Here is a 113608-nt window from a genome sequence, read left to right as displayed (position 1 = left end):
CGCATCCCCGGCCAGCGACTGCGGATCTCCGCGCACATCCCGTACGCGCGGCAGGACCTCGTGGCGCTGGCGCACCGCAGCGGGCAGGTCGTCAAGGAGGCCCACGGCGTCAAGGGCACCGAACTGGTTGCCGATGTCGACGAGGAGGTCGCACGCACGCTGCGGCCGTACCTCGACATCGACGTGTTCGCCGAGCCGCCGGAGGACTGGGAGCGGGAGACGGGGACCTGACCGACGAGTTCATGGTCGCGGGCGACACCGCCGCCGTCGCCGCGCGCCTCCGGTTGCTGGCGCTGGCCGGCCGACGCCTCGGTCGGAGCGAGCACGAGGACGAGGTCTACGACCTCACCGTCGAGGTGGCGCTGCGTTGCCTCGACGCGGACAGCGTGGCGCTCTCGCGCTTCGACCGCGCCGAGGGGCTCACGCGGGTGCTGCGCAACCACGGCAAGCTGGCCGACTGGGAGGAGCCGCGCCCGCAGGACGAGACCTACCGGCTGGACGGCTACCGGCAGCTCGTCACCGTGCTGCTGCAGGGGCGCGCCTGGCACGGCACCGTCGACGACGCGGATCTGCCGCAGGTCGACCGGGACCTGCTGGTGGCGCTGGGCAAGTACGCGGCGCTGTCCTCGCCGGTGTTCGTCGGCGCCGAGGTGTGGGGCGAGCTCTACGTCACGCGCGCGCACGGCCGGTCGCCCTTCGGCGAGCTCGATCTCGTCATCTGCCAGACGCTGGTCGGACTGGTCGGGGCCGCGCTACGGCACCTGCAGGACCGCGCCGTGCTGCACGAACTGGCCTACCGCGATCGGTTGACCGGCCTCGCCAACCGGCGTGCCGTCGACGAGCGCCTCGAGGAGGTGTTCGCCGGCGAGCAGCTGGCTCGGCCGGTCGGGGTGGTCCTCGGCGACGTCAACGGCCTCAAGGACGTCAACGACCATCGCGGCCACGCCGAGGGCGACCGATTGCTGCGCGACGTCGCCGAGGTGCTCACCCGCGAGGTCGCACGCCATCCCGGCGGCCTGGCGGCGCGGATGGGTGGTGACGAGTTCTGCCTCGTGCTCGAGGGGGTGGAGGAGGACGAGATCCGCGAGATCACCGACCGGCTGATGGCCGCCACGCGGGCGCTGCCGCTGGGCGGCGGGCTGTCCTGCGGCTACGCACTGGTGCACGGCCGGCCCGGCGGCGCGCCGACCCCGGCCGCGGCCGGACGGGCGCTGCTGCGCCTGGCCGACGCGATGCAGTACCGCGAGAAGCGCGAGGTCCGGGCCGCCCGGGCCGGGCGCACGACCGGCGTCGCGGCCGGTGGTGGCCGCCACCAGCTCGCCAGCGCTGCGCGCGCCGCCGGCCGGGAGCTGGCCCGCGAGGTGCTGACGGCCGTGCAGGCGGCCGAGGGCGGGGTCGAGTCCCGGTTGGCCGCCCTGGCCTCCAGTGCCGCCAACGCGCTCGGTGCGGCGTCGTGGTGGCTGTCCAACAGCGACGGCGTCGACCTGGTCATCCGTGCCGGCGAGTACCTGCGCCGCGGGGACGTCGGACCCGGTGCGGTGCCGGTCACCCCCGGTGACCGCTACCCACTGGACGCCTACCCGGCCTCGGCGGCCGTGCTGCGCGGCGGGGTGTTCTTCGCCACGCTCGAGGACGGTGACCCGAGCGAACGCGAGTTCCTCGCCGCCAACGGCTACGTCGCGATCCTCGGAACCGGCGTCACCCGCCACGGCGTGGGTTGGCTGGTGGAGATCTGCGCCGACGCCTTCACCGAGCCCCTGGCGCCCCACGAGGGCCTGCTGCTCGCGCTGACCCAACTGGCCGCCGGCGACGACCCGTCCGACGCGGTGTGAGCGGGTCGGAAACTCGTCTCAGCGAACGGACCGCATCACGGTGACGACCTTGCCCATGATGCGGGCGTCCTGACCGGGCACCACGGGGATGGGATCGAAGGCCTCGTTGGCCGGGTCGAGGAACACCTCGCCCGCGCGGGTGCGGCGGAAGAACTTCACCGTCGCCTCGCCGTCGATCAGCGCGGCACACATCTCGCCCTGCTCGACCGACGGCTGCTCGCGCACGACCACGAAGTCGCCATCGAGGACGCCCGCCTCGATCATCGACTCGCCGCGCACCCGCAGCATGAACAACTGGCCCTCGCCGACCAGCTCCTTCGGCAGGGCGTAGACCGCGTCGACCTGCTCCTCGGCCAGGATCGGGCCACCGGCGGCGATGTCACCGACGAGCGGGACGTTGCGCGACGACGCCGGACGCATCTCCAGCGACGTCATCGGATCACGCCCGAGCTCCAGCGCCCGCGGCTTGGTCGGGTCGCGGCGCAGGTAGCCCTTGGTCTCCAGCGTCTCCAGCTGGGCGTGGACCGACGACGTGGATTTCAGCCCGACGGCGTCCCCGATCTCCCGCACCGAGGGCGGATAGCCGTGTGCGTCGACGTGGGCATGGATGACCTCGAGGATCGCCCGCTGGCGCGAGGTCAGGTCGCTCACGTCGTTCGGCTGCTCGCTCACCCTGGGCTCCTTGCGGCGTCGGCGCCCGTGCGCCGCGACGTGGCAGGGGGGCGGACCCCTTGCGTACGAACGGGCGTTCGGACGGACGGGACCGTAACACGAGGACGCGTCGGATGCGAACATCCGTTCGGGTTTCCCCTTGACCTCCGAACGTGCGTTCGCTTCACTCGCAGACGAACAGGCGTTCGATCGCGTCGGGGTCGGTGTCACACCCCGCCCGTAGCGTTCCCCACCAACGGCACGCACCGGCCGCCGACGACCGCCCGACGCACGACCCCGGCCCCGACCCGGCCCTACGACCCGAGGAGCCCACGATGAGCACCATCGCCCTGCCGGCCACCACTGCCACCCGCCGCCCCTCGGCCGCGGTCCTGTGGCGCCGCCGCGCCGTCGCGGTGCTCGGCCTCGTGCTGGTCGCCTTCCTGCTCACGGTCGCCATCGGGCGCGTCGGCGCCGAGGCGGAGCTGGCCGACAAGGTCGCCGGTCACGTGGTGGTCCAGCCGGGCGAGACGCTGTGGGACGTCGCCGTCGCGACGGCGCCCGAGGGGGTCGACGCCCGCCGGCAGCTCGACGAGCTGCGCCAGCTCAACGGCTTCGGTTCCTCCGAGGTCGACGCCTGGACCGTCGTCCTGCTCCCGGCCCGCTGACCCCGCGGGCTCGCATCTCGTCCACCGCGCTCTCTAGCCTGCCGCGCCGGGCGTCGACGAAGGGGTGGTCGTGCGGGTGGCGCTGCCGATGCTGGGAGCGGTCATGGCGGGCCTGGCGGTCGGCTGCGCCGGCGGCGGGCCGGGCGTGCCGGCCGACCTGGCCGACGGCGGTGTCGTCGACGCGGTCCGCACCGACGGCGCCCTGGTCTACGACTGCCTCGGCGTCGAAGGAACGGCCGAGCAGTTCGAAGCCGGACCCGACCTGGCCAGCGTCCGTGACCATCCCGCCCATGACGTCGTCCTGGACGCCGTGCATCCCACCGGCTGGTCCGTGCTCGAGGTCGGCCCGGCACGCGTCGCCGCCGTGCGGGCCCTGACCACCCGGGAGCGGGTCGAGTCCTGGCCCCGCTCCCACGCCCAGCTCGTCGTGGAACCGATCGACGGCGCGGAGCCGGCCGCAGCCCTCGACTGGAAGGTCGTCTCCCACACGACCTGCAACCCGCGGGTGCAGCTGCGGCCGGACCTGTGGCTGGCGAGCGTCGCCATCGATCCGGCCGCGGAGCCGGACGCGACGTCGGAGGAGTTGCGGCTACTCGTGCGCGACAACAACTGCGGGGACGGCGAGCCGCCGGACGGGCGGATCGAGGTCCTGGAGCAGGTCGTGACCGACGACGAGGTGCGCCTGCTCGTCGCGACCCGTCACCCGCCGCGCACGCTCGGCGACTGCCTCCAGGCACCCGACACCACGCTCACGCTGCCGCTTCCCGAACCGCTGGGCGACCGACGGGTCGTGGACGCCGCCCTCTTGCCCCACGAGGACGTCCCGGTGGGACTGCCCTGATGCGTCAGGCGGGGTCGGGGGCCTTGGGCGGGGCCTCCTTGCGGAGGGTGAGGAGCGCTTCCTCGAAGTCCTCGGGGCCCTGGAAGTCCTTGTAGACCGACGCGAAGCGGACGTAGGCGACGTCGTCGAGCTCGTGGAGCTGCCCGAGCACCTTCAGGCCCACCTGCTCCGAGGTGACCTCGCGACCGCCGGCGGCCCGCAGCTGCTGCTCGACCCGGGCGGCCGCGACCTCGAGGTCCTCCTGCGGGACACGGCCCTTGGCGGCTCGCGCCATGCCGTCGAGCACCTTCTGTCGCGAGAACGGGGTCACGACGCCGGACCGCTTGCGCACCAGCAGCTCCGGCAGCTCCACGCGCTCGAAGGTGGTGAAGCGCACGCCGCAGGCGCGACACTCGCGGCGGCGGCGGATCGCCGCGCCGTCGGGGGTGGGGCGGGAGTCGACGACCTTGTCGTCGTCGAGGCCGCACTCGGGACAACGCACGTGAGGCTGCACCGGTCGGTGGGGGACACCAGGACGCTAGGGCCTCGCGCCGCCGGGTCCGAGCATCCGCGCGGCGCGGGGCGCACACCCGATGCGATCGGCGCGAGTCGTCCGGCACCGGAGCGGCAGCGGATCGGCACCGGCGCGGCGCTAGGGTCGCGGCCATGAACGGATCACGCCTGACCCCCGTCGACGCGCCCGTCCCGGTCGGCCCCGCCGCTCTCGGGCTCCGCCTCGGCGCGCAGACCGCCGTCGTCGACGGCTGGCTCGTGCGCGACCTCGAGGTACCCGACGGCCTGGACGGCCCGGACGGGATCCTGCAGGGCGGGTTCGCCGCCGGCGTGGCCATCGACGCCGCGCGGGCGGTCGACCGCTTCGACGCCCCGCTGACCAGCGTGGACGCGCGGCTGTTCGCGCCGACCCCGCTCGGCCGCACGCTACAGGTGGCCGTCCGCCCGACGACGACCACGGCCCGCTACGAGGTGGAGACACGCGACGGCGAGCAGGTGCTGGTCGCCGCCACGGTCGAGCTGGCCGGCCAGGACCCGGCCGCACGGGTCTACGACCTGGTCGAGCTGGCGACCGTGCCGATCCCGCCGGGCCGGGCGGACTCGCCGTTCCCACACTGCTTCGTGTGCGGCGCCGACCCGCGCCACCCGCACGCACAGAAGCTCCTGCCGGCATGGGCCGGTGAGGGACGCATCAGCATCCCGTGGGTGTGCGACGACGAGCTCGGCAACGAGCGCGGCGTCATCGACCCGCTGCTGGTGTCCGCCGTGTTGGACTGTCCGACCGTGTGGTCCGCCTGGCACGAGGTGGAGGCCAACGGCTGGGAGGGCGCGCTGCTGGCCCACTACCACCTACGTGCGTTCCGGGACGCGCCAGTGATGGAGCCGCTGCGTACGGTCGCTCGCCTCGACGACGTGGACGGCCGCAAGGTCCGCGCCCGCGGTGCCCTGGTCGACGAGGAGGGCGTCGTCTACGCCGTGTCGTCGGCCCTGCACATCGGCGTGGAGAAGTTGCCGACGACGCCGGCCTGACGGACGCTCACGGCACCGGGGCGCCGCGCTCGCCGGCCCCCGCGCCGACGGCCGCCGACGCCTCCTGAGGAGCCACCGATGTCCGACACGCCGACGACCGTCGTCGCCGAGTGGGTCGAGGCCTACCGCACCGCCTGGGAGGACGCCGACGTCGCCGGCGCCGGCGCCCTGTTCACCGACGACGCCACCTACCAGGTCACGCCGTTCACGCCGCCGATGACCGGGCGGGCTGCGGTCGAGGACTACTGGCGTCGCGTCACCAGCAGCCAGCAGGAACGACGGATCACCTGCACCTGGCTGGGGGCAGGACCGGACGAGCAGTTCGTGCACTTCCGTGCCGAGTTGCAGGTCGACGGCGGCCGCCAGGTCATCGACGGGATGCTGGCGGTCCGCATCGACGACCACGGACGTTGCACGGCCCTGCGCGAGTGGTGGCACAGCGACGCCGATGGGTGATCCCGGCACGTCGGCGGGACGCGCCGCCAGGAGCGACGCAGGCGAGCCGGCGCCGCTGCTGGCATGCCCCCACTGCGGCGCCCCGCTGCGCCGTGACGGCCGCACGTGGCGGTGCGCGGCCGGCCACGCGTTCGACGTCGCCCGCCAGGGCTACGTCAACCTGCTCGCCGGCCGCAAGGCGTCGGCCGGCGACACCGCGGCGATGCTCGACGCCCGCCAGCGCGTGCTGGGTGCCGGGCACCTCGACGTCGTCACCGGGGCCCTGGTCACCGCCTGCACCGACCTGCCCGCCGGGGCGCTCGTCGAGGTCGGCGCCGGGACCGCACACCACCTCGTCGCCGTCCGACACGCGCTGGCGCGGCAGCAGGCCATCGCCATGGACGTCTCGGTCGCGGCGGCGAAGCGGGCCGGTCGCGCCGACCCGGACCACACCACCGCCGTCGTCGCCGACGTCTGGCAGCCGTGGCCGCTGCTGGACGCGGTCGCTGCCGCGGTGCTGACCGTCTTCGCGCCCCGCAACGCGGAGGAGACCGCCCGCGTGCTGGTCCCCGGCGGTCGGTTGGTGGTCGTCACACCGGCACCGAACCACCTCCACGAGTTGCGCGGCCCGCTGGGTCTGCTGCGGATCGAGTCCGGCAAGGCCGACCGGTTGCACGCCGAGCTCGACCCGCACCTCGACCACCTCGACACCCGTGAGGTCCGCGACACCGTCCGCGTCGACCGCGCCGACGCGGCCGCCCTGGCGGGCATGGGCCCGGCGGGACATCACGTCGAGAGCGAGGAACTCCGCGCACGCGCGGCGGCCCTGGACGAGACGGCCCCGGTCACGATCGCGGTGGAGGTGAGCCGTTTCGCCCGGCGCCGCTGAGGCTCAGGTGTCGCGGCGCTCGACCAGCACGCGGCGGCCGTGCGCGCCGGTGTCGTCGGACCACTCGTCGACCACCTCGAGGCGGCCGTCGCCGCGACGCTGCAGCCGGGCGCGCCCGCGACCGATCACCTCGACCGCCCCGGTGCGGCGCTCCTCGGTGTGCACGAACCGGTAGCGGATGACGTCGTCTACGACGATGCCGGCCAGCTCGCCCTCGGAGATGCGGTGGGCGTCGTAGCGGGCGATGGCGCGCCGGCCCTCCTGCAGGAACTTGAACTGCAGCCCGTGCCCGGGCGGTCCCTCGATGGCATGGTCGACCTCGAACCACAGCCCGTGCAGGTCGTAGCCATGACCCGCCAAGCGGTGCCGCCCGGCGTCCCAGTCGCCGCGGGTGAGCGCGTAACCCCACTCGTTGGCGGCCGGGCCGTCCTCCGTGGCACGGTAGGACTCGCGGTAGCGGGCCTCCATCCGGAAGCCGGCGGCGTTGAAGGCGCGCTGCATCGGCACGTTGTGCTCGTGGGCGCGGCCGGTCAGGCGGAGCAGGCCGGGGTTGGCCTGGAAGTGGTGGTCGGCCAGTTGGCGCAGCACCTCGCGGCCGACGCCGCGTCCCCGCAACTGCGGCGAGACGCGGATCGACATCCGCGCGTCCTCGCCGTCCAGGCCGGTGACCAGTGTGAACCCGCCCGGGGTCCCGCCCACCACGATCGCCCAGCCCCACCGTTCGTCGGACGCCCACACGCCCTCGTCGAGTTCGGCGGCCAGCTTCTCCACGTCCCAGTTGTAGCCACGCGCGAGCGGCGAGGCGGTCGCACGGTCGACGTCGGCGACCCATGCCGCGTCGTCGGGCACGAGCACGCGAAGATGGACTTCCGGGCGGTCGGCTGGCACAGGGACGCCCTTCGGGTCGGGGCCGCGAGACACCGCCTCCGCAGGCGGCCGCGGCAGTACAGGTACCACGTCGCGCCGCGCCACGGGCGCAGGCGCAGGGCTCGCCGTGGATATCCGCCCGGCCCGCACCGGCCCGCCCGGCCCGACGGTCCGACAGGCACCCGCGCCCGGCGGCGGCCACTGCTCGGGCAGCCGGGCCCGCTCCGGCGCCGCGCGTACCGGCACTTAGGGTGGCTGGCGAGGCAGTCGGCGGCGATGGCCGGCTCCGGACCGGGACGAGGCGACGGTGCAGCAGTGGATCGGGACCAGCGCACGCGATCTGGCGGCGGCCGTCCGCGACGGCAAGGTCAGCGCCGTCGAACTGGTGCGCGCCCATCTCGACCACCTCGCCGAGGTCGAGCACCGGCTGGGCGCGTTCGCGTCCGTGCGCCAGCGCGCCGCGCTCGAGGAGGCCGAAGCGCTCGACGGCCGGGCCGACAAGGCCGACCTGCCGCTGGCCGGCGTGCCGATCGCCGTCAAGGACAACACCGACCTCGCCGGCGAGCCGACCCGCCACGGCAGCAAGGCGACCTCCAGCGAACCGGCCGGCCAGGACGCCGAGGTGGTGGCACGGCTGCGGGCGGCCGGCGCCATCCCGATCGGCAAGACCCGCTGCCCGGAGCTGTCGGCGTGGGGCACCTCCGAGGACCCGGCCGGCGTCAGCGTGAGCCCGTGGGACCCCTCGCGCACCGCGGGTGGGTCCTCCGGCGGGTCGGCCGCGGCGGTCGCCGCCGGGGTCGTGCCGCTGGCGGTGGCGACCGACGGGCTCGGCTCGGTGCGGATCCCGGCCGCCGCCTGCGGCCTGGTCGGCCTCAAGCCCGGTGCCGACGTGCTGCCGGAGCACCAGGGCGGTGAGCACCACTGGTTCGGGATGAGCCGCTACGGCCCGCTCGCCACCACGGTCGCGGACGCGGCGCTGTTCCTCGACGTCATGGCCGGCACCGACCGCCACCGCGAGGTCACCGAGGCCGCCCGACCACTGCAGGTCGCGGTGTCCTGGGCGCCTCCTGCGCCGGGCACGGTCATCACCCGCCACTGGATCGAGCCCACCCTGGAGGCGGGCCGGCTGCTGCGCGCCGCGGGCCACGCCGTCATGCGCGCGGATCCGCCCTACGAGCCCGCCACCGTCCCGGCCGTCGTGGCCCGCTGGACGCAGGGGGTCGCCCGTGACGTCGAGCTGCTCGGGCTGGACGAGTCGAGGTTGCAGCCCCGCACCCGGGCGCACGTGGCCGTCGGGCGGGCGCTCGGCTCGCGCTACCCGGCCGCGCCCGAGCAGGCGCAACGTTTCCGCGACCGGCTGGCGGGCCTGTTCGAGCAGCACGACGTGCTGCTGCTGCCGACCCTCGCACGCGACCCGTTGCCGGCACGGGCCTGGCACCGGGCGGGCTGGACGGCCAACCTCGCCGCGACCGTGGCGGCCTACCCGCTCACGCCGGCCTTCAACCTCGCCGACGTGCCGGTCGCGGCGGTCCCGATGTGGGAGCACCGGGGCCGGCCGCTGTCGGTGCAGGTCGTGGCCGCGCCCGGCCGCGAGGACCTGGTGCTGGCGGTGGCCGCCGAGCTCGAACGGCTGCGCCCCTGGACGCGCCACGCGCCCGGCTGGGGCGTGCCGACCTCGTAGGTGCCGAGGTGGCCCACCCGCGCCGGGCGCGGTGACGGTGGGGTGCGGTGGTCTACCAGCGCTTGATGGCCGGCACGGCGTCGGCCTCGCGCCAGGCGTTGGCGCGACCGGTGAACCGGTAGAGGAACACGGTCATCTGCTGGCGGGTCACCGACGACTTCGGGCGGTACTCGGTCGAGGTCACGCCCTGGGTGATGTTGTACTCCGACAGGAAGGAGATGGCGCGGTCGTAGGCGTCGCCCCGCGGCACGTCGGAGAAGCTGTGCTGCTGGGTCGGCTTGGGGCTACCCGCGAGGCGATGCATCCACAGGGCCATGTGGCGGCGCGACACCGCCGACTCGCCGTTGAACTCACGCGAGCTGGACACCGGGATCACGTCGGCCGCGACGGCCCAGCGCAGCGCGGGCTCGTAGTGCGCACCGGAGGGGATGTCGGTGAAGCCGTGCGGCGTGCTGACCGCCGGCTCGCCCATCATGCGCCACAGGAACGTCGCCATCTGGCCGCGGGTGACGTTGCGGACCGGAGCGAAGTGGGTCCCGTTGCCGACGCCCTTGGTGAGGTTCACGTCCGCGGCCCAGGAGATCTGACGGACGAACTGGTAGTTCGACGGGATGTCCGCGAACGGCCCCGGAGCGGCCGCGACGCGGGCCTGGCCGACGTCGGGAGCGGTCCAGAACGACGTCTTGCGCTGCGCACCGTCCCAGGTGAAGCTGAAGTGGATGTGGTCGGTGTGCGGGCTCGCGCCGGTGTAGGGACGCCAGCCCTCGTTGGGCCGGTAGGCGTTCCAGACCTGGCGGTTCCAGATGATGTACATGATGCCGAGCCGGCGGGCCATGGCGTGGCGGTTGCCGTGCTCGTCGGTGGCGAGCAGCCAGCCGAGCACCTCGTCGGCCTTGCGCCGGTCGCTGGCGTTGTTGGCGTTCAGCATCCAGTCGTAGGCGCGGCCCTCCTTGTGCTCGCTCTTGCCGCCTTGCGAGCAGTTGCGGAGGATGCCGCCACCGTTGGCGCCGTAGGTGCGCTGGAGGAGTGCGCGGAAGTCACGGACACCGGGCTGCTCGGTGGACAGGCAGCGGGTCTGGCCCTCGTAGCGGGCGTACGCGTCGATCTGTGGTCCGAAATCGCGGACCTGCGGGGTCGCGAAGGCGGGTCCGGCGATGGTGGCCAGCAGGCCGACCATCAGTCCGACGATGACGAGCCGCTGGCGAATGGGCGTGCGTCGCAAGTGGTTCCCCTTGATCGGGAGCAGAGGACGGCATCGCCGAACAGGCCGATGCCCCGCGGCCGACAACCCTCTCGCTGTTCTCGGACGCGGTTGCGCGCGGGCTCTCCGCACGCCGCGCTGCCCGACCTCGGACACGGCCGGGCAGCGAAACGGGGGAGCGGACAGTGGCCGATCCCCCGGTAGAACGGTCGGGGAGTCAAGCCCCTGTCTGAAGTACCGTCGCGTCCTCGGGCGAAGTGCGCCCGACGGGAACTGCGCGGTGAAGTGGGACGTTCGTCCCCGGCCGTGCGACCGGGTCTAGTCCGTCCAGGCGGCCGGGGTGCGCCGCCGCCTCGTCGACTCGGCCGTCATCTTCGTTCCATCTGACGGCACGTCATGCCCCTACAGCTCGTCGGTGGGGACGGGGGCGTCGGTCGGGCCCAGCGGCGCGTCACCCGGCGGTTCGGTGTCCGCACCCGCCGCCGCGTCCGGTGCCGCGTCCGAGGCCGGGTCCACCTCCGCGGCGGCCTCGGCGCGCAGGCGCAGTTCGTTGCCGACGGCGGACAGCACGGCCGCGATCGGCACGGCGAGGAAGGCCCCGATGACGCCGATCAGCGCCGCGCCGGCGGTCAGGGCCCCCAGGATCACGACCGGGTGCAGGGACACGGCCCGGCGCATGATGACCGGTTGCAGGACATTGGATTCGATCTGCTGCACGGCCACGACGATGGCCAGCACGATCAGGGCCTGCTGCACCCCGCCGGCGGCCAGCGCCACCAGCACGGCCAGGAGACCGGTCAGGAACGCGCCGATCACGGGGATGAACCCGCCGAGGAACACCAACACCGCGATCGGCAGCACCAGGGGCACGCCCACGATCGCGAGACCGACACCGATGCCGACCGCGTCGATGAGTGCGACCGCGGCCGTGCCGCGCACGAACCCGGACAGCGCCGCCCACGCCCGGCGACCGACCGCGCGGACGGTGTCGCGGTGGTCGGCCGGACTGCGGGCGATGACCCACGCGACGATCTGCTCGCCGTCCTTGACGAAGAAGAACAGCAGGACGAGGGCCAGCACCAGCGCGGCGACGCCCTGCACGATCGCCGCCGCACCGGTCAGTACCTGTCCGGCGACCTCGCCGCCACGCTCCTGCAGCGCCTCGGTGCCCTGCTGGATGAACCCGACCACCTCGTCGCGGTCCCAGCCCAGCGGACTGGTCTCGAGCAGTTCGAACAGCGTGTCGACCGCTTCCAGCACGGTCGGGCGCAGCTCCTGCACCTGCGTGACGAACGGCGGCGTCAGCGCGGCGATCAGGGCGACGATGGCGAGCAGTGCGCCGCCGACCACGACGAGGGCGGCACCGGCCCGGGGCAGCCCGCGCCGTTCCAACGCGCGCGCCGGTTGGACGCACAGCGTCGCCAGGATGAGCGCGATGATGACCGGCAGCGTGACCAGGGCCAGCGTGGTCAGCACGTAGAGGATCGCGGCCGCGCCGACCAACAGGATCAGCAGCCGCCAGCCCCAGGCGGAGACGGTCAGCAGCCAGGACGGGACCCGGTCGCGCTCGGGCGGCGAGGCCGCGTCCGACGGCGGCCGCGCCTGGGAGTGGGCGTCGTCGGTCACGGCGGTCCCTGCAGGGTGAGGCGGGAGGCGAAGACTAGGCGCGCGGACCGGCGAGACACGCTCACTGACCGCCCACCCGCCGCTGGACGATTGACCAGCGCTCGGGGTGCGGGCCTATGCTCCGCGCCCGACCGGCGGCGTGTGCGGACGCGTCGCAGGACCTGGAGGGGTTCGCAGCGCGATGAGGCAGAGCGCCACGCCCTCGGAGGCGACCGTCGACACGGCGCCCAATGGGGTCCAGGCGTCGCCGCCGGCGCCCGACGTCGAGGTCGGTGACGGGCTGCCCACGGACCCGGGGTGCGTGGCCGAGGACGTCGACGCCGAGGGTGTCCCGGCCGTCGGCCTGCAGGCGCTGGAGCGCACCGTCGCCCGCCTGCGTGCCGACAACGACGGGCTTCGCACCGCCCTGCGGCACCGGGCCGTGATCGAGCAGGCCAAGGGCGTGCTGATGGCCCGCAACGGCTGCACGCCGGACCAGGCGTTCGAGCGGCTGGTCGACCACTCGCAACGTTCCAACCAGAAGCTGATCCGGGTGGCGGCGGCGGTCGTCGCCGCGACCATCACGGCCCGCCATCCGGTGGCGACGGGCGGCGAGTTCGACCTCGATCTCCTCGAAGACGCGGCGCCGCAGGGCGAGCCGCTGGACGCCCGCGACGCGGACCGCCGCTTGGCCGGGGTGGCGCTGGAGGCGGCGCTGGACCTCGACGAGCTGGTGCACATCGTCGCCTACGAGGCGGCCGCGCAACTGGCACCGAACGCGGTGCTGCTGGCGGCCATCGAGCCCGACGGTGCCGTGCGGCTGATCGCCGGCACCGGCTACGACCAGCAGATGATGTCGGCCTGGCACCGCATCCCGCCGTCGGTCGACGTGCCGCTGGTCGCCGCCGCCCGCACGCACACGCCGGTGCTGCTGGAGGACTTCAACACCCGCGCGGAGCGGTTCCCGCTCAGCCGGAGCATGCCGCGCGTCTTCGAGGCGCAGGCCAGCGTCCCGTTGAAGGTCGGAGACCGCACCGTCGGGGTGCTCGGCATGTCGTGGCTCGAGCCGCGCCGCTTCGACGAGGGCGACGCCGCCCGCCTGGTCGAGGTCGCCGACCAGACCGTGGGACCGTTCCTGCGGCTGCTGCGCGGTGACGACGCCGAGCTGCCCCAGGTCGCCGTCGACGTGCTGCACACGCGCTGGTTCCGCGCGGCCCTGGACGCGGTGGTGGTCCCGCTGTTCGTGCTGTTCCCGGTCCGCGACCAGCGCGGCACGGTCGTCGACTTCACGATCGCCTTCCTCAACCGCACGGCGTGCGAGGGCGAGACCGCGCCGGCCGACCAGATCGTCGGGCACACCGTGCTGGAGCTGTATCCGCGCACGGCCAGCCGCGTGCTGTTCACCACCTTCCTCGACGTGCTGGAGACCGGGCGCACGGTCCACCTCGACCGGGTGACCGCCCAGGAGTTGGTCGACGGCACCGAGGAGGAGCACGACTACTGCGCGGCCGCGGCCCGCCTCGGCGACGGCCTGCTGGTCACGTGGCGGCGCCTGGACGACTGAGGCTGCGAACCGCGAAATTGCGACGTTGCGGGGCCGGGCGGGTGCGGCCCCGCGCCCGTCCGTGCTGCGGTGCGGCCCCGGCGTCAGTCCGTGTCGCGGCGTGCCACCTCGACGTCGAGCTCGTCGAGGTCGGACTCCAGGATCGCGCGGTCCTCGTCGTCCTCGACCTCGGCGGCGATGGCCCGGGCCTGGCCGAGGTGCACGCGCACGGTGTCGAGGTCACCGGCGAGCAGGCCTGCCCGGGCGACCGCCTCGTGCGCCGCACCCTCGAGGAAGCCGCCGAGGCCGTTGGCGAGGCAGATCGCCAGCGTGCGGCGGGCGTGCCACGTCGCGGGCTCGGCGCGGCCGAGTTCGGCATAGACCCGCGAGCACTGCCACTCGCCGGTCGCCAGGCGCATCGCGTCACCGCCGGCGGCCGCCCAGTGCAGCCGCGAGGCGTGGGCGGTGTGCAGCATCTCGTCGTCCGCGTCGGGGCCGCGGCCGGGGGTCTCCAGCAGCTCCCAGGCCCGGTTGAACAGGGCGACGGCGAGGTGGAGGTGCTGCTCGGGCGTGAGCGGATCGGCCTTGTCCGGCGAGGGGGAGGACGAGTCCGCGGCGTCCGGGGTGGTCGTCATGGCGAGCCCTCGCGTCGAGCGGAGCAGCGGGCGGCGGACGGGACGGCGAACGGTCGGCGCGTCGCACCGCGGTACGGGTCCGGACGGTCCGCGGGGGCCGCGTCATCACAGCCTGCGCAGCGACGGCGCGGGCCGACACCGCCTCGTCCGACCCGGCGGACGGCGCGCGCGTCCTGCGCGCTGTGCAACGACGGCAAGCGGTGGACGGGCCTGTGGACAACCGCGGCGCTGGCTGTGCGAAACCTTGGGACCGACCGACGCACTCCCTGTGGGAACACCACATCTTGTGGTGGCGTTCCCACTAGGGCCACTATCGGTTGTGTATTCCGATGTCGGGCGCGAGGTCGAGTTGCTTGCGTACGGTCGCCTCGGACGCTTCAGTGAGCCCTCGGTCACACGCGTGTAGTTCCACCGTCCAGACACGCAAGGCCGGACCTCGACGACACGTCACAGCCCCGGGGGATGCTGGGGTCCGAACCGCAAGAGAAGGAGCACGCCCGATGGCGGAGACCACCGCGGACGACACGACCATCACCACCGACGCACCGGGCCAGGCCCTGCGCGTGGTGAAGCAGGGCCGCAAGGCGGGCCTGAAGTTCGAACGGTTCTTCACCAAGCCGGGCGTGCACCCGTACGACGAGCTCGAGTGGGAGCTGCGCGACGCGGTCATCACCAACTGGCGCGACCAGTCGGTCTCGTTCGAGCAGCGCGGCGTGGAGTTCCCGGCGTCCTGGTCGATGATCGCGACCACGATCGTGGCGCAGAAGTACTTCCGCGGCACGCTCGGCACGCCGGAGCGCGAGCGCTCGGTGCGGCAGATGATCGACCGCGTCGCCGACACCATCGGCCGCTGGGGCGTCCAGGGCGGCTACTTCACCGACGAGGAGTCGGCCGAGGTCTTCGTCGCCGAGCTCAAGCACCTGCTGGTCAACCAGAAGGCGGCCTTCAACTCGCCGGTGTGGTTCAACGTCGGCGTCGAGGAGACGCCGCAGTGCTCGGCGTGCTTCATCCTGTCCGTCGAGGACACGATGTCGTCCATCCTCAACTGGTACGTCGAGGAGGGCACGATCTTCAAGGGCGGCTCGGGCGCCGGCATCAACCTGTCGTCGATCCGCTCGTCCAAGGAGATCCTCAAGGGCGGTGGCGAGGCGTCCGGCCCGGTGTCGTTCATGCGTGGCGCCGACGCCTCGGCCGGGACGATCAAGTCGGGCGGCAAGACCCGTCGCGCGGCCAAGATGGTGATCCTCAACGTCGACCACCCCGACATCGAGGAGTTCGTCTGGACCAAGGCCCGCGAGGAGAAGAAGATCCGCGTCCTGCGCGAGGCGGGCTTCGACATGGACCTCGACGGCGAGGACTACGCCTCGATCCAGTACCAGAACGCCAACAACTCGGTGCGGGTCACCGACGAGTTCATGAAGGCGTACGAGGAGGACCGCGACTACGAGTTGCGCGCGGTCACCACCGGCGAGGTGGTGGAGCGCAAGTCCGCCCGTGACGTCATGCGCCAGATCTCGCAGGCCGCCTGGGAGTGCGCCGACCCGGGCCTGCAGTACGACTCGACGATCAACGACTGGCACACCACGCCGGAGTCGGGCCGCATCAACGGCTCCAACCCGTGCAGCGAGTACATGCACCTCGACAACTCGGCCTGCAACCTCGCGTCGCTGAACCTCAAGAAGTTCTACGACTACGACGCCGGCCGGTTCGACGTCGAGGCGTACAAGCGCGCCGTCGAGGTGGTCTTCACCGCGCAGGAGATCATCGTCGGGTTCTCCAGCTACCCGACCCAGGCCATCGGCGAGAACGCGATCGCCTACCGCCAGCTGGGCCTGGGCTACGCCAACCTCGGCGGGCTGCTGATGTCGATCGGGCTGCCCTACGACTCCGACGAGGGCCGCGCGTGGTGCGGGGCGCTGACCGCCCTGATGACCGGTCACGCCTACCGGACCTCCGCGGAGATCGCGCGGGTGACCGGCCCGTTCGCCGGCTACAAGAAGAACGAGCAGCCGATGCTGCGGGTCATCGGCAAGCACCGTGACGCGGTCGAGGACATCGACCCGCGGCCGGTGCCGAAGGACCTGCTGAACGCCGCGCGTGCGTCGTGGGACGAGGCCCTGAAGCTGGGCGAGAAGCACGGCTTCCGCAACGCGCAGGCGTCCGTGCTGGCGCCGACCGGCACCATCGGCCTGATGATGGACTGCGACACGACCGGCATCGAGCCCGACCTCGGGCTCGTGAAGATGAAGAAGCTGGTCGGTGGCGGCTCCATGGCGATCGTGAACCGCACGGTGCCACAGGCGCTGGAGCACCTGGGCTACACGGGCGAGCAGATCGAGGCGATCGTCGCCTACATCGACGAGAACAAGACGATCCACGGCGCGCCGGCGCTGCGCGAGGAGCACACCAAGGTGTTCCAGTGTGCCATGGGCGACGACGCGATCCACTACATGGGTCACGTCGGGATGATGGCCGCGGCGCAGCCGTTCATCAGCGGCGCCATCTCGAAGACGGTCAACCTTCCTGAAGAAGCTTCAGTGGAGGACGTCGAGCAGCTGCACTACGACGCCTGGAAGCTGGGCATCAAGGCGATCGCGATCTACCGCGACAACTGCAAGGTGGCGCAGCCGCTGAGCGTCTCCAAGAAGGAGGAGAAGCAGGCGGACGCGCCGGTCGCGGCCGAGGTCAGCCACGTGCCGATGCGGCGCAAGCTGCCGAAGACCCGTCCGTCGCAGACGATCTCGTTCCGGGTCGGCGACGCCAAGGGCTACATCACCGCCGGTGAGTACCCGGGCGACGGGCTCGGCGAGGTGTTCGTCAAGCTCGGCAAGCAGGGCTCGACGCTGTCCGGTCTACTGGACGCGTTCGCGATCAGCGTGTCGATCGGTCTGCAGTACGGCGTGCCGCTGGAGAGCTACGTCTCGAAGTTCATGAACATGCGCTTCGAGCCGGCCGGGATGACCGACGACGAGGAGATCCGCTTCTCCACGTCGATCGTGGACTACCTGGCCCGCAAGCTCGCCATCGAGTACCTGCCCTACGAGAAGCGCGAGGCGCTGGGCATCTTCACCCTCGAGGAGCGCACCCGGATGCTCGACGAGGGCGCCGGCCACGAGGAGCCCGCGGTGCCGAAAGCTCCGACGGCCGAGGCGGTCCAGGCGGCAGCGCCGCTGCCGAAGCTGGAGGCGGGCAGCGTGCCGGTCGACCACGACGCCCCGATGTGCTTCGAGTGCGGCATCAAGATGAAGCGCGCCGGCGCTTGCCACGTCTGCGAGAGCTGCGGCACCACCAGCGGCTGCAGCTGAGTCGAACGATGTCTGGCCGGGGGCGCTTCCGCGGAAGCGCCTCCGGCGTCCTCTTCCACAGGAACGGTGAGGTCGAGAGCGGCGATGTCGCACCCTGTCGCTCCACTGGCCCAGCCAGTGCGGAGGTCCCGCCCAACATGGTCGGCCGCGAGCCCACGCCCCCCGCTGCATCCGACGATCACGGGGTACGAGCATGCGTGTAGCAGGGCTGTTTGCAGGGATCGGCGGCATTGAGCTGCCCTTCCATGAGCGTGGCCACGAGACGACACTCCTGGCGGACTCGTGGGAGCCGTCGCAGAAGGTGTTGGCCGACCGCTTCCCAGGGGTGCCCCTTGTCGGTGACGTTCGCGACATCAAGTCGCTCCCGTCGGTCGATGTCGTTAACGCCGGCTTCCCGTGCACCGACCTCTCACAGGCCGGGCGCACCGCAGGTATTCACGGCGAGCACTCCGGCGTCGTGCGCGAGGTCTTCCGTCTGCTCGACCAGTCTGACGCGACCTGGCTGGTGCTCGAGAACGTCCGCAACATGCTCTGGCTCGACAAGGGTGAGGCCATGCGGTTCCTCACGGGCGAGTTGGAGCGGCTCGGGTTCCGGTGGGCCTACCGGCTCGTCGACTCCCGCTTCGGCGGGGTTCCGCAGCGCCGCCACCGAGTCCTGTTCGTGGCTTCTCGCACCGAGGATCCCAGGAGCGTTCTGTTCGCCGACGACGCTGGCGAGCCGGGGGACGACTACTACCGGGATGATGCCGTCGGCTTCTACTGGACGGAGGGACTCGGCGGGCTGGGATGGGCTCCCGACGCCGTGCCGCCGCTCAAGGGTGGTTCGGGCGTCGGCATCGCTTCACCGCCGGCGATTTGGGCGCCAGCCAATCCGGAGGGACGCCGGCTTGTAGTTCCAAGCATCGAGGAAGCTGAGCAGTTGCAGGGCTTTCCACGGGGCTGGACGCAGGCGGTCGCCTCAGGCACGAAGAACGGTCCGCGGTGGAAGCTCGTCGGCAATGCGGTTACGACTGTCGTGGCGGACTGGCTGGCCAGCCGGCTCGAGACGCCCGGGGAGTGGCTTGCCGAGGCATCGAATCCACGCAGCGAGGTCCGCTGGCCGGCGGCCGCGTGGGGCGCGGACGGCGAGACCTTCCAGATGAACGTGTCGACCTGGCCGGTCCGCCGGCCCTACACGCACCTGGCGGATCTCGTCGATCTGGAGGCCGCCCCGCCACTCAGTCGCCGGGCCACCATGGGCTTCCTGAACCGCGCAGCGCGGAGCCGGCTGCGGTTCGTCGAGGATTTCGTCCTCGATGCGAAGAGGCACGTCGACGCGCTCGATCCGTCGCTGCCCCTGACGGGTGACACGCGGTCCGCCTAGGCTTCGCGCCCATGGACAGGGGCGCATTGTGAAGTGGGCGGAGCTCGAACCGTCGCCGGACATGGTGGCGGCCTTGGACGCCGCCGGAGAGCGGCCTTTCGACGGCACACGCGCGGACAAGAACAACTGGAGCAACCGGTTTGCCGACGCCTGTGCGGTGATGGTCGCCAAGTCGGTGGCACGACACCCCGTCTGGAGCAAGTTCGAGGTTCGACCGAACCCCGACGGCAGCGGTCGGGAGTCGCTGACCTTCGTCGCCGGAGGCGACCAGAAGCGCGTCGACGTGATCGCGTCGACACTCGCCACCGGCTTGCAGCTCGGAGTCAGCCTCAAGGGCATGAACTTTCGCGATGCCACGAGCGGAAACTTCGACAAGAACCTCACGGGGCGAACCTACGAGCTCCAGGCCGAGGTCAGCGCAATCCACGGCTACCAGCCGCAGGCATTCCTCGTCGGTCTCTTTTTCCTGCCGCTGGCGAGCACGCAAGACAAGAAGAGCGGCGCCTCGTCCTTCGCCCGCGCGGTCGCGCACCTGCGTGCGCGTACTGGGCGCCTCGATCCCACGCTGCCGAGCCAGCTGGCCCGATGCGATGCGGCGGCTATCGCGCTCTACGTCCCCGGCGACCCCGAGGACGAGGCTCAACGGGGCGCCGTTCGATTCCTTGATGTCCATGACGCTCCGCCGCATCGCGGACGCCCACGTGTTGAGACCACGTTGACTCTGGGAAAAGTCGTCGACCGATGGGCCGTCCAGCGTTACGAAGCGGCTGGGAAGTCCATCGATTACGTGGCCCCCGAAGACGACTGATCCCGACGCGCGATCAGGATGCGCTCGATGCGCTCGACGGCATCTTCCGCGGGCTCGTGCTCCCAGATTCGCACGACCTCCCAGCCCGCTTCCCGGAGGCGTGCGTCGGTGTCGCGATCCCTCTCAACGTTCGCCTGCAGCTTCGCACGCCACCACTCGGCGTTCGCCTTGGGACGCGTCGCGTGGTCGGGGCAGGAGTGCCAGAAGCAGCCATCGACGAAGACGGCGACGCGAAGCCGTGTGAACACGATGTCAGCGCGCCGTCGCCGATAGGTCGCGAGTGGCGCAGTGTCGACGCGATATCGCCATCCCCTGCGGTGCAGCTTCCTCCGGATCAGCATCTCCGGCTTCGTGCTCGCCCTTCGCTGCCGTTGGAAGCGGCGCCGGACAGCGTCGGATGAGGCTGGCAGCGAGTTCGAAGCCAAGCTGGGGGCGCCGTGTCCGTCGGAGTCCGTTTGGCGATAGCCCACACTCGCTCCCAACCCGCCACCGCACCCAAGAACGTTATCGGCTCGCGCAGGCAACTGCTGATCGCCCGAACGACGGCGCACCGAGACGACGGTCTGCCGACGAACGCTATCGATTACTGATCTGCGCGGTGTGGGTAATGATGAGGTCACGTGCTAGTCACGCCACCGAGCTTCACCTCTAACGCATCGACGAGTCCTTGTAGAACGCCAAGCGATGGTTCAAGGAGTGCCCCTTCCGGATTCTGCTCGACTGACGTGGCGACGAGGGTCTTGATCCGCTGCATCGCGGCATCGTCGAAGAGCTTGCCCGCTCGCGAGAAAGACCGTTCTACGCGTTCTGACCACTTGCTTCGAGCGCTAGTAAACGACCTATCTCTGAGGTTCACGCCAAACTCGCGCCTGACGTGATCGGCGTATACATCGACTGACAGAAGATCCTCAATCTCTGAATCACGGTAGCCCTGACGCGATGCGAGGTTGTAGTCCCTGTCGCGGATCAAACCGAGATCCAGCGCTCTCGTGACCGCAGTCCTCCCCGATTGATCGTCGTCGAGAAATGCGTGTGGAATGCAGAGCCCAGACTCAAGTTCGCCGAGCCGATAGGAGAGGTTTGTGCCGCCGTGTAGGGCCTGGATGCCCATCTCTCCAGACCCAAGGGCACGAGCGCAACTCTGAGAGAGTGTAGGAATAATCGCTTGAAGTATCCGCTGATCGGAAGCACCCTCGACGATTACTGCCACGGCGGCCGAGTGTAGGTTATCCGACGTCCGTACTCCCAGAATCTCTCGAATTTCTTGTACCGACTCGGCGGTACGTGCCCGGTTGTCTCTAACTAAGACGTTACTGCCCAATGTATTGCGGTTCACAAAGAGAGGGCTGTGCGTCGATACTATGACCTGTTGCGTAGTTGCGATGTCTTCAACGACTGCGCGAAGTTGGTGAATCGCACCTGGGTGCAGATGTGCTTCCGGCTCCTCGATGGCAAGCACAATGTCATTGCTAAGGCGAAGTCGCTCGGCGACATCTTTCACCAAGGCGACAGTGCTAAGGCTCTGAATGCCATCGCCCTTGGCCGCCAATGGCGTCTCATCGCCATCGTCGATGATGATCTTGCTGCGGATGGGCCGGCGGCGATCTTCTTCATCCAAACGGATAGAAACCCGTTTAACGTCGGGAAGAAACAGGGAGAGCGTCTCCTCGAGGGAAGCCGCCAACTTGCTTAGGATTGGTTCCTGGAGGGACTCGATCAGTTCTAGGGCTTCTCTGTAGTCGGCGCGGCTTTGTAAGTCATCGAGGGCACGACGCACCAATCGGTCTACTTCTCTTTGGCTGTCAGCGGCACTTCGCTGAGCTTGGACATATGCGACGGATAACCGACGACCAATGAACCCAGCGATCGCATTCCGCTTAGCTGTTAATGCCTCTCCGCCGGGTCCCTTTTTGGGAATGCGGAAGTATGATTGTTCCTTGCCCAATTGGATTTCGATTGGGAGCTCGCCATTTATTCGGCTGCCTACCTCGTCCCAAAACGATAGAATTTCGTCATCATCAAGGCGAAAGTCATAACGGAGTGTCGTCCGCCCTTGAGCTTTGCGTTTCTGGAGTGACTTTGGGTAGTCGTCTTCCCAGGAGTAGGTATGATTCAGAAGCAGCCGTGACTGGTTGCCCAATGTCCAACCACGCACGCCCGCCCGCTCTAGGATCGACATCCCCATGACGAGCGCTCTCAGAATGTTGGACTTTCCCTCGTTGTTTGGTCCAATGAGGACTGTGTACTCGGAAAGGTCGAGTTTCTCTGCTTCTGTGATGCTGCGGTAGTTGTTTACCGTGAATCGTTCCAGTCGCAAGCGGGTGCCCCTGATCCGCGTCGAACAATCAGAATAGTCCCGCTGGGGCTTGCGTGGCTGCGGTTCGCCGCTGGCTCGGTGCGCCGTTGCTTTCCAGCGTGGCCTAGCCCTGGTCCGCGACAACGCGACCGCAGTCGGCGGTACCGCGGGTGTTCGCCCCATGACGCGCGAAACCGCGCGGATCTGACCGCTCGACGCGTCCAGGTGCTCCGGGTCTGCGCCGCCATCCCGACAAGCCGGTGTGCACGGTGCTCGATTTCGTCGGCCAGCACCGCCGGGAGTACGGCTACGACCTGCGGCTGCGGGCGCTGATCGGTTTACCTCGACGTCAGCTCGCCCAGGCCGCTGAGGAGGTCTTCCCCTACCTGCCGTCGGGCTGCCACCTCGAACTCGACCACCAGGCCCGCGCGTGGGTCGTCAACAACCTCAAGCAGGCCGTGCTGGCCAACAAGACGGCGCTGGTCCGCGAACTGCAGGGCCTAGCCGCCCGCGAGCCCGCCCGTCGCGCCCCGCCGCTGGACATCTTCCTCAAGGAGACCGGCGTCGAGCTAGAGGACGTCGTCAAGGCCGGCGGCTGGGCGCTGCTGCGTCGTGCCGCCAACCTCGACGACCGGCCCGTCGGACGCGGCGTGGACGTGCTGCGTAAGGGCGTCTGACGGCTGCTCCATCTCGACGTCGCCGAACGGATCGACCAACTGCACGCCGGGCTTTCTGCCGACCGACCACCCGTGCTGGACGGCGAGGTGGACCGTCGTCGGGCGTGGATGTTCCTCGTCACCCTGTGGTCGCTGCGCGGCGCACCCGACGACCTCGGCCCGGCCTGGCGCGGCGTCTGGGAGGCACCGGCACTACGCGAAGAACTGCTCGCCACCCTGCCGCTGCTCCGCGAGCGCATCAGCCGCCCCTCGATCGCGCTGCCCGACGCCGACGTGCCGCTACGCCTGCACGCCAGCTACACCCGCGACGAGATCCTGGCCGGGTTCGGACGGCTGGCGCCGGGGGGAGCGCTACAGCCACCAGACCGGCCCCTGGTGGCACGCGCCGGCCAACACCGAGGTGCTGTTCATCACGCTGCAGAAGACCGAGGCCGAGTACTCGCCCAGGACGCTGTACCGCGACTACGCACTCAGCCGCGAGCTGTTCCACTGGGAGTCGCAGAACATGACCCGCCTGGACTCCGCCGCGGCCCGCCGCTACATCGAGCAGCGCACCAACGGCGTACGCATCTTGCTGGCGGTCCGCGCGTCGAAGCAGGACGCCTGGGGTGCCACGCGCCCCTACGTGCTGCTCGGGCCGGCCGACTACGTCCGCCACGAGGGCGAGCGGCCGATCGCGCTACCTGGCGGCTGGCCAACCCGATCCCAGCCGACCTGTACGAGTCCTTCAAGGTCCCCGCGGCCTGACGACCGTTCCTGCTATCCGCAGGCAAGTTCGTCCCGCCGCGGCAGCGCGGTCTGTGCGCCTTGGCGGGTGATCGCCTTGCCGGCCACGACCATGCCGAAATGGGCGGCGGACACAAGATCCGCGCCGTCTATGAGGGCATCGACGAGCCCAGCGCAGAAGGCGTCGCCTGCGCCCGTCGTGTCGACCACCTCGATGGAGGGTGGCGTGAGGTGCGTCACCGCGGTCGGGGTGACACAGAGTACGCCCTGCCCTCCGAGCGTCACCGCGACCGCCGGCAGCCCGAGGCTCCGGGCGACGTCGGCGATGTCGTCGAGGTCGTCGAGGTCGGCGTTCGCGTCACCGAGTTGGCCGAGCTCGGTGCGATTGGGCACGAGCACGTCCACGCGCTGAAGCAGGCCGGGCGGCAGCGCTCGGGCAGGAGCAGGATTCAGGACGAACACGCCGCCGGCCAGGGTCGCGGCGGCCTCCACCGCGCCGACCGGCACCTCGAGTTGGCACAGCACGACGTCGGCGTCCGCCACGCCGCCGGCTTCGACGTCCTCGGGGCCGACCAGGCTGTTGGCACCAGGCGAAACGGCGATCTGGTTCTCGCCGTCGTCGGCGACGGTGATGACCGCGATGCCCGTCGGCGCATCGGTCTCGCGCAGCCCTGCGGCGTCAATGCCCTCCCCGCTCAGGTGCCGACGCAGCCGTTGCCCGAAGTCGTCGCGACCGACGCACCCGATCAGCGCCACCTCGCGGTCGAGGCGAGCGAGCCCGACGGCCTGGTTCGCCCCTTTGCCGCCGGGAAGCTGCCGGTGATGGCCTCCCAGCACGGTCTCCCCGGGCGCGGGCAGGTGCGGCACGGGCACCACGACATCCATGTTCACGCTGCCGACGACCGCGACCCTGCCCCTCGCCATGTCTCTCTCCTTGACAGCCAGCATGCTACAAATATATTGCACACATATTACAGGGAGCGGGCATGGCGGAGAAGGGGATGCGGCAGTCGGAGCACGCCTATGCCGTGCTCAAGCGGGCGATCCTGACCCTGGACCTGGCGCCGGGCGAGCCGCTCAGCGACTCGGAACTCGTCGAGCGCTACGGGGTCGGACGCACACCGCTGCGTGAGGCCCTCCAGCGGCTGGTCGCCGAGGAGCTCGTCGTCGCCCACGGGCGCCGCGGCATGGTGGTCTCGTCCTTCGGCGCCGGTGACATCCAGGCGCTGTTCGAGCTGCGCGTGCAGCTGGACGGGTTCGCGGCGGGCCTGGCGGCTCAGCGCGCCACCGAGGAGGACATCGCCCGCCTCGAGGCGATCTGTCAGGGGCGCGAGCCCGGCTCGGACGACCCCGTGTTGTTCGACGAGCTGCTGCACGACGCGATCGCCCGCGCCAGCCACAACCAGTACCTGATGACCACCCTGAGGCGCCTGTACGACCTCTCGGTCCGGATGTTGAACCTGCTGCAGTTCGAACGCGAGCCGCTGGAGCAGATGCACCGGGAGCACGAAGCGGCGGTCGACGCGATCAAGGCCCGCGACCCCCAGCGTGCGTCGGCTGCGGCCCGGCGCCACGTCATGGCCCGCAACTGGTTCCCGACGCTCGCGGTCGACGAGGACCTCGACGTTGATGCCTGAGGGCCGTGCCAACAAGGAGCATCGAGTGACGAAGTCTGCCCTGTTCGAGAAGGTGTACGGATCGATCGCCGCGGCCAACATCGGCTCGGCGATGGGTGCGGCGGTCGAGTGGGTGAGCGTCCCCGGCGGCGGGTGGCAAGCCATCGAGGAGGCGTTCGGCTGGGTCGACGGCTTCCTGCCCTGGGTCCAGCAGGAGCGTGACGTGCGCTACTGGAACAACAGCCCGCGGCTGCGCTACCAGCACATGGACATGCCGCCGGGCATGACCGAGGACGGCGCCGAGGTCCGCTACCTGCTGACGCTGGCCATGCTCGAGAAGCCGGGGCGCGTCACCGTCGAGGACGTCGCGGAGATCTTCGCCCGCGACATCGTGCGAGACGACATCGGCAGGCTCGTCAACCCGCACATCAAGATCCACCTGGACCGCCTGCGGGCGGGGGACGAGCAGACCCGCATCCCGCCCCGGCTGCTGGGCGCGCTGACGCCGTGGCCGGGTCTGGTCGACGCCGCGCACATGATTGGTCCTGTCGGGATCATCAATGCCGGTGACCCCTATCAGGCGGCGTTGGACGCCGGGGACGTCGCGCTCCTGCTGCAGCCCGCCGCCAGCGGTGGCGTCGAAGCCTGCAAGCTCGTGGCCGCCGCCACGGCAGAGGCGTTCTCGCCGACCGCGAGTGTCGACTCGATCATCGGCGCCGCACTCGACAACGTCTCCGTCACCACCCGCGAGATCGTCGAGGAGACCCTCGAGATCGCGCGGAAGTACCCCGACATGCGCGACATCCGCGAGCCGATCCGGCAGCACTTCGCCCCCACGTACCCGTACGCCGACGCGGTCGAGACCGCGGCCGAGGCGCTCGCGCTGCTGTGGGTCAGCCAGGGTGACGTCCGGGAAGCCATCGTCGGCGCGACCAACCTCGGACGCGACACGGACTGCATCGCCGGCTGCCTCGGCCAGATCGTCGGCGCGTACGGCGGCATCGGCGATGTTCCGAGCGACTGGACCGAGACCGTCCAGGCCGCCCTCGACGCCAACGACTACACGCTGCAGACCACGCCGATGGTCGAGCTCGCCGAGCAGATGACGGCGGTCCTGGAGGAACACATCGATGCGCTGGCCGGGCGCGTCGACGCGCTCCAGCAGCTTCGCACCCACGGTGGGTAGGTGACCCACCGCGATTACTCCAGACAAGGGAGAGGAACGAACGTGATCGTGCATGGGAATCGACGCCGGTGGCGTACGCCGGCAGCACTCGTCCTGGCCTTGAGCCTGGGCCTGGCCGCCTGTGGCGGCGGCTCAGAGCCGGAAACGGACGCGGCGACCGACGTCGACACCGGCGACGGGCAGCCGGCAGGTGAGACGCAGAGCTGGCGGCTGGCGCACTGCTGCGCCGACGGGAGCCACTTCGACGTCGGCGCCGAGCGGTTCGCCGAACTCCTCGCCGAGTACTCCGACGGGGCCATCGAGGTGGAGATCTTCCCCGACGGCCAGCTCGGGCAGGAGACCGAGGTCATCCAGAGCGTGCAGCGAGGCACGATCGAGCTGACCTTCATCGGCCACGACCCGCTGGCGCAGTTCACCGAGACCACCACGCTGCTGAGCCTGCCGTACGTCTTCGAGGACCACGACCACGCCTTCGAGCTGCTGGAGGGCGAACTGGGCGAGCACCTGGAGCAGGAGCTGTCCGCCTCGTCGCTGCACGTCCTCGGCTGGGGGCACAACGGTGCCCGCGTCTACACCAACAACGAGCGCCCGATCGAGGAGCCCGGCGACCTGCAGGGCCTGCGCATCCGCAGCCCCGAGAACCCGGTCAACCTGGCCATCACCGACACGCTCGGCGGCGCCGGTGTGGCGATGCCGTACGGCGACGTCTACTCGGCGCTGCAGCAGGGGACCATCGACGGCCAGGAGAATGCCGTCGTGAACATCGCGCCCGCGAACCTGCAGGAGGTCCAGGACTACATGTCCATGACGCACCACCTGCTCTCGTTCACGGTGCTGCTCGTCAACGAGGACCTGCTCGCAGGTCTGGACGCCGACCTGCGCGACGCCGTGGAGCGGGCCGCTGCCGACGCGATGGTCGAACAGCGCAGCCACTCCGAGCAGGTCACCGACGAGCTCATCGCGCAGATGGAGGAAGCGGGCGTCGAGGTCAACTGGCCGGACCTGGACGCGTTCCGTGAGGCGACCAGGCCGATCCACGACCGCTACATCGGCGAGGCCTTCGACGAGGACCTCTACGACCTCGTCACGCGCTGACCGGCCGGGCCACCGCCGTCGGGAGGGAAGCGACGTGCACGTCCTCCACATCGTCAACGATGCGCTGGCGGCGGTGGTCCGCCTCATCACGGGCGTCTTCACCGCGTTACTGGTGGTCATCGTCACCAGCAACGTGTTCGCGAGGTACGTCCTGCGGGTCGGGCTGCCGTGGGTCGAGGAGCTCAGCCGCATCCTGTTCGTCTGGGTCGTGTTCCTCGGCGCCTGCGTGGCCCTGCAGGAACGCGGCCACCTGGCCATCACGTTCGTGGTGGATCGGCTTCCCCCGCGTGGACGCAAGCTCCTCGTCTGGGTCACCAACGCGCTGACCGCCGCCTTCCTGGTCGCGATCGGGCTGGCCGGCTGGCAGCTGGTGACCTCCACCCTCGACTTCGGCACGCGCACCCCGGCGATGCGGGTGTCGCTGGCCTGGGGGTTCGCGTCGGTGCCGGTCGCCGCCGTGATCATGCTCGTCACGCTCGTCACCCAGACGCTGGACGGCAGCGACGAGCAACCACGCGGCCCCGGCCACGAGCCCTCGGAGCAGGTCACGTGACGGTCGCCGTCAACCGGTCCAGGAGGTCACGCCCATGAGCGGGGTCGTCCTCATCGTCCTGATGGTCCTGCTGCTCGTCGGCCGCACACGCATCGCCTTCGCGGTGGGCCTGGCGACGTGGGCCTACGTGCTGCTGTTCATGCCCGGCGTCGATTCGGTGACGATCGTGCAGCGCATGTACTCGGGCGCCGACTCGTTCGCGCTGACGGCGATCCCCTTCTTCGTCCTCGTCGGTGAGCTGATGAGTCGCGGCGGGATCTCCGAGCGGCTGGTCCACTTCGCACGGACCCTCGTCGGCCACCTGACGGGCGGCATGGGTGTCGTGCAACTCGTGGCGAGCATGATCTTCGCCAGCTTCTCCGGCTCGGCGGTCGCCAACGCCGCTGGGACGGGGGCGATCACGATCCCCGCCATGGTGCGCGCCAACTATCCGCGGGGACTGGCCGCCGCCGTGGAGTCCTCGTCGTCCAGCCTGGGCGCGATCATCCCGCCCAGCATCCCGATGATCGTCCTGGGAACGATCTCCGGTGTCTCCATCGGCGGCCTGTTCGTCGCCGGCTACGTGCCTGCCGCGCTGCTCGGTCTCGCACTGGTCATCGGCGTGCGCCGCGCGGCGATCCGGCACGACGTGCCGGTCGACCCGCGCGCAGACCTCCCCACGATCGGGCGCGCCGCCTGGTCGGCGGCCCCCGCACTGGCCACGCCCGTCCTGATCATGGGCGGCATCATCGGCGGGGTCATGACCCCCACGGAGGCCGGCGCCGTCGGCGCGTTCTACACCCTGCTCGTCGGAATCTTCGGCTACCGCGAACTGCGTCTGGCGGACCTCCCGGCCGCCATGGTCAACACCGCCAAGACCACCGGTGTCGTCATGCTCGTGATGACGACCGCCTCGGCGTTCAGCTGGGTCCTCGCCTTCGAGGGCATCCCGCGCCGGGTCGCGACCGCCGTGCTCTCGCAGGTCAGCCACCCCGCCCTGATCATGATTCTGCTGGTCGTGCTGCTGCTGATCGCGGGCACGTTCATCGACACCATCTCGGCACTGATCGTGCTCACGCCGGTGTTCCTGCCGGTCGCGGTGGCGGCCGGCGTCGATCCGATGGCCGCCGGCGTCGTCATCGTCGTGGCCCTCACGCTGGGTGTCTGCACACCGCCGGTGGGCGTGGTGCTGTTCGTGACCTCCAGCATCGCGCAGACCACCATCGAGGACACCTCCCGCGCGATCGTGCCGCTGATCGGGCTGCTCGTGGCCGGGACCATGCTCCTCGCAATCTTCCCGAACACGCTCATCTGGCTCCCGCGACTTCTCGGCTTCTAGGAGGCACCACATGCAGCAGACGCGTCGTCGTATCGTCGTCGGCGGTGACCACGCCGGCTTCCCGCTGAAGGGTCCCATCGTCGCCAGGCTGCGTGAGTGGGGCCACGACGTCACCGACGTCGGCACCCACAGCGACGAACCCGTCGACTTCCCCGACATCGCCGACCAGGTCTGCCAACAGGTCCGTGCCGGCGAGGCCGACCGCGGCATCATGGTCTGCGGCACGGGGGTCGGGGCGTCGATCGCCGCCAACAAGTACCCCGGTATCCGGGCGGCCCTCTGTCACGACAGCTACTCGGCGCACCAGGCCGTGGAGCACGACGACGTCAACGTGCTGTGCCTCGGCGCGCAGATCGTCGGTGATCGTCTGGCCTTCGAACTGCTGACGGCCTTCCTCGGCGCCGAGCACAGCGACGAGCCCCACTTCCGCCGGCGGGTCGCCAAGCTCGCCGACCTGGAACGTCGTTTCGCCGGCTCCGACGACTGAGTGGCGTCAGCTGCGCCCGTCTCCGCGGTCGCTCATCATCGGCGGTGACTGCGCGCTCGCGACGCTCATGCGGCGTCGAGTATCACGCAGGTGAGCTCGTGCTTGTTCTGGTCGAGGTGGAACAGCTGGGCGCCGGGCAGCGCGGCGAACCGTTCGGCGGCCACGTGGTCGGTGGCGCCCTGGAACTTCACCGTGCACACCAGGTTGCCGACCTGGCCCGACCCGAGCCAGCGCGTCACCAGGTCATACAGCCGGTCCGGGTAGGCGATGATGTCGCTGCACCACCAGTCGACCGGCCCGACGTCCGACGGATCCAGCGCGAAGGCCGAACCCGCCGACCACTTGACGTTCGGTAACGCGGCGACCTCCGGAGCCAGCGGCGCCTTGTCCACCGCGAGCACCTCGGCACCCGTGCGGGCCAGCAGCCACGTCCAGCCGCCGGGCGCAGCACCGAGATCCAGACACCGCTCGCCGGGGCCTGGCTGACGCCGCAGCCGGGCGAACGTCTCCCACAGCTTCAGGTAGGCGCGGCTCGGCGGCCCGTGGCGGTCCTCCACGAACCGCGGCACGCCGTTCGGGAACGGGACCGCACAGTCGGCTGCCGCCAGGACGACGTCACGTTCCAGCAACGTCCACGACCCCAGCGGCGCGTCGGGCGCGACCTCCCCGAGCTCGAGCGCCCGGGCCGACACGTGGGGGAGTTTGTCGGCGATCAGCTCGGCCCGGCCCCTGAGCGTCGGCGCGTACAGGGCCCAGTTGCGCTGTCGGTCCATCAGCTCACGGGCGGCATGCCCGATCGAGCGCACCTGGATCCGCTCCGCGTCCCACCAGGTGTTCGCTGCCCACGCCGCATGCACCGGTGGGCTCTCGCTGATCCGCAGCCGCCCGTGCCGCTGACCGACGACGACGCCGGCGAGCCGCAGCTCCTCGTCGAGCTCGCTCTCGAACTCCTCGGCGGCGAGGTAGGCCGTGGTCATCGGCGTCGCCCCATCACGCGCGTCCCGGCCACGCTCGGCCCGACGGTGCCCGGGCGTCCGTCGCCCAGAGTGAACGCCACGGCGCTCGTTGCGGTCGTCGTCGGCGGGCGGCGCCGGGAGAGGAGGCCGGGCGTGTCGATCGCCATGATGATCCTGTCGTGGGGCCGCGGGAGGTCGCTCCCGGTCGGAGGCGGTCAGCCTGTCATCTCCGCATTGGGTCCTGCGTCATCTCTCTGGCCTGCGGCGCAGTTCTTCCTCGAGAGCGTCCAGCCTGGCGTCCCAGGCGCGCCGCGTCCGTTCCAGCCAGTCCGAAACCTCCTCGAGCGTCGCCGGCTCCAGCCGGTAGATGCGATGGCGGGCCGACGTCCGGCTCGTGACCAGCCCCGCCTCGCGCAGCACCCGCAGGTGACGGCTCACGGCCGGACGGGACACCTCGAACCGCTCGGCCAGCTCGCCGGCACTGCGGTCACGCACGGCCAACAGCTCGACGATGCGCTGCCGGGTCGGGTCGGCCAGCGCCTGCAGCACCGACACGCGATCGGTCACCGGTAGTCCGGCAGCACCTCGGCGAAGCGCTCGCCCCAGTCGAACGCGTCCGCGTCCCCCGCGAGCTCGGCTGCGAGACGATCCAAGTGAGCATGCCAGCCGGCGCCGTAGCCGGTCGCCTGGTCGCTGTCGAGCTGCCGGTGCACCAGCGTCAGCACGGTGCCGCCCGCAGCCGGCGCGAGCTCGAAGCGCACGACGCTGTCGGACTCGCCCGTGTAGTGCCACCCGTACTCGAGCGCCCGAGGTGGGTCCCAGGTCAGGATCGGCCCCTCGCAGGCCTGGCCGTCGCCGAAGTCGTGGTGCACGTGGCCGGCCGGTCCCTCGTCGATGGTCGTGGGCGCCAGCCAGCGGGCGAGCCGCACGGGGTTGGTCAGCGCATCCCAAACCTCTTCCGGCGAGGCGTCGAGATGCCGCTCGAAGCGCACCGTCCGCCGGTCTCCGTCCCCGACCACCTCGCCGTGCCGCGCCATACGCCCGTTGCCCGTCGATGTCATGATCGGTCCTCCGTCTATGTGTAACCGAAAAGTTACACGTCTTGCCGGTGCTGTCAACGGCCGCTTGCGACGAGACGCTCGTCTGATCGCAGGCGGGTGCACAGGTCGAAGACGTCCGGGTCGATCGCCTCTGCCAGGACGCGGTGAGGAGAGAGGACAGTCGTGGTGAGCACGTCGCTCTGCCGCATGCGCCGTCGAACCGGAGGGCAGGTGCGATGGTCGTCCGTGCGAAGGTCCGGCACCAGACCCGGGTCGACCACCCCGAGGTCGAAGGCACCGTCGCGCCCGGCTTCGAGCCGGTGCGCGACGCGTTCGTCGGCAACTTCACCGAGCGCGGCGAGCTGGGCGGCGCCGTGTGTGCCGTGGTGGACGGCGAGGTGGCCGTGGACCTGTGGGGCGGGGTCCGCGACGCGACGAGCGGCGACCGCTGGACCGCCGACACGATGACCCTGGTCCACTCCACGACCAAGGGGCTGTCGGCCATGGTCCTGGCGCTGCTGCACTCGCGTGGCCTGCTCGCCTACGACCAGCGGGTGGCCGCGTACTGGCCCGAGTTCGCGGCAGCCGGCAAGCAGGACGTCACCGTCCGGCAGTTGCTCGCCCACCAGGCGGGGCTGTTCGGCTTCGACGAGCCGGTCGACCGCGAGCTGGTCGCCGACCTCGACCGCCTGGCCGGCGTCATGGAGCGCCAGCGTCCCATCTGGCCGCCGGGGGAGCGGCAGGCGTATCACGCCATCACGCTCGGGTTCTACGAGAACGAGCTGGTGCGGCGCATCGATCCCGCGCACCGCACCATCGGCCGCATCCTCCACGAGGACATCGCCGTCCCCCTCGGAGTCGGCGAGGAGGTCTTCATCGGCACGCCGGCGTCGGTGCCGAACGAGCGGCTCGCCGTCCTGGTGCCCCCGGGACGGTGGGCTCGGCTGACCTCGATGCCAATCTCGCTCACGGTCGACGCGCTGCGGCCCCACTCGGTGCTGCACCGCTCGTTGGTGGCCAATCCCGGGACCGGCTTCTACGTCGACCGCGACCGCGTGATCGTGCGGGAGATCGAGGTGCCCTCGGGCGGGGCGGTCGCCAGCGCCCGGGCCATCGCCACCGCCTACGGCGCGTTCGCCGCGCCTGGCGGACCGCTCGACCTGCGGCAGGAGACCATCGACGCGCTCGCTGCACCGGCCACGCCGGCGCGACAGGGCTGGTACGACGCGTGCTTCCGCGGACCGGCCAAGTTCTCGCTGGGATTCATGAAGCCCAGCGAGACGTTCGCCTTCGGCGCCGACACCGCGTTCGGCGCTCCGGGAGCGGGCGGCTCGATGGGATTCGCGGACCCCGCGCTGCGCCTCGGATACGGCTACGTGACGGATCGCATGGGCATGGACCTGCGGGGCGACCCGCGTGACGTCGCCCTGCGTCAGGCACTGCACGCGGCCCTTGCCAACGCCTGACCCGTGGCGGGGGTCGTCACGGCGGCGCGCCGCCGGATCCGGGGCCACGACCGCCGGTGCCAGGCCCCCGAGCGGGCTCAGGGTGCGGCGGGCAGCTGCTGCAGCGACCAGGTGTTGCCGTCCGGGTCGGCGAACGCGACGAAGGTGCCCCACGGCTGTTCGTCGGGTTCGGTCGCGTCGACCCCCCGGCCGGTGAGCTCGTCCCGGACGGCGCGGACGTCTTGGACCACCATCTGCAGCCCCTGCTGGGATCCGGGCGCCATCTCCGTGATGCCGTCCCCGATGACGATCGAGCAGGCCGACCCGGGAGGCGTGAGCTGCACGAACCGCAGCTGCGGGTGGACCTGGTGGTCGTGGTCGCACACGAAGCCGACCTGATCCGTGTAGAAGGCCTTGGCGCGGTCGACGTCGCTGACCGGCACCGGCACGAGTTCGAGCTTCATGTCCACGACGGCTCCTCCCGGCCTCTCCGGCACCCCCGTGGCGCCCGGCGACCGCTCCCGACCGTAGGACGCGACGCGGACAGAGGATGTCCGCCCCCTTCGGTCAGGAATCGAGAAGGTCCGGTCAGGGCGGGCGTCTACGGTGCCGATCCAACGCATGGACGCCAGCAGCGGACGAGGGGAACAACGGATGGGCACGACATCGACGCCGGACGAGGGCGCGGCCGCGGCCGAGGGGTTCTCCGAGCAGGAGCGGGCCGCCATGAAGCAGCGGGCCGAGGAGCTGCGGGCCCAGGCGGACCGCGGAGACAAGGCCGCCGCCGACGAGGCGGACGTGCTGGCCAAGATCGCCGAGATGCCCGACGAGGACCGCGCCCTGGCCGAGCGCGTGCACCACGTCGTGACGACCGTCGCACCGGAGCTGTCTCCGAAGCTGTACTACGGCCAGCCCGCGTACGCCCGCAAGAAGAAGGTCGTCTGCTTCTTCCGCAGCGGGCGGATGGACAAGGAGCCCTATTCGACGTTCGGGTTCAGCGGCGAGGCGAACCTCGACGACCCCAGCGGTCTGTGGCCGTCGTCGTACGCGTTGGCCGACGACGTGACCGAGCAGGCCTGGGAGCGGCTGGCCGCGCTCGTCGCGCAGGCCGTCAGCTGACACGGCGCGCCGCGGGCCCCCGAGCGCGACCGCCCGAGGACGTGACGCGTGACGCACGAGGCGGCTCGACACCGGCGACGTCGCCGGACATGCTGCAGCGTCGCTGAACGAGCCGGGAGGGGGGCGATGACCGACGAGCAGGCGGTGATCGACTGGCTGATGGACCCGGACGAGTCGGATCCGGCGATCCGGTGGCAGGTCATGCGGGACCTGCTCGACGCGCCGGCCGAGGAGTGGCAGGCCGAGCGGGCCAGGGTGGAGACGCACGGCTGGGGGGCCCGCCTGCTCGCCCACCAGGACGACGACGGGCAGTGGGACGGCGGGGCCCACTTCCCGGCCGACTACGTCTGGGGCGGCACCGAGCCGGGCCAGCCCTGGACCACGACGTCGCACGTGCTGGCGCAGCTGCGGGAGTTCGGGCTCGACCCCGCCTCGGACCGCGTCCCGCGCATGGTGCGGCTCATCGGCGAGAACGCCCGCTGGGAGCACGACGGCCAGCCGTACTGGGAAGGCGAGGTCGAGCCGTGCATCAACGGCCTGACCGTCGCCAACGGCGCCTACTTCGGCGTCGACGTCACCCCGATCGTCTCGCGTCTCCTCGACGAACGGCTCGACGACGGCGGCTGGAACTGCGACGCCGAGTACGGCTCGGTCCGCTCGTCGTTCGACACGACCATCAACGTCGTAGAGGGGCTGCTGCAGTACGAGCAGGTCACCGGCGGCACCGACGCCATCCGTGAGGCGCGCCGCTCGGGGGAGGAGTACCTGCTCGCGCGTTCGCTGTTCCGGCGGTTGAGCAGCGGCGAGCCCGCCGACCCGCGCTACCTGGCCTTCGTGCACCCCAACCGGTGGCACTACGACGTGCTGCGCGGCCTCGACCACTTCCGCGCTGCGGCGGCGCTGACCGGTGCGGCACCCGACTCGCGGCTGGGCGAGGCGATCGACCACGTCCGCGCGCGCCGGCTCGAGGACGGGACCTGGCCGCTGGACTGGAACCCGACCGGGCGGACCTGGTTCGACGTCGACGACGGCGAGGGACGGCCCTCGCGATGGGTCACCCTGCGTGCCCTGCGTGTGCTGCGGTGGTGGGACGCCCACCACTGACGGCAGGCCAACCCGTCGACGACGGCGGTGCGCACGTGACGCCGGGAGGAGCGGTCAGTCCCACAGGTCCCGCAACCGGTCGAGCAGTTCGTCCACGCCACGGAACACGAAGTGGGGTCGTTCCTCGGCGGGCAGTGCGGCGAGGTCGTCGGGCCCGCCGACGCCGGTCTCCACCGCGATGGCCAGGCAACCGCCGGCATGCGCCATGGGCGTCTCCAGGGCCGGGTCGTCTCCAACGACCGCGATCTCCTCGAGGGGTAGGGCCAGTCGCTCGGCCGCGCTGCGCAGCAGGTGCGGTGACGGCTTGCCGACGATCTCCGGGGTCACGCCGGTGATCGCCTCGATCGCCCCGCAGATCGCTCGGGACGTGCCGAGCGTGCGACCTTCCGCGGTGGCGAAGAAGAGCGACTGGGACGCGCTGTACAGCCTGGCGCCGCCCCAGATCGCGTGGCAGGCGGCCTCCAGCGGCGGCAGCGTGAAGTCCGGGAACCAGCCGACCATGACCGCGTCGGCCTGCGGTTGCCCGACCGGCTCGACGACCTCCATGCCGGCGTCCCGGATCGGCCCGGCGATGGCCTCGTGTCCGAGTACGACGACGCGTCGCGCGCCCCGCTCGGTCAGCACCGCGACGGCACCGCTCGCGGGGGTCAGCAGGCGGCCGTCCGCGACCCCCAACCCGAGTCCGCGGAGCACCTCGGCGTACGCGGCCGGGGTGCGTGTCGTGCCGTTCGTCACGACCGCGTAGGGCACGGCACGGTCGTCCAGCCAGGCCAGGAGTTCTCGGGCACCCGGCAGCGGCACGAGCCCCTTGTTGCGCCGGTCGCCGAGCACCAGCGTGCCGTCCATGTCGAACACGAAGCCACGGATGGTGCGCAGCCGTTCGTCGGCCGACGCGACCGCCGCGCCGCCGGCTCGCTCGCGATCAGCCGCCATGAGGAGCTCCCTGCCCTCGACTGCGTACGGTCAACGCGAACTCGTCGGATCCCACGCTCAGTTCGGCGATCGGCGGCCGGTCCGCGAGCTCCCGCAGCAGCCGGTCGATCGGCTGCCGCTCAGGGTTGTACGACGCCGGTGACGGTCCCGCGGCCAGCATCGCGTGGACCTGCTCGGCCGGCATCGTGGCTCGGAGCAACAGCTCCTCGTCCGGCAGGTGGCGACCGAAGCGGGCGCGAAGCTCCTCCGGCGTCGGCGGTGATGGCTCCTCGGCGAGCTCCTGGGCCCGGCGGCGACCGAGGATCCGGTCACGGACGTCCGGGTCGACGGGAACCGTCGGGCGGCCGAAGCTGCCGAGCACGTACCGGATCACCTGATCGGAGACGTTGCGGTAGCGCTCGCCGTCGATGACGTTGTACAGCGCCTGGGAGCACACCATCTGGGGGAACGGCGTCACCATGATCGGATACCCCAGTTCCGCGCGGACCACGCCGACCTCCTCCATCACGTCGCCGAACCGGTGCTCGAGCCCGAGCTCGGCGAGCTGTCGGCGCATCGTGGTCATCACGCCACCGGCGACCTGATGGCGAAGGAACGAGGCGTCGTACTCCTGCGGTGTCCCGAACGGGAGGGACTCCGCCCGGGCCAACCGACGGAAGTACTCGGCGACGACCGCGAGCAGCCGGTCGTCGACCTCGACCTCGTGCCCGTGCTCGCGGACGTTGGCGACCGTCCGTTCGGCGTCGGGCAGGGACGTGCCGTTGGACAGCGCGCCGCACGCCACCTGCAGGACCTCCACGCCCAAGGCGGGTGCCGCGGGGTAGGTCAGCGGCGACAGGCCGAGCGTGCAGTGCGAGTGGAGTTCCAGCGGCGTGCCGTCGAGCGCGGCCGTGATCCCGGGAATCAGGGTCCGGGCGCGATCGGGCGTGAGTAGGCCGGCGGGGTCCTTGATGTAGACCCGATCGATGTCCGGGCAGGCGGTCATCTCCGCGGCCAGGCGGGCGTAGAACGCGTCGTCGTGCACCTCGCTGACGGTGTAGGTCAACGCGGCGATGATCTCGGAGCCGCCCGCCTTGCGGATGGCTGCGGCCGTCGCGCGCACCGCATCCATGTCGTGCATCGGATCGAGCACCACGAACCGCGAGAGACCGTTGACCACGAGCCGGTCGTAGATCAACTGCATGACGTCGGGATGCTGTCGTTCCCACGAGATGAACCGGAAACCGGTCCCGATGAACTGCAGCGGCGTGTTCGGCATGGCCGCATGCGTTCGCCGGATCCGTTCCCAGGGGTCCTCGCGGTGCGTGCGGACGGAGACGCCCATGTGGGTGCTCGAGGTGAAGTCCAGCGCGCGAAACCCCACCCGGTCCATCACCGGGGCGATCTGCAGGACGTGGGGCGTCTTCAGGCCGACCGCACCCCACAGGCTCTGGTTGCCGTCACGTAGCGACACGTCGACGAGTTGGATCCGGGTCATGGGCCGAGCCTCCCGGCGGGCGCAGCGGCGGGGGCGGGGGAGCCGTGTTCGAGGAACTGCGGGAACCACCGGGTGTCCACGCCACCACGGGCGAACTCCGGATCGTCGGCGACGGCCAGGTGCATCGGCACGGTCGTCGACACCCCGTCGATGGCGCATCGGCGCAGGGCACTGCGCAGCCGCTCGAGCGCCGACGGCCGATCCCCGGCGTGGACGATCAGCTTGGCGATCAGCGAGTCGTAGAAGGGCGGCACCACGGCGCCGGCCTGCACGTGCGTGTCGATGCGGATTCCCGGTCCGGCCGGGAAGATCGCCTCGGTCACGGTGCCGGGCGTCGGGGCGAAGTCACGCTCCCAGTCCTCGGCGTTGATCCGGCACTCGAAGGCATGACCGCGGAAGGTCACGTCGGACTGCCGCAGTCGCAGCGGCTGGCCCTCGGCGACCGCGATCTGCTCGGCGACGAGGTCCACGCCGGTGATCGCCTCCGTGACCGGATGCTCCACCTGCAGCCGGGCATTCATCTCGAGGAAGTAGAACGAGCCACGCTCACGGTCGACGAGGAACTCCACCGTCCCGGCGCCGCGGTACCCCAGGTGGCGCGCGAACGCGACGGCGGCGTCGTGCATGCGATCGCGCAGCGCGTCGTCGAGGCAGGGCGCCGGCGCCTCCTCGATGAGCTTCTGGTAGCGGCGCTGGACCGAGCAGTCGCGGGTGCCGAGGTGGACGACGTCGGCACCGTCACCCAGCACCTGCACCTCGACGTGCCGCCCGGAGACGACGAAGCGTTCGAGGTAGACGCGCGGGTCGCCGAAGGCCGCCTCCGCCTCGGCCATCGAGCGGTCGAGTGTCGTGCGCAACTGCGAGCGATCCGTCACCCGTTGCATCCCGCGCCCACCGCCGCCGCCGACGGCCTTGACCAGCACCGGGAGGCCGAGCCGGTCGACCAGCGACTCGGCGCTCGCAACGTCGTCCACCTCGCCGCCGGGGACGACGGGCAGACCGGCCTCGAGCGCGTGACGGCGGGCGGTGAGCTTGTCGCCGACGGCCGCGAGCTGGCCGGCCGTGGGGCCGACGAAGACGATGCCGGCGGCGTCACAGGCGCGGGCCAGGCGTTCGTTCTCGGAGAGGAACCCGTACCCGGGATGGATCGCGTCCGCGCCGACGGTTCGCGCTGCGGCGACGACTGCCTCGACGTCGAGGTAGCTCTGCCCGGCGGGGGCGGGGCCGAGCCGGACGACGCCGTCGGCGAGGCGCGCCGGTAGCGAGTCGAGGTCCGCGTCCGAGGCGGCGAGGATCGCCTCGATGCCGAGCCACTGACAGGTGCCGATGATCCGGGCGGCGATCTCGCCGCGGTTGGCGATCAGCACTCGACGCAGGATCACGGTACGTCCGGTTCGACGACCATCAGGATCTCGTCCTTCTCGGTGAACTCCGCGTTGCCCTTGAGGATCTCGACCACCGTCCCGACCACGCCTGCCGGGACCGAGTTCATGAGCTTCATGGTCTCCACGATGCCGACCGCCGTGTCCTCGTCGACGTGGTCGCCGACCTCGACGAACGGGTCGGCGCCGGGTCGCGGCGCGCGGTAGAAGGTCCCGAGCAGCGGGGCTCGGACCGCCAGCCGCCCTTCGAGTTCGACCGGCTCACGCTCGGGCGCGTCCGGCGCGCCGGTGGTCGCGGTGGCGTGGGCTTCGACGGTGACCGCCGGCCGTGGCGGCGCCGTCACCTGGCGGACCTGGGTCCAGCCGTCGCTGCCCGAACGCCGCAGCCGCACATGGAACCGGTCGGTGGTGACCTCGAACTCGTCGAGCGGGACCTGATCGAGCAGCCGGAGGAGCTCCTGGACGTCGTCGTTGGTGAGGTTCACCGGTCGTCTCCGCGGTGACGGGCCTGCCCGCCGAGCACCCCCAGCACGTGGTCGAACGCGCGTGGTTTCGGTGCCGCCACGGGCTGTGCCGGCCGGTTCGCCCACACCGTCTCCGGACGGCTCTGCAGCAGCACGATGTCGGTCTCCCCGGCGTCCGTCGGGATCGCCCACTCGATGTCCTGCGGGCAGCCGTAGTGCTGTTCCACGCGGCGGGCCAGCCGGGTCAGGGCGGTGAGCTGGGACTCGCTGAGGCAGGGGCGCGCCTGCAAGTCCTCGGGCACCTCCTCGGAGACGACACCGTGACCGCTGGGGTCCATCCGGTGCCAGTGGGTCTTGACCGCGATCTCGCGCTTGACGACCTCGCCGGTCACCTTGCTGACGACCAAGGCGTCGGGCGTGACCTCGCCGCTGACCATCGCGGACCCGAGCCCCCAGCCGGATTCGATCGCGATCACCGACGGGTCCCCGGTGGTCGGGCTGCACGTGAACATCACCCCCGAACAGCGGGCGTCGACCATCTCCTGGACGACGACCGCCATCGCGAGCCCGTCCTCGCCGAGCCCGCGCTGTCGCCGATACGACACCGCCTCCAGGCTGTACAGGCTCGCCCAGCACCGGCGTACGTGCTCGACGACGTCCTCGGCGCCCCGCACCCACAGGTAGGTGTCCTGCAGGCCGGCGAAGCTCGCCTCGGCACTGTCCTCGGCCGTCGCGCTCGATCGCACGGCGACAGGTGTCGCGTCAGCGCCGAGCTCCCGGTACGCCGCGACGATCGCGTCGCGCACGTCGTCGGGCAACGGCGCGCCGAGGATGCGGTCCCGCAGCGGTCGGATCGTGGGGTCCGCCGCCGCGGCGTCTGGCGGCAGCTGCCCGATCCTGGCCCGCAACTCGGCACCGGGGTCCAACGTCTCCAGCGCACGCAGGAACCCGCGGGTCGTCACCACGAAGCCGGGGGGCACGGGGATGCCCGTGCGGATCAGCTCGCCGAGGCTCGCGCCCTTGCCGCCGACCTCCGGCCGGTCGTTCGTCCCGAGCTGGTCCAGGCGTCGGACCAGCTCGGTCGCCTGCCCCGGTCTGCTCATCGGCCGTCCCCGTCGAGGATCGTGACGATGCCTCGGTCTCCGTCGACCCTGAGCCGCTGCCCGGTACGGATGCGCTCCGTGGCCTGACCGGTCCCGACGACCGCCGGCATGCCGTATTCGCGGGCCACGATCGCCGCGTGCGACATCGTCCCGCCGATGTCGGAGACGGCGGCCCGGATCTTGCCGAAGACCGGGCCCCAACTCGGGGCCGTGACGGTCGCGACGAGGATCTCGCCGTCGAGCACCTCGCCGATCTCGTTGACGCTGCGCAGCACACGGGCGGTGCCCTCCACCACGCCGGGTGAGGCGGCGTAGCCACGGATCTCGTTCCCGCTGACGTTGGCGGCGGTGGCCCACGCCTCGATCGTCTCCGAGGTGACACCCCACAGCATCTTCACGGCGGGATCGTTGAGCGCCTCGGGGACCGGCCCGAGCGCGGGCGGCGGGTTCCACTCCGCCAGGGTCGCCAGCATCTGCTTGCGGTCGGCGACGACCGCCTGGACGTGCTCGGCGCTGACGACCGATCCGCCGGCCGCCCACGCGAGCATCACGTCCGCGAGGGCCTGATCGACCTCGTAGTGCTGCAGGTGGAAGATGTCGTCCGCCTGCTCGACGACCCCGAACCGCTGCAACAACGCCCCGAACTCCCGCAGCTTCGCGTACCAGCGGCTGGTGAACCAGTGTTCGCAGTAAAACTTGTGGTCCTCGACGTACGGGAAGACGACGCGACACAGACCGAGCATCTGGTCGAACGCGGCCCGGTCCTCGTCCGTCTGCAGCAGCGACCGGTACTCGGCGACGATCCGTTCGCGTTCTTCCTGCAACTGCTCCGTCGGGCGCAGCAGCGGGTCGCCCTCCTTGGCGAGCCTGACGTACCGCGGCAACGCCGAGAACGGCACCGTCAGGTCGTCGTTCCAGCTGCGGTGGTGGTGGTAGAAGCCGTCACCGGTCGAGACGTTGAACCAGGGGTCGCGTGCCTCGTCCATCGCCTTCACCCATTGCGAGCCGGCTTCTCCGCGGGCTTCGAGCTGCGCGAGGATCGCGTCCGCTCGGGCGTCCTCGACGAAGACGTCGTCGAGGCCCAGCTCGACGGCCAGCCGCGCCAGCTTCTTCAGCTCCTCGTCGGGCCGGTACATGATCACGTCGATGCCCGCGACCATCCGCGCGACCATCTGATCCGGGATCTCGGGGAACGCCGTCTTGCAGAACTCGAAGAACACCACGTAGGCCCCGTAGCCGAGCATCAGCAGCTCGGTGTGGTGGTGCCACATCATCGAGAAGAGGTCGATGCAGCGGTGCCACCGTTCCCGCACGAGGTGGTTCTGCGCATACCCGCGTGCGCTCGTGATGGCGTCGAGGTCGTCGAGCTCGGGCAGCGCCGGCACCTCGATGTCGTCCACCTCCCGGATGAGGGCGTCGATGCGCGCCTTCCAACCGGTGTAGATGTCGTCCCAGTTCTCGTAGTAGTGGCCGGCACGCCGCTCGAACTCCTGCAGCCGGCGGGCGACCTCGTCCTCGTCGAGCACCGGGTTCGCCGTGATGTAGACCCGTCCGTTGACGATCCGGTGCTCGATGCCGAGGGTCGTCGGGAAGGCGAACAACCGCGCCGTGTTGGCCCCGATCGCCGTGTACGGCACCTCCGCCGTGATGGCGTCGAACGCCGGCATCGGCTCGGGGAAGTGCATCGAGTTGTAGAACCAGAACCGCTGGTCGTCCCCGGGCCGGAACCTCGTGAACGCGGGGTACATCGACGCCCAGTTCTCGGCCCCCGGCACATCGGTGATCTCGCTCGGCAGCGGAAAGGTCCGCTCGCTCGCGTCGGTCATCGTTCTCCCATCCTCCCGGTTGGCGGCCGACCGCCTCGTCGCGTCTCCCTCGCGTGGTCCGGCCGCGTCACATGGCGTGCTGACGTGCGTACTCCAGGAACGGCTCGAGCGCGGCAGGGTTCGCCACCGCCTCGAGGTTGACGGCCTGCTCGACGGGTGTGCCGAGCAGGAGCTTGCGGACTGGCACCTCCAGCTTCTTCCCGGTCAAGGTGACGGGGATGTCGGGCACGGCCACGACGTCGTCGGGGACGTGGCGCGGCGTGTAGTCGCGCCGCAGCCGGTCGCGGATCCGGTCGACGACGCTCGCGTCGAACTCCACGTCGGGTGCGGGCTTGACGAACAGCGGCATGAAGAACCCGCCGTCGGCGCGTTCGAGGTTCACGATCAGCGCGTCCTCGACCTCGTCGAGCTGCGCGAGGGTGCGGTAGATCTCGGCGGTGCCGATGCGGACGCCGTGACGGTTGAGCGTGGCGTCCGACCGCCCCAGCACGTAGCAGCCGCCCCGCTCGTTGATGCGGAAGAAGTCGCCGTGCCGCCAGACGCCCGGGAAGTCGGCGAAGTACGTCTCGCGGTACCGCTGGTGGTCCCGGTCGCCCCAGAAGCCGAGCGGCATCGACGGCATCGGTTCGGTTATCACGAGCTCGCCGACCTCGTCGACCACCGGTCGGCCGTCGTGGGCGAACGCTGCGACCGCCACACCGAGGGAGGGGGCCTGGATCTCGCCGGCCCGGACCGGCAGCGTGGGCACACCACCGACGAACCCGGTGCAGCAGTCGGTGCCGCCGCTCCCGGTGGCGACCCACAGGTCGTCCTTGACGTTGCGGTAGAACCAGGCCGTGATCTCGGGGGAGACCGGTGACCCGGCCGGCATGATCGTGCGGAGCGCCGACAGGTCGAACTGCTCGCGCGGGACGACGCCGGCCTGATCCATGAGCCGCACGTAGCTGGGGCTGGCCCCGAAGAGCGTCGCACGGGCGTCCTGCGCCACGCGCCACAGCACCTCCGGGCCGGGATGGGCCGGGTTGCCGTCGTACAGGATCGGGGCGACGCCAAGCAGCAGCGAGCTCGCGATGAAGTTCCACATCATCCAGCTGGTCGTCGTGAAGAAGAACAGCCGGTCCCCGCGCCGCAGGTCCATGTGGAAGGTCTGGAGCTTGAGCTGCTCGAGCAGGATCCCGCCGTGGCCGTGCACGATCGCCTTCGGCAGTCCCGTGGTACCCGAGGAGAACAGCACCCACAGGGGATGGTCGAACGGCACCTGCTCGAACGCGAACTCCTCCGCCGGGACGGCTGGACCGTCGAGGACGTCCTCCCAGCGGTGGCTCGCCACGTTCTCGGTCGTCGGGGGCGTGCCGTCGCCGAACCGGTGCGAGACGTGCACGACCTGGGTGAGCGTCGGCAGTGCCTCGACCAGCTGGCGCACCTCGTCGCGTCGGTCGAACTCCCGGCCGCCGTACCGGTATCCGTCGACGGCGAACAGCACGGTCGGTTCGAGCTGGGCGAACCGGTCGGCCGCGCCGCGCCATCCGAAGTCCGGTGAACAGCTCGCCCACACGGCGCCGATGGCGGTCGTCGCGAACAGCGCGACCATGGCCTCGGGGATGTTGGGCACGTAGGCGGCGACCCGCTGCCCCGGCTGCACGCCGAGCTCGCGCAGCCGGCTCGCCAGCGTCCGGACCTGGGCGGCCAACTCCTCCCAGGCCATCCCGGTCGAGGGCACGTCCTCGCCGACGTGGTAGAGCGCGTCGCTGCCGGGACGCACCTGGCGGAGGACGTGCTGGGCGTAGTTGAGCCGGGCACCGGGAAACCACTCGGCCCCCGGCATCTCGCGACGGCCGAGGACTCGCTGCGGCGGCGCCGACGCCTGGATGTCGAAGTAGTCCCAGAGCGCGCCCCAGAATCCCTCGAGGTCGGTCGTCGACCAGCGCCACAGCTCGAAGTAGTCCCCGAAGTCGTGGCCCCGCCGGTCGCGCAACCACTCCAGGAAGTGGGTCAGGTTCGTGCGCTCGATCCACTCGGCGCTGGGGGACCAGAGGGTCTCGCCCTCCGCCACGCCATGCGCCGTACCGGCCCCGACGACCTGGTCGACCACCTCGCCTGCTCCCGGCCTCTCCCGCTCTCCACGATCGAGGCTGCCCCGGCTCCGGACGAAGGGCAAGGAGAAAACGATAGGATTTCGGAGACCGGAACGTGGGACGAGCTTGCGGCAGTACCAGGTCGAACCGATCACGGCGCTCGGCCGTGGCCTGCAGGTGCTGAAGGTGCTGCACGAGATGCGGGCGGCGAGCCTCCACGACCTCCACCTCGCCACAGGCCTGCCCAAGAGCACGCTGACGCGGATCCTGTTCACCTGCCACCAGCAGGGCTTCGTCTGGCAGCGGCTGGCCGACGGCGCGTTCCTGCCGAGCCATTCGCTGCTGCACCGCGGCCAGCTCGACGACACGGACTGGCTCGTGGAGGTCGCCTCGCCCGTTCTCGAGGACCTCGTGACGAAGAGCCGGTGGCCATCGGTGCTGTCGGTGCCGCGGCTGGACTACATGGAGACGCTGGAGACCAACAGCCGCAAGGCGTACTTCGACGACGTGCGGCGCAACCCGGTCGGCTACCGGGTCAACATGTTGCGCTCGGCGTCCGGCCGGGCCTACCTCGCGTTCTGCGCCGCGACCGAACGGGAGTCGGTGCTGCGACGGTTGCGGCAGAAGACGACGCCCGGCCACGAACTCGCCCACGACGACGCGTGGATCGAACGGATGGTGCGTGAGACGCGGGCACGCGGCTGCAGCGTTCGTGACCCGGACTTCGGCGGCGACTACGCCGGTGGTCGGGACGTCCACGACGACCAGCGGATGTCGATCGCCGTGCCGATCCGCAGCAGCGAACGGGTGATCGGCTGCATCAACCTCACCTGGCGCCGTCGGGTACTCAGCGTCGAACGAGTCGTCGAGCAGCATCGCGACGACCTCTACGCCGCGGTGACCGAGATCGAAGGGCGGATCCGCGCTCAGGCACCGACGGTCAGCACCAGCTTGCCCGGCGTGTGACCGGACTCGATCGCCTCGTGGGCGGAGCGGGCGTCCGCCAACGGGAACGTCCTGCTCACGTGGACACGGAGGCGGCCGTCGGCGACCAGGACGCTGGCGGCCAGCAGGCCGGCCCGGTCCGGCTCGACCAGGATCGGCACCAGGCGGACGCCGCGGTCCTCGGCGAGCCGCCGGGCATCGTCGGCGAGGCCACCCGGCGCGATCACGACCTGCCCGCCGCGCCGGAGTGTCTGGATCGACGCGACCGTCGCGTCGCCACCGACGAGGTCGAACACGACGTCGACGGGCTGCGTGGCTTCGGCCAGGTCCGCGTCGCGGTAGTCGATCAGTTCGTCGGCTCCGAGGTCATGGAGCAGGTCGTGCTTGGCGGCACTGGCGACCGCGACGACGTGGGCGCCCCGGGCCTTGGCGATCTGCACGGCGACGTGCCCGACCCCGCCGCCGGCGCCCTGCACGAGGACCCGGTCGCCGGACGCGACGTGGGCCGTGTCGACCAGCGACTGCCAGGCGGTCAGCGCAGCCATCGGCAGGGCACCGGCGTGCACGTCGTCGAGGCCGTTCGGGGTCGCGACGAAATGCCGTGACGGGGCCGTGACGTACTCCGCATAGGCGGCGGCCTGCTGGGGGAACCGTGGCATGCCCATGACCCGGTCACCGACGCCGAACAGGGTGACCCCACGCCCCACCGCGTCCACGGTGCCGGCGACGTCCCACCCGAGCACGAACGGTGGTTCGCCGAGCACCGAGGCCATGCCCCGTCCCGATCGCGTCTTGGCATCGACCGGGTTGACGCCGGCGGCGGTGACGCGGACGCGGATCTCGGTCGGGAGCGGGTCCGGGACCGCAGCCGTGCCCGGGCGCAACACCTCGGGGCCGCCGAAGGTGTCCTGTGTGATGATCCGCTGTTCGCTCATCGTGCTGCCCCGCGGGCCGCGTCAGGGGGCCGTGTCGCTGTCGCGGGGCGGAGCGTAACCTCCGCCACCGACGGCGCGTCACCCGGCCGTGCCGGCTGACTCGGGCGCACGCGCGATCGGGCGCAGGGTCGAGGTGTCCTCGTCGACCAGGAAGGCCTCGACGTCGTTGCTGCCCGCCAGGAACAGGCTCGGGTCGAGCATCGCCTTGATGCGGGCCGGCCCCTCCGAGGGCTCGATCACCAGACCGACGCCCGCGACGACGTCGTCGACGGCCACTGCCACCCACTGCCCGGACTCGAGCCCGGACACCTCGGCCTCGTAGAACGCCGGCAGCCGGCCGGACTCCGGATCGACGTCGTCGTAGGCGTCGTGATGGAGCGGCTCGACGACCGCTTCCTCGACGGGGTCCCCGCGCTGCAGCGCCTCGCCGACCAGATCCCCGTGCGGACCCATGGCGTAGAGGTCGTGCGGACCACCGCCCGGGCCGAACAGCTCGGCGTTCTCGCGGGCCAGCTGCAGCGGATCGGCAACCGCGAGGTCGTCGGACAGCTCGCCCAGCGGCTGCCAGAACTGACGCCGCTCACCGGCGTCCTCGGCCCGCAACGAACGGCCGTCGAACTCCCAGTCCGTCGGCAGCTGTACGCCCACCACATCGGCGACGGTGGGCACGACGTCGATCACGCTGGCGTCGCGCGGATCCACCTCGCCGTCTTCCTGTGACGGGTAGCGCACGAACAGCGGTACCGGCAGGACGTCGGCCAGCTCCGAGGGCTGCGGGCTGGAATACGCCCGTGGGTGGCCGTGCGGCCGGAAGCTCAGCCCGTGGTCGCTGACGACGACCAGCAGCGCGTCTTCCAGGTCCTCCCGCTCCAGGCGGTCGAGCAGCTGCTCGAGCAGACGGTCGACGTACTTCACCTGCAGCTGGAACTGCTGGCGGTAGACGATCGAGGCGTCCGGCCGGTGATGACTCCACCAGTCGAACGGAAAGGCCCGCGGGTAGCGGGTGCCGTCGGGAAGCAGCGTCGACGGACGGTGGGGGAGCCGCTCGTGTGCGAACCACAGCTGCGGGCTCGCCTCCGCCTCCAGGGCCTGCAGCGCCGCGCCGAACCGGTGCCGCTCCGGACGCGCCTCCGCCTCGCCATCGCCGTCCGGCCCGTCCTGGTCGGTTGGGTCGCCGGTCCCGGTCCCGTCCGTGGCGGGCGAGTCCATCCCGAAGCCCGCCCACTGGCCGGAGATGGAGGGCAGTACACGGTCCGCGAGGCGCTGCGGCAGTACCTGGTGGCCGGCCACGACCGCGACGTCCCGAGACAGGCTCGGCTGCTCCTCCGCGACCGTCTGGGCACGCTCGTCACACAGTTCGGCGGGGCACAGGCGCGTGACCCATTCGTGCACGCGCAGGTCATGCGAGCCGCCCAGCATGGTGAACAGCGACCGCGGATGCGCGGCCGCCACCGGCGACGCGGCCGCCTCGGCCCCCACCTCCGGCAGCCGGCCGGTCAGCAGCGCCGGCACCGCCGCGGTCGTCTCCGGCGCCACGGTGGTGGCGTTCGGGTACCACGTCGAGGTGGCGGCCAGCCGGGCGAACCCCGGGAAGCGTGCCTCGTCGATCGCCCCGGATTCGTCCAGCAGCGCACCGAGCGGGAGCTCGTCGAAGATCACCATGACGACGTCGGTCGCGCGGGCCTCGGCCGCCGCCAGCGACTCCGGGTCGTCGCCCACCACCAGCGCACGCACCGGCGAGAAGAACAGGAACACCACGGCGAACAGCAGCGGCGCCGGCGCCAGGAACGTGGTGAAGCTGCGCACCGGCTCCAGCCGGGCGTAGGCCGTCGCACCGGCCGCGCCGATCACCAGCAGCAGTGCGGCGTACGCCGGCAGCGGCAGTGCGGCGGCCCGGTCCACCGCCGAGGCGATCGTCACGCCCAGCAGGAGGCCGACCACCACGGCCATCGCTCGCTCGCCAACCGCCACGGACCAGGCCCGGAGCGCCTCCACCACGAGCACGAGCAGCGCCGCCGGCCCCAGCAGCACGGCCACCGCCACCAGCAGCACCTGCAGGCGCGACGCGTCGTGCGTCACGAAGAAGGCGACCCCACCTCCGAGTACATCGAGCAGCGGCTGCGCCACCGCCAGTCCGCACAGCCCGAAGATCCGCAGCGCCCGCACCAGGGGACCGCCACCAGGGCCGGGGCGAGCGTCGGCCGGCCGCTCCGTGGTGCTCACGGCCCCGAGGGCCGCGTCTCGCCGTCGGGCACGGGCTGCGCGGACGCGGTCGCGTGGACCTCGATCGGCTGGCCGCGGCCGCGGGGGACGAGGTCGTACAGCAGCCGCGTGCCCCGCTCCGTGCGCAGCCGCGTGTCGAACCGCGTGGCCAGCGCCCGCTCGAGCGCGTCGACGCCGTACCGGTCGGCCGGCACCGCCCGGTCCTTCTTCTGGGCCATCAGCAGCGCCACCATCGGGTCCTCGGGCGTGGGGAACTCGAGGATCACCTCGCTGGAGAACTCCGCGAGGAAGGCCACGACCTCGTCCAGCGGGATGCTCTCCGAGATCGCGAGGTGGTGGACCAGCGCCAGGCACAGCACGAGGTCGGGACGGACCCGCGCGACGAACGGCGACCGTTCGCGCGCCCGCCAGCCGAGCCCGCCCGACGGGTCGGCGAGGTCCATCACGAGCGGCAGGATCCGCTCCTCACCCTGCTCGGACAGCTGCCGGTAGAGCCGGTCGACGACCAGCGGATCGTGGTCCACGGCGACCACGTACTCGGCGGACTCGAGGGCGATGCGGCTGAAGTGCCCGTCGTTGGCGCCGAGGTCCAGCACCTGCCGCCGCGGGCGCTCGCCGGCCACGCGGCGGACGAGCTCCTCCTTGGCGCGCAGGTCCTCGGGGTCGTAGTGCTGACGGTCGGAGTACTCCGACCACACGGACCGGGTCTGCTTCCACTCGAGCCGTTCGACCAGCTTGCGCAGCTTGCGCAGCTGACCGCGGATGACCGCCGGTCCGTAGCCGGCCGACTTCAGCTCGGCCCGCACGTCGTGGCCGTCGGGGCCGGCATCGGTCTTGCGCCGCTCGGCGAGGCTCTGCAGGGCGACGTGGATGAACAGCGACGGTCGCGCCAGGTCCCACCAGCGCAGGCAGGCCGCGCAGGTCTGTGGCGTGACGCCGCGCACCGAGCCGCGCAGCAGCGGCTGGTGGGGCACCCCGCGACGGGCGGTCAGCAGCAGCGGGTAGAGGAACTGTTGGCAGAACTGCCGGTAGCCGAACCACGGCTCGCCGGGAGACAGCCGCTCGAAGGAGCCGAGGTCGATGTGCGTCGGCCGGGCACCCACGAACTGGACGTTGTAGGGGGTGGCGTCCTTGGTGGTGAGGCCCTCGTCGAGCGCCGCAAGGGGCAGGTCGAGCTGGAGCAGGGCCGCGTCGCGGAGCATCGCGAAGGGCCACTCGTACGGGTAGGTGACGACCGGGATCCGCTCGTGCTCGAGCACGGCCGCCCAACCCGCCTGCTCCAGCGCGGCCGGTGGCGCGTCCAGCAGCTCCGTCGCGACGAGTTGCCGCTGCTCCACGGCCCGGGCGAAGAAGCCGGAGGCGCGAAGGGAGGCGAAGTCCCGTGCGGCGGTCTCGTCGAGGCCGCGCAGCACCCGGTCCTCGTGGAGGAACACCCGGTTGGTGGGGTCGCGGAAGGAGCCGGGGTCCGGCTGCGCCGTCGGGTCGCCTTCGTGCGTGGGACGCGGCTGCGCAGGTTCGGTCATTCGCCCGTCAGCTGGCTGCGAGCTTCCTCGGCGGCCAGGCGGTGCTTCTCCGAGAAGAGCCCGAGGAACCGGTTCCAGTACATCTTGACGAGGACGGCGATGCCAGCGCCGCCCGCGGCCAGGGCGGCCAGCACCAGGCTGGCGGTGCCGCCGTCGAGATAGGCGAGCATGGGCTCCACGGCCATCGTTTGCCTCCCGTTCCACGACGCGTAGGACTCCGGAAGGCTACCGGTAACCCGGGGCGGGGGAACCGAACGGCGTGCGGCCGCCCCGGACGGGGCGGCCGCACGCGTGCGATGCGGTTCGCGTCAGCGGTGCAGATCGAAGCGGTCGTTCTGCATGACCTTGACCCAGCCCTGGACGAACTTGTCGATCATGTGGTCCTCGCCGCCGGCGGAGGCGTACTCCTCGGCGATGGCGCGCAGCACCGAGTTGGAGCCGAAGATCAGGTCGACGCGCGTGGCGGTCCACCTCGTCTCGCCCGTCTTGCGGTCCTTGCCCTCGAAGCGGTCCTCGCCCTCGCCGATGGGCTCCCAGACGGTGCCCATGTCGACGAGGTTGAAGAAGAAGTCGTTCGTGAGCTGACCCAGACGGTCGGTGAAGTAGCCGTCGGTGTTGTCGTCACCGGCGTTCGCGCCGATGGCGCGCATGCCACCGAGCAGGGCCGCCATCTCCGGCGCGCTGAGGTTGAGCATGAACGCCCGGTCGATCAGGTAGTGCTCGGAGGGGATGCTCGTCTGCTTCTGCAGGTAGTTGCGGAAGGCGTCGTGCACCGGCTCGAGGTAGGCGAACGTGTCGACCTCGGTCATCTCCTGGGTCGCGTCGGTGCGACCCGGGGTGAACGGGACCGTGATGTCGCGACCGGCGGCCTTGGCCGCCATCTCGACACCGACGCTGCCGCCGAGGACGATCGTGTCCGCGAGCGAGATGTTGAACCCGGACGCGTCCTTGACCTCCTCGAGCTTGTCGATCACGGCCGACACGCCCGAGCGCAGGTTGACGTCCCAGCTCGCCTGCGGCTCGAGACGGATGCGTGCGCCGTTGGCACCACCGCGGTGGTCGGTCTGGCGGTAGGTGCACGCCGACGCCCAGGCCGTGCCGACCAGCTGTGCGGCGGTCAGCCCGGAGTCCGCGATCTGCTGCTTGAGCGTCGCGATCTCGTCCTCGGTGACCAGCGGCCCCTCGTGCGCGGGGACCGGGTCCTGCCAGATGAGCTCCTCGTCGGGCACCTGGGGGCCGAGGTAACGGGCGCTCGGGCCCATGTCACGGTGCAGGAGCTTGTACCAGGCACGGGCGAACTCGTCGGCGAGCACGTCCGGGTTCTCGCGGAACTCCTTGGCGATCTCGAGGTAGTCGGGGTCGGCGATCATCGCCATGTCGGCGGTGTTCATCACCGGCGGGTTCAGCTTGCCCTCGACGTGCGCGTCGGGGACCCAGAACCCGTCCTTGACCTCGACGGGTTCCCACTGCTTCGCGCCGGCCGGCGACTCGGTGACCTCCCACTGGTGGGAGAAGAGGGTCTCCAGGTAGGTGTTGTCCCACGTGGTCGGCGTCGGCGTCCAGGCGCCCTCCAACCCCGAGGTGATGGTGTACTCACCCAGGCCGGTCTCGTGGGTGTTGGCCCAGCCGAAGCCCTGCTCGTGGATCTTGGATTCCTCGGGCAGACCGCCGACCGCCTCCTTCGGCCCGTTGCCGTGCATCTTGCCGAAGGTGTGCCCACCGACCGTCAGCGCGACCGTCTCGCGGTCGTTCATTCCCATGCGGCCGAAGGTCTCGCGCACGTCCTGTGCGGACTTCAGCGCGTCCGGGACGCCGTTGGGGCCCTCCGGGTTGACGTAGATCAGACCCATCTGGACCGCGGCGAGCGGGTTGTCGAGGATCCGGCTGCCGTCCTCCCAGTCGCCGGTGTAGCGCTCGTCGTTGGTGGCGAGCCACTCGGTCTCCGGACCCCAGTAGATGTCGTCCTCGGGCGCCCAGATGTCGGCGCGACCGAACCCGAACCCGAAGGTCTTGAAGCCCATCGTCTCCAGCGCGCGGTTGCCGGCGAAGACCAGCAGGTCGGCCCAGGAGATCTTCTCGCCGTACTTCTTCTTGACCGGCCACAGCAGGCGTCGGGCCTTGTCCAGGTTGCCGTTGTCGGGCCAGCTGTTGAGCGGCGCGAAACGCTGCGCACCGGTGCCGCCACCGCCGCGGCCGTCGATCGCACGGTAGGTGCCGGCGGCGTGCCACGACATGCGGATGAAGAACGGGCCGTAGTGACCCCAGTCGGCGGGCCACCAGTCCTGGGAGTCGGTCATCAGCGCGTCGACGTCGCGGGTCAGTTCCTCGACGTCGAGTTGCGAGAACGCCTCGGCGTAGGAGAAGTTCTCGCCGAGCGGGTTCGCGTCCGGGTGCTTCTGGTGCAGGATGTTCAGGCTGAGCTGGTCGGGCCACCAGTGTTCGTTGCCCTGCAGGCTGGGCGTGGTCCGCGCGCTCCACTCTCGGCGCGAGGCTTGCTGGTCGGACACGATGTCCTCCTCGAAGGGTCCTGGGGTCGCTCGGGGCTGCGGGCGACGGCGGCCGAGTCGAGCAGATCGACCACGTCGGGTGCGACGCCCCCAACCTAGAACAATTCCAAGGATGGGGGCAACCTGCTCTTGGAGCAGTGGGGTCTCTGGTAGCGTTCCGGCCGCATCGACCCGTCGAACCGTCTCGAGGAAACGTTCGTGCAACCGCTGGTGGAGCGCCTGCGCGACCGTGGCTGGCGCCTGACGGCGCAGCGACGCGTCATCGCCGAGGTGATGGCTGGCGAGCACGTCCACCTGGCGGCGGACGAGGTGTTCGTCCGGGCGCGGGCGATCCTGCCCGAGGTCAGCCTCGCCACGGTGTACAACACCCTGCATGAACTCGTGGACATGGGCGAGCTCCTGGAGGTCGCCCACGCCGACGGCCGCAAGCGCTACGACCCCAACGTCCAGCACCCCCACCACCATCTGCTGTGCGTGGAGTGCGGGCGCATGCTCGACGTCCACGTCGACGACCCGCGGCTACCGGACGGCGAGCAGCACGGCTTCGAACTACTCGGCGTCGACGTCACGTTCCGGGCCCGCTGCCCCGACTGCGTGGGTGCGCGCACGACCGCGTCCTGAGCCCCGGACGTCATGCGGACCGGGCCGTGGGCTGGGCGGTGTGCTCCAGTGCCCAGCGCAGCGCCTCGTCGGCGATCGCCTCCCACCCCTCCTGTGCCGGCAGCAGATGCGCGAAGCCGCGATGTTCGCGCAGTTCGGTCACCGTCGCCGCCTTGTAGTGGCGCAGGTTCGCGCGTTGCACCTTCGGCGGCATCAGGTGGTCCTCGGACCCGGAGACGAACAGCAGCGGCGCCCGCGCGCCGTTGCGGTAGTCGACCGCCGCGGCCTGCGGCCCGGGCTGGAAGTTCGCCAACACCCCGTCCAGCAGGATCCGGCCCGAGGCCGGCACGGCGTAGCGCTCGTACAGCCGCCGGGACTCCTCTTCGGAGAACGTGTTGGTGAAGGCGTAGCGCCACTGCTGGGGCGTCAGCGCGACGGCCCGATGGTGGTTGGCCGGGTTCTTCAGGACCGGGAACGTCGCGCGCACCTGGGACAGCGGCACCGTGCGCACGCCCTCCGTCGGGGCCGAGTTGATCGCGACGCCGCATGCCCCGTAGCCGCGGTCGAGCAGGATCTGCGTGAGCGCCCCGCCGGCCGAATGCCCCATCAGGATCGGCGCGCGATCCAACGCCCCGACGATCCGCTCGAGGTGTTCGACGATGGCCGGCAACGTCAACGCCTCGATGGGTGAGGGATCGGCGTTCAGCGCTTCCACCTCGACGTCCATGCCGGGGTAGGCGGGTGCCAGGACCCGGAAGCCGTACGACTCGTAGCGGCGGATCCAGTGCTCCCACGAGCGAGGGGTCACCCAGAAGCCGTGGATGAGGACGATGGTGTCGGGACCGTTCGGTGGCGGTTGCATCCGTGCTCCTCCGGTGTCGCGCCTGCCGACCATCCCGCACCCGCGTCGGCCGGTCATCACCCGGGCCACACGTGCTGGCCGAGGCGTCCGGCGGCCGTCGCGGCGGCTCTCGCGGCCGCGAGAGCAGCCCGCGTCGGTCAGGCCAGGGGGTGCACGCGCGCGGCGGAGCGGTCCGGGCCGGGCTCCACGACGCCGTGCTCGTACGCCGCGATGACGAGCTGGACGCGGTCGCGGACCCGGAGCTTGGTCAGCAGCGCGCTGAGATGGGTCTTGACCGTCGTCGTCGCGAGGTGCAGCTCGCGTCCGATCTCCGCGTTGCTCAGGCCACGCGCGACGAGCTGCAGCACCTCGGCCTCACGGTTCGTCAGCTCCGCGGGGAGCGGGCGGCGGGGCTGCGGTGAGCCGAAGCGGTCCACCAGCCGCCGGGTCACGGCCGGCGCCAGCACCAGATCGCCGTCGGCGGCGGTCCGTACCGCCGCGACGAGCTGATGCCGCGGTGCGGACTTCAGCGCGAAGCCGGACGCGCCGGCCCGGAGGGCCTCGAACACGTACTCGTCGAGGTCGAACGTGGTCAGTACCAGGACCCGGGGTCGCCACCCCTTGGTGTCCAGCAGCGTGCGGGTCGCCTCGAGGCCGTCGGTCCCCGGCATCCGGACGTCGACGATCACCAGGTCCGGCCGCAGCAGCCGCGCCTGACGTACGGCTTCGTCGCCGTCGCCGGCCTCGCCGATCACCTCGAGGTCCGCCTCGGCGTCGAGGATGGTGCGCAGCCCTTCGCGCACGAGCTCCTGGTCGTCCACCAGCAGCAGGCGGATCATGCCACGACCTCGGCGGCCATCGGCAGCCGGGCGGCGACGCGGAAGCCGCCCTCGCTCGTCGGGGCGCCGACGAAGTCGCCGCCGTACGACTCGACCCGCTCGCGCATGCCGGCCAGCCCGCGGCCGGCGCCCGGCACCGAGGTGCCGACGGCCCGCGGTGGGCCGTCGTCATGCACCTCGACGTCCACGTGCCCCTCCATGATCGTCACGCGCACCCGGCACGGCGCCCCACCCGTGTGCTTGAGGACGTTGGTCAGTGACTCCTGTACGAGCCGGTAGACGGTCAGGCCGAGGCCCGGCGCCACGGTCTCGGCAGGACCGGCAACCTGCAGGTCGATGGCGAGACCCGCCCGCTCGAACGTCCGCGTCAGCTCCTCCAGGTCGGACAGCCCGGGCAGCGGTGCGTCGACGTCGTCGGTGCCGAGGACGTCCAGCATGCGACGCAGTTCGTCCAGCGCCTGGCGGCCGGTGCGCTGGATGACGGTCAGCGGCCGCTGGACCTTTGCCGGCTGCCGCTCGAGGAGCGCTTCGGCGGCCTCGGCCTGCAGCACGATGATGCTCAGCGAATGCGCCACGATGTCGTGCACTTCACGCGACATGCGACCCCGCGCCGCGGCCACGGCGAGACGCGCGGTCTCCTCCCGTTCGCGGGCCAGCGAGTCGGCGAGGGCGGAGAGCCGGGCCGCGGCCAGCCGGCGGCTGCGCACCAGACGGCCGGCACCCCAGGCCCCGCCGAAGTACACGATCGGGAACACCATGTCGGTGACCGGTGCCTCCGGCTCGGTGACGACCGAGATGACCCCGACGCCGAGCAGGATCGACGTCAGGGACGCCACCGCCACGACGCGCCGGGTGCCGTTGGCGACCGCGAACGCGACGATCATCAGCGCGACCCACGAGCCGAAGGCGAGCGTCGGGCCGGTCAGCAGCGCCTGCACCAGGGCTGCACCGAGCACGGCGGCGGCCGCACCGATCGGTCGCGGCTCCCGCCAACGCAGAGGGAGCGCGTGCGCCACCGAGAACACCGCCGCCGCCAGCGGCGGGAGCGTGCCGGCCGCGGCCATGCCCGGCGTGATCTGGTCGAGCACGAGCACGAGCGGGACCGGCCACCAGGCCCGTACGACGGGATCCGGCGCCAGCGTTCGCGTCCGCAGATCGATCATCGACGAAGGATACGACCCGGCGTGGCGTCGCCCGCTCGTTCTCGAGGAGGAGATCGGCCCTCCGAGAGGACCAGGACGGCACGCCGGTCGGCGGAAGGCAGCGGAGGGTCGGCTCCGTAGCGTCCTCGGGGAGGTGGCCGAGCGGGCTGCCGGTAGACCACGAACGGTGAGGAACTCGCATGCACACGTCCATTCAGAACCTGTCCGACCGCTGCAACCGGCTCGCACGGTGGTCCGGACCCCTCGCGGTGGCCTCGCTGGCCCTCGTCGTGGCAGCCGAGGTCGCCGGGCCCGGCATGGGAAGCCCTGTGGGCGTCGTCGCCGCCGTCCTCGGCCTGCTCGCGGCGACGACGCTGCTGATGGGGATGGTCGGCCTGCACGTCCGGTCGGTCGCCGTCGTGGAAGGACGAGCCGACCGGCCGTTCCTGCTGTTGCTGGCCGGTGGCGCGCTGGCCGCCGGCGGCATGTGGGACCTGGTGTTCACGGTGCCCGTGCTCACCGCCAACGCGCCCGAACTCCTGCAGCAGCAGCACCCCTCGGTCCTGGCGGGCTACCTGATCTCCTACGGCCTGCTCGGGCTCGGCGCACTGCTCTGGACCCTCACGCTGCGGCGGCACGGTGCGATCTCGCGGGCCGACGGGCGCTGGCTCCTCGCCGGCTCCGTGGTGTGCTTCACCCCGCTGCCGACGCGGTTCTTCCTCCTCGCCGTCGCCATCAGCGTGGTCGCGGCCCGGGCGTCACGATCGCCCGCTGGCAACGACGTCGCCGTGGCTGCGTGAGCGCGGGCACCGCGCTGTGCAAGACTCCGCGGCGCTGCGGCCCGGGGAGCCGCCGCCAGGAGTGGCCCATGACGACGCTGCGACCGCCCGACGACCGTCAGCCGGGGTTCAAGCCGGACCCGCTGACCGACGGGCGCTACCGCCGCTGGTGGTCAGGCAGTGCCTGGGGGCACGCGACCCGCCCGGTCGGCGGCCCCACCCTGCACCTCGTCGACCACGAGGGGGCTGCCGAGGTTGCTGCTGGCGCGACGGCGCCGTTCGCGCCGATCGTGCATCGCTCGACCGCGGCGCTGATCCTGGGGCTGCTCGGTGCGCTCTTCGGGTTCTCGGTGCTTCGGGGCGCCGTGCTCGACCTCGGCACGCCACCCGAACAGTTGGTGTTCGGCTGGGGTCTCACGCTGGCGGGCCTGGTGGGGGTCCAGGCCGGCGTCGTCGGCTTCGTCGTGGGCGGGCTCGCCCGCGAGGCACCGACCGCGCCGCTTCCCGAGCCGGGCGGCGGCTGACGCGGCCCGGCACCGCGCCCATACCGCACCCGAACCCCGCCGGCACCGCGCTGCCCCGCAGCCGCGCTCGTCGCAGCACCGATGACGGACGCCGCCCGCGGCGAGCACGGACGAACGCGGAACAGATTCGGGCACGCCGGCCCTGCCGGCGCGAGGTGTCACGGCGCATGCTCGTCACGAGGCACGCAGGAGATGGTCGGATGACGTCAACGACTGCTCCGCACCGCCGACCGGACGGTCTCTTCGTCGTGTCCTGGCCCCACGGCCGACGGACCGGAACCTCGGTCCCGTTCGGGAAGGCAGGTGATCCGACATGACACCGCAGAGCCGTCAACTCTTCCCGTCCCGCGGCGCGGCGCGGACGGCGGTCACGTGGCTGACCGCCGCCGTGGCGCTGCTGGTGGCCGGCGCATCCGCGGCCGGCCTGTTGGTCGGTGGCCTGTACACCGACCCGCCCGCCGTGGCCGTCATGTTCCGCGGCTACGACCTCGTCACGCTCGTGCTGGTGGCGCCGTTGCTCGTACTCACCCTCGTGCCGTCGCTGCGGGACCGGGTGACCACGACCCTGCTGCGGGTCGGGCTGCTGGCCTTCTGCGTCTACGACTACGCCTACTACCTCTTCGGTGCCGAGCTCAACGCGACGCTCCTGGCCCACGTCGCGATCTTCACCGGCAGTCTGTACGCGCTGGTGCTCTCGGTCATGACGCTGGACGTCGCCGCGCTCGCCGAGCACTTCGCTGCCACGACCCCGGTGCGGACGGTGGCCGCCATCCTGGCGCTGCTCGGGGGTGCCCTCGCCGCCATCCAGCTGCTCGGCCTGGCCACCTTCGCGGTCACCGGCGCGGCCCCGCAGGAGCCGTCGCAGCTCGTCGTCCCGCTCACGTTCACCCGCCTGGGCGCCGTGCTGGACCTGGCACTGCTCGTCCCCACCTACCTGCTCGCCGCGGTTCTGCTGTGGCGGCGCCGCGGCGGGGGCTACCTGATCGCCGTGACCGTGCTGGTGGCCGGCCTGCTGCATCAGGCCAGCTACGTGTCCGGGATGCTTTTCCAGCTGGCGGCGGACATTCCGGGAGCGGCGTTCGATCCGGTGGAGCCGGTCATCATCGTGCTGTACCTCGCAGCCGCGGTGCTGCTGCTGGCCAACGTCCGTGGCGACGCCCACCTCCGCGTGCGCGTGTCCGAGCGGGAACCGACCTTGGCGTCGCGGTGACGGCCGGGTCGAATTCAGCGAATCTTCGGGTTCCGAGCCGGAATACGCTCCATTGGCCACACCGACGGGTCCGACCGGACGCCTGGCAGGTGGCCCGCCCCCCGACTCGCCCGACCGCAACCGTGGCCACATGGCCGGGCCATGGTCAGGGTGGCTCCCGGCCCTTCCCTACGGTCGCTGTCGAGCGCTGCACCAACACCAAAGGACCGACATGCGTTCGCACCTGAAGAAGTTCGCTGCCGTTCCGGCTGCGTTGGTACTGGGCCTTGGCGTCGCCGCCTGCGAGGGTGAGGGCGACACCGTGGTCGACGACGCGCCGGACGTCGTCGAGGACGACGCGACCGGTGACGACGCGACCGGTGACGACATGACCGGGGACGACGCCACCGGCGACGACGCCACCGGCGACGACCTCGATGCCGACGCCGACGCCGAGGCGGACGCGGACGCCGACACCGACCTCGAAACCGACACCGACACCGACACGGACACCGACAGCTGATCCGGTCACGCACGAAGACGCCCCGGCCGTCATGGCCGGGGCGTCTTCGCGCGAACCGCCTCCGACGGCCCGACACCGGGGTCGGGGCGCGGAGGCCGATGCCACGCCGTCGCCGTGCCTCAGCCCGCCGCCAGCAGCGTCCGCAGCCGATCCAGGCTGTCGCTCCAGCCGGCTTCGTGCAACGCCCGCCGTGCCTCGGTCGCGAAGGCTTCCTGCTCGACGAAGATCCGGGTCGCGGCACCGCGGGCCGACAAGGTGACGGTCACGACGGTTTCCACGTCGTCCGGGTCCGGCTCCTCGTACCGAAACGTGAACACGAGCCGGTGCGGGGGCGCGACCTCGAGGAACTCGCCCTGCACGTGGAACGGCTCACCCGCCGGCGGTTGCATGGCGAACCGATAGCCACCGCCGACCCGCAGCGCGAGCTCGACCTCGGGCAGGGAGAAGCCATGCGGTCCCCACCATCGGGCGAGCCGGTCGGGTTCGGTGAGCGCCGCGAACACCGCCGCCGGCGGGCCGGGAAGCTCGGTCCGGAGGCGGATCCGCCGGCTGCCCGAGGGCTCTGCCATGTTCGCGCCTCCTCGTGGCCGCGAGCCGGTGGCACAGTCCGTCAGGAGTCGGCGGCGGCGCGGGCCGCTTCCTCGACACGATCGCGGTAGGTCGACCACCAGCCGGCATCACCGTCGGGCAGGTTGCTGACGGCCTCGCGGTGGCCGACCGCGCCGTCGATCAGCTCGCGCACGATGTCGGCGTGTCCAGCGTGCCGGTGGGTCTCGGTGGCGACGTGCACCAGGATCCGGTGCAGGGACACCGGGTTGGCGTCCGTGTGCCACCACGGCACCCGGCCGACGTCGTCGAGAGCCAGCGCCTCGATGGTGGCATCCGCGTGTGCCCACACGCGCCGATACAGCCCCACGACCTGCTCCCGTGACTCTTCCGGCGTCGCCCACAGGTCGGCGTTGAGCTCCGCGTCCTCGTCCATCCACGGCAACGGTTCGGGGAAGGGGCGACCGAACACGAACCCGAAGTAGCCCGCCTCGACGCCCGCGAGGTGTTTGACCATCCCCAGCAGGTTCGTGCCCGTCGGGGTCATCGGTCGGCGCGCGTCGTACTCGCCCAACCCCTCGAGCTTCCAGAGCATCGCCTCGCGCCCGACCTGCAGATACCGCTGCAGATCCGCCTTCGGATCGAACCCACCCACCGTGTCCCCTTCGCCCGGCACGGGCACCCTAACGTCGCGGTCCGTCCGTCGCGGGGGCAGCCCCCGGCCCGAAATCGCCGGCGCGGGGGAGGGCCGAGGTCTAGGGTCGTCGACGGCGAGGAGGTCCGGAATGACGAAGGGCGACACCTACCGCGTGGAGCGCCGCATCCACGTCGACGCGCCGCCGGCCGTGGTCCACGAGCGGGTCGTCGACCTCCACCGCTGGACGTCCTGGTCGCCCTGGGAGGACCTGGACCCCGACCAGGAGCGCAGGTACGGCGGCGCCGAGCAGGGCGTCGGTGCCTGGTACGCCTGGCGTGGCAACCGCAAGGCCGGGCAGGGTCGCATGGAGATCGTCGGCGCCGACGAGTCCACCGTCACGATCGATCTGCAGTTCGTGAAGCCGTTCAAGTCCCGCAGCACCACCGCGTTCGAGCTGCGGCCCGACGGTGACGGCACGCTCGTCACGTGGACGATGACAGGCCCCAACACCGCGATGCTGCGGCTCATGGGCCTGTTCACCTCGATGGACAAGCTGATCGGTCCGGACTTCGAGAAGGGGCTGCAGCGGCTGAAGGCGGACGCCGAGGCAGCCGACGGCTCGACGCCCTCGGCCACCTGACGGGACGTCGGGGCGGCGGTCGAGGCGGCTCGCGGCGGGGCCGAACGCCGCCGCGAGCCGCGCGATCGTGGCTCAGCTCGGTGAGCCGGCGATGTTGACCAGCCACCTGACGCCGAACCGGTCGACGCAGTGGCCGAACGTGTCACCCCATGGCGCCGGCTCCAGCGGCATGACCACCGTGCCGCCGTCGCAGAGGCCGTCCCAGAAGCGACGCAGGGCCTCGTCGTCGTCGCCAGACAGCGAGATGTTGAACGCGCTGCCCTCGTCGAGGTCCATGGAGTCGGGCACGTCGGCCGCCATCAGCACGAGCCCGTGCTCGGTCTCCAGCTGGCTGTGCATGATCTTTTCCGCCTCGGCGGAGTCCTCACTGGCCCCGAAGGACGCGAAGGTGTCCATGGTCAGCTCGCCGCCGAACACCTTCTGGTAGTAGGTCATCACCTCGCGGGTGCGGTCGCGGAAGTTGAGGTACGGGGTGAGTTGCACGGTCACGGGATTGCTCCTTCGGAAACGGCGGTTGCCGACGGGCAGACGGCCGCGAGGGCACGAACTCATCGGTCGCGACCCCGCTGACGGTCCGCGTCGCCATCCTGCTGCCGGCAACGGGCGCGAGCAGGGGCAGGCGTCCGTCTGCAATCGGGTCAGGTGCGCGACGGCCACACACGGCGCATGCTGCGCCAATGCCTTGGAAGTGAGGAGACGTGCCGTCTGGAGCCGCATCGCCATCGGGGTGGGCCGGTGAGCCCTACGCCGCCGCGGCCCGACACCACCGCTCGTTCGACGACTGGTTCGTCGCGCAGCTGCCGCCGGGGCCGTCGGACCGGGTCGTCGACGTGGGGGCCGGCTCGGGCGAGTTCACGGCACGGCTCGCCGAGCTGGTGCCGGACGGCCACGTCATCGGCGTCGAGCCGGATCCGTCGATGCTGGCCGCGGCGCGACGGCACCAACGCGCCAACCTCGAGTTCCGGGCCGGCACCTTCGCGGAGCTCGACGGCGTCTGCGGCAGCGGCGGCGCCGACCTGGTGGTCAGTCGGGCAGTGCTGCACTGGCTGCCGTCCGAGGACCACCTCGACGCCTTCCGCGCGACGTGGCGGACTTTGCGGGCGGGTGGCTGGTTCCACGCCGAGTGGGGCGGTGCCGGCAACGTGCGGCGGCTGCGGTCGGTCCTCGACGAGGTGGCCGACGTCGTGGGCGCAACGCCGACACGCCTCACGTTCCACGACGCCGGCACGGTCCTGGAACTGTTGGAGCAGGCCGGCTTCGAGGTGCCTCCGACCGGGGTGTCGACGATCGCGCAGCGCCGCGGGTTCGACCGCGAGCAACTGCTCGCCTTCGTGCGGACCCAGGCCACCATGGCGTATCGCTTCACCGGCGCGGAGGACCGGGAGCGATTCGTGAGCGAGGTGGTCGCCCGCCTGGACGCATTGCGCCGCCACGACGGCTCGTTCGACCAGACCTTCGTGCGCCTCCACGTGCGGTGCCGACGACCGGGCCGAGCAGCGGCCCCCGGGATCAGAGGCTCGGAGCAGACCGAGGACTAGCATCCGGTCGCTTCCGGGGATCGAGGGGCTGAACCCGGATGCTTCGACGACGCATGGCCGCGCCGCCTGAGCGGTGCTGCCACCGCCCTCACTGCCAAAGGACACCTGCCGTGGCCGAAACCAGTGCGATCCTCTCCTGGACACTCGTCGAGGAGATCCCGATCCCGTCGGACGTGACCGACCTGCTCGTCGACGGCGAGAAGGCGGTTGCCGCCTACAAGACCTTCCGGGACAGCGCCGTGTTCACGACCCGGCGGCTGATCGTCCGCGACGCGCAGGGCTTGCGCGGCAAGAAGGTCGAGATCTACAGCCTGCCCTACTCGGCAATCAACATGTGGTCGTCGGAGAACGCCGCGGGCATGCTCGACTTCAACGCCGAACTGGAACTGTGGACGCGGGCCGGCCACATCAAGGTGAATCTGCACAAGGGTGTCGACGTCCGGCGCCTCGACAAGCTCATCGCCGAGGCCGTGCTGGGCGCCAGCGGCCGCTGAACGTCGCCGGCCGCCGGCGCGCGATCCGACCGCGTGTGGGCGGCCGGATCGGAGCCGACGGCGAGGCCTTCTGGATCAGCCGGCGGGCGGGATGATCACGGTGAGGACCCGGAAGTCCTTCGCGACGGTGCCGTCGGACGCCCGCGCCTCCAGTGCGAGGACGAACGACGTCCCGCTGCCCCCGATCACCGGCTCGGGCAGCAGGTCCGTGACGAGGCTTCCGCAGTCAACGACCGGCTCGTCGGGACCCTGGTCGGACGCCGCGAAGTGACTGCCCTCGCACAGGGCCTCGGGCGCCTGACCGATCTTGGTCATGATCCATCGCAGGCGGGTTCCGTCGAGCACCTCGCCGGTCACGTCGACGGCCGAGCCGGCGAGCTCCACCGCGACGGCGGTGCCACCCGGGCCGCTGGCGATCGGGCCGCCGGCGACGGGGAGCTCGATGGTGGCGACGGCCGGCTGCCAGGGCGTGTCCGGTGCGTCCGGCTCGCCCGGCCCACCCGGCTTCCCGGGTCCACCGGGTCCACCGGGAACACCAGGCCCACCGGGCGGCGTCGTCGGACCCCCCGGCGCAGGGGAGGAGGGGCGACCGCGGCGCGGCGGTTCGCCAGGGCCCCCCTCGACCTGCAGCGCCACCTGTGCGCTGCTGCTGGCCACGCCGTCGGAACCGGTGAACACCAGCGTATGACCGCCCGGCTGGAGGTGGTCGGCCGGGACGGTCGCCACGTGACCGCTCGCCTCGTGCACGACCTCGCCGCCGCGTCGCAGCTCCCACATGACCTGGTCGTCGGCCAGCGTGAAGTGCGTGCCCATCGTGCTGTGGCCGACCAGCAGCAGGTCGGTGTCCGCGGGCACCGACGCGGCGTCGCCAGGGGTGACGATGCTCACCGTCGGCGCGTCGTGGACGACCTCGATCATCACCTCGTCGGTCACCTCGTGGCCGCCGGCGTCCCGTGCGCTGGCTCGCAGCGTGTCTTTCCCGACCGGCACCGCGTCGGTGAACAGGCTCACGGTGCCGTCGGACGGACTCGGGACGGCGTCGATCCGCCGGCCGTCGGGCAGCGACCACGTGACGGGCAGCGCCCGGCCGGTGTGGTCCCGGGCGATCGCTTCCGCGTGGATCTCCTCGCCGAGGCGAAAGGTGCCGCCGTGGCCGGGCTGGGTGATGTCCAGCGTGGGTGCCTCGCCCTGGCACCGGTGCGAGGCCGGGAACAGGTCGAAGTCGGCGGCGACCTCCGCCTCGGCGACCGCGAGCCCGATCGTCCGGAGCAGTTCGACCGGCGGGCTACCGCGCCGGTTGATGTTGACGACGACGTTGATCTCCGCGTCGTCCAGCCCGCCCGGCAGGTACTTGGTCACCCGGGCGCCGCCTCCGCGTGGGGTGGCACCGTTCTTGGTGACGGACGGGGTGGTGTAGCGCTCGTCCCAGCCCAGCACCCACTTCGAGGACAGCTCCGGAACGGCGGGGCTCACCATCGTCGCGGCGGTGTCGAGGTCGAGCAGGCGGCGGTGGTTGCTCGCGACGTCCACGCCACAGACGATGCGGGCCACGTCCTGCGCCGTCGCGGCCCAGCCGCCGGTCGAGGTGCTGATGGCGGGCTCGTCGCGCTCGATGACGTTTTCCGGCAGGGGCGGGATCGGCAGGCCCGACTTCTCGTCGAGGTCGTAGCCCGCCGCGTCGCGTTCGCTCTGCAGGTGCACGACGTCGACGGGGACGACGTCGTGGAGCCCCAGCGGTTGCAGCAGGTTCGCCCGGACGTAGTCGACGTAGGGAACGCCGCTGCGCTCGGCGACCACCTGCCCGAGCAGGCCGAAGCCGTGGTTCGAGTATTCACGGTGGTTGCCGGGACGGAACCGGAATGGACGGGCGGTCGCCCCCGCCATCATGGTCTCGTGCACCTCCGGATAGGTGACGTCGAGTTCGTCCTTGTCGAAGCGGGTCGCGGCGGCCGGCCCGCTGCCGTTGCGCAGGTAGCCAGCGGTGTGGCTCAGTGCGTGGCGGACCTCGACCTCGCTCATCCAGTCCAGGAGCTCGGCGACGTTCGCCTGGTAGTTGCCCTGGGTGAGGTAGGCCGGCAGCCCGGTCGTGTCGTCACCGGGTGCCGGCACCCGGCGCTGGACGGCCTCGGCGGCGACGGCGAGGTAGCGACCCGCATCCTCGAGCACGGCGTCGTTCGCGTGCAGCACGCCGGGCGTGCCCTCCGGGTCGGCGCCCCAGATCGGCGTGGCCGAGGAGCCGTACAGGTGACCGTCGAGGTCGAGCTCGCCCTGCTCGACCAGTTGCAGCGCGGCGATGGCGGTCAGCACCTTGGAGACGCTGCCGATCCGGGTGCGGTGCCACGGTTCCATCTGGCGCCCGCTGTCCAGGTCGGCCACGCCGTAACCCTTCGACAGCACCAGCCGGCCGTTCTTCGTGACGGCCACCGTCGCGCCGGGGATCTGCTGCTCGTCGAGGTACTGCAGCATCACGACGTCGACGGCGGCGCCGATCTGCGGCGCGGCCTCGCCCGAGACGCGCGGAAGCTGTCCGTCCTGGCAGCCGCTGGCGAGCACCGCCGACGCGAGGGCGACCGCGATCGCGATGCCGCGCCGGGCAGGCAGGGAACGGCGCCGGCCGCGGTCCGTGCCGCGGCGGCGCCTCGGGAAGGTCGTGTACGTCGTCATGGGATTCATCGGTCGCTCTCCGTCGTCGCACTGGTCACCAACGGAGAACCTGACGCGCCGGGCAGCGGCGCCTTACAGCCGGGACGCGGCAGCATCGTCCGTTCCACCGCGACGGCGAGTCCTGCCGGTCAGCCGCCGACCTCCGAGACGAACACGGCGGCCAGGCTGGTGGCCACCGGAGCCAGCACCCCGGCGAGCGGTCCCAGGGCACGCAGCGGCGAGACGTCGAGTTGGAGCATCTTGCTCATGCTCGCGCGCCCCTCGTGCCAGGGGTCGCCGGGGATGCCGTCGGGAGGGATCGGGAACGCCTCGTCCACCAACCGGGCGGCGACCCCGCGCCATTCCACGAACGTCGGCACGAACACGATCGCGAACAGCCCCGTGAAGAGCGCGCCGTAGGCGAGGACCCAGTACGACGGGAACGTCTCCGGCGTCGCGGCGCCGGAGCTCAGCAGGGCGTTCCGCAGTGCGCCGGTGCTGACGACGCCCGCGGAGATGCCGATGCTGACGGCGGTGAGGATGCGCTGCGTCAGCCGCCGCAGCCCGACGAGTTGGCTGGCGCAGTGGGCACGGTCCACCTCCGCGCTCGCTGCCGCCGCCGTCGGGGTCGGTTCGGACGCGACGTCCCCGCCCGTCGCGGACGCGGGCACGGCCACCCGCGGAACGAGCGGGAGGAAACGAGCGAACTGGCCGAGCCGCGCCTGCGTGCACCACAATCCCGCGACCGCGGGGAACCCGAGGGCCATGATCAGCCCGACGAGGAAGAGGACCTTGACGCGGGCGGCATGGAGCGGGTTCACCGGGCCACCGCCGGCGAGCGACAGCCCGCCCATCAGGGCGAGGATCAGCAGGCCGTAGCACGAGGCGGCACCCACGAACCAGCCGCGACCCCGATCGGGGAAGACCCTCCGGACCGCCTGACCGACGACCGCCGCGATCACGACCCACAGCGCCACCGTGGCAGCCAGGGCCAGCGCCCAGATGTGGAACTCGACGGTGGCGGCGAACGCCCGGCTCTCCGCGGTCCGGCCGCTCCCGGTACGCAGCAGGACGAACACCCCGACGATCAGCCCGACGAGCACCACCGTGGAGACGGCCGGCCACCAGGCCGACCCGTGCAGGCGCGCGAGGTCGTCGCGCGTGGGCCGGCGGACGGAGGCCACGGCGTCGCGCACCCGTCGACCCCGGCCGGCCGCGCCGGCGGGCGACACCGGTCGAGAACCCACCGCACACCTGCCTCGAAAGGGCTGGCCTCAGCATGGCAGATCGCGGATTCGCGCGAGCGGGTTCGGCGGCGTTCTCGGTCCGGACGCGTCGCGCGGTGGCGTGTCACAGACGCGGTGGGTGCGTCGTCGAAGCGGTGACGGACCCAACGACCCTCGGAGTCGCCCCATGGAGACCCGCCCCGTGATCGTCGTCGGTGGGGGCCTGGCCGGCCTCACCGCCACCTTGCAGCTCGCCCGCGACGGCGTCCCCGTCGTCGCCGTCGACGGCAGCGGCCGACTCGGCGGTCGTGCCCGCTCGACCGTGCGCGGCGGCTTCGCGCTCAACCTCGGCCCGCACGGCCTGGCCCTCGGCGGACCGGGCACGGCCGTGCTGCGGCGCTTGGGCATCGAGCTGCCCGGCCACAGCCCAGCCGTGCACCGCGCGCAGCTGCTGGTCGACGGCGAGCTGGTCGGTCCGCTGCAGCGCCGCCGCGGCGCCGGCGGGTTGCGCACGCTCGCGGCGATCGGGCGGATGGCCGCGGAGACCCGGCACGGGGACCCTGAGGGCAGCGTGCGCGACTGGCTGGAGCGCCGGATCCCCGACCGCCGCGCCCGCGCGACCGCGACCGTGGTGGCACGCCTGGCGACCTACTCGGACTCCCTCGACGAGCAGGGCGCCGACGTGATGGCCGAGGCGATCCGCGGCGGGGGCGTGCGCTACCTCGACGGTGGCTGGGGGGCGCTCGTCGAGCGGCTGCGCCGGGCGGCGCTCGCCGCCGGCGCCGAGCTGCGGACCGGCGCCGGCGTCCAGCAGGTGCGGCGCGCAGCCGCCGGCGGGTGGGAGGTCGTCCTGCGCGACGGTGAGGTGCTCGACGCCGCGGCCGTGCTCGTCGCCGTCGGGGGTCCCGCGGACGTGGCGAGATTGCTGACGGGGCAGGAGCGGCAGACCGTCGACGGCTGGGCCGGGCGCGCCGCCGCGGTGCACATGGCCTGCCTCGACGTCGCCCTGGCCCACCGCCCCGCGGGCCACTCGCTGGTGCTGGGCGTCGACGAGCCGCTGTACCTCTCCGTCCAGTCCGACCACAGCCGCATCGCCCCCGCGGGCGGCGCGGTCGTCCAGGTCGCCCGGTTCCTGCGCATCGGCGAGCGCGCCCCGGCGGACACCCGCGCCTGCCTCGAGGCACTGCTGGACCAGGTGCTGCCGGGCTGGCGGGACGAGGTGGTCCACGCCCGCTACCTGCCCGGCCTCACCGTCACCAACGACGGCGGGCTGGCCGCCAACGGCGGACGGCGCGGCCGGCCCGGTCCCGAGGTGCCCGGCGCGCCGGGGCTGTACGTCGCCGGCGACTGGGTCGGCACCCGTGGCAACCTGTCACAGGCGAGCCTCGTCAGCGCGTCGTCGGCGGCCACGGCGATCGCGCAACGGCGCGCCGCCGGCACCACGGCACGGCGACAGCAGGAGGAGCAGGCGGCGTGACGAGCCTGGAGGTGGCGGTCCACGAGCATCGTTCGGCGCTGCTCGGGCTGGCCTACCGCCTCCTCGGCTCGGTCAGCGAGGCGGAGGACGCCGTGCAGGAGGCGTTCCTGCGGCTGGAGCGCCACGGCACGGATGGCATCGACAACGTCGGTGGCTGGCTGAACCGCACCACCTCGCGGATCTGCCTCGACCGGTTGACGTCGGCGCAGGCCCGACGGGAGGTCTACGTGGGACCCTGGCTGCCCGAACCGTTGGAGTCGTCCGGCGACCCCGGCGATCCCGTCGAGCTGGCGGAGTCGGTGTCGATGGCGTTCCTCGTCGTGCTGGAGTCGCTCAGCCCGGCGGAGCGGGTCGCGTTCCTGCTCCACGACGTGTTCGGCTACGACCACGCCGAGTTGGCCGCGATCCTCGACCGCAGCGAAGCGGCCTGCCGGCAGCTGGTGTCGCGTGCCCGCAAACAGGTCGAGGCCCGCCGTCCACGCTTCGAGCCCGACCCGAGCGTGCGCGCCGAGGTGGCGGGCCGCTTCCTCGAGGCCTGCCGGACCGGTGACCTGCAGGCCCTGCTGTCCACGCTGGCGCCCGACGTCGTCCTGCGCTCGGACGGGGGCGGGAAGGTCTCGGCGGCGCGCCGACCGGTCGAGGGCGCCGAGCGGGTGATGCGCTTCTTCGAAGGACTGGCCCGCCAGGCACCGTCCGATGTCGTGCTGGAAACGCGCTGGTACAACGGCACGCCCGGGTTGGTCGTCGGCGTGGCGGACGGGTCGCTGCTCGTCGTGTTCGTCCTCGACGTCGCCGACGGTGCCGTGCGCAGCATCGAGGCGATACGCAACCCGGACAAGCTCGCCCACCTGGGTCCGGTCCGCTCAGCCACCGGGCCGTGAGGGCCCGGGGGGCCGTGAGCGGTCGTGGTCACGGCGGCGTCGGGAACCGCGGCAGGTGGGTTCGCCGGAGCGTGAACAGGGTCGTCTCTGCACGAGCAGCAACGCGGCCCGAGCATGGACTGCGGTCCTCGGGCCTGTCCAGCGTGGTGACACACCGGTGCGCTTCAGCTGGCGACCGGCGCCCGCTCGACGGCGCGCCCGGCTAGCCCTCAGGAGATCTTCAGTGGCATCGGGCGCTACGTCCAGCACGCCGCCCTAGCCTCACCCGCGGGAGAACCGAGCGGCTCCTTGGTCAGGGTCTCGGCACGTGCCTCGGGGACGAGGTGCACGTTCTCCTCCGGCCGCTCGTGTCTCCCCCGTCACGAGCGGCCGGCTTGTGTCCGCCGGCGCCGCATCGGCAGCGGGGACCGCCGGCCCCGCGGACCGTCGGCCGTCCGCCACGCACCGTCGGTCGTCCGGCGGACCGTTGGCCGCCCGCGCGCGGTGGCGGCATCCGGGCGTTCGCAACCGGTCGACGGTTTCCACGATTCCCGTTTCGTCCGACCTGTCCGACGGCTAGGGTCCGCCCCGCACGGGCTGCGACCTCGTTGACGGCGTCTCACCGACGTCGTCGCGGGGGGTGCTGGGAGGTCGCCATGCCGTCCGCACACGCGCTGGCTCCGCAAGGGCGGGCCAGCCATCTCGTCGGCTTCTACGAGTCGGACGACTTCCTCGCCGAGGCGGTCGCGGACTTCCTCGCTCCGGCCCTGCTGGCCGACGGCATCGCGCTGGTGATCGCGACCGCCGACCACCGCGCCCGCTTCGCGGCGGCAATGCACGATCGGGTCGCGGCGGCGGGGCTCGTGGTCGATCCGGAACGGCTGGTGCTGCTGGACGCGCAGGCCACGCTGGCCACCCTGGAAGTGGACGGCGCGCTCGACCCCGACCGGTTCGACACGGTCGTGGCCGGCCACATCGAACGGTTGGTGGCGACGGGCCGATCCGTGCACATCTACGGCGAGATGGTCGCGCTGCTGCACGCGAACGAGCGGGCCCTCGAGGCGCTGGTGCTCGAGGACCTGTGGAACCGGCAGGGCCTGCGCCACCACTTCGAGTTGCTCTGCGGCTACCCGCTCCACCTGTTCGACGGCGACGGCAGCGCCGGGACGTTCCAGGCCGTGTGCGAGCGGCACACCGGGGTCACGAACGAGTCCTACGCCGGGCTGCTCGAGACGAGATCGGCCCGCACCGGCGCCGTCGTCCTCGACCGCGAGACGCGCCGCTGATCCACAGGCGGCGGGCGCGCGGATGTGCGCCATGCGGGACGAGGGCGCATCATGCCCGCTCCACGACGAGGACGCCGAACGACGTGCCGACCACCCAGGACGCTGCCGCCCTGCTGCGCGAGCTCGCCGGCCTGGATGCGACGCTGCGCGCCGACCAGGACCGCGCCATCGACGCGTTGGTCGACCGGCGCGAGCGGGTGCTGGTGGTGCAGCGCACCGGCTGGGGCAAGTCCGCGGTCTACTTCATCGCCACCCGGCTGCTGCGCGAACAGGGGGCCGGACCGACCTTGATCGTCTCGCCGTTGCTGGCGCTCATGCGTGACCAGCTGGCCGCCGCACGGCGGATGGGGTTGCGGGCGGAGACCGTGAACTCCACCAACGTCGACGACTGGCACACGATCGAGCGGGAGGTCGCCGCCGGCGAGGTCGACCTGCTGCTCGTGTCGCCGGAGCGGCTCAACCACCCCCGGTTCCGGGCGGAGATCCTGGACCGGCTCGTCGCCAGCATCGGGATGCTCGTCATCGACGAGGCGCACTGCATCTCCGACCACGGCCACGACTTCCGCCCCGACTACCGACGGCTCCGCGACGTGCTGGACCAGCTGGCCGCCGCCCGCACCGCGGCCGTGCCGGTCCTGGCGTGCACCGCGACGGCCACCGACCGGGTCGTCACGGACGTCGCCGACCAGCTCGCGCGCCGCCCGGACGGCGAGCCCGTGCCGGTCACCGTGCTCCGTGGCGCCCTGGCGCGCGACACGCTCGGCCTGCACGTGGTCGACCTCTCCAGCCACGAGCAGCGCCTGGCCTGGATCGCCGGCTACCTCGCCGACCATGCGCCGTCGGGCCGCGCCGGCATCGTCTACACGCTCACCGTTGCGGAGGCCGACCGTGTCGCGGCGTTCCTCACCGAAGCCGGCCACGACGTCGCCGCCTACACCTCCCAGCTCGACGCCGAACAGCGCGCACAGCTCGAGGATGCTCTGAAGGCCAACCAGCTCGCCGGGGTCGTGGCCACCACGGCGCTGTCGATGGGCTACGACAAACCCGACCTGGGGTTCGTGATCCACCTCGGGGCGCCCTCGTCGCCGGTCGCCTACTACCAGGCCATCGGCCGGGCCGGCCGCGGCGGGCACGACACCGACATCGTCGTCCTGCCGACGCCGGCCGACGAGCGACTGTGGCACCACTTCGACGTCGCCGGGATCCCGACGCAGGCCGAGGTGGACCAGATCGTCGCCGCCCTGGACGGGTCGACGCCGCGCAGCCTGCCGTCGCTGGAGACGGCGGTGAACGTCCGCCGCAGCCGCCTCGAGCTGCTGCTGAAGGTGCTCGACGTGGAAGGCGTGGTCGCGCGGGTGGAGGGCGGCTACGTCGCCACCGGCCGACCCTACCGCCACGACGACGCCCGGTACCGGCGCCTGCTCGACGGCCGGCGGGCGGAGCACGAGGTGATGCGCCGCTACCTCGACCCGGCCACGACCCAGTGCAGCATGCAGCTGCTGACGGCCGCCCTGGACGATCCGGCCGCCGAGCCGTGCGGGCGGTGTGGGCGTTGCACGGGCCGCCCCCTGGCGGTCGAGTTGGACGACAGGGTCCTCGACCTCGCCCGCCGCCACGTCCGCGACCGCGAACTGCCGGTGATGCCGCGGCGGCGCTGGCCGTCCGGACTGGACCGGCTCGGCCACGACCGGCGCGGGAACATTCCCAAGGACGTGCAGGCAGCGACGGGCCGGGCCCTGGCCGGTGCCGACGCCTCCGGCTACGGGCAGCAGGTGGCCGAGCTCCTGGAGCTCGTCCGGTCGGGCCAGGACGATCAACTCACCACCGGTGCGGCGTTCGGCGAGGCCGTCGACGGGCTCGTGGCGCTGCTGGCGCGCTGGGACTGGCCGCGGCGCCCGCAGTCGATCGTGACCGTCCCGTCGCGGACCTACGGGACGCTGACCCGGGCGGTCGCGGACCGGCTCGGCGAACTCGGCCGCCTGTCGGTCCATCACGACGTGTTGGAGGCCGCCGACACCCCGCCACAGGACCAGTTCGCCAACTCCGCGTTCCAAGCCGCCAACGCGCTCGACACGCTACGGCTGGCCGGCCCGGTTCCCTCCGGTCCGGTGCTACTCGTGGACACCTTGACGCGCTCGGGCTGGACCCTGACCGTCGCCGGCGTGCTGCTCGCCGAGGCCGGTGCCGGGCCGGTCCTGCCGTTGGTGCTGTCGTCCCGGACGGCGAGTTGACGCGCCGGTAGGCACCGCCCACGTCCGACCGCGACGCCGGCACGGGCGCGCCGGCCCGTCGGCGCAGGACGACGGGCCGGCCCACGTCGCGACGATCAGCGCTCGGTGCCCGTGCCGCCGGCGTCCGCCTCGCTGCCGGCCGCGTGTTCGCGGACGCGCACGTTGCCGCCGCTCGGCATGAACACCGACGTGTGCCCGTCCTCCCACCGAACCTCGACGCGGAGGGGGTCCTGCTGGAGGACCCGCTCGACGACCCCGCTGCGGTGGGGCTGTTCGACCTTGTTGGACACCACCTCGATGGCGTCACCCGACTGCAGTTCCATGTCCACCTCCCCGTACGACACGACAAAGCGTGCGTCGCGCCGACCCGGGTCGCAAGAGGCGGGCCCCCCACCCGGCGGCAGGGTCCCGCCCGCGCGCGCCGTCCGGCCGCCGACTAGCCTCATGGCATGGCCGAGATCGCGCGACTGAGTCTGTTCGCCCTCGACTGCCCCGATGCGCGGGCGCTGGCGGAGTTCTACAGCCAGTTGACGGGCTGGCCGGTCGACGACGACGGCGGGGGCGACGCCGACTGGGTCGAGCTGCGCAGCGACGGCGGGATCACGCTGGCGTTCCAGCAGGTCGAGGACTACCGGGCGCCGAACTGGCCCAGCACGGACCGGCCGCAACAGGCCCACGTCGATTTCGACGTGCCCGACCTCGACGAGGGTGAGCGTCGCGTGCTGGCCATCGGCGCCCGCAAGGCCGAGTACCAGCCGGGCGAGACCTTCCGCGTCTACCTCGACCCGGTCGGCCACCCGTTCTGCCTCGTGCTGAACCGCGACGCGTGAGCCGCCCGACGATCACGCGCGAACACACGCACCCGGCCCGCCGCAGGAGCCGCCCGTGCCGCTGACCGACCTCGACGGGAGCATCGTCGCGCCGCGACTTCCCCACGGGCTGGACACCCCCGAGGTGGTCGTCGACCTCGACCGGGTCGATGCGAACATCGCGCGGATGCAAGCGCTGTTGGACAACCGCGGCGTCGCGTTGCGACCGCATGCGAAGACCCACAAGAGCCCCTTCTTCGCCCGACGGCAGCTTGCCGCCGGCGCGGTCGGCATGACCGTGGCGGTGCTCGGCGAGGCGGAGGTGCTGGCCGACGGCGGCGCCGAGGACGTGTTCGTGGCCTACCCGGTGTGGGCGGTGGGGGAGAAGGCCCGCCGGCTGCGGGCGCTCGCCGGTCGGGTGCAGCTGTCGGTGGGCGTCGACTCGGTCGAGGGCGCCGCGCAACTCGGGCGGGCGCTCGCCGGCGCCGCGGACCGACCCGAGGTCCTGATCGAAGTGGACTCCGGTGAGGGGCGCACCGGCACCAGCCCGGACCGGGTCGCCGAGGTGGCACGCGCCGTCGCGGACGCTCGCCTGCCGCTCGCCGGCGTGTTCACCCACGGCGGGCACGCCTATCGCGGCCCGGAACGTGTCAGCGGCGCCGCGCGGGACGAACAGTCGACCCTCGCGGCTGCCCTGGCCGCCCTGGACGCGGCCGACTTCGAGGTGCGCGTCGTCAGCGCGGGATCCACGCCCACGGCCGTCGACGCCTCCGCGCAGCCGATCACCGAGGAACGGCCCGGCACCTACGTCTTCGGGGACCGCCAGCAGGTCAACCTGCGCGGCTCCGACCCGGCGACCGTGGCTTTGGCCGTGGCGGCGACGGTGGTCAGCACCGCGGTGCCCGGCGGCTGCGTGCTGGACGCCGGCGCCAAGGCGCTCGCCAAGGACAAGCCGGGCTGGCTCGACGGCCACGGGGTGATCCCGGCGCTGCCCGGCGCGACGATCACGTCCGTCTACGACCACCACGCGGTCGTCTCGCTGCCCGACGACCTGCCGCCACCGGCGGTCGGCGACGTGGTCGCGGTGGTGCCCAACCACGTCTGTCCGGTCGTGAACCTGACCGACGAACTCGTCGTGACCCGGGACGGCGCCGCCGTCCAGCGTGTCCCCGTCGCCGCCCGCGGCCGCACCAGCTGAGCACGCGGCAGCCGCTCCCAAGGCGGTCGCTGCCTCGACCGTGGGCGGAGGCCGTGTCGGAGGTGTGCCGCACGGTCGGTCCAGCGTCGCACCGGTGCGCCACTGGCTCGACCGTGCGTCACCACTCCGACCGTGCGTCGCTGTCACGACCGTGCGTCGCTGCCTCGACCGTGCGTCGCTGCCTCGACCGTGCGTCGCTGCCTCGACAGCGAGGGGCGGGTGCGCCGGATGGCGGGCTGCGTGCGGTACGCCCGCCCGCGGGCGGCCGTGGCCCGGAGCCCGGAATGGCCCGCCGCGGTCCGGCGTTCTCACTGGGGACCGGCCGGACTCCGGCCACCCCCCGACCGTTTCAGGAGCCTTCGTGGCGACCGTCGAACTGACCGCTGACAACTTCCAGCAGACCATCGACGACAACGAGATCGTCCTGGTCGACTTCTGGGCCGAGTGGTGCGGACCCTGCCGCATGTTCGGCCCCATCTACGAGGAGACCTCCGAGGACCACCCCGACCTGGTGTTCGGCAAGGTCGACACCGAGGCGCAGCAGCTGCTCGCCGCCCAGTTCAACATCCAGTCGATCCCGACGCTGATGATCATCCGCGACCGGGTCGTGCTGTTCTCGCAGCCGGGTGCGCTGCCCGGCGCGGCCCTCGAGGACCTCGTCCGCCAGGTCCGCGAGTTGGACATGGACGAGATCAAGCGCGAGATCGCCGAGCAGCAGAGCGCCTGAACGCCCAATCACCGCGACGTCGCGACGGCGGCCACCTGACGCCAGGTGGCCGCCGTTCGACGTTCAGGACGGGCCCGGCGTCAGCTGCGCGACGTCGTCGTGCTGGGCCCGGAACCAGCGCACGGTGTCGGCCAACGCGGCCGGGAAGTCGTCTTGCGGCAGATCCGGCACCAGTGCGCGCAGCAGCCGGTTGTCCGCCTGCGAATGGCGGACGTCACCTGGACGTTCCTCGCGGTGCTCGACCGGCAGCGGGCCGAAGTGCTCCTCCAGCAGCCCGGCGAGCTCGTTGATGGACCGTCGCGTGCCGAAGGCGAGGTTCACCGGACCGATGTGCACCAGGCGCCGGCGCAGCGCGGTCTCCAGCACGCCGGTCAGGGCGTGGACGGAGATGAAGTCGCGGGTCTGCTCGCCGTCGCCGTAGATGGTCAGCGGCCGGCCCGCGAGCGCGGCGTCCACGAAGGCCGGCACGACCGCCGCGTAGGCGTGGTCGGCTGGTTGCAGCGGGCCGAACACGTTGAAGAACCGGAAGGTCAGCACCGGCAGCCCGTAGCTGCTCGCATGCGACCGGGCCAGCCCCTCGCCGGCCAGCTTGGAGGCGGCGTACGGGCTGGCCGGGGCCGGTGGCAGCTCCTCGCTGACCGGCATCGTCGTCGGTGAGCCGTAGACCGCTGCCGACGACGGCCACACGACGTGCAGGTCGCCGTGCCGTCGCGCCGCCTCGAACACCCGGAGCGTGCCGGTCGCGTTGACCTCGTGGGTGTCGACCGGGTCCGCGACCGACTCCGGCACGGACACGCGCGCGGCGAGGTGCACGACCGCGTCCGCGCCGGCGACGACCTCGTCCAGCGCTGCCTCGTCGCGGACGTCGCCGACGACGAGCCGCGTCCGCGGCAGCTCCTCGAGGTAGGCGCGCCTCCCGCTGGACAGGTCGTCCAGCACGCTCACCTCGACGTCCGATGCGGCGACCAGGCGCCGGACCAGGTTCGCGCCGATGAAGCCGGCGCCCCCCGTGACGGTGATCCTCACGACCCCTCCTCGCGTTCCGTTGTCCCAGGCCCCGCGAGGCCCGTGTCCCCGGCCGGCCGCAACGAGCGACGAGGGTACGGACCGGCGCGGCCCGTACCCCCGTCGACGTTCGGACGGCTACTGGTCCCAGCCGTAGGTCGGCAGGCCGGAGACGTCGTCACCGTTCAGTGCGTCGACGCTGCCTCGGCCATCCGGTCGGCCATACCGAACGGGGCCGGCCTCGGGCGGACATCCCGAGCACGGCAGCCAGGCGCTGTCGTGCCGTCAACGTGCGCCTCGACCCACCGGAACGCGGCGCGCAGACCACGTACAGGTCGCGCGCTAGGGGAGGGAACGCGGTGTGGCTGCCGGGACGGCCGCGGGGGTGGAGCCGTCCCGGCGGTCACGTCGCCCGGACGAGCCGGACGTCGAAGCGGGCGCGGAGGGTGCCGTCCTCGACCTGGTCGAGCTTCGTGACCAGCGACTCGCGGACGCCGAAGACGACATCGGTGTCGAGGTAGCGGCAGTCGGCGTCGTACAGCTGCGTCACCAGCGGCTGGTAACCCTCGGCGCTGACCCGCAGGTGGATGTGGGCCGCCCGCATCGGGTCGCGCTGCAGCAGGTCGAGCAGCCGGCCGACGGGGCCGTCGGTCGGCACGGAATAGCCGAACGGGCGGTTGGTCATGAGCCAGTAGCGCCCGTCCTCGTCGGTGAGGAAGCGGCCCCGCATGTTGTTCTCCACCATGTCGGGGTCCTGGCCGTCATAGGCGCCGTTCGCGGCGATCTGCCAGACCTCGACCTGGGCGCCGATCAGCGGGGCACCGCCCTGGCCGGTGACCCGGCCCTCCAGACGCAGCGGCTCCCCCTCGTACTGCTTGACGATGGAGTCGCCGTTGTCCAGCAGGGGCGCGTCGGAGACGTAGAACGGTCCCAGCAGGGCGTTCTCCGTCGCGTCCTCACCCTGCGGCCCGTTGAGGAAGTCCACCAGTGCGGAGATGCCGAACACGTCCGACAGCAGCACGAACTCCTGCCGCTTGTCGTCGCTCATCTTCCCGACCGCCGTGAGGAACTCGACCGCCGCGAGCCATTCATCGACGGTCAGGTTCGTCTCGATGACGAAGTCGTGCAGGTGCTGGGCGAGCTTGGTGAACAGCTCGCGCACGCGCGGGTCGGGTGCGGCGCCGAACGCGCTCACGACCTGGTCGCGCAGGTTCTCCGGTGTCGTCGTCATGACCCCTCCCACTCCTCTTCACCCCGGCGCCTCCCGCCGCGGTCACTCCGGGTCGACGTAGTCCGTGTGTCGGTGCACGGACAGGTAGATCTCGTTGGCGATCGGTTGCTCGAGCTCCTCGGCGAGCTGGCCGATCAGGCCGGCCGCGCGTGCGAGCAGTGCCACGCCGCGCAGCATCGGCAACGGGATGCCGGCGTCCACCAGCGCGGCCCCGCCCACCCCCGCGCCGTTGAGCGGCAGCGTGCGGCCGAGCACCTCGTGGTGCACGCGCCCGATCGCCTCGAACAACCGCAGGTGCGGGCCGCGCAGGCCCGCCTCCTCGGCGATCTGCAGGATCCGGGGCACGCGCGGGTCGGAGGTGTGCGTCGGATGGCCGAGGCCGGGGATGATGCGGCGGGCGGCGCGCTCCTCCTTGACGATCTGGCGCGCCACCTCGTCCCAGCCCGCGTCCTCGTCGGGCAGCGGCGCCTCCAGCGCCGACACCTTGGCCGCGAGGAACTGCCCGCAGTCCTCGGTGACCCCGAGGAAGCGTGAACCGCCGCCGAGCAGGCCGGCTGCCAGCGCTCCCTGCAACGCGTCGGGTGCGCTCAGGAGCGTCAGGCGCGCCGCGATCGCGGTCGGCACGAATCCGTGGTCGGCCAGCGACGCCAGCACGGCCTCGAACACGCGGGTCTGGCCCGGTTCGGGGCGCCGCCGCAGCAGCAACCACAACGACAGCTCACCGAAGCCGACCTCGCCCATGATGTCGGACGCGAGGTCCTCGCCGAGCAGGGTGATGGTGGTCGCGTCGGAGGCGCCCAGCGACGTGCGGTAGCGGGGCTCGGCGGCGTCGGTCACGGTCGTGTCGCTCCTGGTCATGGTCGGTGAGGTCAGCCCCGCGGGCGCCGCAACCACGCCCGCACCTCGTCGCCGTGCTCGTCGAGGGCCGGCGGGGCGTAGCGGTAGGACGGCGGCGTCGTGGAGAACGAGATCGGGTTGCGCACCGACGGGATCGCCGCGTCGCCCTCGCCGACCTCGACGACCGGTTCGAGCCCGATCGAGTCGGCGAACGCGACCCCCTCGGGGACCGTGTTCACCGGACCGCCCGGGAGCCCCTTCTCGCGGAAGCGGGCGAACCACTCCTCGGTCGTGCCCTTCGCCAGCGCGTCGACCAGCAGTGGTTTGAGCTGGTCGCGACGGGCCGTGCGGTCCTCGTTGGACTGGAAGCGGTCGTCCTCGGCCAGCTCCGGCACGCCCAGCACGTCGCAGAGCAGGGCGAACTGGCCGTTGTTCCCGGCGATCACGATGATCGCGCCGTCGGCGGTCGGCAGCGGTTCGTAGGGGAACAGGCTCGGGTGGGCGTTGCCCATGCGGTAGGGCGTGACGCCGCCGGCGACGGCGGCGCTGCTGTGGTTGACCAGGCCGGACAGCGCCGAGGACAGCAGGTTCACCTCGACGTGCTGGCCCTGGCCGGTGGCATGGCGGTGGTTGATCGCCGCCAGGATCCCGATCGCAGCGTGCATGCCCGCCATGACGTCGAACACCGAGATGCCGGCCCGGTACGCCTCGCCCGCCGGGTCGCCGGTGAGGCTCATCAGGCCCGAGATGCCCTGCACCATCAGGTCGTAGCCGGCCAGCTTCGCGCCCTCGGGCGTCGACCCGAACCCCGAGATCGAGGCGTACACGATCCCGGGGTTGGTGGCCCGGACGCTGTCGAAGTCGAGGCCGAAGCGCGCCATGCCGCCCGGTCGCATGTTCTCGATCAGGACGTCGGCGCGCCCGGCCAGTTCACGCGCCAGACCGAGGTCGTCGGGGTCCTTGAGGTTCAGTGCGATGGACCGCTTGTTGCGGTTGACGCCGAGGTAGTACGTGGAGATCCCGTCGCGCACCGGCGGCATCCAGGTGCGGGTGTCGTCCCCGGACGGACCCTCCACCTTGACCACCTCGGCGCCGAGGTCGGCCAGCAGCATCGTCGCGTAGGGCCCCGCCAGGATGCGGGAGAAATCGGCGACCACCAGGCCGGACAGCGGCCCGGTGGCGTCGGCGTGCGGGGCGGATGCGGGCGTTGGCGACGTCACGTCGACTCCGGATGACCGTTGTGCGGACACGTGTCCGCATGGTCGCCTGCCGGGTCGCGCACGTCAAGGCGGCCCCGGGGCGGGAGGTCATGGGACCGGGGCGCCCATCGTCACCTGGGGGACGGCGTCGCGCAGCGCGTAGTCGTGGCTGATGCGGCCGGCGGCGGCCAGCAGCCGCGGCAGGTGCTCGTCGGTCAGCGTCTCGACCGACGTCTCGGCCGCGTGCACGGTGACGTTCATGGCCGCGACCACCCGGCCCTCGCCGTCACGCAGCGGCACCGCGGCAGAACGGATCCCGGCCGCGAGCTGTTCGTCGGCCACCGCCCAGCCGCGGGCCCGAACCTCGCGCAAGTGCTGCTCGCGCTCCTCACGCGACGGCTGCCAGCGTGGGGTGATCCCCGAGCGGCTCGGCTCGGCGAGCCGCGTTTCGACCTCCTCGGGCGGCAACGCGGCGAGCAGGACCTTGCCCAGCGAGGTCTGCAGGGCCGGGAAGCGGGTGCCGATGGCAACCGCGAACGTGATGATCTTGGGCACCGCCACACGTGCGACGTAGACGATGTCCGACCCGTCGAGCTGCGCGATGGAACTGGACTCGCCGGTCTGGCGGACCAGGTCCTCCATGTGCGGGCGGGCGAGCTCCCACAGCCCCTGCGAGTGCACGTAGGCCGTACCGAGCTCCAGCACGCGGGGGGTCAGCGACCAGCCGCGGTCGTCCAGGCGGGCGTAGCCGAGTTCCTGAAGAGTCAACAGGATCCGGCGCGCGGTCGGCCTCGCCAGGCCAGTGGCCTCGGCCACCTCGCTCAGGACCATCGTCGGTCGCGACGGTGCGAACGCCCGGATCACGTCGATGCCGCGCGCCAGTGCCTCGATGAAATCGGGCCCCGTCTGGCTCCGGGCCATCCTGTCGCCTCCTCGCGTGGCGGACGCGTGCCCGCCGACCTCGCAAACCGTACGCGCCGGCGGCCGACCCGTCGTCGAGGCCGTCCGGCTGTCGTCACCGGCGGCGTCGTTCGCCGCCCTCCGTGGCCGCCGCGACGGCCACGAGTCCACCGATCAGCCCCAGGTTCTTGAGGAACTGAATGCGGTTCGTCTTGCGCGTCGCGGGGTCCTCGTGCTTCCAGAACGCGTGGCCGGCCAGGGTGGTCGGCACCAGGGACACGGCCAGGCCCGTCGCCGCGCTGCGCGGCAGCACGCCGAGCCCCAACGCCACCCCGCCTGCCGTCATGGCCGCACCGTTGAGCCGCACGGCCGCCTCGGGGTTCGGGATCCCGATGCCGGCCGCGAGGTCCACGCGTCCGCCCGGTTCGGCGGCTGCTTCGTAGCCCAGTACGACGAAGGGCGCGGCGAGCAGCACTCGGGACAGGCGGCGGGCGATCGGCATGCGGGGTCCTCCTGGCGCGTTTCCGGCGGCGCTTGACATCCGTCGATGCCGCGCAGAATATGCCGTGTGTCCGCCAGACGGATGGGTGTCCGTTGGTTGGCGGCGGCAGCGCACGGGACTGCGCGGCGCGCGACGCGCAATCGGGAGAGGACGTATGACCGACACTCCAGCGACCCGTGACGGACTCAACAGCGGCCGGCCCACCGTGCTGCGCGGCGGCACCGTGCTGACCATGGACCGCAGTGACACGGTCCTCGAACGCGGAGACGTGCTGATCGTCGACGACCGCATCGAGGCCGTCGGTACCGACCTCGAGGTACCCGACGACGCCGTGGAGATCGACGCCTCGGGCGGGATCGTCATGCCCGGCATGATCGACACGCACCGCCACATGTGGCAGACGGCGATGCGCGGCTACGGCGCCGACTGGACGCTCACCCAGTACTTCGTCTTCTACTACCTCAACTGGGGCAAGATCTTCCGGCCCGAGGACATCCACGCCGGCAACCTGCTCGCCGCCGTGGAGGCGCTGGACGCCGGCGTCACGACCGTGGTCGACTGGTCGCACGGCCTGCAGACCGTCGACCACGCCGAGGCGGCCGCCGACGCGCTGACCGCCATGCCGGGGCGTTACGTGCTGGCCTACGGCAACATCCAGGCCGGCCCGTGGGAGTGGGTGCCCAGCGCCGACGTGCGCGCCTTCATCGATCGGCGCCGGGGCGGGAAGGAGGACCTGCTCCAGGTCCAGCTCGCCTTCGACGTGACCGGTGACCCGGCCTTCCCGGAGAAGGCGGCCTTCGAGGCGGCCCGCGAGCAGGGGTTGCGGGTCACCACGCATGCCGGGGTCTGGGGCGCCACCAACGACAACAGCATCCAACTGATGTGCGACCACGGGTTCATGACGCCCGACGTCACCTACGTGCACGCGGCCTCGCTGTCGCACGACTCCTACCAGCGCATCGCCGCGTCCGGTGCGTTCGCGTCGGTGTCCACGGAAAGCGAACAGAGCGCCGGCCAGGGCTACCCGCCCACCTACGCGCTGCGCCGGCACGGCATCCCGGTCTCGCTGTCGATGGACACCAGCGTGTGGTGGAGCGGCGACCTGTTCAACGCCATGCGGGCGACCCTCAGCGCCGACCGCAGCCGCGACCACCTCGACACCCAGGCCGACGGCGACACCGTCGTCTACAACGCGCTGCGTGCCGACGACGTCGTGCGGTGGGGAACCCGGGGTGGTGCGCAGGCATTGGACCTCGACGATCTCGTCGGTTCGCTCGAGCCGGGCAAGAAGGCCGACGTGGTCCTGGTCAAGAACGACCGCTCGCCGGCCATGTACCCGATCCTGCACCCCTACGGGCACGTCGTGTTCCAGGCCACGCGCGCGGACGTGCACTCCGTCTTCGTGAACGGGCGCGCCGTCAAGTACGCCCACGAGCTCGTCGACGTCGACCTGCAGCGCGCCAAGGACGAGGTCGGCCGCACCATCGACTACCTGCGGTCGGAGATGGGCGAGCAGGAGTGGCGCAGCGGCATGTCGCCCGACCTGCCCGAACAGCAGCTGTTCGACAACCCCTACCAGTACACCGACTGGGAAGGCGGCCGCGGCGCCAAGGGCGTGATCCCCAGCGCCGGTCGCGCCTGACCGGCCGGGCACGATCCGGAGGGGCCGGACGACGAGGTCTCGCGTCCGGCCCCTCCTTCCATGCCCGTCCGTGCCGCCTCCGGCTCCCTGATCGTTGGCCGGTATCGGCGGTGGCACCCGCACGGCAGGGTGGGCCCCGGGAGCGAGGGAAGTCCGTCGAGGTGAGCATCCTGAGGATCGAGCGCGCCGCGACGACGGAAGGTGCGTCAGCGACGTGGCCGTGTGCGTGGTGTGGCGACGAGCAGGACGTGGCCGACGGATGGATCGTCACCCACGAGGACGCCGTTCCCGGTCAGGCCCTCAAGGCGTTCGTCTGTGACGGCTGCGCCGTGGCGGAGGCCCGCCGCACACGGGCTCACGCCGCCCACGGCCGGCAGCGCTGCGCCCGGTGCCGGCGTCGGCGTCCGGAGGCCGAGTCGGCCGTGCTCGAGCAGGTCGACGACGTGACCGGAGACGCCTTCCGCGTGCCGCTGTGCCGCGCCTGTGCCGACACGGAGCTGGCACGCCTGCGTGACACCATGACGTCCGGCGTCTGATCCTCAGTCGTTCGCCGGCTCGTCGCGCACCAGCGACGCGACGTCGTCGGGTGAACCGATCACGGTGACGCGGTCGCCCTCGCGCAGCTGTGTGTCGCCGTTGGGCACGATCGTGCGGTTGCCGCGTCGGATCAACGCGACGAGCGTGTCACCTGGGAAGTCGATCTCGCGCAGCCGACGGTCGACCATCCGGGCCGGCGGGCCAGGAGCCCCGACCACGAAGGAGTGGAAGCGCTCGTCTCGTAGCAACGTCTCCAGCAGTTGCTGGTCGTCACCGGCATGACGCCAGGCGCGGACGAAGTCGGGGACCTCGACCATCGACACCAGTTGCGCCAGCAGCCGCAGGTGCTGGGTGACCGGCTCCGGGGGACTGACGAGATAGAGCAGCGCGTGGACGGTGCCCCGCGCGTCGGGTTCGCCGTTCCCGGCATCGGCGCCCGGGAAGCGGGCGGCGCCGGCGATCTGCACGCCGCGCCTGCTGCGGACGAGGACGACCTCGGCCTGCTCGATCTCGTCGAGTACGAAGTCGTAGACCACCGCCGGTGCCCGCTCGGGAACGATGCCGCGTGCCGCCCGGAGGTCGATCGAGCCGTTGCGGCGTCCGTCCGGGCCCCGCAGCGCCGCGTCGAAGGCGGTCAGCACGCGCGCGTTCACGTCCTCGAGGTCGGTCGGCCCGTCCAGGTCGATGACCCGCGCACGAGCGATCAGGGCGTCGAAGGAGTCGCCCTCGCTTGCGCCCCGCTCCTGCAGGATGCTCCACAGTTCCTCGTCGACCCCCTCGTCGTGGAGTTCACCGAGCCGGCGGAAGACGCCGAACAGCGCGCCTCGGCGTTCGACGCGCTCGCGGACGTACAGCCGGTACCACAGGTACGAGCCGACGATGATCACCAGGATGAAGGCGACGTAGAAGGTCCCGAGGGTGAAGATGAGGCCGAACGTCGCGACGAAGCCCGCGATCTGCATCCACGGGTAGAACGGTGAGCGGTAGCCGGGCGCGTAGGAGGCGATGCGCCCCTCGCGCATCAGGATCACGGACAGGTTGATGAGCGCGAACAGCAGCAGCAGGAACGCGCTGCCCAGGCTCGCGAGCCGCTCGACGTCGAGGAACAGGATCGCGGCCACCATCAGGGCGCAGGTGACGACGATGCTGACCGTCGGCGTCCCGAACCGCCCGAGCCGGTCGAAGCCGCTCCACATCAGCCGGTCGCGGGCCATGGCCAGCGGGTAGCGCGAGGCCGTCAGGATGCCGGCGTTGCCCGTGGAGGCGAACGCCGTCACCGCAGCCAGGACGATCAGCCCCAGCGCCACCGCCCCGGGCAGCCAGTCGAAGACCTGGGCCCCCGCCGTGGCCACCGGGGTCAAGTCCTCACGCAGCTCGTCGGCCGGCAGCACGCCGACGAGGACGGCGACCCCCGCGGTGTAGATGGCACCCACCGTCAGCAGCGCCAGGATCATGCCCAGCGGCAGGTTGCGGTCGAGGTCGCGGATCTCCTCGGCGGCCGACGACACCTTCGTCAGACCCGCGTAGGAGATGAAGACCAGCCCGATCGTGGAGACGAACCCCTCGATGCCGAACGCGAAGAACGGGCGGAACTGCCCGGCGACCGTCTCGCCGGCCAGGGTCAGGTCCAACAGTCCGTTGGCGATGAAGAAGCTCATGATCGCGACGAGCGTGGCGACCAGCCAGACCTGCAGACGTGCCGTCTCCTTCGCCCCGAGGACGTTGAGCACCCCGAACCCGACCGTCAGGGCGATCGCGAGCGAGCGGACCGGCAGGTCGGCGTAGAGCGACAGGTACGCGCCCATGCCGACCAGGGCGAACGCGCTCTTGGCGATCAGCACCAGCCAGGCACCGAGGCCACCGACCGTGCCCGCCAGCGGTCCCATGCTGCGGTGGATGAAGAAGTACGTGCCGGCGGCGCGCGGCATGGCGCTGGACAACTCCGCGATGGAGTACATCGCGGGCACCATGAGCACGCTGGAGACGAGGTAGGCGAGCACCACCGATGGACCGGCGTTGGCGGCGGCGATGCCCGGCAGCAGGAAGAAGCCGGAGGCGAACATCGCGCCGGTGCAGATCGCGTACACGTCGAGGAGGCCGAGCTGCTTCTCCAGGCGGCCCCCACCCTCGACGTCGGCCAAACGGGACTCCTCCGGGGGGCGACGGGTCCGGTGTCCACGCGAACCGTAGTGGGTGCACCGAGCCGCGGCACCGAACGGCTGGACCGACTGCCGTGTCCGCGAAGCGGCTCAGGCGTCGGACGGTGCTGACCGGTGGCTCGCCGCGGCGAACAGGGACTCGACCGCGTCGACGACCGGTTCGGGGTTCGTGAACATGCCGAGGTGGTCGCTGTCGAGCGCACGGCAGGGCCAGCCTCGCCGCTGCGCTTCGCCGAGTTCTTCGTCGTAGGCATCGCTGAGGCGCAGGTAGACGCAGCCGTCGACCGACCAGTCCGGCGGCATCGGGACCGGCTCGTCGTAGAAGTCCCTGGGCACGCGCGGCAGTTCCTGGCGCAGGACCGCGCGATCGGCCGGGTCGGGCAGGAGGTCGGCCACGACGTCGTCGGGCCACCAGTCGAGCCACGGCCGCAGCCGGCCGGCTTCCGACTGACCATCGAGGAACCGGAGCATGGCATCGGAGCTCTGGTGTGCGCCGGTCGTCGGCGGGACCACGGCGTCCACGAACACCAGCCCACCGAGCCGGTCGTCCAGCCCCGCACCGATGGCAGGTAGCAGCACGCCCGCGCCCGAGTGCCCGGCGACGACCACGGGTGCGGCCAGGTCGGCGGCTGCCGACACCGCGGCGTCCACGAACCAGCGCCAACGCGGCGGACCCGCCTCGGCGACCCCGGTCAGGTTCGGCAGCCGGATCTCGCAGCCCCTCGCGGCCAGCACGCGCGCCACTGGGTCCCACGTCGTGGGACCGACCAGCGGGCTGTGGACCAGCAGGACCGACGTCTCCATCGTCCGACGATAGCGATCCATCGAGGGCATAGGGTCGTGCCCGCCCACGCGTCCGCTGGGCAGGGCACAGCGCAGGAGCACCACGTGCGCGATCCGCGTGAGGGCGTGGCGGCCGACGGCACGATCGTGACCGGCGCGGACGCGGCCCACCTCGACGTGGCCTTCGCGCCCGTCGTCGACGATGCCGTCTCGCGCCTGCGTGCCGAGGTGGGTGCCAGCCTGCACGGCATCTATCTGTACGGCAGCGTGGCCACGGGCCAGGCGGTCGTGGCCCGCTCCGACCTCGATCTGATCGTCGTGCTGCGTACCACCGTGGACGCGGCCCTGGGCGACGTCGCCGCGGAGGTCGGCCGGCGACACCGCGACGTGGTGCGCGGCGTGGCGGTCGGCACCGTGACGTTCGAGGACTTTTGGCGCCCGGATCCAGCGGCCGCGGCCGACCGCTGCTTCCTGCGGCACTACACCGTGTACCTCGCCGGCGAGGACCTGCGACCGACGTTGCCGGCCTGCCGGCCGTCCACCGAGCTGGCGGTCGGCTTCAACGGCGACCTCGGTGCAGTGCTGGCCGACGTCCGCCGCCGGCTCGAGACGACGACCGATCCGGCGGCGCGTGCCGCCCTGGAGGTGCGGGTCTGCCGCAAGCTGCTGATGGCCGCCGCCACCCTGCTGAGCGTCGAGACCGGCGGCTGGTCGACCGATCGGGCAACCGGTGCCGCGCTCGTGGCCCGCGTCGCGCCCGCCCTGCGCGCCTCGGCAGAAGCGGCGCTCCGGCGTAGCGAGGAGGGTGCGGGGCTCGCCGACGAGGACGAGCTCCTGCGTCTCGTCGACGGACTCGGCGCCTGGCTGGTGGATCGCTACCGCGCCGCCGGTTCCTGATCGGCGTGTGTCACTCGCCGGTGCTGGCCCACGGGTCGTAGGTGCCGAAGGTCCACAGGTGGCCGTCGAGGTCGCGGCAGGTGTAGTCCGTGCCGTACTCCTGCTCCCGCAGCGGGATGACGATCTGCGCCCCGGCGGAGCGGGCTCGCTCCTCGTGGGCGGCGACGTCGTCCACGACGACGTAGTAGCCGCCGGTGGGGCCAGCGTCGTCGACCGCGCGGAGCAGACGGCCGTACTCGGTGCCGTCCACGGGGGCCGGCATCACCATCGCGCCGCCGAGCACGAGTTCGACGTGCTGCAGGTTGCCGCGCTCGTCCTCGTAGACCGCGTGCCGTTCGAACCCGAAGGCCTCGACCAGGAAGTCGATGGCCTTGGGCAGGTCGCGGTAACCGGGGACCGGGATCAGCTGGGGCCGCATGTGTACTCCTCGCGTCGACGGGCAGGAACACGAAGGACGCTACGACGGCGACCGTGACCTGGCTTGGAAGAATCGGAAGGGTCGATGGTCCCCGCCGGCGAGACGGTCACCGCCCGGTGAGGTCGAAGACGCCGCCCTGGTCGGGGAGCCGATCACCGACGAGCTGCCGCGGGGTCAGCCCGGCGAAGCGGCGCACCTCGGTGGTGAGGTGCGCCTGGTCGTAGTAGCCGACGCGGTGCGCGATCTCCGCCAGCGATGGGCGATCGGGGCGCGCGAGCAGGGCCGCCGCCCGCTCGAACCGCACGAGCCCGGCCATCCGCTTCGGTGACATCCCGAGCTGGTCACCGAACTGGGAGGCGAGTCGTCGCTCGCTCCATCCCAGTTCGCGGGCGAGCGCACCAACGCGCACACGGCCGCCGGTGGCCCGGATGCGGCGCCAGGCCTGGTGGACCTCGGTGCGAGGGAGCATGCCGCGGTGGAGGTTGGCGATCAGCAGCCGGTCGAGCATCCGGAAGCGGTCGGGCCAGCTCGGCGCCGTGGCGAGCCGCTCCACGACGCGGTCGGCGTGCCGGCCGAACACCGAGTGCAGCGGGAGCGTCCGCCCGGTCAGCTCACGCAACGGTCGCCTCAGCAGGCGGAAGGCGGCTACGGGACCGAGATCGACCTGGATGCCGTGGTAGGACGGCGCGTCGATCAGTACGTGCCGGTCGTAGAGGCCCGCGACGAAGGAACCGAGTGTCACGGGCTCGGTCCCGGCATCCGGAGAGGACACGGTCTGGGGCGGGCCGAAGCCGAACACCAGTGCCACCGAAGCGCCGGGGATGCCGCGGTGCCGGGCCGGCCGGGCCAGCCGCTGCTCGTACCCGTGGTACCCCGCGACCAGCCCGCGCAGCGGCGCGCCGGGTCGCTGCCAGGCCCTGACCCATGTGCCCAGCGCCGACTCGTGTCGGCTCGTCACCCCGTCCGGCACATCCATGGCTCCACCATAGACATCCGTCCGGGGACGGGGTGGCCGGTCGACGTGCCGGCCCGTTGCCGTCTGCGTCACTCCTCCGACGAGGACCGGAACTGACACCATCGAGGCTTACCGTGACAGCGGCGGTGACGGGAGCTGGCATGGACGCACGAGCGATCGCCCGCTGGCGGGTGCGCACGCTGCGGCTCGCAGGGCAGGGTCACGCCTCCCCGGAGGCGGTCGTCGGTGGCCTGCTCGGGGTGCAGGCGGAGAACCACGGGCAGGCGTCGTGGGCCGTGGCGACCCGCACCAACGGCCTCACCGAGACCGAGTTCGCGCGCCGGTTCGACGCTGGCACCGTGCTGCGGACCCACGTGCTGCGGCCGACCTGGCACTTCGTGCGGCCGGGCGACATCCGCTGGCTGCTGGAGCTGACGGCGCCACGCATCCGGCGCACGTTCCGCCTGCACGAGCGCGAGCTCGGCCTGGACGGCGCCGCGATCGAACGTTCGCGGTCGGTCATCGCCTCGTCGCTCGCCGCCGATGGGCCGCTGACTCGTGCGGCCCTGGGGGAACGCTTGCGCGAGGCTGGCCTTCCCGCTGTGAACCTGGCCCTGGCCGTGCTGATGGCGGACGTGGAGCTGGAGGCCATCGTCTGCAGCGGACCGCTCGTCGATGGTCAGCACACCTATGCGTTGCTGGACGAGCGAGCGCCGTCGGCCCGCCGGCGCGACCGGGACGAAGCGGTCGCCGAACTCGTGGTGCGCTACTTCACGGGCCACGGCCCCGCCACCGAACGAGACCTCACCTATTGGGCGACGATGACCGTCACCGACGTCCGCGCGGGGCTGGCGGCCGCGGGCGACCGCCTCGCCAGCTTCGAGCACGACGGCCGCACCTACTGGCACGGCGGCGAGGTGCCGGACGATGGGCCGTTGGAACCGCGCGGCCACCTGCTGCAGACTCTGGACGAGTACCACAACGGCTATCAGGACTCCCGAGACGTGCTCGACGTCGACGGCATCGTCCCGCGCAGCCGCCGGACCGTCGGCATGGCCCTCGTGGACGCGCAGATGGTCGGCGGGATGCGTCGCCGAGTGGAACCCGACCGCGTGGTCTTCGAGGTCGAGTTGTTCCGCGGCCTGGCGCCCGACGAGCGGGCCGCCCTGCACGACGCCGCCGAGCGTTACGGCGACTTCCTCGGCCGCAGCCCGGAGCTCGTGCTCTCCGGCCCCTGAGCGCGGCTCGTGGTGCGCAGCGGTCCCTAGCGCAGGACGATCCGGTTGCCGGTCACGAGCCAGGACGCGTCGGAGCACAACCACGCGACCACCCCGGCCACCTCCTCCGGGCTGGCGACGTGCTGGTGCCCCCACGACGAGGCGACGAAGTCCCGGACGGGATCGGTCACCCAGCCCGTGTCCGTCACCGGCGGCATGAGCGCGTTCGCCGTGATACCGAGCTCGCCCAGCTCCGCAGCGGCGGTCATCGCGTAGTTGTCGAGAGCCGCCTTCGCCGCGCCGTAGGAGGCCTCGGACGGGAAGCCGTCCGGCCCCCCGGAGGTCAGCGTGACGATCCGGCCCCAGTCGTCACCCCGCTGGCGGTGCCGTCGCGCGTGCTCGGCGATCAGCAGTGCGCCGGCACGGGCGTCGACGGCGAACTGCTGGTCGAACGTCGCCGGCGTGACCGGTCGCACCGTCCGCTCGGCATGGTCGGTCCCGCCTCCACGGAACGAGTCGCCGACCCATCCGGTCGCGTTGTGCACCAGGATCCGCACCGGCGCGTCGAACGCCTCTTCCGCGCGGTCGTAGAGCCTGCGCGCGGCGTCGTCGTCGGCCAGGTCGACCGCCGCGGCGACCGCTCGACCGCCGTCGGCGCGGATCGTCTCCGCGACGAGTTCCGGATCGCGGGCGCGGGCCGTGTAGTAGGCCGCCGGCGTCGCGGGGTCCCGTTCGTCCTCGATGGGCAGGCCGGCGACGAGCACGTGTGCGCCGGTGGCCGCGAGATGCCGGGCCGTGGCGGCGCCGATGCCGTGGTTGGCCCCCGTGACCACGGCGACGGGATGGGCACCGCCGGAGCGGCGCGGCGGTGCCGGCACGGTGTCGGACCCGGTGACGGCGGCGGGCGTGGACATGGTCGTCTCCGGGACGGCGAGCGGCCACGGGGCCCCGAGGTCGGCGCAACGTAGCCGTCAGGGAGTGAAAGACGCCCATGGTGCGAACCCGATTGACGGCCACCTCGCGGCGACGGAGGGTCGACGAAGGTTCGGCCGCGGGGGTCGGACCGATGACCCTGGGGAGGGATCGATGGTGGATGCGACGCTGCTCGAGGACCTGCGTGCGGTGGTGCGTGGCGACGTGATCACCCGCGACGACGTCGCCTACGAAGAAGCCCGGACGGTCCGCAATGCCATGCACGACCGACATCCGCTGGCGGTCGTCCGAGCCCGCGACGTCGCCGACGTGATCGCCACGGTGCGCCACGCTCGCGACCACGGCATCGAACTGGCGGTTCGGGCCGGTGGCCACGCCGTGGCCGGATTCGGCACGCTCGACGACGGGATCGTGCTCGACCTGCAGCCGATGAAGGGGATCCGCGTCGACCCGATGGAGCGCACGGTGCGGGTCCAGGCCGGGTGCACCTGGGGCGACCTGGACCACGCGACGCACGCCTTCGGGCTGGCGACCACGGGCGGCCTGGTGTCGACGACCGGGGTCAGCGGTCTGACGCTCGGCGGCGGGATCGGCTACCTCGCACGGGCCCACGGGCTGTCACTGGACAACCTGCTGGCCGCTGACGTGGTCACCGCCGACGGCGAGTTCCTCCACGCCTCGGAGAAGGAGCACGCCGATCTGTTCTGGGCGCTGCGCGGTGGCGGCGGCAACTTCGGTGTGGTGACGGACCTGCTGTTCCGTCTCCACGAGGTCGACCAGATCCACGGTGGGCCGATGCTGTTCGAGCTCGAGGACGCCGAGGTGCTGCTGCGGACCTACCGTGACTGGATCGCCGCCGCACCACGCGCCATGGGCGCCTTCCCGGGCTTCCAGATCGCGCCACCACTGCCGTTCATCCCGGAGGAGCGGCACGGCGACACGTTCGTCATCGTGGTCGCCTGCTTCAACGGACCCGCCGAGGAGGGTGCGGCCCTGATCGACCAACTCCGCGACGTGGCGCAGCCCGCGGCGGAACACGTCGACACGATGCCGTATCCGGCGCTCAACAGCGCCTTCGACGCGCTGTTGCCGCCAGGCCTGCAGCACTACTGGAAGGCCAACTTCGTCACCGACCTGACCGACGAGGCGATCGCCGCTCACCTCGAGCACGGGCCGCGTGTGCCGAGCGTCCAGTCGACGATGCACCTGTACCCGATCGACGGTGCGGTCCACGACGTCGCGCCCAACGAGACGGCGTTCGCCCACCGGGAAGCCAACTTCGCCGCCGTCATCGCCGGCATGTGGGAGGACCCGGCCGACAACGACGCCAACATCGGTTGGGTCCGCGACTACTACGAGGCCATCGCCCCGCACTCGGAGTCCAGTGGTTACGTCAACTTCATGGCGGGAGACGACCAGGACCGCGTCCGCGACAACTACGGCGGCAACTACGCCCGCCTCGTCGCGATCAAGCGGCAGTACGACCCGGACAACGTCTTCCACCTCAACCAGAACGTCGTTCCCTGAGGCCCGGTCGGGCGTGGACGCACGACGGCGCGGTGCTGGTGCACCGCGCCGTCGTCCCCCGCGCGTCTCAGTTCGCGTTCTGGCGGTGTGGGATGTCCTCGTAGCGCTCCGGGTCGAGGTCACGCCACGAGCCGTCCGCGACCGCCTCGATCAGCCCCATCAGGCCGACCTCGATCTGCTTGATCGCCATGCCCATGCGCTTCTGGCCGGTCGACGTCGAGTTGCCACTGGTCTCGAACAGCACGGTCGCGCTGCCGCGCAGTGCGAACGACCCCAGCGCGGTGCCCGGCAGGTTGATGTTCTGCGGGTACAGCGTGATCGCACCGTAGGGCGAGTTGCCGATCTGCAGCGCGTCGTGCACGGCGAGGTTGGCCTGGCGCGACGCGTCGTAGTCGAACAGCGGCCAGTCCCCGTGCTCGCTCGGGTCGGCGATGAACCGTGCCGACAGCGACAGCGGCGAGTAGCCGTCCAGCCCGTCGCCGGTGTAGCAAGGCCCCTGGTTGTGCAGGTCGACGAAGACATCGACCACACCGAACTCGTCCTCCAGCGCGGCGTAGACGTCACGCAGCGTCTGGGCCTCCGGGGTGATGTACCAGCCCGTGCCGGCGCTGCTGCCGGGGAAGTCGGCGGGGTCGGGCACGTAGTCGAGGTCCGGGTTGAAGTCCCGGTTGACGTCGAAGCCCTGATTGTTCGTGTTGAAGTTCCAGGCCCGCCGGGCACCCTCGAGCTGCGGGAAGTCGGCGACGACCTCGTCCCAGGTCATCACGTTCTGGCGTTGGTTGGCCTCGCCGCCGTCGGCGTTGAGCATCGGCACGAACACCAGCGTGACCGCCTCGCGGATCTGCTGGGCCTGCGGCGAATTCGTGCTCAGCGTCTTCAGGATGTTCAGCACGGCGTGAACGTTGTGCTTCTCGTTGCCGTGGATCTGGCTGTTGACCAGGACGACCTGGTCGCCCTCGCCGACCCGGGCCGTCCAGATCTCGCGCCCGTGGTTGGTGTAGCCAGCGACGTCGACCTCGATGGCGCCGCGGCTGGTCCGCTCGAGCTGCTCGAGCGTGCGCCCGAGCTCGGCATGGTCGATGTGGCCGCTGATCGCCGTCGGCAGGTTGCGGTGACAGCGCGACTCCTCCGGGAACGCCTCGGCCGGCGCCGCGGCGCCCGGCAGCAGCGCGCCGGCCAGGGTCACGGCGGCCAAGCCGCTGGCCAGTCGCATGCGGGGGTTGCTACGGGTAGTGGTACTCACGTGGGGCTCTCCTCCCTCGCGGACCGGCGGAGGGGCCGTCCGGTCCGGACGAGGGAGGAAACAACTAGCCCGTTCGGGCCAGGTCAAGCGCGGATGACGGACTGACGCGCGGGCCGCACATCGCCGGAGTCACCGCGCCGCCGCGTCGAGATCCGCACTGCGGCTGAACTCCACCAGGCGGGCGCCCTGCTCGCTCCAGCATCGGTGCAGCGCCGGCCAGAAGAAGATGTCGCCGGCCGACGCGGTCTCGCGTTCACCGAACGCGAACCGCACGTCCACCCGGCCCTCCAGCACCACACCCCAGTGGTCGACGGGACACAGCCCACTCTCGGTGGTCGTCCCCAGGCGCTGCAAGTCACCGCCGGGGGCGACGTCGAGCACGCGCACGGCGGTGCCCGCCCACGTCGCGCGGCGTGCTTCGACCCCGTCGATGCGCCGCTCCACGGGCAGTCCGCCGGTCGACACGTTCATGATCGCTTCCTCCTCGTCGCCACCACGGCCTTCGCCGCCGCGGTGTCACCGGCACGGCGGAAGCAACCCTGTCACGGGCGTGACAGCCCGAGCGGTCGCCCTCGTGACGTCGAGGGCACGCCGCGAGACACGAAGTCCGCGTCCGACGGTCAGAGCTGCCAGTCGACCCGCACCCGCGGGTCCGGGCGGTAGCAGCAGTACGTACCGGTGTGCACGGTGTGCTGCAGGTGCTCCCCGAGGTCACGGTGGTGGGTCGCGATGCGGGCGAGCGCGTACCGCAGGGCCCGCGTCACGCTGGCGCGGGCACGCTCGGCGGCGGCACCCGCGGTGCGCGACCGGCCGCCGAGTCCGAATGCGCGCGCCAGTTCCCGCACGAGGTACTCGCGGTCCGCCTCCGCCCGGGCAGCCCGTTCGGCGTCGCCGAACCGTTCGGCCTCGGCGAGGTCGTCGTCGATTTCCGCCAGCCGGCGGCGGTACGCCTGCCGGGCCTGCTCGTCCAACAGCGGTCCGGCGTCGCCGCCGCGCGACGGCCGCAGCGCCGGCTCGTTGGCGGGCGACGGTGTGGACGCCCCGACCTCGGCCATGACGAGGTCGAGCGCGTGGAACTCGCGCCCGGGCTCGGCCAGCAGGCGTTCCAGGTGGCGCATGCCCTTCAGGTCGTGCAGCAGCACGGCGCGGCCGGCGAACACGATGCGGCGGGTGTCGCCCTCGCAACGGAAGACGGCTACGGCGTCGTCCACCACCGGGTCGTCGTGACGGACGGCGAGAGGCATCGCCGAGGTGGCGTGGCCGCCAACGGCAGGCGGGCCACCCGGCGGGACCGCGCCGATGCGGGTGAACGCGGCCGTGGCGGCCTGGGCCTCCAGCCGCGCACGGGCGTGGTTGCCGCACTCGCCGTAGGCCTCGGCGAGGAAGCCGCGCACCACCGCCGCCTCGTAGGGCGCACCGACGTCGCACCAGCCGGCCAGCGCCGTCTCGCCCTCGCCGACGGCCGCCTCGGCGTCACCGCGCGCGAGGGCCACCCGGCCCCGGGCCAGGGCCGCTGCGGCCTCCAGCGCACGGCTGCGGAAGGCGCCGGCGATGCCGGTCAGCTCCTCGGCGGCGCGCGCCGCCCGGTCGGGCTCACCGGCCGCCAGCGCGATCTCCACCTCGGCGGCCAGCGACGGGGCCCGCGGCAGGGGCCCGTAGGGCGGGCGCTCCTTGGACGGCACGTTGCCGGGATGCTCGAGCGCGGCGCGGATCAGCACCGAGGCAGACGTCACGTCGCCCTGCGCGAGCCGCAGCAGCGCCAGGCCAGGATGCGGATCCCAGCCGTGCCCGTGGGCCTCGAGGAAGGCCCGCTCGGCACCGGCGAGATCGCCCCTGCGTAGCCGGATGGTGCCCAGCTCGGTCAGCGGCCAGCCGAACTCCCGCCGCATCCACGGCCGCAGCTCCTCGCATGCGAGCAGTGCCTCGTGCTCCGCCTCGGCGCAGGATCCCCGGAGCCGCAGGATCTCGGCGCGGTGCACGCGGCAGCGGCCGTTGAGCCCGCCGAACGCGTTGCCGTGCCGCCAGCGCTCCATGGCGTCGGTCCACTCCTCGGCGCGGTCGTACTGCGCCAGTCCCTGCATGGCGCAGATCAGCTCGCACCACACCATGCCGGCGGCCAGCGGGTCCAACGACCCCGACAGCGTCGCGACCGCGGCTTCGTCGAGCAGTCGCAGGCCGTCTTCGACCTGCCCGTCGAAGATCATGGTCCGGGCCAGCGCGACCCGTCCCACGGCGGCCGGAGCGGCGGCATCGAGGCGGGTGCCGAGGTCGACCGCCGCCTCGGCCCACCGTCGCGTACCGGCGACGTCGCCGGAGAGCAGCCGCTCGTAGGCGCGCACCATCGCCAGCCCGGCGTGCACTGGCGACTCCGCCTGCCCGTCCAGCAGCCGCTCGGCCCGCGCGGTCCAGCCACGGACCGGCGCCATCAGCCCCGTGTCCATCATGAGGTAGGTGGCGATGGTGACGGCCGCGCCCGCGGCGGCCAGCGTGTCCCCGGCGGCGCTGTGGCGGCGGTGGAGTTCCTCCCAGGCGGCGATCGCGGCCTCCAGGTCACCGGCGCCGTAGGCGGCGTCGCCGAGCAGGTCCAGCTGCGCATCGGTGAGCCCGCCGGCCTCCCGGGCCTCCAGCAGGAGGTCGAACGCCCGCCGCCAAGCGCCCGCGGCCAACGCCTCCCGCACCGTCTGGGTGAGGGAGTCCTCGATGGCGAGTTCTCGAGCCGGCATGCCGTCGCCCCCTGACGGACCGAGCGTAGGTGCCGCCCGTATGTCGAGCGAGCGGAATCGCGGCCCTGTTCCGGTCGTGACAGCGTTCCTTCCGCCCTTTCACCATCTCTGGAAGGAGCCCCCATGGCTGCGACCGCGGCCGACCTGGTCGCCGACGCCACCGCACGCATCCGCAACCTGACGCCGGCGCAGGTCGAGGCCCACCTGCTGGCTCGCGACGCGATCCTGCTGGACGTGCGCGAGCCCGACGAGCTCGCGGAGCACGGCAGGGTCGCCGATGCCGTGCACGTGCCCCGCGGCCAACTCGAGTTCGCGGCCGATCCGACCAGCCCGCTGCACCATCCGGCGCTGGATCCCGCCTGGCGGACGATCGTGTACTGCTGGCTCGGCAGCCGTTCGGCGCTGTCCGTGCTGGCCCTGGAATCGCTGGGCTACCGCGACGTCGCCCACCTCGACGGCGGGCTGCGCGCGTGGGCCGCCGCGGGGCTGCCCGTCGTCGGCCTGGCCGGCTGGCACCTCGACGCCGCTGCGGGGACGACTGCCCGGGGACGCTCAGCCGGCGAGGGCTGGTGAACCGGCCCGCTGCCGGCGGGCCAGGGCACGCATGGCGGCCGTCCCGAGCAGCGGACCGGGCGTCAGGACCAGGAAGGCCCAGCGCCAGCCGGCGGCGTCGACCAGCACCGGGATGAGCCAGATCGTCGCGACCGTCAGCGTGAACCCGAGCGCGAGTTGCAGGGTGACGGCGGTGCCGACGTAGCGCTGGTCGGCCAACTCGGTGACCAGGGTGGAGAACTGTGCGGAGTCGGCCACGACCCAGAATCCCCAGAACAACACCAGGCCGACGACCAGGGCCGGGGGGCCGCCGAAGACCACGCCGGCGGCCGCGGCGGCGCCGCCGGAGGCCAGCATCGCCAGGGACGTGAGCCACGCGCGCCCCCGACGGTCCCCGAGCACGCCGCCGGCGACGCAGCCGAGCGCGCCGATCCCGATGGCGGCGAACGCGGCCAGCGACGCGGCGGTCTCGGGCCGGCGCAGACCGGACAGCTCGAACGATGCGGTCAGGTACACGGCCACCCACGCCCACATCGCGTAGAGCTCCCACATGTGACCGAAATAGCCGTACGACGCCAGCCGGACGTCCCGGTCGGCCAAGACCCGCAACGCCAGCCGGGGGTCGAATCGTGCCCGCGGGAACGGGTAGGGGCCGTCACGGGCGACCAGCGCCAGCACGGCACCGACCAGCGTGGTCGCCGAGGTCGCCGTCACCACGACGCGCCAGTCGAGCCCGCCCACCGCCCGCACCAGGTGCGGGAGGGCCGAGCCGAGCGTCAGGGCCCCGACCATCACGCCCAGGGCCAGGCCGCGCTGACGGCGGAACCACGTCGCCATGGCCTTCATGGCGGGCGGGTAGACGCCCGCCAGGAACACCCCGGTCAGGAAGCGCAGGGCGATCGCGGGACCGGCCGAACCGACCGCCAGCAGCCCGAGATTGGCCAGGGCCGCACCCACGGCCGCGACGGCCACCACGCGCCGCGGGAGGAACACGTCCGCCAGCGACAGTGCGGCACTGACGACCGCCCCGACGACGAAGCCCAACTGCACGGCGATGGTCAGCATGGACGCCGCCGCCGGGGTCAGCTGCCACAGCTCCTGCACGTCGGTGACGACGGCCGACGCGGAGAACCACGTGCTCATGGCGAGCAGCTCGGCCGTGCCGAGGATGGCCAGCGCGCCCCACCGGCCCGGCGGGTCGACGGTCTGAGCCGGCGCCGCCGTCACGGGCGCGACCGGCGTACCGACGCCCGCGCGCCCACGGCGCCTCCTCCACCTCGCGACCCGAGCGTCACGCATCCTCGCAGATGCGTGGCCGACGCGTCGGGACGCGGAGGGCCGGTGACGTCGCGGCGCCCGGGTGAGGGCGCCGCGACGCGGCCGCTGGCGTCAGGCGGTCAGCACGACCTTCAGCGAACCGGTCTCGCCCGCCCGGGCGAACACGTCGTAGGCCTCGAGGAAGTCGCTCATCGGGAAGCGGTGCGTGATGAACGGCGACGGATCGATCTGCCCGGCCGCGATCAGCCGCAGCAACGTGGGCGTGGAGTAGGTGTCGACGAGCCCCGTGGTCACCGTCACGTTGCGGATCCACAGGTCCTCGAGGTGCAGGGTGGCGGGTGCGCCGTGGACGCCGACGTTGGCCACGCGACCCCCGGGACGGATCAGTCGGGCGCACAGTTCGAAGGTCTCCGGGATGCCGACGGCCTCGATCGCGACGTCGGCGCCCAACCCGTCGGTCATCTGCAGGACGTGCTCGAGCGCGTTCTCCTGCTGGCTGTTGATCGTGGTCGTCGCACCGAAGCGCTTGGCGGCCTCCAGGCGCGCGTCGACGAGATCGATGGCGACGATCTCGCTCGGGGAGAGCAGTCGTGCGGTCATGATCGCGGCCAGCCCGATCGGTCCGGCGCCGACCACGGCGATGACCGAGCCGGGGGCGACCTGACCATTGAGCACCCCCACCTCGTAGCCGGTGGGCAGGATGTCGGCCAGCATCAGCGTGGCCTCGTCGCTGACGCCGTCGGGGACGGGGTAGGTGGACGTGTCGGCGAAGGGCACGCGGACCCGCTCGGCCTGCGTGCCATCGATGAGGTGGCCGAGGATCCAGCCGCCGCCGCCTCGGCACTGGCCGTAGCTGGCACGGCGGCAGTAGTCGCAGCGGCCGCAGGCGCTGATGCAGGAGACCAGCACACGGTCGCCGACCGCGACGTTCTTGACCCCGGCCCCGATCTCCTCGACGGTGCCGATGGCTTCGTGCCCGAGGATCCGGCCGTCGGTCACCGCGGGCACGTCGCCCTTGAGGATGTGCAGGTCCGTGCCACAGATGGTGACGGCGTCGACCCGGACGACGGCGTCGGTGTCGTCGACGATCTGCGGGTCCGGCACGTCCTCCCAGCGCTTGTCCCCGGGGCCGTGATAGACGATCGCTTTCACCAGGAGGCTCCTTGGTTCCGACCGGTTCGGACGAACCGGTCTCCCGACCATCCGCCCGCCTGCGCGCCGGCTGCCAGGGCGCGATGTCCCCTCCGCGTGTGACCATCGCCCGTCGTCGGTGCGGCCAGTGATGGTCAGTCGGGACGCCCGTGGCGGGCGAGGCTGCCGTTGCCCCAGCGCGGGTCGCCGGTCACTTCGCGGCCGAACCAGGCCGGCGGCACGAACGCGTGCGCGTCCGGCTCCGACGCGAACTCCACCTCGATGCGGCACAGGCCCGCGAGGCGCGCGTCGGTGAACACGTCGACGTCGGCCACCAGCCCGTCGACGGGGACCCGGTAGCGGACCTTCTCGAGCCGCCGGCCCGCCGTGTGCTCCCACAGCAGTTCGGCCTCGTCGGCCGGGACGGGCAGCTCGATCTCCGTGCGCCGCAGTCCGCGGCCGAGCTTGATGGTCAAGGTGGCCGCCCCCGGCTGGATCCGGATCCGAATCTCGGTGTCGGTGTCACGACCGACGTAGCCTTGACGCAGTGGCAGGCCGGCACCGAGCAGCGCCGCGTCGGGGACGCGTGGCGCCACGAATGCCCGCTCGATCTCGACCGCCATGCGCGCATCGTGCCCCATGGCCTGCCAGGTGGGCGAGAGATGGGGAAGACCTTCGGCCACGGCGACCGCCGGCGACCGGCGCTGCCCGGTTACCGCAGCGCGCTGCGGCGACTGGCCGACACGATCGAGGCCACCTGGCACGGGCTCGAGGACGACGATCCCGAGGTGTTGCACGACCTCCGGGTGGCCAGTCGCCGGACCCGGTCCCTGCTGGCGGCGGGTCGGCGGGTCCTGCCCGCGATCGTGCGCCGCGACCAGGCCGAGGCCTTGCGATGGCTCGGCCGGGTGACCGGGCCGGCCCGCGACCTGGACGTCCAGCGCGTCCGCTGGCCGGTACCGACCGACGAGGCGTCGGACGCCGAGGTGGCCGCGCTGGCGCAGGTCGGCGAGCTGCTCGAGCGTCGTCGCACCGCCACCCGACGGGCCGCCGCCGAGGCGCTGGCCTCGCCCCGTGGCAACCAGCTGCGTCGGGACTGGCGGGCCTGGCTCGATCTGCCCGACGCGTGGGTGCGGGGTGGCCGCGACGCCGATGCGCCGCTGGGCCGGGTCGCCGCCGAACGCATCGAGGGCGCCCAACAGCGGGTGCTGCAGCGCGGACGTGCGCTCACGAGCGCGGCGCCCGGCAGCGAACTGCACCGGCTGCGCAGGGACGCCAAACGCCTGCGCTACCTCCTCGACGCCTTCGGTGGCCTGGGCGGGCGCAGCCGCAGCCGGGCGATCGTCGCTGCGCTGCGGGAGCTGCAGGACGTCCTCGGTGCCCACCAGGACGCCGAGGTGGCAGCGGCCTGGCTGCGTGGGCTGCGCACGGACGGGCACGGCGGCCCGGGCGCGGGGGCGGACCTGCCCGAGGCGGCGCTCGACCGGATGCTCGTCGAACTGGACCTGCAGCGTGACGCGGCCCGCGCCGCGTTCGCCGTTCGGTTCGAGGCCTGGTCGGACGCCGCGGCCCGTGCCCGGCTGCAGGCCCTGCTCGCGCGCATGCGCTGAGGGGCCGCCGCCGGCGCGGTGTCCGACGGCAGAACGTCCGATGCCGCAGGCCCGGCTCGGCACGGCCGGGAAGCCTCCTCACACGAGGTTGACGAGCGTGCCCAGGTTCGGCATCCGGTACAGGCCGTGTGCGTGGACGACGCGTCGGGCCGCCTCGCGGGGGCTGGCTCCGGTCGCCACCATCTCCCGCGCGATCGCGGCCACGACCTTCGGCGCCGCGAACGACGTGCCCGACCAGCTCGCCCACCCTTCGAAGCGTTCGTGGGTCCGGCCGCGCACCTTCACCCCGTCGTGGTGCAGGAAGGTGCTGACCACGTCGACGCCCGGTGCGCAGGCGTCGACCCAGTGGCCCCAGTTGGTGAACCACGCCGGCTGGCCGCCGTCCGACAGCGCGCCGACCGCGATCACCCCGTCGAAGGCGGCCGGCCAGCTCGGGCGGCAGGTGCCGTCGTTGCCCGCCGAGGCCACGACGACCGTCTCGTCGTCCGGGCCCACGTGCCGGCGCAGGATGTCGCGCATCGCCGCCGGCGGCTCATCGTGTTCCGAGTAGCCTCCGAACGAGAGGTTGATCAGGCAGGGGCGGCCCTCCGCGAGCACCTCGCCCAGCGCGGCCGCCATCGTGAAGTCGTCGCCGTCACCGAAGCTCGACATCGCGCCCTCGCAGCGGATCTCGGCGCTCGGGCACAGCCGCGCCAGGATCCCGGCGATGAATGTCCCGTGGCCCGCCGCCCGGTCCAGGAAACCGTCCTCGTTCTCGTCGGGGATGTCCTCGTCGCATCGCGGGTCGTGGTCCAACGGCGACAGCCGCCAGGTCTCCGGCATGGGTGAGTGCGCGCGCAGCGCGGCGTGTCGCACCGTGCGGGTGGTGCCGGGCACGTAGGGCTCCGACGACGGCTCGCCGTCCGTCTGCAAACCCGTGTCGAGGACCGCGATGAGCGGACCGCCGCCTTCCTGCCGCTGCCAGGCCGGCAACGGGGTGGCAGCGATGGCGGTCGACACGGCTTGGACGGGGTTGCCCTGGTAGGCGGGGTTGCCTTGGTAGGCGGGGTTGCCTTGGTAGGCGGGGTTGCCTTGGTAGGCGGGGTTGCCTTGGTAGGCGGGGTTGCCTTGGTAGGCGGGGTTGCCTTGGTAGGCGGGGTTGCCCTGGTAGGCCGGATTGGCCGACCACGTCGGGCCGACGCCGCTGAAGACGACGTGGTTCAGTCGTGCCGGCACCCCGCGATCGCACAGTTCCCGTTCCACGTCGCAGGCCTGTTCGACCCGCACCCGCACGATGGCGCCGTCGGATGCCTCCAGTGGCTCCGCGTCCGCGAGCAGCCGCCGGTCGCGGAAGGTGCGGGAGCGTTCGGCCGCCCGGACCTGTCCCGCCGGCAGCAGGAGTTGGTCGCGGCGGTAGGCGAAGGGTGTGGCGCCACCGCCGATCTGTATGTCGCGGCGGCGGAACTCCTCGCGCACCTCGAGCGGCAGCCCGCCCTCGCCACCAGCTCGCCCCTCAGGTCCTTCGGCCATGGTCGTCCCCAATCTTCGCCGGCCCCTCGGCTCCGGGCCCTACTCTGCCACCATGACGCCCCCGCGTGCGGCCGATGCGGCCATCGAGGACCTGATCGACGCCGCGATCGCGGACCCGATCGGGGTGCGCGACCGTGCGCCCGCCCTGCTGGCGAACCACACCGGCGACCCCAGCAAGGTCGTCCGCATCCGGTGGGCGCTCGGCCTGGCGCTGCGCGAGTTGGGCGAGCTCACCGACGCCCGGCGCGAGTTGCAGGCCGCCGCCGCAGTCGCCGATGGCCTTCCCGACGCGCCGACCGCCGCGCTCGTCCGGTCGAGCTTGGCGCTCGTGCTGCTCCACCTGGGCGACGGGGAGGCGGCCCTGGCACAGACCGTGGCGGCCGCCGACGACCTCGTCGACGAGGCCGACGCAGCACGGAACGAGATGCAGCGCGGTCTGATCCTGCAGCGCCTGGGCCGCCATGAGCAGGCCGTGGCCGCCTACGACGTGGCCGAGCCGGCTCTGCGTCGCACCGGCGACCACGCCGCCCTCGCCCGGCTGCTCAGCAACCGGGGGGTCCTGCACGCCTATGCGGGCACGCTGGGGCCCGCCACCGGCGACCTCGAGGAATCCGTCGCGCTCGCCAGGCGCCTCGGCGCCACCCGCGGCGCGGCGTTCGCGCTCCAGAACCTCGGCTTCGTCGCCGGCCGCGCCGGCCGGTTGCTGGAAGGTCTGCAGCGGCTGGAGGAGGCGGACCGTCTGCTGCGCCAGGTCGACGAGGACGCACCGACCCTGGCCGTGCTGGACATGGACCGCGCCGAGGTGCTGGCCGACACCGGGCTGCTCGACGAGGCGCTCGAACGCGCGGTGGCCGCCGCGGCGGCGTTCGAGGACGTCGACGACCAGACCAACCTCGCCGAGGCCGAGCTGCTGGTGGCGCGGCTGCGGCTCCTGGCCGGCCACCCGGTGGCCGCCGCGTCGCTCGCGGAGCAGGCCCGGGCCCGCTTCGCCGCCGCGCACCGCGACGGCTGGGAGCTGCAGGCCCGCTACGTCGCGATGGCGGCGCGAGCCCGCGACGGGGCGGTGGTGGACGCCGCCGCAGCGGGGCGCCTCGCGGACGAGCTCGCCGCCGGCGGCTGGCAGACCGAGGCGCGCGTCGCTCGCCTCCTCGCCGCGCGCCACGCCCTGGAGGCGGGTGATCCCGCGGGCGCGGAGTCGCACCTGGCGCGGGTCCGGGACGGAGCACGGCGCGCGCCCGCCCTCGCCCGCGCGCAGCACTGGTACGCGACCGCGTTGCTGCGTCGCCACCACGGCGACGCGGGCGGTGCCCGCCGCGCCGTCGCCGCCGGCCTGGCGGCGCTGCACCGCTCGCGCCTCGTCTTCGGTTCGGCCGAACTCCGTGCGCACGCGGCCCGCCACACCACCGAGCTCGTCGAGCTGGGAGTCCGCCTGGCGCTGCAGGCCGGTCGGCCAGCCGACGCGCTGCGGGCACTGGACGCGGTCCGGGCCATGGACCTCGCTGTGCCGCCGCGGCCACCTGCCGATCCGGAACTGGCCGACCTGCTCGGGCAGCTGCGGCGTCTGCACGCGGACGAGCAGGACGCCGCACGTTCGGGTGACGGCGTCGAAGCGGCGCGCCGCCTGCGTGCCGACGTCGAACGACGCATCCGCGATCGCGCCCGCCTGCTGGCGCACGAGACCGCTGGCGTTGCGGCGCCATCGCTGGACGTCGGTGAGCTGGGCCGCACCCTGGCCGGGCGCACACTCGTCGCGTACCTGAACCTCGACGACCGACTGCACCTGCTGACCGTGACCGGACGGGACACCCGCCACGTGCCGCTCGGCCCGATCGAGGAGGTGCGCACCGGCATCGTCCACCTGCGTTCGGCGCTCCGCCGGCTGGCGCACGGGCGCGGCAGTACGGCGGCGCTGGCCGCCGCCGACGCGTCCATCGCCCGCTCCGTGGACGACCTGCTCGCACGTCTCGGCCTCGACCGGGTCCCGCCGGAGGGGCTGGTCGTGGTCCCCACCGGCGCACTCGACGGTCTGCCCTGGGGGGCGCTCGTGCCCGCGTTGGGGCAGGGCCCGGAGATCGCCCCGTCGGCACTGGGCTGGCTGGCCGCGGCCCGACGGGGCGAGGCGGGCGGGCCTGACGTGCTGGTCGCCGGACCGGGCCTGCCGGGCGCCGCCGAGGAGGTGGCCGAACTGGCCGCACGGTTGCCGGGCGCCCGCGTGCTGACCGGTTCCGATGCGACCGCCGCGGCCGTGCTGCAGGCGATGGAGGGGGCCGGGACGGTGCACCTCGCCGCCCACGGACGCTTCCGTGCCGACAACCCGCTGTTCTCCGAGCTGCGTCTGGCCGACGGCCCCCTGACCGTCTACGAACTGGAGGGTTTGCGTCGCGCCCCCGCGACGCTGGTGCTGCCCAGTTGCGAGGCGGCCGCCTCGGCCACGCTCGCCGGCGATGCCGTCCTCGGGCTGGGCAGCGTGCTGCTCCGCCTGGGCGTGCGCACCCTGGTGGCTCCCGTGCTGGAGATCCCCGACGCTGCCACGCGGCCGTTGATGGTGGACCTCCACGCTCGGCGGGCAGCCGGCGCGACACCGGCGGCCGCGCTCGGCGCCGCGGTGGCCGACGCGGCCGACGCGACGCCGCGACAACGGGCGGTCCGCAGTTCCTTCGCGCTGTTCGGCGCCTCGGACGTCGGCACCGGCGGCGCTGGCACCGGCGGCGCTGGCACCGGCGGGAGCGTCCCCGGTTGGTAGCGTGCCCGCCGGCGCGTCGCCGGGGCCACGAGCGAGCCGCGCCGGACGACGTCACACGACCGGAGGGCAGGCGCGTGGACCGGGCAGAGGTCGAGGCGCTCGTGCGTGCGGCCGGCACCGGCGACCAGGGGGCTTACGACCGCCTCGTCGAACGCTTCTCCGGGCTGGTCTGGGCGGTCGTGCGCAGCCACCGGCTGGCCGACGCGGACGCGCAGGACGCCTTCCAGACGACCTGGCTACGGCTGGTCGAGCACCTCGACCGGCTGCGCGACCCCCGCGCCGTCGGTGGGTGGCTGGCGACCACGGCCCGGCACGAGTCGCTGCGTCTGCTGCGCGACGCCGACCGGGTCCGGCCCGCCGAGGCCGAGGACCTCGACCGGGCGCAGGACGTCCTGCCCGTCGGGGACGAGATGATCCTGTGCGACGAGCGCGACGCCGAGCTGTGGTCCGCCGTGGGGGAGCTCGGCCAGCGCTGCCGGTCACTGCTGCGGGTGCTGATGGCGGATCCGGCGCCCAGCTACCAGGAGGTCGCCGCCGCCCTGGGCATCCCCATCGGCAGCATCGGCCCGACCCGCGGCCGTTGCCTCGAGCGGCTGCGTGTGTCCCTGCGCGCACGAGGTATCACCGCCGCCTACGGCCACTCCGGCTGACGACGGGGAGGCAGGCCGTGAACCAGCACCAGGACGAGCGCGACCGCGAGGCCGCCGACGAGGCGCTGCTCGCGGAACTGCGCCGGGTCGCGCGATCGCTCGACCCGGTGCCGGCCGACGCCGTGCTGGCGGCGCGATCTGCGCTGGCCCACCTGCGTCTGGACGCCGAGCTGGCGGAGCTGGTGCACGACTCCGAGACGGCCCCCGAGCCGGTCGGCGTGCGCGGTCAGGGGACGTCCCGGCAGTTGAGCTTCCAGGCCGGCATCGTGGAGATCGATCTGGAGATCCTCGTGGAGGGCGAGCGTCGTCGCCTCGTGGGCCAGTGCGTGCCGGCGACCGCGCTGGAGATCACGGTCCGCCAGCCGCAGGGGGAGCGGTCCACGGTGACCGACGACCTCGGCCGGTTCGTCGTCGAGGTGCCGCCCGGCCCCGTCAGCCTGCGCTGCGCCTGGCCCCACACCGAGCAGGTGATCGAGACGGCGTGGGTGCGCGTCTGAGCCGCCCTGCTTTGCGCGTCCACCGCGCACCGCGAGCCGGCTCGTATCAGTCGTCGGCCGCGGCGCTCTGGATACGCGAGGCACCACGGGGACGCCGCGGACACGGCGGGTGCCGGAGCGAAGCACCACGGGGGGCGGGTCGGCGGTCGGGGGGCCGTACGACCCGAGCTCCCGATCGCGGGGACCGATCGGGAACGACAGGGCCGGGGCGCGGCAAGCGCCCCGGCCCTTTCTCCACGTCCGTCCCACCCGCCCACGCCGTTCTTCGCACCGGCGCGATGAGTTCATCCGGCCCCGGTCGTCAGTCGTCTCGCGGGCGGCCGACGCCGGCCGCCAGGAGCGCGTACGGTGCCGACCATGGGTACGACGGACGACGGCGTGGTGCTGGACCTCGACGGACACGAGGTCACGATCTCTAGCCCGGACAAGGTCTTCTTCGACGCGCGCGGCGAGACCAAGCTCGACCTCGTGCGCTACTACGAAGCGGTCGCCGAGCCGTTGCTGGCCGCCATGGGTGGGCGCCCCGTGCTGCTGCAGCGCTATCCCAACGGCGCGAGCGGTTCCAACTTCTTCCAGAAGCGCGTCCCGAAGAACGCGCCCACCTGGCTGACCACCACCACGGTCAGCACGGTCAACGGCACCACGTCGGAGGCGCTCGTCGCCGCCGACGTCGCCCACGTGGCGTGGGCGGTCAATCTCGGCTGCCTCGGCTTCCACGTGTGGCCGCTGCGCGCCGACGACCCCGACCACGCCGACGAGTTGCGCCTCGACCTCGACCCGCAGCCGGGCACCGACTTCGACCTCGCACGGGCGGCGGCCCGGGAACTGCGTGCCCTGCTCGAGGAGCTCGGGCTGACCGGCTACCCCAAGACGACCGGCAAGCGGGGCATCCACGTCTACGTGCGTCTGGAGCCGCGCTGGGATTCCTACCAGGTCCGCCACGCCGCGGTCGCGGTCGCTCGCGAGCTCGAACGGCGGCGCCCCGACCTGCTCACCGCCGCGTGGTGGAAGGAGGAACGCGGGCAGCGAATCTTCGTGGATTACAACCAGAACGCGCCCCACAAGACCGTCTTCGGGGCCTGGTGCGTGCGTGCCCGCCCGGGCGGGCAGGTGTCGACGCCGTTCGCCTGGGAGGAGCTCGACGACATCGATCCCGACGAGCTCACGATCGCGAGCGTGCCGGCCCGGGTGGCCGAGCAGGGCGACCCGTGGGCGCAGATGTACGCGCAGCCGCAGTCGTTGGCGCCGCTGTTGGCCATGCACGAGCGTGACCGCGCCGAGGGCCTGCTCGACGCGCCGTGGCCGCCGGTCTATCCGAAGATGCCCGACGAGCCGCCGCGTGTCGCACCCAGCCGGGCGAAGCAGCCCGACTGAGCACGATCACGCGGCATTCGGCTCAGGCGTCGATCGACCGCCGGTAGCGCACCACGCCCGGCTCCGGCGGGGTGTCGGGCACGAAGCCGTTCTTCTCCAGCACCCGCTGCGATGCCCGCAGTTCGGGCAGCGTGTGGCACGACGGAGTAGCCGATCTCCACGATGCCGTGCTCGGGTGGCCCCGCGTAGCCGGCCGTCCCGGCCACCGTCGGGCGGCCTGCGTCGACGGTCACGAGGTGGTGGTGCCACCATCCGGCGTGTCGACGACCGTCGGCGAGTTGCGCGCGGAAGTGGCGCAGCGTGTCGGCGTCGTGGTGCTCCGGCGGCCAGTCCGCGGGAAGGACGGCACCGAGCCGACGCGCGAACGCCCGCGGGTCGCGGAGTTCGACGTCGGCGAGTTCGACGGTGCCGCCATGGCGGCTCCTGGTCTCTCCGAACGGACGACACCCACCCTGGCGGAGGGTGTCGCCCCGCCGGCGCGCCCGCGACGGGCGCCCCGGCTCGATGGTGGCGCGGATCAGGTCACGCGACGTCCGCGCCCGACGAAGGCGCGGTAGATCAGCAGCAGGATCACCGAACCGATGATGGCCGCGAGCCAGGTGCTGATGCTGAAGAACTGGTCCACGGGGTTGGTACCGAACAGCGCCCCGCCGAGGAACCCGCCGATCAGGGCGCCCACGACGCCGATCAGCATGGTCACGAGGATGCCGCCGGGGTCGTCACCCGGCAGGATGGCCTTGGCGATCGCACCGGCGAGCAGGCCCAGGATCAAGAACGCGATGATGCCCATCGAGACCTCCTGTGAGGCAGGCGAACGTGCGTCCGGATTCGACCAGTCTCCGTCCGCCGGTCGACGCCGTCCATGGACATCCGCCGCTGTCCGCCCGGCCGTCGACGTGCGTCGGGTAGCCGGCCGTCGTCGTGTCAGGGGTCGAGCCGGTACAGGCGGAAGAAGCCACCGTCGACGTCGACCACCTCGATGCCTCGGTAGCCCGCCTGCCGGGCCAGTTCACGCACGGTGCCCGGCCGGATCGCGGTCCCGACGGCGGCCGAGCCGGGCTCGACCCGCGACGCCGGCAGGCAGTGGCTGACCGACCAGCCGAACATCATGCGCTCGAGTTCGTCGCCCGGTGCGACGAACCGTTCGGCGACGGCTTCGTCGGCCACCAGCACCGCGCCGTCCGTGCGCAGCGCGGCTCGGCACGCACGCAGCACCTCGACGGGATGTGACAGGTCGTGGAGCGCCTCGAGCACCAGCACGACGTCGAAGGGGCCCCGTGCGGGCAGCATCTTGGCATCCTCGGCGAGGAAGGTGACCTCGACCTGCGCCGCGCGTGCATGTTCGCGGGCTTCGTCGACGGAGGCACGATCGGCATCGACCCCGACCACGATGGCGCGCGGGTAGTGCCGTGCCACGGCGATCGCGGCCCAGCCGTGCCCGCACCCGACGTCGGCCACGCGCGCACCGGCTCGCCGCAGGCGTTCGTCCAGGTCGGCGGCGGGCAACCAGGTCCGCACCAGGTCGGTGAGGAAGGCGGGACGGTTGATGGCGCCCTGCCCCTGTCGGAACGCCGTCCCGTAGCGGTGATAGGGCACGCCGCCGCCGGTGCGGTAGGCGTCGACCACCTCCTCGAGGGTGGCGGCGATCCCCACCAGCATGTCGGCGAAGGGCGCCACGTGTGCGGGGTCCTCCGGGTCCAACAGGGCGGCGCGGTGCCCGTCGGGCAGCGCGTAACGGCGTTCGTCGGCTGGGTGCGTGGGCTCGTCGACGCCGAGGATGCCGGCCACGGCCTGCTGTTCCAGCCACTCACGGGCGTACCGGGCGTCGATGCCGACCCGGGCCGCCAGTTCCCGGACCGTCATGGGCCCGTGGTCGCGCAGCGCCTCGTAGAGGCCCAGTCTGCGGCCGAGATAGATCGAGAACAGTTCGAGCGTGCCGACCGTCGCCTGGAAGAGTCGTTCGTCGAGGGCGACGTCTGGAGCGGTGACCGTGGACGCCATGGCGTACTCCTCCGGTTCCTCCACCACCGGATGCGGCCGCGTGGCGGCCACGTTCCCGACTATCCGCGGTGGGCCGGCACGGGGCAACGCGGGTAGCGGGGCGGTTGTCCCGCACCGCGTCGCGCACGGGCCGGACCGCTGCGGAGCGGTCCGGCCGGGCCGGTCCGTCAGCCTGCGGCCGCCACCTCGAGCGCCTGGTCGATGTCGGCGAGGATGTCCTCGATGTGCTCGATGCCGACGCACAGACGGATCGCGTCGGCCCGCACGCCGGCGGACACCTGTTCGTCCTCGGTCAGCTGCCGGTGCGTCGTGGAAGCGGGGTGGGCCGCCAGCGAGCGCGTGTCCCCGATGTTGACCAGCCGCGTGAACAGTTCCAGGGCGTCGTAGAACCGCACGGCCGCGTCGTAGCCGCCACGCACGCCGAAGGTCAGCAGCGCGGAGGGTCGCCCGTCGGTGTAGCGCTGGGCCAGCTCGTGGTAGGGCGAGCTCGGCAGGCCGGCGTACTCCACGTAGCTGACCTGCGGGTGCTGCTCGAGGTGCCGGGCGACCGCCAGCGCGTTGTCGACGTGGCGCTCCATGCGCAGCGGCAGGGTCTGGATGCCCTGCAGGAGCTGCCAGGCGTTGAACGGGCTGATCGCCGAGCCGGTGTTGCGCAGCGGCACGGTTCGCGCCCGGCCGATGAAGGCCGCGTCGCCGAGGGCCTCGGTGTAGACCACGCCGTGGTAGGCCGGTTCGGGCTGGTTGAGCATCGGGAAGCGTTCCGCGTGCTCTGCCCACGGGAAGCGGCCGCTGTCCACGATCGCGCCACCGAGCGTCGTGCCGTGACCGCCGATGTACTTCGTCAGCGAGTGCACGACGATGTCCACGCCCCAGGTGATCGGCTTCAGCAGCACGGGGGTGGGCACGGTGGAATCGGCGATGACCGGGACGCCGTTGCGGTGGGCGACCTCCGCGATCGCCTCCAGGTCCGGGATGTTGCCGGCCGGGTTGCCGATCGTCTCCAGGAAGACCGCCTTGGTGCGCTCGTCGATGAGCTTCTCGATCGACTCCGGCGCGTCGTCGTCGGCGAAGCGGACGTCGATGCCCTGGGCCGGCAGCATGTGACGGAACAAGGTGTAGGTGCCGCCGTAGAGCAACGGGACGGTGACGATGTTGTCGCCGGCGGCGGCGATCGTCTGGACGGCGTAGGTGATGGCAGCCTGACCGGACGAGGTCACGAGCGCCGCGACGCCGCCCTCGAGCGCGGCCATTCGCTGCTCGAGCACGTCCTGCGTCGGGTTCATGATCCGGGTGTAGATGTTGCCGGGCACGGCGAGGTTGAACAGGTCCGCGCCGTGCTGCGCGTCGTCGAACTCGTAGGCGACCGTCTGGTAGATCGGGACCGCGACGGCCTTGGTGGTCGGGTCGGGCTCGTAGCCGGCGTGGACGGCCAGCGTCTCGTCGTGGGCCATGTGCAGCTGCCTTTCTCTGGCGCAGGGAACGGCGGGGGACCGGCGTCAGCTGCGCCGGCCGAGGGGATCGTCGGGGTCGACGCCGTCCATGAACGGCACGCCACGGCGGACGTCGGTGAGCCGGTAGACCAGCCCCAGCCAGTTGGCGAAGACGGCCTTGGCGGTGTCGGCCCAGGTGTTGTCCAGGCCGCGTGCCAGCTCGGCCTCCGGGAAGTCGGGCAGGGGGCCACCGGCCTCCCGTGCCGTCAGCACGGCGTCGACGTGCTCGTGGGCGCGGCGTGCGGCGTCCGGCGTGAAGTAGTGCTGGGGCAGTGGCGGGATCGTGGTGAGCTCACCGGCGGCGTAGCGGGTGACCTCGCGCTTGTACTCCTTCAACAGGCTGACGGCGTCGTACTCGGGGTGGCCCTGCAGGTAGACCATGCGGATGCCGTCGCCGCTCACGCCGAGGTGGAAGTCGCCCTCCGTGCTCTCGATCAGCACCTCGAGGCCGGCGCGTTCCACCTGCGACGAGGTGATCTCGTTCCAGCGGGAGTGGGGGACGTCGAAGCGGGTGTTGATCCCGCGCAGCAGCGGGTGGGCCGGGCGGATCGAGCGGTGGAGGAACACGCCCCACCGCTTGGTCTGCAACCGGCGGCGGTGGATGCCGTGGGTGTGCTGCAACAGGGCGTGGGTGGCCAGGCAGGAGCACAGCACGGAGGTGACGTTGTCGCTCGCCCAGGAGATGACTTCCTGCAGCGGCGTCCAGAACGCCTCCTCCTCCAGCCGTGGGTTGGAGACGTTGGCGCCCGACACGATCAGCGCGTCCAGCCCCTCCTCGCGCAGCTGGGCGAACGGCGTGTAGTAGCGGTCGATGTGGGCCTGCGCCTCGGCGCTGCGTGCGAGCCCGGGCACGGTGAAGGGATGGACGTAGATCTGCACGATGCGGTTGGCGTGCCCGACGAGCCGGATGAACTGCTGCTCGGTCACGTGCAGGGCCGCGTCCGGCATCATGTTGAGCAGGCCGACGTGGAGCTCGCGGATGTCGGCGTGCTCGGCCAGGTCGACGCTCAAGACGTCCTCGCCGTCGGCGGCGAGTTGCTGGAACGTCGGCAGTGGGGAGTGGGCGACGATCGGCACGGTGCTCCTGCGGGGGTGGGGCCGCGCCCCGACGCTAGCGGCCGGCGCCGCGAGGGTCGTCCGCGGGGCGTGCGAACGCACCGATCTCGCCCGCCGGCGGCGGGCGGGAGGTCTGCCCCTGCCTGCCGTCACGGTTGGCGACGACCATGACGCACGGCACGGAGGTGGTGATGGCGTCCCCAGCGCTCGGCGCGTTCGCCCGCGACTTCGCCGGTTCCGCGGCGGCGACGGCCTGGCTGTTGGCCCGCGGTCGGCTACGGCTGCCCGGTGACCACGTCGGAAGTGATCTCCTCTTCGCCGACGGCACGCGCTCGCGCGTCTACCGCGAGACGGTGGTGGCCCCGGCCGTGACGCGCCGTCCCGCCCTGCTGGTGGTGCGGTTCCGGCTGCGGCTGGTCGGCACGAACCCGACCCTGCACGCGTTGTTCCGGGCGGAGTCGATCGCCAACACCCCGCTGTTCGCCGGCTTCCCCGGCTTCCGCTCCAAGCTGTGGTGCACCGACCTCGACACCGGTGTCTACCGCGGGGTGTACGGCTGGGACGGCGCCGACCTGGCGACCGATTACGCCACCACCCTCAGCGCCCTGCTGCGGGTCGTGAGCGAGGCTGGATCGGTCGACTTCCACGCCGTCGCCGACGTCCACCGTGACGCGTACCTGCGGGATCCGGCGCTCGCCGGCGATCCCGGACCCGGGCACGCCTGGTGGCGGCTCGCGCAGCCGCTGGCCGCGTGAGCGAGGTGCTGGTGGTCGGTGCGGGGCCGACCGGGCTGGCCATGGCGGCGTTCCTGCACGCCCACGGTGCCGGGGTGCGCGTGGTCGAGCGCCGTGCCGAACCGCGACCGTCACGTGCGTTCGTCGTCCAGCCACGGACGCTCGAGCTGCTGGCGCCGCTCGGGCTCGCCGACGCGCTGCTGGCGGAGGCGGTCCCTCTGGCCGGCGTGCACCTGCACGCCGGCCGTCGCAGTGTGCCGGTCGGGCTCGCCGAAGCCGGGATCCGTGACACGGCGTTCCCCTATCTGTTGCCACTACCGCAGGCGACCCTCGAGCGGGCGCTCGAGGCGCATCTGCTCGCTGCAGGCGTGCCCGTGGAGCGCGAGGTCGAGGCGCTCGCGTGCCGCCCGACCACCGCGGGCGTCACCTGCGTGCTCCGCGGTCGGGACGGTCGGCGCCGCGACGTGGAGGTGGACTGGCTGGTCGGCTGTGACGGTGTCGACAGCACCGTGCGCCGGGACCTCGGCATCGCGTACCCGGGCGGCGAGTACCGCGCCGCCCTGCTGCTGGCCGACCTCCAGGTCGAGGGCGACGGCCTGCGACCCGACGCGTTGCACGCCTATGTCGGCGCGCCGGGGATCCTGTTCCTGTTTCCGTTCCCCCGTGCCGG

Annotated in this window: 107 protein-coding genes and 1 pseudogene (2 of these 108 cut by a window edge); 52 read left to right on the top strand and 56 right to left on the bottom strand. The window is 72.1% G+C overall.

The window, feature by feature from the left end:
- Positions 1-231: the 3' portion of a GTPase HflX gene (hflX, locus tag ACERM0_RS13330; protein WP_373679099.1), read on the top strand. Its footprint begins 1260 nt before the window's first position; the window shows 231 of its 1491 coding nt (coding positions 1261-1491); the start codon falls outside the window, past its left edge; it ends in the stop codon at positions 229-231.
- An 11-nt stretch (positions 232-242) separates the two neighbouring features.
- Positions 243-1832: a diguanylate cyclase domain-containing protein gene (locus tag ACERM0_RS13325; RefSeq protein ID WP_373679098.1), complete on the top strand. Its 1590-nt coding sequence runs from the start codon at positions 243-245 to the stop codon at positions 1830-1832.
- A gap of 18 nt (positions 1833-1850) precedes the next feature.
- On the opposite strand, the gene lexA is transcribed toward ACERM0_RS13325, so the two are convergent.
- Complete coding sequence (gene lexA, locus ACERM0_RS13320; RefSeq protein WP_373679097.1) at positions 1851-2627, bottom strand: transcriptional repressor LexA; 777 nt, start codon at positions 2625-2627, stop codon at positions 1851-1853.
- Positions 2628-2818: 191 nt separating this feature from the next.
- Here lexA and ACERM0_RS13315 point away from each other — a divergent pair, with 191 nt between their 5' ends.
- Together ACERM0_RS13315 and ACERM0_RS13310 are read left to right on the top strand one after the other, a co-directional pair.
- Positions 2819-3151 carry a hypothetical protein gene (locus tag ACERM0_RS13315; protein ID WP_373679096.1) on the top strand — a complete coding sequence of 111 codons (333 nt, stop codon included), beginning with the start codon at positions 2819-2821 and terminating at the stop codon, positions 3149-3151.
- Between the two features lie 70 nt (positions 3152-3221).
- Positions 3222-3992 (top strand): hypothetical protein, encoded by a 771-nt coding sequence (locus tag ACERM0_RS13310; protein WP_373679095.1) that lies wholly within the window; start codon positions 3222-3224, stop codon positions 3990-3992.
- A gap of 4 nt (positions 3993-3996) precedes the next feature.
- On the opposite strand, the gene nrdR is transcribed toward ACERM0_RS13310, so the two are convergent.
- Entirely contained in the window at positions 3997-4473 is a 477-nt protein-coding gene (gene nrdR, locus ACERM0_RS13305; RefSeq protein ID WP_373679094.1) for a transcriptional regulator NrdR, read from the bottom strand.
- Positions 4474-4637: 164 nt separating this feature from the next.
- Here nrdR and ACERM0_RS13300 point away from each other — a divergent pair, with 164 nt between their 5' ends.
- The 3 genes from ACERM0_RS13300 to ACERM0_RS13290 all read left to right on the top strand — a co-directional run bounded on the left by ACERM0_RS13300 (position 4638) and on the right by ACERM0_RS13290 (position 6837).
- Entirely contained in the window at positions 4638-5513 is an 876-nt protein-coding gene (locus ACERM0_RS13300) for a hypothetical protein (RefSeq protein WP_373679093.1), read from the top strand.
- A gap of 78 nt (positions 5514-5591) precedes the next feature.
- Complete coding sequence (locus tag ACERM0_RS13295; protein ID WP_373679092.1) at positions 5592-5969, top strand: nuclear transport factor 2 family protein; 378 nt, start codon at positions 5592-5594, stop codon at positions 5967-5969.
- On the top strand, positions 5962-6837 hold the full coding sequence (locus ACERM0_RS13290; protein WP_373679091.1) for a putative RNA methyltransferase: 876 nt from the start codon (positions 5962-5964) through the stop codon (positions 6835-6837). Before ACERM0_RS13295 ends, ACERM0_RS13290 begins: the two co-directional genes overlap by 8 nt.
- A 3-nt stretch (positions 6838-6840) precedes the next feature.
- Here ACERM0_RS13290 and ACERM0_RS13285 read toward each other — a convergent pair whose 3' ends face one another.
- Positions 6841-7692, bottom strand: a complete 852-nt coding sequence (locus ACERM0_RS13285) for a GNAT family N-acetyltransferase (RefSeq protein ID WP_373679090.1) — start codon at positions 7690-7692, stop codon at positions 6841-6843.
- Positions 7693-8011: 319 nt separating this feature from the next.
- Between ACERM0_RS13285 and ACERM0_RS13280 the strand changes: the two genes are divergently transcribed.
- A complete protein-coding gene (locus ACERM0_RS13280; protein ID WP_373679089.1) occupies positions 8012-9385 on the top strand; it encodes an amidase in 1374 nt (457 codons plus the stop codon).
- A gap of 52 nt (positions 9386-9437) precedes the next feature.
- Here ACERM0_RS13280 and ACERM0_RS13275 read toward each other — a convergent pair whose 3' ends face one another.
- Entirely contained in the window at positions 9438-10607 is a 1170-nt protein-coding gene (locus ACERM0_RS13275) for an S-layer homology domain-containing protein (protein WP_373679088.1), read from the bottom strand.
- A gap of 381 nt (positions 10608-10988) precedes the next feature.
- Positions 10989-12212, bottom strand: a complete 1224-nt coding sequence (locus ACERM0_RS13270; protein WP_373679087.1) for an AI-2E family transporter — start codon at positions 12210-12212, stop codon at positions 10989-10991.
- A 181-nt stretch (positions 12213-12393) separates the two neighbouring features.
- On the opposite strand from ACERM0_RS13270, the gene ACERM0_RS13265 reads away from it, so the two are divergent.
- A complete protein-coding gene (locus ACERM0_RS13265) occupies positions 12394-13755 on the top strand; it encodes an ANTAR domain-containing protein (protein WP_373679086.1) in 1362 nt (453 codons plus the stop codon).
- Between the two features lie 83 nt (positions 13756-13838).
- On the opposite strand, the gene ACERM0_RS13260 is transcribed toward ACERM0_RS13265, so the two are convergent.
- A complete protein-coding gene (locus ACERM0_RS13260) occupies positions 13839-14369 on the bottom strand; it encodes a hypothetical protein (protein ID WP_373679085.1) in 531 nt (176 codons plus the stop codon).
- Between the two features lie 500 nt (positions 14370-14869).
- Here ACERM0_RS13260 and ACERM0_RS13255 point away from each other — a divergent pair, with 500 nt between their 5' ends.
- The 3 genes from ACERM0_RS13255 (at position 14870) to ACERM0_RS13245 (ending at position 19845) form a co-directional block, all read left to right on the top strand.
- Positions 14870-17674, top strand: coding sequence for a vitamin B12-dependent ribonucleotide reductase (locus tag ACERM0_RS13255; RefSeq protein ID WP_373679084.1), 2805 nt, complete (start codon positions 14870-14872; stop codon positions 17672-17674).
- 193 nt (positions 17675-17867) lie between these two features.
- Positions 17868-19037 carry a DNA cytosine methyltransferase gene (locus ACERM0_RS13250; protein ID WP_373679083.1) on the top strand — a complete coding sequence of 390 codons (1170 nt, stop codon included), beginning with the start codon at positions 17868-17870 and terminating at the stop codon, positions 19035-19037.
- Between the two features lie 28 nt (positions 19038-19065).
- Positions 19066-19845 (top strand): hypothetical protein, encoded by a 780-nt coding sequence (locus tag ACERM0_RS13245; protein ID WP_373679082.1) that lies wholly within the window; start codon positions 19066-19068, stop codon positions 19843-19845.
- On the opposite strand, the gene ACERM0_RS13240 is transcribed toward ACERM0_RS13245, so the two are convergent.
- Complete coding sequence (locus ACERM0_RS13240) at positions 19821-20255, bottom strand: very short patch repair endonuclease (protein ID WP_373679258.1); 435 nt, start codon at positions 20253-20255, stop codon at positions 19821-19823. The genes ACERM0_RS13245 and ACERM0_RS13240 overlap by 25 nt on opposite strands.
- 206 nt (positions 20256-20461) lie before the next feature.
- Positions 20462-22162, bottom strand: a complete 1701-nt coding sequence (locus ACERM0_RS13235) for an ATP-dependent endonuclease (RefSeq protein ID WP_373679081.1) — start codon at positions 22160-22162, stop codon at positions 20462-20464.
- A 248-nt stretch (positions 22163-22410) separates the two neighbouring features.
- On the opposite strand from ACERM0_RS13235, the gene ACERM0_RS13230 reads away from it, so the two are divergent.
- Both ACERM0_RS13230 and ACERM0_RS13225 read left to right on the top strand, forming a co-directional pair.
- Entirely contained in the window at positions 22411-22818 is a 408-nt protein-coding gene (locus ACERM0_RS13230) for a hypothetical protein (protein ID WP_373679080.1), read from the top strand.
- Positions 22754-23464, top strand: a pseudogene (locus ACERM0_RS13225) (DUF3427 domain-containing protein); the annotation flags it as partial. The gene ACERM0_RS13230 and the pseudogene ACERM0_RS13225, both read left to right, overlap by 65 nt.
- A gap of 113 nt (positions 23465-23577) precedes the next feature.
- On the opposite strand, the gene ACERM0_RS13220 reads toward ACERM0_RS13225, so the two are convergent.
- A complete protein-coding gene (locus ACERM0_RS13220) occupies positions 23578-24468 on the bottom strand; it encodes a ribokinase (RefSeq protein WP_373679079.1) in 891 nt (296 codons plus the stop codon).
- A gap of 62 nt (positions 24469-24530) precedes the next feature.
- Here ACERM0_RS13220 and ACERM0_RS13215 point away from each other — a divergent pair, with 62 nt between their 5' ends.
- From ACERM0_RS13215 to rpiB, 6 genes are all read left to right on the top strand, one after another.
- Entirely contained in the window at positions 24531-25181 is a 651-nt protein-coding gene (locus tag ACERM0_RS13215; RefSeq protein ID WP_373679078.1) for a GntR family transcriptional regulator, read from the top strand.
- A 25-nt stretch (positions 25182-25206) separates the two neighbouring features.
- A complete protein-coding gene (locus tag ACERM0_RS13210; RefSeq protein WP_373679077.1) occupies positions 25207-26346 on the top strand; it encodes an ADP-ribosylglycohydrolase family protein in 1140 nt (379 codons plus the stop codon).
- Between the two features lie 99 nt (positions 26347-26445).
- Positions 26446-27441 carry a TRAP transporter substrate-binding protein gene (locus ACERM0_RS13205; protein ID WP_373679076.1) on the top strand — a complete coding sequence of 332 codons (996 nt, stop codon included), beginning with the start codon at positions 26446-26448 and terminating at the stop codon, positions 27439-27441.
- Between the two features lie 34 nt (positions 27442-27475).
- Complete coding sequence (locus tag ACERM0_RS13200; RefSeq protein ID WP_373679075.1) at positions 27476-27994, top strand: TRAP transporter small permease; 519 nt, start codon at positions 27476-27478, stop codon at positions 27992-27994.
- Between the two features lie 34 nt (positions 27995-28028).
- Positions 28029-29312 carry a TRAP transporter large permease gene (locus tag ACERM0_RS13195; protein ID WP_373679074.1) on the top strand — a complete coding sequence of 428 codons (1284 nt, stop codon included), beginning with the start codon at positions 28029-28031 and terminating at the stop codon, positions 29310-29312.
- Positions 29313-29322: 10 nt separating this feature from the next.
- Positions 29323-29799, top strand: a complete 477-nt coding sequence (gene rpiB / locus ACERM0_RS13190; RefSeq protein ID WP_373679073.1) for a ribose 5-phosphate isomerase B — start codon at positions 29323-29325, stop codon at positions 29797-29799.
- Between the two features lie 65 nt (positions 29800-29864).
- On the opposite strand, the gene ACERM0_RS13185 is transcribed toward rpiB, so the two are convergent.
- The 3 genes from ACERM0_RS13185 to ACERM0_RS13175 all read right to left on the bottom strand — a co-directional run bounded on the left by ACERM0_RS13185 (position 29865) and on the right by ACERM0_RS13175 (position 31816).
- Positions 29865-30776, bottom strand: a complete 912-nt coding sequence (locus tag ACERM0_RS13185; RefSeq protein ID WP_373679072.1) for an SAM-dependent methyltransferase — start codon at positions 30774-30776, stop codon at positions 29865-29867.
- Positions 30777-31001: 225 nt separating this feature from the next.
- Positions 31002-31322, bottom strand: coding sequence for an ArsR/SmtB family transcription factor (locus ACERM0_RS13180; RefSeq protein WP_373679071.1), 321 nt, complete (start codon positions 31320-31322; stop codon positions 31002-31004).
- The gene (locus ACERM0_RS13175) at positions 31319-31816 is read right to left on the bottom strand and encodes an SRPBCC family protein (RefSeq protein ID WP_373679070.1); all 498 of its coding nucleotides are present in this window, start codon (positions 31814-31816) and stop codon (positions 31319-31321) included. The genes ACERM0_RS13180 and ACERM0_RS13175 overlap by 4 nt, the downstream gene beginning before the upstream one ends.
- Positions 31817-32031: 215 nt before the next feature.
- Between ACERM0_RS13175 and ACERM0_RS13170 the strand changes: the two genes are divergently transcribed.
- Positions 32032-33261, top strand: a complete 1230-nt coding sequence (locus ACERM0_RS13170) for a serine hydrolase domain-containing protein (protein ID WP_373679069.1) — start codon at positions 32032-32034, stop codon at positions 33259-33261.
- A 77-nt stretch (positions 33262-33338) separates the two neighbouring features.
- Here ACERM0_RS13170 and ACERM0_RS13165 read toward each other — a convergent pair whose 3' ends face one another.
- Positions 33339-33710 carry a glyoxalase superfamily protein gene (locus tag ACERM0_RS13165; protein ID WP_373679068.1) on the bottom strand — a complete coding sequence of 124 codons (372 nt, stop codon included), beginning with the start codon at positions 33708-33710 and terminating at the stop codon, positions 33339-33341.
- 184 nt (positions 33711-33894) lie between these two features.
- Here ACERM0_RS13165 and ACERM0_RS13160 point away from each other — a divergent pair, with 184 nt between their 5' ends.
- Together ACERM0_RS13160 and ACERM0_RS13155 are read left to right on the top strand one after the other, a co-directional pair.
- Positions 33895-34359, top strand: a complete 465-nt coding sequence (locus ACERM0_RS13160) for a DUF1801 domain-containing protein (protein WP_373679067.1) — start codon at positions 33895-33897, stop codon at positions 34357-34359.
- A gap of 126 nt (positions 34360-34485) precedes the next feature.
- Positions 34486-35463, top strand: coding sequence for a squalene cyclase (locus ACERM0_RS13155; RefSeq protein WP_373679066.1), 978 nt, complete (start codon positions 34486-34488; stop codon positions 35461-35463).
- A 54-nt stretch (positions 35464-35517) separates the two neighbouring features.
- Here the strand turns inward: ACERM0_RS13155 and ACERM0_RS13150 are convergent, their stop codons facing one another.
- The 7 genes from ACERM0_RS13150 to ACERM0_RS13120 all read right to left on the bottom strand — a co-directional run bounded on the left by ACERM0_RS13150 (position 35518) and on the right by ACERM0_RS13120 (position 44740).
- Positions 35518-36396, bottom strand: coding sequence for an HAD-IIA family hydrolase (locus ACERM0_RS13150; RefSeq protein WP_373679065.1), 879 nt, complete (start codon positions 36394-36396; stop codon positions 35518-35520).
- Entirely contained in the window at positions 36386-37873 is a 1488-nt protein-coding gene (locus ACERM0_RS13145; protein ID WP_373679064.1) for a biotin carboxyl carrier protein, read from the bottom strand. Before ACERM0_RS13145 ends, ACERM0_RS13150 begins: the two co-directional genes overlap by 11 nt.
- Complete coding sequence (locus tag ACERM0_RS13140) at positions 37870-39255, bottom strand: acetyl/propionyl/methylcrotonyl-CoA carboxylase subunit alpha (protein ID WP_373679063.1); 1386 nt, start codon at positions 39253-39255, stop codon at positions 37870-37872. Before ACERM0_RS13140 ends, ACERM0_RS13145 begins: the two co-directional genes overlap by 4 nt.
- The gene (gene accB / locus ACERM0_RS13135; RefSeq protein WP_373679062.1) at positions 39252-39740 is read right to left on the bottom strand and encodes an acetyl-CoA carboxylase biotin carboxyl carrier protein; all 489 of its coding nucleotides are present in this window, start codon (positions 39738-39740) and stop codon (positions 39252-39254) included. Before accB ends, ACERM0_RS13140 begins: the two co-directional genes overlap by 4 nt.
- The gene (locus ACERM0_RS13130; protein WP_373679061.1) at positions 39737-40822 is read right to left on the bottom strand and encodes a PEP/pyruvate-binding domain-containing protein; all 1086 of its coding nucleotides are present in this window, start codon (positions 40820-40822) and stop codon (positions 39737-39739) included. Before ACERM0_RS13130 ends, accB begins: the two co-directional genes overlap by 4 nt.
- Complete coding sequence (locus ACERM0_RS13125) at positions 40819-42648, bottom strand: PEP-utilizing enzyme (RefSeq protein WP_373679060.1); 1830 nt, start codon at positions 42646-42648, stop codon at positions 40819-40821. Before ACERM0_RS13125 ends, ACERM0_RS13130 begins: the two co-directional genes overlap by 4 nt.
- 67 nt (positions 42649-42715) lie before the next feature.
- Positions 42716-44740: an acetoacetate--CoA ligase gene (locus tag ACERM0_RS13120; RefSeq protein ID WP_373679059.1), complete on the bottom strand. Its 2025-nt coding sequence runs from the start codon at positions 44738-44740 to the stop codon at positions 42716-42718.
- Between the two features lie 109 nt (positions 44741-44849).
- Here ACERM0_RS13120 and ACERM0_RS13115 point away from each other — a divergent pair, with 109 nt between their 5' ends.
- The gene (locus tag ACERM0_RS13115; RefSeq protein ID WP_373679058.1) at positions 44850-45689 is read left to right on the top strand and encodes a helix-turn-helix domain-containing protein; all 840 of its coding nucleotides are present in this window, start codon (positions 44850-44852) and stop codon (positions 45687-45689) included.
- Here the strand turns inward: ACERM0_RS13115 and ACERM0_RS13110 are convergent.
- The 5 genes from ACERM0_RS13110 to katG all read right to left on the bottom strand — a co-directional run bounded on the left by ACERM0_RS13110 (position 45650) and on the right by katG (position 52856).
- Positions 45650-46603 (bottom strand): NADP-dependent oxidoreductase, encoded by a 954-nt coding sequence (locus ACERM0_RS13110; protein WP_373679057.1) that lies wholly within the window; start codon positions 46601-46603, stop codon positions 45650-45652. The two genes, ACERM0_RS13115 and ACERM0_RS13110, sit on opposite strands and share 40 nt — an antisense overlap.
- Before the next feature lie 78 nt (positions 46604-46681).
- Positions 46682-48826, bottom strand: coding sequence for a sulfatase-like hydrolase/transferase (locus ACERM0_RS13105; RefSeq protein WP_373679056.1), 2145 nt, complete (start codon positions 48824-48826; stop codon positions 46682-46684).
- On the bottom strand, positions 48823-50349 hold the full coding sequence (locus ACERM0_RS13100; protein ID WP_373679055.1) for a methyltransferase: 1527 nt from the start codon (positions 50347-50349) through the stop codon (positions 48823-48825). Before ACERM0_RS13100 ends, ACERM0_RS13105 begins: the two co-directional genes overlap by 4 nt.
- Positions 50346-50534 (bottom strand): hypothetical protein, encoded by a 189-nt coding sequence (locus ACERM0_RS13095; protein ID WP_373679054.1) that lies wholly within the window; start codon positions 50532-50534, stop codon positions 50346-50348. The genes ACERM0_RS13100 and ACERM0_RS13095 overlap by 4 nt, the downstream gene beginning before the upstream one ends.
- A 123-nt stretch (positions 50535-50657) precedes the next feature.
- Positions 50658-52856 carry a catalase/peroxidase HPI gene (katG, locus tag ACERM0_RS13090; RefSeq protein ID WP_373679053.1) on the bottom strand — a complete coding sequence of 733 codons (2199 nt, stop codon included), beginning with the start codon at positions 52854-52856 and terminating at the stop codon, positions 50658-50660.
- 198 nt (positions 52857-53054) lie between these two features.
- On the opposite strand from katG, the gene ACERM0_RS13085 reads away from it, so the two are divergent.
- A complete protein-coding gene (locus ACERM0_RS13085; protein ID WP_373679052.1) occupies positions 53055-53477 on the top strand; it encodes a Fur family transcriptional regulator in 423 nt (140 codons plus the stop codon).
- A gap of 10 nt (positions 53478-53487) precedes the next feature.
- Here the strand turns inward: ACERM0_RS13085 and ACERM0_RS13080 are convergent, their stop codons facing one another.
- The 3 genes from ACERM0_RS13080 to ACERM0_RS13070 all read right to left on the bottom strand — a co-directional run bounded on the left by ACERM0_RS13080 (position 53488) and on the right by ACERM0_RS13070 (position 56299).
- Positions 53488-54318: an alpha/beta hydrolase gene (locus ACERM0_RS13080; protein ID WP_373679051.1), complete on the bottom strand. Its 831-nt coding sequence runs from the start codon at positions 54316-54318 to the stop codon at positions 53488-53490.
- A 137-nt stretch (positions 54319-54455) separates the two neighbouring features.
- The gene (locus ACERM0_RS13075; RefSeq protein WP_373679050.1) at positions 54456-55136 is read right to left on the bottom strand and encodes a response regulator; all 681 of its coding nucleotides are present in this window, start codon (positions 55134-55136) and stop codon (positions 54456-54458) included.
- Positions 55133-56299 (bottom strand): sensor histidine kinase, encoded by a 1167-nt coding sequence (locus ACERM0_RS13070; RefSeq protein ID WP_373679049.1) that lies wholly within the window; start codon positions 56297-56299, stop codon positions 55133-55135. The genes ACERM0_RS13075 and ACERM0_RS13070 overlap by 4 nt, the downstream gene beginning before the upstream one ends.
- A gap of 179 nt (positions 56300-56478) precedes the next feature.
- Here ACERM0_RS13070 and ACERM0_RS13065 point away from each other — a divergent pair, with 179 nt between their 5' ends.
- The 4 genes from ACERM0_RS13065 to ACERM0_RS13050 all read left to right on the top strand — a co-directional run bounded on the left by ACERM0_RS13065 (position 56479) and on the right by ACERM0_RS13050 (position 59293).
- Complete coding sequence (locus ACERM0_RS13065) at positions 56479-57078, top strand: hypothetical protein (protein ID WP_373679048.1); 600 nt, start codon at positions 56479-56481, stop codon at positions 57076-57078.
- A 68-nt stretch (positions 57079-57146) separates the two neighbouring features.
- Positions 57147-57581: a hypothetical protein gene (locus tag ACERM0_RS13060; RefSeq protein ID WP_373679047.1), complete on the top strand. Its 435-nt coding sequence runs from the start codon at positions 57147-57149 to the stop codon at positions 57579-57581.
- A 313-nt stretch (positions 57582-57894) separates the two neighbouring features.
- Positions 57895-58791: a hypothetical protein gene (locus tag ACERM0_RS13055; protein WP_373679046.1), complete on the top strand. Its 897-nt coding sequence runs from the start codon at positions 57895-57897 to the stop codon at positions 58789-58791.
- Positions 58792-58921: 130 nt separating this feature from the next.
- Positions 58922-59293, top strand: coding sequence for a hypothetical protein (locus tag ACERM0_RS13050; RefSeq protein ID WP_373679045.1), 372 nt, complete (start codon positions 58922-58924; stop codon positions 59291-59293).
- A 119-nt stretch (positions 59294-59412) separates the two neighbouring features.
- On the opposite strand, the gene ACERM0_RS13045 is transcribed toward ACERM0_RS13050, so the two are convergent.
- Positions 59413-59862 (bottom strand): SRPBCC domain-containing protein, encoded by a 450-nt coding sequence (locus ACERM0_RS13045; protein ID WP_373679044.1) that lies wholly within the window; start codon positions 59860-59862, stop codon positions 59413-59415.
- A gap of 41 nt (positions 59863-59903) precedes the next feature.
- Positions 59904-60494 (bottom strand): DinB family protein, encoded by a 591-nt coding sequence (locus ACERM0_RS13040; protein WP_373679043.1) that lies wholly within the window; start codon positions 60492-60494, stop codon positions 59904-59906.
- 130 nt (positions 60495-60624) lie between these two features.
- Between ACERM0_RS13040 and ACERM0_RS13035 the strand changes: the two genes are divergently transcribed.
- Positions 60625-61116: an SRPBCC family protein gene (locus ACERM0_RS13035; RefSeq protein WP_373679042.1), complete on the top strand. Its 492-nt coding sequence runs from the start codon at positions 60625-60627 to the stop codon at positions 61114-61116.
- 72 nt (positions 61117-61188) lie between these two features.
- Here ACERM0_RS13035 and ACERM0_RS13030 read toward each other — a convergent pair whose 3' ends face one another.
- Positions 61189-61605: a VOC family protein gene (locus ACERM0_RS13030; RefSeq protein WP_373679041.1), complete on the bottom strand. Its 417-nt coding sequence runs from the start codon at positions 61603-61605 to the stop codon at positions 61189-61191.
- 209 nt (positions 61606-61814) lie between these two features.
- Here ACERM0_RS13030 and ACERM0_RS13025 point away from each other — a divergent pair, with 209 nt between their 5' ends.
- Together ACERM0_RS13025 and ACERM0_RS13020 are read left to right on the top strand one after the other, a co-directional pair.
- On the top strand, positions 61815-62654 hold the full coding sequence (locus ACERM0_RS13025; protein ID WP_373679040.1) for a methyltransferase domain-containing protein: 840 nt from the start codon (positions 61815-61817) through the stop codon (positions 62652-62654).
- 110 nt (positions 62655-62764) lie between these two features.
- A complete protein-coding gene (locus ACERM0_RS13020; RefSeq protein ID WP_373679039.1) occupies positions 62765-63148 on the top strand; it encodes a PH domain-containing protein in 384 nt (127 codons plus the stop codon).
- Positions 63149-63223: 75 nt separating this feature from the next.
- Here ACERM0_RS13020 and ACERM0_RS13015 read toward each other — a convergent pair whose 3' ends face one another.
- The gene (locus tag ACERM0_RS13015; RefSeq protein ID WP_373679038.1) at positions 63224-65812 is read right to left on the bottom strand and encodes a serine hydrolase domain-containing protein; all 2589 of its coding nucleotides are present in this window, start codon (positions 65810-65812) and stop codon (positions 63224-63226) included.
- A 128-nt stretch (positions 65813-65940) separates the two neighbouring features.
- Positions 65941-66987, bottom strand: coding sequence for a hypothetical protein (locus ACERM0_RS13010; RefSeq protein WP_373679037.1), 1047 nt, complete (start codon positions 66985-66987; stop codon positions 65941-65943).
- Positions 66988-67204: 217 nt separating this feature from the next.
- Here ACERM0_RS13010 and ACERM0_RS13005 point away from each other — a divergent pair, with 217 nt between their 5' ends.
- The 4 genes from ACERM0_RS13005 (at position 67205) to ACERM0_RS12990 (ending at position 72871) form a co-directional block, all read left to right on the top strand.
- Positions 67205-68494 (top strand): phytoene desaturase family protein, encoded by a 1290-nt coding sequence (locus tag ACERM0_RS13005; protein WP_373679036.1) that lies wholly within the window; start codon positions 67205-67207, stop codon positions 68492-68494.
- Positions 68491-69375, top strand: a complete 885-nt coding sequence (gene sigJ / locus ACERM0_RS13000; protein WP_373679035.1) for an RNA polymerase sigma factor SigJ — start codon at positions 68491-68493, stop codon at positions 69373-69375. The genes ACERM0_RS13005 and sigJ overlap by 4 nt, the downstream gene beginning before the upstream one ends.
- 635 nt (positions 69376-70010) lie before the next feature.
- A complete protein-coding gene (locus ACERM0_RS12995; protein ID WP_373679034.1) occupies positions 70011-70640 on the top strand; it encodes an MEDS domain-containing protein in 630 nt (209 codons plus the stop codon).
- 83 nt (positions 70641-70723) lie between these two features.
- A complete protein-coding gene (locus tag ACERM0_RS12990) occupies positions 70724-72871 on the top strand; it encodes a DEAD/DEAH box helicase (RefSeq protein ID WP_373679033.1) in 2148 nt (715 codons plus the stop codon).
- Positions 72872-72966: 95 nt separating this feature from the next.
- Here ACERM0_RS12990 and ACERM0_RS12985 read toward each other — a convergent pair whose 3' ends face one another.
- Positions 72967-73194 carry a DUF1918 domain-containing protein gene (locus tag ACERM0_RS12985; protein ID WP_373679032.1) on the bottom strand — a complete coding sequence of 76 codons (228 nt, stop codon included), beginning with the start codon at positions 73192-73194 and terminating at the stop codon, positions 72967-72969.
- Positions 73195-73320: 126 nt separating this feature from the next.
- Between ACERM0_RS12985 and ACERM0_RS12980 the strand changes: the two genes are divergently transcribed.
- The 3 genes from ACERM0_RS12980 (at position 73321) to trxA (ending at position 75605) form a co-directional block, all read left to right on the top strand.
- Positions 73321-73701, top strand: coding sequence for a VOC family protein (locus tag ACERM0_RS12980; protein ID WP_373679031.1), 381 nt, complete (start codon positions 73321-73323; stop codon positions 73699-73701).
- A gap of 55 nt (positions 73702-73756) precedes the next feature.
- Positions 73757-74878, top strand: a complete 1122-nt coding sequence (locus ACERM0_RS12975; protein ID WP_373679030.1) for an alanine racemase — start codon at positions 73757-73759, stop codon at positions 74876-74878.
- Positions 74879-75239: 361 nt separating this feature from the next.
- Entirely contained in the window at positions 75240-75605 is a 366-nt protein-coding gene (gene trxA / locus ACERM0_RS12970; protein ID WP_373679029.1) for a thioredoxin, read from the top strand.
- 63 nt (positions 75606-75668) lie between these two features.
- Here the strand turns inward: trxA and ACERM0_RS12965 are convergent, their stop codons facing one another.
- The 6 genes from ACERM0_RS12965 to ACERM0_RS12940 form a co-directional block, all read right to left on the bottom strand.
- Positions 75669-76631 (bottom strand): NAD-dependent epimerase/dehydratase family protein, encoded by a 963-nt coding sequence (locus ACERM0_RS12965; protein WP_373679028.1) that lies wholly within the window; start codon positions 76629-76631, stop codon positions 75669-75671.
- 382 nt (positions 76632-77013) lie between these two features.
- On the bottom strand, positions 77014-77841 hold the full coding sequence (locus tag ACERM0_RS12960; protein ID WP_373679027.1) for a dioxygenase: 828 nt from the start codon (positions 77839-77841) through the stop codon (positions 77014-77016).
- Between the two features lie 42 nt (positions 77842-77883).
- Positions 77884-78699, bottom strand: a complete 816-nt coding sequence (locus tag ACERM0_RS12955; RefSeq protein WP_373679026.1) for a citryl-CoA lyase — start codon at positions 78697-78699, stop codon at positions 77884-77886.
- A gap of 11 nt (positions 78700-78710) precedes the next feature.
- Positions 78711-79898, bottom strand: a complete 1188-nt coding sequence (locus ACERM0_RS12950) for a CaiB/BaiF CoA transferase family protein (RefSeq protein ID WP_373679025.1) — start codon at positions 79896-79898, stop codon at positions 78711-78713.
- A gap of 87 nt (positions 79899-79985) precedes the next feature.
- Positions 79986-80798, bottom strand: a complete 813-nt coding sequence (locus ACERM0_RS12945) for an IclR family transcriptional regulator C-terminal domain-containing protein (RefSeq protein WP_373679024.1) — start codon at positions 80796-80798, stop codon at positions 79986-79988.
- Between the two features lie 94 nt (positions 80799-80892).
- Entirely contained in the window at positions 80893-81279 is a 387-nt protein-coding gene (locus ACERM0_RS12940) for a DoxX family protein (RefSeq protein WP_373679023.1), read from the bottom strand.
- Between the two features lie 154 nt (positions 81280-81433).
- Between ACERM0_RS12940 and ACERM0_RS12935 the strand changes: the two genes are divergently transcribed.
- Positions 81434-82921 carry an amidohydrolase family protein gene (locus ACERM0_RS12935; RefSeq protein WP_373679022.1) on the top strand — a complete coding sequence of 496 codons (1488 nt, stop codon included), beginning with the start codon at positions 81434-81436 and terminating at the stop codon, positions 82919-82921.
- A gap of 248 nt (positions 82922-83169) precedes the next feature.
- On the top strand, positions 83170-83457 hold the full coding sequence (locus ACERM0_RS12930) for a hypothetical protein (RefSeq protein WP_373679021.1): 288 nt from the start codon (positions 83170-83172) through the stop codon (positions 83455-83457).
- Between the two features lie 3 nt (positions 83458-83460).
- Here the strand turns inward: ACERM0_RS12930 and ACERM0_RS12925 are convergent, their stop codons facing one another.
- Positions 83461-85599 carry an amino acid permease gene (locus ACERM0_RS12925; protein WP_373679020.1) on the bottom strand — a complete coding sequence of 713 codons (2139 nt, stop codon included), beginning with the start codon at positions 85597-85599 and terminating at the stop codon, positions 83461-83463.
- A 108-nt stretch (positions 85600-85707) separates the two neighbouring features.
- Positions 85708-86421: an alpha/beta fold hydrolase gene (locus ACERM0_RS12920; RefSeq protein ID WP_373679019.1), complete on the bottom strand. Its 714-nt coding sequence runs from the start codon at positions 86419-86421 to the stop codon at positions 85708-85710.
- Between the two features lie 84 nt (positions 86422-86505).
- Between ACERM0_RS12920 and ACERM0_RS12915 the strand changes: the two genes are divergently transcribed.
- Complete coding sequence (locus tag ACERM0_RS12915) at positions 86506-87297, top strand: nucleotidyltransferase domain-containing protein (RefSeq protein WP_373679018.1); 792 nt, start codon at positions 86506-86508, stop codon at positions 87295-87297.
- 10 nt (positions 87298-87307) lie between these two features.
- On the opposite strand, the gene ACERM0_RS12910 is transcribed toward ACERM0_RS12915, so the two are convergent.
- Together ACERM0_RS12910 and ACERM0_RS12905 are read right to left on the bottom strand one after the other, a co-directional pair.
- Complete coding sequence (locus ACERM0_RS12910) at positions 87308-87715, bottom strand: VOC family protein (RefSeq protein ID WP_373679017.1); 408 nt, start codon at positions 87713-87715, stop codon at positions 87308-87310.
- 106 nt (positions 87716-87821) lie between these two features.
- Entirely contained in the window at positions 87822-88691 is an 870-nt protein-coding gene (locus ACERM0_RS12905; RefSeq protein ID WP_373679016.1) for a helix-turn-helix domain-containing protein, read from the bottom strand.
- Between the two features lie 140 nt (positions 88692-88831).
- On the opposite strand from ACERM0_RS12905, the gene ACERM0_RS12900 reads away from it, so the two are divergent.
- Positions 88832-89908, top strand: a complete 1077-nt coding sequence (locus tag ACERM0_RS12900) for a winged helix DNA-binding domain-containing protein (RefSeq protein ID WP_373679015.1) — start codon at positions 88832-88834, stop codon at positions 89906-89908.
- A gap of 26 nt (positions 89909-89934) precedes the next feature.
- Here ACERM0_RS12900 and ACERM0_RS12895 read toward each other — a convergent pair whose 3' ends face one another.
- On the bottom strand, positions 89935-90801 hold the full coding sequence (locus tag ACERM0_RS12895) for an SDR family NAD(P)-dependent oxidoreductase (RefSeq protein ID WP_373679014.1): 867 nt from the start codon (positions 90799-90801) through the stop codon (positions 89935-89937).
- A gap of 172 nt (positions 90802-90973) precedes the next feature.
- On the opposite strand from ACERM0_RS12895, the gene ACERM0_RS12890 reads away from it, so the two are divergent.
- Complete coding sequence (locus ACERM0_RS12890) at positions 90974-92347, top strand: FAD-binding oxidoreductase (protein ID WP_373679013.1); 1374 nt, start codon at positions 90974-90976, stop codon at positions 92345-92347.
- Positions 92348-92414: 67 nt separating this feature from the next.
- Here ACERM0_RS12890 and ACERM0_RS12885 read toward each other — a convergent pair whose 3' ends face one another.
- From ACERM0_RS12885 to ACERM0_RS12875, 3 genes are all read right to left on the bottom strand, one after another.
- Positions 92415-93560 carry a M14 family zinc carboxypeptidase gene (locus ACERM0_RS12885; RefSeq protein ID WP_373679012.1) on the bottom strand — a complete coding sequence of 382 codons (1146 nt, stop codon included), beginning with the start codon at positions 93558-93560 and terminating at the stop codon, positions 92415-92417.
- A 159-nt stretch (positions 93561-93719) separates the two neighbouring features.
- Positions 93720-94061 carry a hypothetical protein gene (locus ACERM0_RS12880; RefSeq protein ID WP_373679011.1) on the bottom strand — a complete coding sequence of 114 codons (342 nt, stop codon included), beginning with the start codon at positions 94059-94061 and terminating at the stop codon, positions 93720-93722.
- A 149-nt stretch (positions 94062-94210) separates the two neighbouring features.
- Positions 94211-96313 carry a transcriptional regulator gene (locus ACERM0_RS12875; protein ID WP_373679010.1) on the bottom strand — a complete coding sequence of 701 codons (2103 nt, stop codon included), beginning with the start codon at positions 96311-96313 and terminating at the stop codon, positions 94211-94213.
- A 123-nt stretch (positions 96314-96436) separates the two neighbouring features.
- Here ACERM0_RS12875 and ACERM0_RS12870 point away from each other — a divergent pair, with 123 nt between their 5' ends.
- Positions 96437-96886, top strand: a complete 450-nt coding sequence (locus ACERM0_RS12870; protein WP_373679009.1) for a rhodanese-like domain-containing protein — start codon at positions 96437-96439, stop codon at positions 96884-96886.
- Here ACERM0_RS12870 and ACERM0_RS12865 read toward each other — a convergent pair.
- The 3 genes from ACERM0_RS12865 to ACERM0_RS12855 all read right to left on the bottom strand — a co-directional run bounded on the left by ACERM0_RS12865 (position 96866) and on the right by ACERM0_RS12855 (position 99897).
- Complete coding sequence (locus ACERM0_RS12865; protein WP_373679008.1) at positions 96866-98092, bottom strand: nitrate/nitrite transporter; 1227 nt, start codon at positions 98090-98092, stop codon at positions 96866-96868. The genes ACERM0_RS12870 and ACERM0_RS12865 overlap by 21 nt on opposite strands.
- A gap of 162 nt (positions 98093-98254) precedes the next feature.
- Positions 98255-99295, bottom strand: a complete 1041-nt coding sequence (locus ACERM0_RS12860) for a zinc-dependent alcohol dehydrogenase family protein (protein WP_373679007.1) — start codon at positions 99293-99295, stop codon at positions 98255-98257.
- Positions 99296-99429: 134 nt separating this feature from the next.
- Positions 99430-99897, bottom strand: coding sequence for an adenylate cyclase (locus ACERM0_RS12855; protein ID WP_373679006.1), 468 nt, complete (start codon positions 99895-99897; stop codon positions 99430-99432).
- A gap of 39 nt (positions 99898-99936) precedes the next feature.
- On the opposite strand from ACERM0_RS12855, the gene ACERM0_RS12850 reads away from it, so the two are divergent.
- Positions 99937-100884 carry a CHAD domain-containing protein gene (locus ACERM0_RS12850; protein WP_373679005.1) on the top strand — a complete coding sequence of 316 codons (948 nt, stop codon included), beginning with the start codon at positions 99937-99939 and terminating at the stop codon, positions 100882-100884.
- 78 nt (positions 100885-100962) lie between these two features.
- On the opposite strand, the gene ACERM0_RS12845 is transcribed toward ACERM0_RS12850, so the two are convergent.
- Positions 100963-102393: a S8 family serine peptidase gene (locus ACERM0_RS12845; RefSeq protein WP_373679004.1), complete on the bottom strand. Its 1431-nt coding sequence runs from the start codon at positions 102391-102393 to the stop codon at positions 100963-100965.
- A 52-nt stretch (positions 102394-102445) separates the two neighbouring features.
- On the opposite strand from ACERM0_RS12845, the gene ACERM0_RS12840 reads away from it, so the two are divergent.
- The 4 genes from ACERM0_RS12840 (at position 102446) to ligD (ending at position 107657) form a co-directional block, all read left to right on the top strand.
- The gene (locus tag ACERM0_RS12840; RefSeq protein ID WP_373679003.1) at positions 102446-105136 is read left to right on the top strand and encodes a CHAT domain-containing protein; all 2691 of its coding nucleotides are present in this window, start codon (positions 102446-102448) and stop codon (positions 105134-105136) included.
- Positions 105137-105210: 74 nt separating this feature from the next.
- The gene (locus ACERM0_RS12835) at positions 105211-105786 is read left to right on the top strand and encodes an RNA polymerase sigma factor (RefSeq protein ID WP_373679002.1); all 576 of its coding nucleotides are present in this window, start codon (positions 105211-105213) and stop codon (positions 105784-105786) included.
- 17 nt (positions 105787-105803) lie between these two features.
- Complete coding sequence (locus tag ACERM0_RS12830; protein ID WP_373679001.1) at positions 105804-106283, top strand: hypothetical protein; 480 nt, start codon at positions 105804-105806, stop codon at positions 106281-106283.
- A 357-nt stretch (positions 106284-106640) separates the two neighbouring features.
- Entirely contained in the window at positions 106641-107657 is a 1017-nt protein-coding gene (gene ligD / locus ACERM0_RS12825; RefSeq protein WP_373679000.1) for a non-homologous end-joining DNA ligase, read from the top strand.
- A 517-nt stretch (positions 107658-108174) separates the two neighbouring features.
- On the opposite strand, the gene ACERM0_RS12820 is transcribed toward ligD, so the two are convergent.
- From ACERM0_RS12820 to ACERM0_RS12805, 4 genes are all read right to left on the bottom strand, one after another.
- A complete protein-coding gene (locus ACERM0_RS12820; RefSeq protein WP_373678999.1) occupies positions 108175-108447 on the bottom strand; it encodes a GlsB/YeaQ/YmgE family stress response membrane protein in 273 nt (90 codons plus the stop codon).
- Positions 108448-108581: 134 nt separating this feature from the next.
- Positions 108582-109709, bottom strand: coding sequence for a methyltransferase domain-containing protein (locus ACERM0_RS12815; protein WP_373678998.1), 1128 nt, complete (start codon positions 109707-109709; stop codon positions 108582-108584).
- A 116-nt stretch (positions 109710-109825) separates the two neighbouring features.
- Positions 109826-111109 carry an O-acetylhomoserine aminocarboxypropyltransferase/cysteine synthase family protein gene (locus ACERM0_RS12810; protein ID WP_373678997.1) on the bottom strand — a complete coding sequence of 428 codons (1284 nt, stop codon included), beginning with the start codon at positions 111107-111109 and terminating at the stop codon, positions 109826-109828.
- A 45-nt stretch (positions 111110-111154) separates the two neighbouring features.
- On the bottom strand, positions 111155-112225 hold the full coding sequence (locus ACERM0_RS12805; protein WP_373678996.1) for a homoserine O-succinyltransferase: 1071 nt from the start codon (positions 112223-112225) through the stop codon (positions 111155-111157).
- 170 nt (positions 112226-112395) lie between these two features.
- Here ACERM0_RS12805 and ACERM0_RS12800 point away from each other — a divergent pair, with 170 nt between their 5' ends.
- Positions 112396-112959: a hypothetical protein gene (locus tag ACERM0_RS12800; protein WP_373678995.1), complete on the top strand. Its 564-nt coding sequence runs from the start codon at positions 112396-112398 to the stop codon at positions 112957-112959.
- Positions 112956-113608, top strand: partial view of an FAD-dependent monooxygenase gene (locus ACERM0_RS12795; protein WP_373678994.1) — the start only. 922 nt of this gene lie beyond the right edge of the window; only the first 653 of its 1575 coding nucleotides appear in the window; its start codon is at positions 112956-112958; its stop codon lies beyond the right edge, outside the window. Before ACERM0_RS12800 ends, ACERM0_RS12795 begins: the two co-directional genes overlap by 4 nt.

Source organism: Egicoccus sp. AB-alg2 (assembly GCF_041821065.1).
In the GTDB taxonomy this organism is placed as follows: domain Bacteria; phylum Actinomycetota; class Nitriliruptoria; order Nitriliruptorales; family Nitriliruptoraceae; genus Egicoccus.
The sequence above is the reverse complement of the archived record's forward strand: the minus strand, read 5'-3'. Positions and strand labels throughout refer to the sequence as shown.

Bases quoted from the DNA above. Each gene is read 5' to 3' on its own strand.
- ACERM0_RS13070 (WP_373679049.1), bottom strand. From the start codon at position 56,299: ATGATCGATCTGCGGACGCGAACGCTGGCGCCGGATCCCGTCGTACGG.
- ACERM0_RS13065 (WP_373679048.1), top strand. From the start codon at position 56,479: ATGCACACGTCCATTCAGAACCTGTCCGACCGCTGCAACCGGCTCGCA.
- ACERM0_RS13325 (WP_373679098.1), top strand. From the start codon at position 243: ATGGTCGCGGGCGACACCGCCGCCGTCGCCGCGCGCCTCCGGTTGCTG.
- ACERM0_RS12910 (WP_373679017.1), bottom strand. From the start codon at position 87,715: ATGCGGCCCCAGCTGATCCCGGTCCCCGGTTACCGCGACCTGCCCAAG.
- ACERM0_RS12820 (WP_373678999.1), bottom strand. From the start codon at position 108,447: ATGGGCATCATCGCGTTCTTGATCCTGGGCCTGCTCGCCGGTGCGATC.
- ACERM0_RS12960 (WP_373679027.1), bottom strand. From the start codon at position 77,841: ATGACGACGACACCGGAGAACCTGCGCGACCAGGTCGTGAGCGCGTTC.
- ACERM0_RS12875 (WP_373679010.1), bottom strand. From the start codon at position 96,313: ATGCCGGCTCGAGAACTCGCCATCGAGGACTCCCTCACCCAGACGGTG.
- ACERM0_RS12895 (WP_373679014.1), bottom strand. From the start codon at position 90,801: ATGTCCACGCCCGCCGCCGTCACCGGGTCCGACACCGTGCCGGCACCG.
- ACERM0_RS13175 (WP_373679070.1), bottom strand. From the start codon at position 31,816: ATGACATCGACGGGCAACGGGCGTATGGCGCGGCACGGCGAGGTGGTC.
- ACERM0_RS13300 (WP_373679093.1), top strand. From the start codon at position 4,638: ATGAACGGATCACGCCTGACCCCCGTCGACGCGCCCGTCCCGGTCGGC.
- ACERM0_RS13125 (WP_373679060.1), bottom strand. From the start codon at position 42,648: ATGACCGACGCGAGCGAGCGGACCTTTCCGCTGCCGAGCGAGATCACC.
- ACERM0_RS12890 (WP_373679013.1), top strand. From the start codon at position 90,974: ATGGTGGATGCGACGCTGCTCGAGGACCTGCGTGCGGTGGTGCGTGGC.
- ACERM0_RS13220 (WP_373679079.1), bottom strand. From the start codon at position 24,468: ATGGCGAGGGGCAGGGTCGCGGTCGTCGGCAGCGTGAACATGGATGTC.
- ACERM0_RS12985 (WP_373679032.1), bottom strand. From the start codon at position 73,194: ATGGAACTGCAGTCGGGTGACGCCATCGAGGTGGTGTCCAACAAGGTC.
- ACERM0_RS13035 (WP_373679042.1), top strand. From the start codon at position 60,625: ATGACGAAGGGCGACACCTACCGCGTGGAGCGCCGCATCCACGTCGAC.
- ACERM0_RS12940 (WP_373679023.1), bottom strand. From the start codon at position 81,279: ATGCCGATCGCCCGCCGCCTGTCCCGAGTGCTGCTCGCCGCGCCCTTC.
- ACERM0_RS13095 (WP_373679054.1), bottom strand. From the start codon at position 50,534: ATGGCCGTGGAGCCCATGCTCGCCTATCTCGACGGCGGCACCGCCAGC.
- ACERM0_RS12995 (WP_373679034.1), top strand. From the start codon at position 70,011: ATGCCGTCCGCACACGCGCTGGCTCCGCAAGGGCGGGCCAGCCATCTC.
- ACERM0_RS12870 (WP_373679009.1), top strand. From the start codon at position 96,437: ATGGCTGCGACCGCGGCCGACCTGGTCGCCGACGCCACCGCACGCATC.
- ACERM0_RS13260 (WP_373679085.1), bottom strand. From the start codon at position 14,369: ATGACGACCACCCCGGACGCCGCGGACTCGTCCTCCCCCTCGCCGGAC.
- ACERM0_RS12850 (WP_373679005.1), top strand. From the start codon at position 99,937: ATGGGGAAGACCTTCGGCCACGGCGACCGCCGGCGACCGGCGCTGCCC.
- ACERM0_RS12840 (WP_373679003.1), top strand. From the start codon at position 102,446: ATGACGCCCCCGCGTGCGGCCGATGCGGCCATCGAGGACCTGATCGAC.
- ACERM0_RS13170 (WP_373679069.1), top strand. From the start codon at position 32,032: ATGGTCGTCCGTGCGAAGGTCCGGCACCAGACCCGGGTCGACCACCCC.
- ACERM0_RS13195 (WP_373679074.1), top strand. From the start codon at position 28,029: ATGAGCGGGGTCGTCCTCATCGTCCTGATGGTCCTGCTGCTCGTCGGC.
- ACERM0_RS13145 (WP_373679064.1), bottom strand. From the start codon at position 37,873: ATGACCCGGATCCAACTCGTCGACGTGTCGCTACGTGACGGCAACCAG.
- ACERM0_RS13250 (WP_373679083.1), top strand. From the start codon at position 17,868: ATGCGTGTAGCAGGGCTGTTTGCAGGGATCGGCGGCATTGAGCTGCCC.
- rpiB (WP_373679073.1), top strand. From the start codon at position 29,323: ATGCAGCAGACGCGTCGTCGTATCGTCGTCGGCGGTGACCACGCCGGC.
- ACERM0_RS13055 (WP_373679046.1), top strand. From the start codon at position 57,895: ATGACACCGCAGAGCCGTCAACTCTTCCCGTCCCGCGGCGCGGCGCGG.
- ACERM0_RS13060 (WP_373679047.1), top strand. From the start codon at position 57,147: ATGACGACGCTGCGACCGCCCGACGACCGTCAGCCGGGGTTCAAGCCG.
- ACERM0_RS13110 (WP_373679057.1), bottom strand. From the start codon at position 46,603: ATGAGCGAACAGCGGATCATCACACAGGACACCTTCGGCGGCCCCGAG.
- ACERM0_RS13295 (WP_373679092.1), top strand. From the start codon at position 5,592: ATGTCCGACACGCCGACGACCGTCGTCGCCGAGTGGGTCGAGGCCTAC.
- ACERM0_RS12980 (WP_373679031.1), top strand. From the start codon at position 73,321: ATGGCCGAGATCGCGCGACTGAGTCTGTTCGCCCTCGACTGCCCCGAT.
- ACERM0_RS12900 (WP_373679015.1), top strand. From the start codon at position 88,832: ATGGACGCACGAGCGATCGCCCGCTGGCGGGTGCGCACGCTGCGGCTC.
- ACERM0_RS13155 (WP_373679066.1), top strand. From the start codon at position 34,486: ATGACCGACGAGCAGGCGGTGATCGACTGGCTGATGGACCCGGACGAG.
- ACERM0_RS13315 (WP_373679096.1), top strand. From the start codon at position 2,819: ATGAGCACCATCGCCCTGCCGGCCACCACTGCCACCCGCCGCCCCTCG.
- ACERM0_RS13075 (WP_373679050.1), bottom strand. From the start codon at position 55,136: ATGATCCGCCTGCTGCTGGTGGACGACCAGGAGCTCGTGCGCGAAGGG.
- ACERM0_RS12855 (WP_373679006.1), bottom strand. From the start codon at position 99,897: ATGGCGGTCGAGATCGAGCGGGCATTCGTGGCGCCACGCGTCCCCGAC.
- ACERM0_RS12955 (WP_373679026.1), bottom strand. From the start codon at position 78,699: ATGACCAGGAGCGACACGACCGTGACCGACGCCGCCGAGCCCCGCTAC.
- ACERM0_RS13100 (WP_373679055.1), bottom strand. From the start codon at position 50,349: ATGACCGAACCTGCGCAGCCGCGTCCCACGCACGAAGGCGACCCGACG.
- ACERM0_RS12880 (WP_373679011.1), bottom strand. From the start codon at position 94,061: ATGAACGTGTCGACCGGCGGACTGCCCGTGGAGCGGCGCATCGACGGG.
- ACERM0_RS12945 (WP_373679024.1), bottom strand. From the start codon at position 80,798: ATGGCCCGGAGCCAGACGGGGCCCGATTTCATCGAGGCACTGGCGCGC.
- ACERM0_RS13160 (WP_373679067.1), top strand. From the start codon at position 33,895: ATGGGCACGACATCGACGCCGGACGAGGGCGCGGCCGCGGCCGAGGGG.
- ACERM0_RS13215 (WP_373679078.1), top strand. From the start codon at position 24,531: ATGGCGGAGAAGGGGATGCGGCAGTCGGAGCACGCCTATGCCGTGCTC.
- ACERM0_RS12935 (WP_373679022.1), top strand. From the start codon at position 81,434: ATGACCGACACTCCAGCGACCCGTGACGGACTCAACAGCGGCCGGCCC.
- ACERM0_RS13150 (WP_373679065.1), bottom strand. From the start codon at position 36,396: ATGGCGGCTGATCGCGAGCGAGCCGGCGGCGCGGCGGTCGCGTCGGCC.
- ACERM0_RS13015 (WP_373679038.1), bottom strand. From the start codon at position 65,812: ATGACGACGTACACGACCTTCCCGAGGCGCCGCCGCGGCACGGACCGC.
- ACERM0_RS12800 (WP_373678995.1), top strand. From the start codon at position 112,396: ATGGCGTCCCCAGCGCTCGGCGCGTTCGCCCGCGACTTCGCCGGTTCC.
- ACERM0_RS12810 (WP_373678997.1), bottom strand. From the start codon at position 111,109: ATGGCCCACGACGAGACGCTGGCCGTCCACGCCGGCTACGAGCCCGAC.
- lexA (WP_373679097.1), bottom strand. From the start codon at position 2,627: ATGTTCGCATCCGACGCGTCCTCGTGTTACGGTCCCGTCCGTCCGAAC.
- ACERM0_RS13130 (WP_373679061.1), bottom strand. From the start codon at position 40,822: ATGAGCAGACCGGGGCAGGCGACCGAGCTGGTCCGACGCCTGGACCAG.
- ACERM0_RS12920 (WP_373679019.1), bottom strand. From the start codon at position 86,421: ATGGAGACGTCGGTCCTGCTGGTCCACAGCCCGCTGGTCGGTCCCACG.
- ligD (WP_373679000.1), top strand. From the start codon at position 106,641: ATGGGTACGACGGACGACGGCGTGGTGCTGGACCTCGACGGACACGAG.
- ACERM0_RS13005 (WP_373679036.1), top strand. From the start codon at position 67,205: ATGGAGACCCGCCCCGTGATCGTCGTCGGTGGGGGCCTGGCCGGCCTC.
- ACERM0_RS13255 (WP_373679084.1), top strand. From the start codon at position 14,870: ATGGCGGAGACCACCGCGGACGACACGACCATCACCACCGACGCACCG.
- ACERM0_RS12845 (WP_373679004.1), bottom strand. From the start codon at position 102,393: ATGGCCGAAGGACCTGAGGGGCGAGCTGGTGGCGAGGGCGGGCTGCCG.
- ACERM0_RS13290 (WP_373679091.1), top strand. From the start codon at position 5,962: ATGGGTGATCCCGGCACGTCGGCGGGACGCGCCGCCAGGAGCGACGCA.
- ACERM0_RS13045 (WP_373679044.1), bottom strand. From the start codon at position 59,862: ATGGCAGAGCCCTCGGGCAGCCGGCGGATCCGCCTCCGGACCGAGCTT.
- ACERM0_RS13080 (WP_373679051.1), bottom strand. From the start codon at position 54,318: ATGCAACCGCCACCGAACGGTCCCGACACCATCGTCCTCATCCACGGC.
- ACERM0_RS13265 (WP_373679086.1), top strand. From the start codon at position 12,394: ATGAGGCAGAGCGCCACGCCCTCGGAGGCGACCGTCGACACGGCGCCC.
- ACERM0_RS13185 (WP_373679072.1), bottom strand. From the start codon at position 30,776: ATGACCACGGCCTACCTCGCCGCCGAGGAGTTCGAGAGCGAGCTCGAC.
- ACERM0_RS12885 (WP_373679012.1), bottom strand. From the start codon at position 93,560: ATGCGACTGGCCAGCGGCTTGGCCGCCGTGACCCTGGCCGGCGCGCTG.
- ACERM0_RS13050 (WP_373679045.1), top strand. From the start codon at position 58,922: ATGGCCGGGCCATGGTCAGGGTGGCTCCCGGCCCTTCCCTACGGTCGC.
- ACERM0_RS12905 (WP_373679016.1), bottom strand. From the start codon at position 88,691: ATGGATGTGCCGGACGGGGTGACGAGCCGACACGAGTCGGCGCTGGGC.